114 protein-coding genes and 2 pseudogenes (1 of these 116 running past the window's edge) are annotated in these 113,516 nt (G+C 64.6%); 68 read left to right on the top strand and 48 right to left on the bottom strand.

The window, feature by feature from the left end; translation table 11 throughout:
• Together NFU08_RS10775 and galE are read left to right on the top strand one after the other, a co-directional pair.
• A protein-coding gene (locus NFU08_RS10775; protein WP_251423061.1) for a putative glycoside hydrolase crosses the window boundary here: on the top strand, positions 1-697 show its 3' portion. Its footprint begins 386 nt before the window's first position; only the last 697 of its 1,083 coding nucleotides appear in the window; the start codon falls outside the window, past its left edge; it ends in the stop codon at positions 695-697.
• Positions 693-1,721: a UDP-glucose 4-epimerase GalE gene (galE, locus tag NFU08_RS10770; RefSeq protein WP_251423175.1), complete on the top strand. Its 1,029-nt coding sequence runs from the start codon at positions 693-695 to the stop codon at positions 1,719-1,721. The genes NFU08_RS10775 and galE overlap by 5 nt, the downstream gene beginning before the upstream one ends.
• 40 nt (positions 1,722-1,761) lie before the next feature.
• Here the strand turns inward: galE and NFU08_RS10765 are convergent, their stop codons facing one another.
• Positions 1,762-3,021: a DUF4832 domain-containing protein gene (locus NFU08_RS10765; RefSeq protein WP_251423058.1), complete on the bottom strand. Its 1,260-nt coding sequence runs from the start codon at positions 3,019-3,021 to the stop codon at positions 1,762-1,764.
• Between the two features lie 438 nt (positions 3,022-3,459).
• Here NFU08_RS10765 and NFU08_RS10760 point away from each other — a divergent pair, with 438 nt between their 5' ends.
• The gene (locus tag NFU08_RS10760; protein WP_251423056.1) at positions 3,460-3,903 is read left to right on the top strand and encodes an Hpt domain-containing protein; all 444 of its coding nucleotides are present in this window, start codon (positions 3,460-3,462) and stop codon (positions 3,901-3,903) included.
• Between the two features lie 216 nt (positions 3,904-4,119).
• Entirely contained in the window at positions 4,120-4,350 is a 231-nt protein-coding gene (locus tag NFU08_RS10755; RefSeq protein WP_251423053.1) for a hypothetical protein, read from the top strand.
• 84 nt (positions 4,351-4,434) lie between these two features.
• Here the strand turns inward: NFU08_RS10755 and NFU08_RS10750 are convergent, their stop codons facing one another.
• Complete coding sequence (locus tag NFU08_RS10750; protein WP_251423050.1) at positions 4,435-4,761, bottom strand: hypothetical protein; 327 nt, start codon at positions 4,759-4,761, stop codon at positions 4,435-4,437.
• A gap of 605 nt (positions 4,762-5,366) precedes the next feature.
• Here NFU08_RS10750 and NFU08_RS10745 point away from each other — a divergent pair.
• On the top strand, positions 5,367-5,831 hold the full coding sequence (locus tag NFU08_RS10745) for an Lrp/AsnC family transcriptional regulator (protein ID WP_251423172.1): 465 nt from the start codon (positions 5,367-5,369) through the stop codon (positions 5,829-5,831).
• Between the two features lie 979 nt (positions 5,832-6,810).
• Here NFU08_RS10745 and NFU08_RS10740 read toward each other — a convergent pair.
• On the bottom strand, positions 6,811-7,890 hold the full coding sequence (locus NFU08_RS10740; protein WP_285835588.1) for an acyltransferase: 1,080 nt from the start codon (positions 7,888-7,890) through the stop codon (positions 6,811-6,813).
• 1,129 nt (positions 7,891-9,019) lie between these two features.
• Positions 9,020-10,366, bottom strand: coding sequence for a MinD/ParA family protein (locus tag NFU08_RS10735; protein ID WP_397425625.1), 1,347 nt, complete (start codon positions 10,364-10,366; stop codon positions 9,020-9,022).
• Between the two features lie 1,377 nt (positions 10,367-11,743).
• Here NFU08_RS10735 and NFU08_RS10730 point away from each other — a divergent pair.
• On the top strand, positions 11,744-13,261 hold the full coding sequence (locus NFU08_RS10730; RefSeq protein WP_285835587.1) for a polysaccharide biosynthesis tyrosine autokinase: 1,518 nt from the start codon (positions 11,744-11,746) through the stop codon (positions 13,259-13,261).
• A gap of 246 nt (positions 13,262-13,507) precedes the next feature.
• On the opposite strand, the gene NFU08_RS21010 is transcribed toward NFU08_RS10730, so the two are convergent.
• Positions 13,508-13,708, bottom strand: coding sequence for a transposase (locus NFU08_RS21010; protein ID WP_397425642.1), 201 nt, complete (start codon positions 13,706-13,708; stop codon positions 13,508-13,510).
• Between the two features lie 915 nt (positions 13,709-14,623).
• Between NFU08_RS21010 and NFU08_RS10725 the strand changes: the two are divergent.
• The 3 genes and pseudogenes from NFU08_RS10725 to NFU08_RS20850 all read left to right on the top strand — a co-directional run.
• Positions 14,624-15,088: pseudogene (locus tag NFU08_RS10725) on the top strand (transposase family protein); the annotation flags it as partial.
• 185 nt (positions 15,089-15,273) lie between these two features.
• The gene (locus NFU08_RS10720) at positions 15,274-15,678 is read left to right on the top strand and encodes a transposase (protein ID WP_251423041.1); all 405 of its coding nucleotides are present in this window, start codon (positions 15,274-15,276) and stop codon (positions 15,676-15,678) included.
• 118 nt (positions 15,679-15,796) lie between these two features.
• Entirely contained in the window at positions 15,797-15,952 is a 156-nt protein-coding gene (locus NFU08_RS20850) for a transposase (RefSeq protein ID WP_285835592.1), read from the top strand.
• A gap of 272 nt (positions 15,953-16,224) precedes the next feature.
• Here the strand turns inward: NFU08_RS20850 and NFU08_RS10715 are convergent, their stop codons facing one another.
• The 6 genes from NFU08_RS10715 to NFU08_RS10690 form a co-directional block, all read right to left on the bottom strand.
• A complete protein-coding gene (locus NFU08_RS10715; RefSeq protein ID WP_251423037.1) occupies positions 16,225-17,013 on the bottom strand; it encodes a hypothetical protein in 789 nt (262 codons plus the stop codon).
• Between the two features lie 490 nt (positions 17,014-17,503).
• A complete protein-coding gene (locus NFU08_RS20845) occupies positions 17,504-17,920 on the bottom strand; it encodes an acyltransferase (protein WP_285835591.1) in 417 nt (138 codons plus the stop codon).
• A gap of 103 nt (positions 17,921-18,023) precedes the next feature.
• A complete protein-coding gene (locus NFU08_RS10705; protein WP_251423034.1) occupies positions 18,024-19,181 on the bottom strand; it encodes a glycosyltransferase family 4 protein in 1,158 nt (385 codons plus the stop codon).
• A gap of 2 nt (positions 19,182-19,183) precedes the next feature.
• Positions 19,184-20,473 (bottom strand): hypothetical protein, encoded by a 1,290-nt coding sequence (locus NFU08_RS10700; protein WP_251423031.1) that lies wholly within the window; start codon positions 20,471-20,473, stop codon positions 19,184-19,186.
• Between the two features lie 99 nt (positions 20,474-20,572).
• The gene (locus tag NFU08_RS10695) at positions 20,573-21,502 is read right to left on the bottom strand and encodes a glycosyltransferase family 4 protein (protein WP_251423029.1); all 930 of its coding nucleotides are present in this window, start codon (positions 21,500-21,502) and stop codon (positions 20,573-20,575) included.
• Between the two features lie 95 nt (positions 21,503-21,597).
• Positions 21,598-22,512, bottom strand: a complete 915-nt coding sequence (locus NFU08_RS10690) for a glycosyltransferase family 2 protein (RefSeq protein WP_251423026.1) — start codon at positions 22,510-22,512, stop codon at positions 21,598-21,600.
• A 217-nt stretch (positions 22,513-22,729) separates the two neighbouring features.
• On the opposite strand from NFU08_RS10690, the gene NFU08_RS10685 reads away from it, so the two are divergent.
• From NFU08_RS10685 to NFU08_RS10650, 8 genes are all read left to right on the top strand, one after another.
• Positions 22,730-23,974: a glycosyltransferase family 4 protein gene (locus NFU08_RS10685; RefSeq protein WP_251423023.1), complete on the top strand. Its 1,245-nt coding sequence runs from the start codon at positions 22,730-22,732 to the stop codon at positions 23,972-23,974.
• Between the two features lie 33 nt (positions 23,975-24,007).
• Positions 24,008-25,036 (top strand): GDP-mannose 4,6-dehydratase, encoded by a 1,029-nt coding sequence (gene gmd / locus NFU08_RS10680; protein ID WP_251423021.1) that lies wholly within the window; start codon positions 24,008-24,010, stop codon positions 25,034-25,036.
• A gap of 3 nt (positions 25,037-25,039) precedes the next feature.
• Positions 25,040-26,008 (top strand): GDP-L-fucose synthase, encoded by a 969-nt coding sequence (locus tag NFU08_RS10675; RefSeq protein WP_251423018.1) that lies wholly within the window; start codon positions 25,040-25,042, stop codon positions 26,006-26,008.
• Between the two features lie 107 nt (positions 26,009-26,115).
• Positions 26,116-27,504 carry a sugar transferase gene (locus NFU08_RS10670; RefSeq protein WP_251423166.1) on the top strand — a complete coding sequence of 463 codons (1,389 nt, stop codon included), beginning with the start codon at positions 26,116-26,118 and terminating at the stop codon, positions 27,502-27,504.
• Positions 27,505-27,561: 57 nt separating this feature from the next.
• A complete protein-coding gene (locus NFU08_RS10665) occupies positions 27,562-28,875 on the top strand; it encodes a UDP-glucose/GDP-mannose dehydrogenase family protein (RefSeq protein WP_251423015.1) in 1,314 nt (437 codons plus the stop codon).
• A 77-nt stretch (positions 28,876-28,952) separates the two neighbouring features.
• The gene (locus NFU08_RS10660) at positions 28,953-30,731 is read left to right on the top strand and encodes a DUF4012 domain-containing protein (RefSeq protein ID WP_251423013.1); all 1,779 of its coding nucleotides are present in this window, start codon (positions 28,953-28,955) and stop codon (positions 30,729-30,731) included.
• A gap of 182 nt (positions 30,732-30,913) precedes the next feature.
• Complete coding sequence (locus NFU08_RS10655) at positions 30,914-31,519, top strand: LPXTG cell wall anchor domain-containing protein (RefSeq protein WP_251423010.1); 606 nt, start codon at positions 30,914-30,916, stop codon at positions 31,517-31,519.
• A gap of 283 nt (positions 31,520-31,802) precedes the next feature.
• On the top strand, positions 31,803-32,249 hold the full coding sequence (locus tag NFU08_RS10650) for a VanZ family protein (RefSeq protein WP_251423008.1): 447 nt from the start codon (positions 31,803-31,805) through the stop codon (positions 32,247-32,249).
• A 17-nt stretch (positions 32,250-32,266) separates the two neighbouring features.
• On the opposite strand, the gene galU is transcribed toward NFU08_RS10650, so the two are convergent.
• From galU to NFU08_RS10595, 11 genes are all read right to left on the bottom strand, one after another.
• Positions 32,267-33,157, bottom strand: a complete 891-nt coding sequence (gene galU, locus NFU08_RS10645) for a UTP--glucose-1-phosphate uridylyltransferase GalU (protein ID WP_251423005.1) — start codon at positions 33,155-33,157, stop codon at positions 32,267-32,269.
• Positions 33,158-33,166: 9 nt separating this feature from the next.
• The gene (locus NFU08_RS10640; RefSeq protein ID WP_251423002.1) at positions 33,167-33,976 is read right to left on the bottom strand and encodes an enoyl-CoA hydratase/isomerase family protein; all 810 of its coding nucleotides are present in this window, start codon (positions 33,974-33,976) and stop codon (positions 33,167-33,169) included.
• A 27-nt stretch (positions 33,977-34,003) separates the two neighbouring features.
• Positions 34,004-35,245 (bottom strand): 1,2-phenylacetyl-CoA epoxidase subunit PaaE, encoded by a 1,242-nt coding sequence (paaE, locus tag NFU08_RS10635; protein WP_251422999.1) that lies wholly within the window; start codon positions 35,243-35,245, stop codon positions 34,004-34,006.
• Positions 35,246-35,254: 9 nt separating this feature from the next.
• A complete protein-coding gene (gene paaD, locus NFU08_RS10630; RefSeq protein WP_251423163.1) occupies positions 35,255-35,788 on the bottom strand; it encodes a 1,2-phenylacetyl-CoA epoxidase subunit PaaD in 534 nt (177 codons plus the stop codon).
• A gap of 8 nt (positions 35,789-35,796) precedes the next feature.
• Complete coding sequence (gene paaC, locus NFU08_RS10625) at positions 35,797-36,657, bottom strand: 1,2-phenylacetyl-CoA epoxidase subunit PaaC (protein WP_251422996.1); 861 nt, start codon at positions 36,655-36,657, stop codon at positions 35,797-35,799.
• Positions 36,654-37,031, bottom strand: a complete 378-nt coding sequence (gene paaB / locus NFU08_RS10620) for a 1,2-phenylacetyl-CoA epoxidase subunit PaaB (RefSeq protein WP_251422993.1) — start codon at positions 37,029-37,031, stop codon at positions 36,654-36,656. The genes paaC and paaB overlap by 4 nt, the downstream gene beginning before the upstream one ends.
• Positions 37,028-38,032, bottom strand: coding sequence for a 1,2-phenylacetyl-CoA epoxidase subunit PaaA (gene paaA / locus NFU08_RS10615; protein ID WP_251422990.1), 1,005 nt, complete (start codon positions 38,030-38,032; stop codon positions 37,028-37,030). The genes paaB and paaA overlap by 4 nt, the downstream gene beginning before the upstream one ends.
• Before the next feature lie 333 nt (positions 38,033-38,365).
• Positions 38,366-38,755, bottom strand: a complete 390-nt coding sequence (locus tag NFU08_RS10610) for a CBS domain-containing protein (protein ID WP_174181577.1) — start codon at positions 38,753-38,755, stop codon at positions 38,366-38,368.
• A gap of 30 nt (positions 38,756-38,785) precedes the next feature.
• Positions 38,786-39,136, bottom strand: a complete 351-nt coding sequence (locus tag NFU08_RS10605; protein WP_174181567.1) for a P-II family nitrogen regulator — start codon at positions 39,134-39,136, stop codon at positions 38,786-38,788.
• On the bottom strand, positions 39,133-40,620 hold the full coding sequence (locus NFU08_RS10600; RefSeq protein WP_251422986.1) for a DUF1538 domain-containing protein: 1,488 nt from the start codon (positions 40,618-40,620) through the stop codon (positions 39,133-39,135). Before NFU08_RS10600 ends, NFU08_RS10605 begins: the two co-directional genes overlap by 4 nt.
• 116 nt (positions 40,621-40,736) lie before the next feature.
• The gene (locus NFU08_RS10595) at positions 40,737-41,009 is read right to left on the bottom strand and encodes a hypothetical protein (RefSeq protein WP_174181563.1); all 273 of its coding nucleotides are present in this window, start codon (positions 41,007-41,009) and stop codon (positions 40,737-40,739) included.
• 169 nt (positions 41,010-41,178) lie between these two features.
• Here NFU08_RS10595 and NFU08_RS10590 point away from each other — a divergent pair, with 169 nt between their 5' ends.
• From NFU08_RS10590 to NFU08_RS10580, 3 genes are all read left to right on the top strand, one after another.
• Positions 41,179-42,201: a sensor histidine kinase gene (locus NFU08_RS10590; RefSeq protein ID WP_251422984.1), complete on the top strand. Its 1,023-nt coding sequence runs from the start codon at positions 41,179-41,181 to the stop codon at positions 42,199-42,201.
• A 4-nt stretch (positions 42,202-42,205) separates the two neighbouring features.
• On the top strand, positions 42,206-42,859 hold the full coding sequence (locus tag NFU08_RS10585) for a response regulator transcription factor (RefSeq protein ID WP_251422981.1): 654 nt from the start codon (positions 42,206-42,208) through the stop codon (positions 42,857-42,859).
• 261 nt (positions 42,860-43,120) lie between these two features.
• Positions 43,121-44,230, top strand: a complete 1,110-nt coding sequence (locus tag NFU08_RS10580; RefSeq protein WP_251422978.1) for a hypothetical protein — start codon at positions 43,121-43,123, stop codon at positions 44,228-44,230.
• Positions 44,231-44,260: 30 nt separating this feature from the next.
• On the opposite strand, the gene NFU08_RS10575 is transcribed toward NFU08_RS10580, so the two are convergent.
• On the bottom strand, positions 44,261-44,650 hold the full coding sequence (locus NFU08_RS10575) for a response regulator transcription factor (protein WP_251422975.1): 390 nt from the start codon (positions 44,648-44,650) through the stop codon (positions 44,261-44,263).
• A 753-nt stretch (positions 44,651-45,403) separates the two neighbouring features.
• Between NFU08_RS10575 and NFU08_RS10570 the strand changes: the two genes are divergently transcribed.
• The 10 genes from NFU08_RS10570 (at position 45,404) to NFU08_RS10525 (ending at position 50,374) form a co-directional block, all read left to right on the top strand.
• The gene (locus NFU08_RS10570) at positions 45,404-45,877 is read left to right on the top strand and encodes an Asp23/Gls24 family envelope stress response protein (RefSeq protein WP_251422973.1); all 474 of its coding nucleotides are present in this window, start codon (positions 45,404-45,406) and stop codon (positions 45,875-45,877) included.
• On the top strand, positions 45,874-46,065 hold the full coding sequence (locus tag NFU08_RS10565) for a DUF2273 domain-containing protein (protein WP_251422970.1): 192 nt from the start codon (positions 45,874-45,876) through the stop codon (positions 46,063-46,065). The genes NFU08_RS10570 and NFU08_RS10565 overlap by 4 nt, the downstream gene beginning before the upstream one ends.
• A complete protein-coding gene (locus NFU08_RS10560; RefSeq protein ID WP_251422967.1) occupies positions 46,062-46,469 on the top strand; it encodes a hypothetical protein in 408 nt (135 codons plus the stop codon). The genes NFU08_RS10565 and NFU08_RS10560 overlap by 4 nt, the downstream gene beginning before the upstream one ends.
• A complete protein-coding gene (locus NFU08_RS10555; RefSeq protein WP_251422964.1) occupies positions 46,466-47,047 on the top strand; it encodes a DUF6286 domain-containing protein in 582 nt (193 codons plus the stop codon). Before NFU08_RS10560 ends, NFU08_RS10555 begins: the two co-directional genes overlap by 4 nt.
• Positions 47,044-47,649 (top strand): hypothetical protein, encoded by a 606-nt coding sequence (locus tag NFU08_RS10550; RefSeq protein ID WP_251422961.1) that lies wholly within the window; start codon positions 47,044-47,046, stop codon positions 47,647-47,649. The genes NFU08_RS10555 and NFU08_RS10550 overlap by 4 nt, the downstream gene beginning before the upstream one ends.
• Before the next feature lie 120 nt (positions 47,650-47,769).
• The gene (locus NFU08_RS10545) at positions 47,770-47,967 is read left to right on the top strand and encodes a CsbD family protein (protein ID WP_251422958.1); all 198 of its coding nucleotides are present in this window, start codon (positions 47,770-47,772) and stop codon (positions 47,965-47,967) included.
• Positions 47,968-48,120: 153 nt separating this feature from the next.
• Positions 48,121-48,714: an RNA polymerase sigma factor gene (locus NFU08_RS10540; RefSeq protein ID WP_251422955.1), complete on the top strand. Its 594-nt coding sequence runs from the start codon at positions 48,121-48,123 to the stop codon at positions 48,712-48,714.
• On the top strand, positions 48,711-49,340 hold the full coding sequence (locus tag NFU08_RS10535) for an anti-sigma factor (protein WP_251422954.1): 630 nt from the start codon (positions 48,711-48,713) through the stop codon (positions 49,338-49,340). Before NFU08_RS10540 ends, NFU08_RS10535 begins: the two co-directional genes overlap by 4 nt.
• Positions 49,337-49,678, top strand: a complete 342-nt coding sequence (locus NFU08_RS10530; RefSeq protein WP_251422953.1) for a hypothetical protein — start codon at positions 49,337-49,339, stop codon at positions 49,676-49,678. The genes NFU08_RS10535 and NFU08_RS10530 overlap by 4 nt, the downstream gene beginning before the upstream one ends.
• Before the next feature lie 87 nt (positions 49,679-49,765).
• Positions 49,766-50,374 carry a flavodoxin family protein gene (locus NFU08_RS10525; RefSeq protein WP_174178043.1) on the top strand — a complete coding sequence of 203 codons (609 nt, stop codon included), beginning with the start codon at positions 49,766-49,768 and terminating at the stop codon, positions 50,372-50,374.
• 64 nt (positions 50,375-50,438) lie between these two features.
• Here NFU08_RS10525 and NFU08_RS10520 read toward each other — a convergent pair whose 3' ends face one another.
• Entirely contained in the window at positions 50,439-51,404 is a 966-nt protein-coding gene (locus NFU08_RS10520) for an alpha/beta fold hydrolase (protein WP_251422952.1), read from the bottom strand.
• A gap of 60 nt (positions 51,405-51,464) precedes the next feature.
• Positions 51,465-51,830, bottom strand: coding sequence for a cupin domain-containing protein (locus NFU08_RS10515; RefSeq protein ID WP_104184564.1), 366 nt, complete (start codon positions 51,828-51,830; stop codon positions 51,465-51,467).
• 189 nt (positions 51,831-52,019) lie between these two features.
• On the opposite strand from NFU08_RS10515, the gene NFU08_RS10510 reads away from it, so the two are divergent.
• From NFU08_RS10510 to NFU08_RS10495, 4 genes and pseudogenes are all read left to right on the top strand, one after another.
• On the top strand, positions 52,020-52,172 hold the full coding sequence (locus NFU08_RS10510) for an LPXTG cell wall anchor domain-containing protein (protein WP_188727030.1): 153 nt from the start codon (positions 52,020-52,022) through the stop codon (positions 52,170-52,172).
• Positions 52,173-52,464: 292 nt separating this feature from the next.
• A pseudogene (locus NFU08_RS10505) lies at positions 52,465-53,348 on the top strand (LysR family transcriptional regulator).
• 133 nt (positions 53,349-53,481) lie between these two features.
• Entirely contained in the window at positions 53,482-54,396 is a 915-nt protein-coding gene (gene kdgD / locus NFU08_RS10500; protein WP_251422951.1) for a 5-dehydro-4-deoxyglucarate dehydratase, read from the top strand.
• Between the two features lie 35 nt (positions 54,397-54,431).
• Complete coding sequence (locus NFU08_RS10495) at positions 54,432-56,030, top strand: aldehyde dehydrogenase (NADP(+)) (RefSeq protein WP_251422943.1); 1,599 nt, start codon at positions 54,432-54,434, stop codon at positions 56,028-56,030.
• 30 nt (positions 56,031-56,060) lie between these two features.
• Here NFU08_RS10495 and NFU08_RS10490 read toward each other — a convergent pair whose 3' ends face one another.
• Both NFU08_RS10490 and NFU08_RS10485 read right to left on the bottom strand, forming a co-directional pair.
• On the bottom strand, positions 56,061-56,891 hold the full coding sequence (locus tag NFU08_RS10490; protein ID WP_251422940.1) for an IclR family transcriptional regulator: 831 nt from the start codon (positions 56,889-56,891) through the stop codon (positions 56,061-56,063).
• 19 nt (positions 56,892-56,910) lie between these two features.
• Positions 56,911-57,744 carry an NAD(P)-dependent oxidoreductase gene (locus NFU08_RS10485; RefSeq protein WP_285835586.1) on the bottom strand — a complete coding sequence of 278 codons (834 nt, stop codon included), beginning with the start codon at positions 57,742-57,744 and terminating at the stop codon, positions 56,911-56,913.
• 100 nt (positions 57,745-57,844) lie between these two features.
• On the opposite strand from NFU08_RS10485, the gene NFU08_RS10480 reads away from it, so the two are divergent.
• From NFU08_RS10480 to NFU08_RS10450, 7 genes are all read left to right on the top strand, one after another.
• Positions 57,845-59,173, top strand: a complete 1,329-nt coding sequence (locus NFU08_RS10480; RefSeq protein WP_251422937.1) for an ABC transporter substrate-binding protein — start codon at positions 57,845-57,847, stop codon at positions 59,171-59,173.
• The gene (locus tag NFU08_RS10475) at positions 59,170-60,117 is read left to right on the top strand and encodes a carbohydrate ABC transporter permease (protein ID WP_251422934.1); all 948 of its coding nucleotides are present in this window, start codon (positions 59,170-59,172) and stop codon (positions 60,115-60,117) included. Before NFU08_RS10480 ends, NFU08_RS10475 begins: the two co-directional genes overlap by 4 nt.
• A complete protein-coding gene (locus tag NFU08_RS10470; protein WP_251422931.1) occupies positions 60,114-61,025 on the top strand; it encodes a carbohydrate ABC transporter permease in 912 nt (303 codons plus the stop codon). The genes NFU08_RS10475 and NFU08_RS10470 overlap by 4 nt, the downstream gene beginning before the upstream one ends.
• 41 nt (positions 61,026-61,066) lie before the next feature.
• A complete protein-coding gene (locus tag NFU08_RS10465; protein WP_251422928.1) occupies positions 61,067-62,356 on the top strand; it encodes a glucarate dehydratase family protein in 1,290 nt (429 codons plus the stop codon).
• Positions 62,350-63,537 carry a hypothetical protein gene (locus NFU08_RS10460; RefSeq protein ID WP_251422925.1) on the top strand — a complete coding sequence of 396 codons (1,188 nt, stop codon included), beginning with the start codon at positions 62,350-62,352 and terminating at the stop codon, positions 63,535-63,537. Before NFU08_RS10465 ends, NFU08_RS10460 begins: the two co-directional genes overlap by 7 nt.
• Before the next feature lie 227 nt (positions 63,538-63,764).
• The gene (locus NFU08_RS10455) at positions 63,765-65,231 is read left to right on the top strand and encodes a TrkH family potassium uptake protein (protein WP_251422922.1); all 1,467 of its coding nucleotides are present in this window, start codon (positions 63,765-63,767) and stop codon (positions 65,229-65,231) included.
• Entirely contained in the window at positions 65,224-65,916 is a 693-nt protein-coding gene (locus NFU08_RS10450) for a TrkA family potassium uptake protein (RefSeq protein WP_251422919.1), read from the top strand. The genes NFU08_RS10455 and NFU08_RS10450 overlap by 8 nt, the downstream gene beginning before the upstream one ends.
• Positions 65,917-65,963: 47 nt before the next feature.
• Here the strand turns inward: NFU08_RS10450 and NFU08_RS10445 are convergent, their stop codons facing one another.
• Entirely contained in the window at positions 65,964-67,487 is a 1,524-nt protein-coding gene (locus NFU08_RS10445; protein ID WP_251422917.1) for a SulP family inorganic anion transporter, read from the bottom strand.
• Positions 67,488-67,667: 180 nt separating this feature from the next.
• Here NFU08_RS10445 and NFU08_RS10440 point away from each other — a divergent pair, with 180 nt between their 5' ends.
• Positions 67,668-68,048, top strand: coding sequence for a MerR family transcriptional regulator (locus NFU08_RS10440; RefSeq protein ID WP_251422914.1), 381 nt, complete (start codon positions 67,668-67,670; stop codon positions 68,046-68,048).
• A 91-nt stretch (positions 68,049-68,139) separates the two neighbouring features.
• On the opposite strand, the gene NFU08_RS10435 is transcribed toward NFU08_RS10440, so the two are convergent.
• From NFU08_RS10435 to NFU08_RS10390, 10 genes are all read right to left on the bottom strand, one after another.
• The gene (locus tag NFU08_RS10435) at positions 68,140-68,373 is read right to left on the bottom strand and encodes a hypothetical protein (protein WP_174178026.1); all 234 of its coding nucleotides are present in this window, start codon (positions 68,371-68,373) and stop codon (positions 68,140-68,142) included.
• Between the two features lie 14 nt (positions 68,374-68,387).
• Positions 68,388-68,795, bottom strand: coding sequence for a four-helix bundle copper-binding protein (locus NFU08_RS10430; protein ID WP_174178024.1), 408 nt, complete (start codon positions 68,793-68,795; stop codon positions 68,388-68,390).
• 60 nt (positions 68,796-68,855) lie between these two features.
• A complete protein-coding gene (locus NFU08_RS10425) occupies positions 68,856-69,329 on the bottom strand; it encodes a hypothetical protein (RefSeq protein ID WP_251422912.1) in 474 nt (157 codons plus the stop codon).
• 57 nt (positions 69,330-69,386) lie between these two features.
• Entirely contained in the window at positions 69,387-70,712 is a 1,326-nt protein-coding gene (locus NFU08_RS10420) for a DUF2254 domain-containing protein (protein WP_251422909.1), read from the bottom strand.
• Positions 70,713-71,912, bottom strand: coding sequence for an AI-2E family transporter (locus NFU08_RS10415; protein WP_251422906.1), 1,200 nt, complete (start codon positions 71,910-71,912; stop codon positions 70,713-70,715). It abuts the gene before it with no gap.
• Positions 71,913-72,099: 187 nt separating this feature from the next.
• Positions 72,100-72,276 (bottom strand): CsbD family protein, encoded by a 177-nt coding sequence (locus NFU08_RS10410; protein ID WP_174178016.1) that lies wholly within the window; start codon positions 72,274-72,276, stop codon positions 72,100-72,102.
• Positions 72,277-72,405: 129 nt separating this feature from the next.
• Positions 72,406-72,783 (bottom strand): helix-turn-helix transcriptional regulator, encoded by a 378-nt coding sequence (locus NFU08_RS10405; protein ID WP_251422904.1) that lies wholly within the window; start codon positions 72,781-72,783, stop codon positions 72,406-72,408.
• A complete protein-coding gene (locus NFU08_RS10400; protein WP_251422901.1) occupies positions 72,743-74,026 on the bottom strand; it encodes an MFS transporter in 1,284 nt (427 codons plus the stop codon). The genes NFU08_RS10405 and NFU08_RS10400 overlap by 41 nt, the downstream gene beginning before the upstream one ends.
• A gap of 176 nt (positions 74,027-74,202) precedes the next feature.
• Positions 74,203-75,243 (bottom strand): hemolysin family protein, encoded by a 1,041-nt coding sequence (locus tag NFU08_RS10395; protein WP_251422898.1) that lies wholly within the window; start codon positions 75,241-75,243, stop codon positions 74,203-74,205.
• Positions 75,236-76,597 carry a hemolysin family protein gene (locus tag NFU08_RS10390; RefSeq protein WP_251422895.1) on the bottom strand — a complete coding sequence of 454 codons (1,362 nt, stop codon included), beginning with the start codon at positions 76,595-76,597 and terminating at the stop codon, positions 75,236-75,238. The genes NFU08_RS10395 and NFU08_RS10390 overlap by 8 nt, the downstream gene beginning before the upstream one ends.
• Positions 76,598-76,937: 340 nt before the next feature.
• Here NFU08_RS10390 and NFU08_RS10385 point away from each other — a divergent pair, with 340 nt between their 5' ends.
• The 5 genes from NFU08_RS10385 to NFU08_RS10365 all read left to right on the top strand — a co-directional run bounded on the left by NFU08_RS10385 (position 76,938) and on the right by NFU08_RS10365 (position 79,126).
• Entirely contained in the window at positions 76,938-77,195 is a 258-nt protein-coding gene (locus NFU08_RS10385; protein ID WP_174178008.1) for a hypothetical protein, read from the top strand.
• Positions 77,196-77,286: 91 nt separating this feature from the next.
• On the top strand, positions 77,287-78,024 hold the full coding sequence (locus tag NFU08_RS10380) for a GAF and ANTAR domain-containing protein (protein ID WP_251422892.1): 738 nt from the start codon (positions 77,287-77,289) through the stop codon (positions 78,022-78,024).
• Positions 78,025-78,035: 11 nt separating this feature from the next.
• Positions 78,036-78,392 carry a hypothetical protein gene (locus NFU08_RS10375; protein WP_251422889.1) on the top strand — a complete coding sequence of 119 codons (357 nt, stop codon included), beginning with the start codon at positions 78,036-78,038 and terminating at the stop codon, positions 78,390-78,392.
• Positions 78,393-78,496: 104 nt separating this feature from the next.
• The gene (locus NFU08_RS10370; protein WP_251422886.1) at positions 78,497-78,721 is read left to right on the top strand and encodes a hypothetical protein; all 225 of its coding nucleotides are present in this window, start codon (positions 78,497-78,499) and stop codon (positions 78,719-78,721) included.
• A 141-nt stretch (positions 78,722-78,862) separates the two neighbouring features.
• Positions 78,863-79,126: a GlsB/YeaQ/YmgE family stress response membrane protein gene (locus NFU08_RS10365; protein WP_174178002.1), complete on the top strand. Its 264-nt coding sequence runs from the start codon at positions 78,863-78,865 to the stop codon at positions 79,124-79,126.
• 92 nt (positions 79,127-79,218) lie between these two features.
• Here the strand turns inward: NFU08_RS10365 and nhaA are convergent, their stop codons facing one another.
• Entirely contained in the window at positions 79,219-80,571 is a 1,353-nt protein-coding gene (nhaA, locus tag NFU08_RS10360) for a Na+/H+ antiporter NhaA (protein ID WP_174178000.1), read from the bottom strand.
• Positions 80,572-80,803: 232 nt separating this feature from the next.
• Here nhaA and NFU08_RS10355 point away from each other — a divergent pair, with 232 nt between their 5' ends.
• The 3 genes from NFU08_RS10355 to NFU08_RS10345 all read left to right on the top strand — a co-directional run bounded on the left by NFU08_RS10355 (position 80,804) and on the right by NFU08_RS10345 (position 83,000).
• On the top strand, positions 80,804-81,574 hold the full coding sequence (locus NFU08_RS10355; protein ID WP_174177998.1) for a hypothetical protein: 771 nt from the start codon (positions 80,804-80,806) through the stop codon (positions 81,572-81,574).
• Positions 81,575-81,607: 33 nt separating this feature from the next.
• The gene (locus NFU08_RS10350) at positions 81,608-82,288 is read left to right on the top strand and encodes a class F sortase (RefSeq protein ID WP_217432469.1); all 681 of its coding nucleotides are present in this window, start codon (positions 81,608-81,610) and stop codon (positions 82,286-82,288) included.
• Positions 82,289-82,370: 82 nt separating this feature from the next.
• Entirely contained in the window at positions 82,371-83,000 is a 630-nt protein-coding gene (locus NFU08_RS10345; RefSeq protein WP_174177993.1) for a hypothetical protein, read from the top strand.
• A 6-nt stretch (positions 83,001-83,006) separates the two neighbouring features.
• On the opposite strand, the gene NFU08_RS10340 is transcribed toward NFU08_RS10345, so the two are convergent.
• Positions 83,007-83,678, bottom strand: a complete 672-nt coding sequence (locus NFU08_RS10340; protein WP_174177991.1) for a PAS and ANTAR domain-containing protein — start codon at positions 83,676-83,678, stop codon at positions 83,007-83,009.
• A 288-nt stretch (positions 83,679-83,966) separates the two neighbouring features.
• Between NFU08_RS10340 and NFU08_RS10335 the strand changes: the two genes are divergently transcribed.
• The 4 genes from NFU08_RS10335 (at position 83,967) to NFU08_RS10320 (ending at position 87,797) form a co-directional block, all read left to right on the top strand.
• Positions 83,967-84,302 carry a heavy-metal-associated domain-containing protein gene (locus NFU08_RS10335; protein ID WP_251422883.1) on the top strand — a complete coding sequence of 112 codons (336 nt, stop codon included), beginning with the start codon at positions 83,967-83,969 and terminating at the stop codon, positions 84,300-84,302.
• Positions 84,303-84,356: 54 nt separating this feature from the next.
• Positions 84,357-86,495, top strand: a complete 2,139-nt coding sequence (locus tag NFU08_RS10330) for a heavy metal translocating P-type ATPase (protein WP_251422880.1) — start codon at positions 84,357-84,359, stop codon at positions 86,493-86,495.
• 84 nt (positions 86,496-86,579) lie between these two features.
• Positions 86,580-87,101, top strand: coding sequence for a hypothetical protein (locus tag NFU08_RS10325; protein ID WP_251422877.1), 522 nt, complete (start codon positions 86,580-86,582; stop codon positions 87,099-87,101).
• 75 nt (positions 87,102-87,176) lie between these two features.
• Positions 87,177-87,797, top strand: a complete 621-nt coding sequence (locus tag NFU08_RS10320; protein ID WP_251422874.1) for a DUF305 domain-containing protein — start codon at positions 87,177-87,179, stop codon at positions 87,795-87,797.
• Between the two features lie 193 nt (positions 87,798-87,990).
• Here NFU08_RS10320 and NFU08_RS10315 read toward each other — a convergent pair whose 3' ends face one another.
• The gene (locus NFU08_RS10315; protein WP_251422871.1) at positions 87,991-89,259 is read right to left on the bottom strand and encodes an FAD-dependent oxidoreductase; all 1,269 of its coding nucleotides are present in this window, start codon (positions 89,257-89,259) and stop codon (positions 87,991-87,993) included.
• Positions 89,260-89,496: 237 nt separating this feature from the next.
• Between NFU08_RS10315 and NFU08_RS10310 the strand changes: the two genes are divergently transcribed.
• From NFU08_RS10310 to NFU08_RS10295, 4 genes are all read left to right on the top strand, one after another.
• A complete protein-coding gene (locus NFU08_RS10310; RefSeq protein ID WP_251422869.1) occupies positions 89,497-90,135 on the top strand; it encodes a low molecular weight phosphatase family protein in 639 nt (212 codons plus the stop codon).
• A gap of 100 nt (positions 90,136-90,235) precedes the next feature.
• Complete coding sequence (locus NFU08_RS10305; protein ID WP_251422866.1) at positions 90,236-91,390, top strand: LCP family protein; 1,155 nt, start codon at positions 90,236-90,238, stop codon at positions 91,388-91,390.
• 165 nt (positions 91,391-91,555) lie between these two features.
• A complete protein-coding gene (locus NFU08_RS10300) occupies positions 91,556-92,611 on the top strand; it encodes an LCP family protein (protein ID WP_251422863.1) in 1,056 nt (351 codons plus the stop codon).
• 188 nt (positions 92,612-92,799) lie between these two features.
• Positions 92,800-94,503, top strand: a complete 1,704-nt coding sequence (locus NFU08_RS10295; protein ID WP_251422860.1) for an alkaline phosphatase — start codon at positions 92,800-92,802, stop codon at positions 94,501-94,503.
• A gap of 40 nt (positions 94,504-94,543) precedes the next feature.
• Here the strand turns inward: NFU08_RS10295 and NFU08_RS10290 are convergent, their stop codons facing one another.
• Both NFU08_RS10290 and NFU08_RS10285 read right to left on the bottom strand, forming a co-directional pair.
• Positions 94,544-94,930 (bottom strand): HAAS signaling domain-containing protein, encoded by a 387-nt coding sequence (locus NFU08_RS10290; protein WP_251422857.1) that lies wholly within the window; start codon positions 94,928-94,930, stop codon positions 94,544-94,546.
• Entirely contained in the window at positions 94,931-95,275 is a 345-nt protein-coding gene (locus tag NFU08_RS10285) for a PadR family transcriptional regulator (RefSeq protein WP_174177973.1), read from the bottom strand.
• A 166-nt stretch (positions 95,276-95,441) separates the two neighbouring features.
• On the opposite strand from NFU08_RS10285, the gene NFU08_RS10280 reads away from it, so the two are divergent.
• Positions 95,442-96,218, top strand: coding sequence for a histidine phosphatase family protein (locus NFU08_RS10280; RefSeq protein ID WP_174177971.1), 777 nt, complete (start codon positions 95,442-95,444; stop codon positions 96,216-96,218).
• Complete coding sequence (locus NFU08_RS10275; RefSeq protein ID WP_251422854.1) at positions 96,202-97,128, top strand: NAD(P)H-hydrate dehydratase; 927 nt, start codon at positions 96,202-96,204, stop codon at positions 97,126-97,128. Before NFU08_RS10280 ends, NFU08_RS10275 begins: the two co-directional genes overlap by 17 nt.
• Before the next feature lie 165 nt (positions 97,129-97,293).
• On the opposite strand, the gene NFU08_RS10270 is transcribed toward NFU08_RS10275, so the two are convergent.
• Both NFU08_RS10270 and NFU08_RS10265 read right to left on the bottom strand, forming a co-directional pair.
• Positions 97,294-97,716, bottom strand: coding sequence for an Hsp20/alpha crystallin family protein (locus NFU08_RS10270; protein ID WP_251422851.1), 423 nt, complete (start codon positions 97,714-97,716; stop codon positions 97,294-97,296).
• Positions 97,717-97,957: 241 nt separating this feature from the next.
• Positions 97,958-98,149, bottom strand: coding sequence for a hypothetical protein (locus NFU08_RS10265; protein ID WP_104184607.1), 192 nt, complete (start codon positions 98,147-98,149; stop codon positions 97,958-97,960).
• A 278-nt stretch (positions 98,150-98,427) separates the two neighbouring features.
• On the opposite strand from NFU08_RS10265, the gene NFU08_RS10260 reads away from it, so the two are divergent.
• The gene (locus NFU08_RS10260) at positions 98,428-100,659 is read left to right on the top strand and encodes a S9 family peptidase (protein ID WP_251422848.1); all 2,232 of its coding nucleotides are present in this window, start codon (positions 98,428-98,430) and stop codon (positions 100,657-100,659) included.
• Positions 100,660-100,748: 89 nt separating this feature from the next.
• Here NFU08_RS10260 and NFU08_RS10255 read toward each other — a convergent pair whose 3' ends face one another.
• On the bottom strand, positions 100,749-101,201 hold the full coding sequence (locus NFU08_RS10255) for an SRPBCC family protein (RefSeq protein WP_174177963.1): 453 nt from the start codon (positions 101,199-101,201) through the stop codon (positions 100,749-100,751).
• A 284-nt stretch (positions 101,202-101,485) separates the two neighbouring features.
• Between NFU08_RS10255 and NFU08_RS10250 the strand changes: the two genes are divergently transcribed.
• The 5 genes from NFU08_RS10250 (at position 101,486) to NFU08_RS10230 (ending at position 108,891) form a co-directional block, all read left to right on the top strand.
• On the top strand, positions 101,486-102,235 hold the full coding sequence (locus NFU08_RS10250; RefSeq protein WP_251423157.1) for a peptidoglycan-binding protein: 750 nt from the start codon (positions 101,486-101,488) through the stop codon (positions 102,233-102,235).
• A gap of 6 nt (positions 102,236-102,241) precedes the next feature.
• Positions 102,242-104,653 (top strand): hypothetical protein, encoded by a 2,412-nt coding sequence (locus NFU08_RS10245; RefSeq protein ID WP_251422846.1) that lies wholly within the window; start codon positions 102,242-102,244, stop codon positions 104,651-104,653.
• A gap of 82 nt (positions 104,654-104,735) precedes the next feature.
• Positions 104,736-107,336 (top strand): AMP-binding protein, encoded by a 2,601-nt coding sequence (locus tag NFU08_RS10240; protein WP_251422843.1) that lies wholly within the window; start codon positions 104,736-104,738, stop codon positions 107,334-107,336.
• Positions 107,337-107,482: 146 nt separating this feature from the next.
• The gene (locus tag NFU08_RS10235; protein WP_104184611.1) at positions 107,483-107,689 is read left to right on the top strand and encodes a DUF2945 domain-containing protein; all 207 of its coding nucleotides are present in this window, start codon (positions 107,483-107,485) and stop codon (positions 107,687-107,689) included.
• Between the two features lie 5 nt (positions 107,690-107,694).
• Positions 107,695-108,891: an NAD(P)/FAD-dependent oxidoreductase gene (locus NFU08_RS10230; protein WP_251422840.1), complete on the top strand. Its 1,197-nt coding sequence runs from the start codon at positions 107,695-107,697 to the stop codon at positions 108,889-108,891.
• Positions 108,892-108,959: 68 nt separating this feature from the next.
• Here NFU08_RS10230 and NFU08_RS10225 read toward each other — a convergent pair whose 3' ends face one another.
• Positions 108,960-110,126 carry an acetate kinase gene (locus tag NFU08_RS10225; RefSeq protein WP_251422837.1) on the bottom strand — a complete coding sequence of 389 codons (1,167 nt, stop codon included), beginning with the start codon at positions 110,124-110,126 and terminating at the stop codon, positions 108,960-108,962.
• Between the two features lie 135 nt (positions 110,127-110,261).
• Between NFU08_RS10225 and NFU08_RS10220 the strand changes: the two genes are divergently transcribed.
• Positions 110,262-110,567, top strand: coding sequence for a hypothetical protein (locus tag NFU08_RS10220; RefSeq protein ID WP_174177953.1), 306 nt, complete (start codon positions 110,262-110,264; stop codon positions 110,565-110,567).
• Positions 110,568-110,667: 100 nt separating this feature from the next.
• On the opposite strand, the gene pta is transcribed toward NFU08_RS10220, so the two are convergent.
• A complete protein-coding gene (gene pta / locus NFU08_RS10215) occupies positions 110,668-112,746 on the bottom strand; it encodes a phosphate acetyltransferase (RefSeq protein ID WP_251422834.1) in 2,079 nt (692 codons plus the stop codon).
• A 353-nt stretch (positions 112,747-113,099) separates the two neighbouring features.
• On the opposite strand from pta, the gene NFU08_RS10210 reads away from it, so the two are divergent.
• On the top strand, positions 113,100-113,516 hold a 417-nt coding region (locus tag NFU08_RS10210; protein ID WP_251422830.1), incomplete at its 3' end, for a hotdog fold thioesterase.

Below are 113,516 nucleotides of genomic sequence, written 5' to 3'. Positions count from 1 at the left end.
CTTTGACGGTGTGATGGCTGATAACGACGTGTTTGAGGACTACTACCAGCTGAACCTGCCCATCCGGGAAGCCGCCTCGATGGCTGACCTGCGGGACGGGCTTGACCTCCTGGTGCACGCTGCCGGCCAGTCCCTGAACCGCGTTCACAAGGTCCTCGTGCCCAACATCGCCGAATCACGGCGGCTCCCGGGCCGGTGGGCCTCCCACGCAGCCTACGGGGGCGGGTTCGAAGAAGTGTGGCTGGGCTACGGGCCGGAGAATCTTTTTGATCCCCACACTGCCGAGGCACAGCTTCAACAGGCGGAAGGCCCAGGCCTGTCCATCCTGCGCGTACCAACTGACGGAAATGACAACCATCCCAACTTCACGTACGGGCTGGCGGCCTTCTGGATCTTCAGCGGCGGCCGGGGTTCCTTCTCGGCCACCGCGCACGACGACTACAGCCGCACGCAGCACATCCCCGCGCTTGATTGGGCACTGGGCGAGCCCGTGGACATCCCGAAGGGCCGCCACCACGTCTGGTCCAGGGAGTTCAGCGACGGATGGGCTGCCGTGAATTTCAATAACGACGGCCGCCGCAGGCGCCGGATCAGGGTGCCGTCCGGCCTGGTGGACGCAGCAGGAAACCCGGCCCCACCATCCCTGGTCCTGCCTGCACAACGGGGCGTCATCTATCAGCGAGGGCAGAACCATTAAGATACTCATCACCGGCGGCTGCGGGTACATCGGATCGCACACAATCCTCGGTTTGCTCGAGGCCGGACACGACATCACGGTCATTGATAACCTCAGCAACTCCTCCTCCGAGTCACTGCTGCGGGTGGAGAGACTCGCGGGACGGGACGTTTCCTTTGTCGAGGGGGACATCGCTGATACCTCTTGCCTGGAGAAGATCTTCAGCCACGGGGCTATTGAGGCGGTGATCCACTTTGCCGGCTACAAGGCCGTGGGAGAGTCCGTCAGCCAGCCCCTGCGCTACTTCCGCAACAACGTCACCGGAACACTGAACCTCCTGGAGACCATGGACGCCCATGGCGTCCGGAACCTGGTGTTCAGCTCGTCGGCCACTGTCTATGGGGCGAACCCTGACATGCCGTTGAGGGAAGACCTTCCGCTGAGGGCTACGAATCCCTACGGCCGGACCAAACAGCACATCGAAGAGATCCTGACGGATCTGCAGGCCGCTGACGAGCGGTGGCGGATAGCACTCCTGCGCTACTTCAACCCTGTAGGGGCCCACCCCTCCGGGCTCATCGGGGAAGACCCGCAGGGTCCGCCCAACAATCTCTTCCCTTTCGTCACCCAGGTAGCCGTAGGCCGCCGGGACAAAGTCAGTGTTTTCGGCAACGACTACCCCACTCCTGATGGGACAGGAATCCGCGACTACATCCATGTCATGGACCTCGCCGCAGGCCACGCCGCGGCGCTGAACTACCTGGCCGACCACCGGGGGCTGCACACGTGGAACCTGGGAACCGGCCAGGGCTACTCAGTCCTGGACATCATCCATGCTTTTGAAACTGCGTCGGGCACCACGATCCCCTACGAGATCGTGGACCGGCGCCCGGGAGATGCACCTGTCAGTCTGGCCGATCCGTCCAGCGCCCTCCGCGATCTGGGCTGGACGGCGTCAGAGACTTTGGAGAGCATGTGCGCAGACTCCTGGCGCTGGCAGCACAACAACCCCGACGGGTACCGGACTAGCACACAACCTGCATGAGGGGGCCCGACGGCGGCCGGCGAGTTCCGCCGTCGGGCCTTCAGGGAGCAGGGAGGTACTTGCGCCCCAAGGTCAGCCATCCCGGTTTGGTCTGGTCCTGGGATGCGTTGGCGAAGCGCAGCGGCACGCCGTTTGCGAGCGGGTTAACGGCGCGCACCACGAGGGTGTAGGTGCCGGGGGCCAGCCCGCTGACGCTCACAGGGGACTTCCACTGGACCGACATCCCGGGCTTCACGGCGGTGAGCTTCCACGACGTTCCCCATGTCCGGACCATGTTTCCTGCGCTGTCCACAGCGGCGATCTGTATAGGCCAGTCGTAATAGAAAGGAGCCACCCCCACGTTGCTGACCATCACACTGACGTCGCTCTGCCCGGCCACGGTTCCGCGGGTGATGGCGAAGGAGGTCGCGTGGAACCGGTAGCCCAGGGACTGGGCGGCCGCGGTGGCGTTGCTGAGCGACTGTCCCGTGTATCCGGGGCTGAAGCCGTGCTGGTTCAGGAGCCAGGAGGCGTGGGTGGCTTGCACGCTGTCGGTGAATTTGTTGTCGGCACCGCTTTCCACCACGGGGCAGAGCATGGGAGTGTCAAAAATGCAGTGCTGGATTTCGGGCCTGAGTTCTCCGCCCACTGGCTGGGTGAGCCATTTCTGGGTGGCGCCGGCCTGCGCCATTTTGTCCATGAAATGCCACCCGGTCCCCGCCAATGTGCTCACGGCGAAGGAGTCGTCGTGGTAGCCCACGTTCAGGTTGCTGTTGGCGGCGTCCGGGTACCTGACCTGGAGCTTGGTTTTGGTGAAGGCCTTCGTGTAGGCCTGCAACACGCGCTGCTGGGAGGCCGGCGATGCGAGCCAGTTCTCGGCGGACGCCCACCCGTCATGAGGGTAGGTATGCCATTCGCCCCAGAAGCCCAGGAGGCCCATCTGGATGAACCCGATCCGCGGATCGCCGTTGTAGCGGGACCCCAGCGCGGCGATGAACCCATCCATGGCGTCCAGAAGGCGGGGGTCGTCGTAGTTCGGGGAGACGCTGATCCCGCTATTGCCGTGGTCCCAGTAGGCATGGGTGGCGAGGCCGGAATTCAGGAGGTATGCGGGGACGCCGGAGGGCTTCCCCGGATAGTCCAGGTAGAACCTGAAGACCGCCTGGTGGCCCCTCGCGGCAATGGCGTTCAGCTGCGCTTCAAAACCTGCCCAGTTGTACGTGCCCGGGCCGGTCACCACCGAACTGACCGGCACGTAGAACCATTCCATGGAATGCGGCACCCCGGTGTAACTGCCGGCGTACGGAACGAAACCCGCCAAGGGAGTACTCGCTGGAACAGGACCAGCCGCCAGGGAAACCCACTCCCCCGGGGGATCCGCCGCTTCCGCTGCTGGAATGGTGGACGCGGACGGGACTATCAGCAACAGCACCGCTGCAAAGCAGGAGACAAAGGCGGCAGTAAAAGGCTGTCCGCGTCGCTTGCTCCCCAGCAGGCAATACCTCAATGTATTCAATTGCGCTTCCCCCTGAGACACGGTGCCAAGCACCAATGAGACCAAGCAGTGACAAACACCGGTGAGACCAGGACGTACCACGCCACCACCCCTGGCGGCACTGCAACCTCAGCACGTGGGACTGATCATAAGGCTTGAAACAGGATTGTCCTCAGGAAAGCCCAGATCTTTTTTCAGAATGTCGGGGCACGGATCAGTCCCGGCCCAAGGAAGGAATCATGAGCCATCACCAAACCCGGCAGGATGAGGGGAGCCCCCGTGGACAGGGCCCTCGCGGTCCGCCCTGCGGACGCCGCCTGGCTCGTTGACCGGTCAGTCCTCGACCGGCTGGGAAAAGAACTGGACGACGACGGCGAGGGGTACACGAGGATCTTTGTCGCCAACTTCATCACGTGCCTGCCTGGCAGGATCGAACGGCTGCGGCTGGCGCTGACAACCGGAGATCTGGAAGCAGCCGTGGACGCAGTGTTGAGCCTGAAAACGTCCAGCCAGATGGTGGGTGCAGAGCGGCTGGCTGTCCTCGTCATGGATCTGGAAGCGGAAATGCGTGGTGAGGCTTCGCGCTCCTACTTGATGGCGCTGCCCAAGCTGGCAGCGGCATTCTTGGGTCCCATCGCCCTGTGTGGCAGCAAGACGGTGCACATCCTTGATCAATGGGCTCGAGCAGGATCGGTGACCCTGAGATAGACCACCGCGTTGGCCGCTTAGCGATGCCCTTCCGGGCGGAGGCCGGTAATAGTCTGTACGTTTCGAAAACTCTTTGACCCCTTCCTGAGGTGGGGCCACACTCGGTGAAGGCGATAGGGGAAAACGTCTATCGGCCGGTGATCGGAAGCCTCCCGGCGGCGGGGCGGGGCGCGAATCCGTCTGTAGGGAAAATGACAACGGGTGGGGGCATCAGTGATGGGCGTTGACAAGTTGTGGGACCGGCTTGAGCCTGGAACGCGGCAATGGATGGTGGACAATCCCGGGTGCAGGATTCTTCCCCGGACCGTGGTGGCCGCCATCGCGATGGCCACGGGCGAAGAGCTGGAGCAGGACAGGCACGGTGAAACCGTCCTCTCCCCCAGCGACTGCGAGTTCATCCGCACCGCCTCGCAGCTTCAGGAGGCCACCAGCCACAAGTCGCCTTAACCACGGCCCAAGTCAGCCTAAGCATCAGTGGTAAGGACACGGTGCTGGGCCTGCGTTCTGTACGCCAGAGTCCCGTCCCGCCGCTTAGAGCAGCGTTCCCGCGAGGAAGGCCGCGTAGCACGCAGCGGCCGCGATCGCGCTGCCGTCACGGGCCCGCTTGGGTGCATCCAGGGCAACCAGGATGCCCACGACGGTCAGGAGCGCCCAGCAGGCCGGATGCCCCCAGCGGATGGCGAGTTCCTGCACTCCGGAGGTTTGCGCGGCCTTGTCCGGCACGATGACAGTCCACACCACGGCCATGCCGGCTGCCGCGACAGCCCCCGCCAGGCCGAGCGCCTTTCGGTGGCTCCGCGTCCATGCGGTCAGCCTCGGCCGCAGAGGACCGCCCTCCCGGCGCTGCGTACCCCTCATGCTCCGGACACCCCCTTCCGGCGGCCCTGCGTCTGCGGCCACCAGGCCCACATAGTATCTCCGCGGCGTTTGTGGCGTGACCTAGGGTGGCACCCGTGCCGAAAGACCCTTGACCGCTCTTGTGGACGGGGCCAACACTCGGAGGACGCGCAGGGCACGGAGGGGACACATGCAGTCCTGAGAATTCCTGGCCGCAGCGGGCACCGCGGTTTTCCAACACAGCGAAATTTCAAAGGTGGGGGCGTCTGTCATGAACATTGAGAAGTTGTGGGACCGGCTTGAGCCTGGAACGCGGCAGTGGCTGGTGGACAATCCCGGGTGCAGGATCCTTCCCCGGACCGTGGTGGCCGCCATCGCGAAGGCCACGGGGGAAGAGCTGGAGCAGGACCGCACGGCGAAACCGTCCTCTCCCCCAGCGACTGCGAGTTCATCCGCACCGCCTCCCGGCACCAGGACGCCAACAGCCAGACGTCCCCCTAACCTCGGCTGCGGCGGGATTTCGTATCCGGTATCCCCTAAAACTGCAACCATGCTGCCCGGTCCTGCCTACACTGGAAGACGAATTGTAAGTGTGAGGCAGATTACCGACGGGGGTCGTGGACGCAGTGGCAGCCAGGGATGCCGGGACGGAACCTGTCCCGCTGGATGAGATTGACCGCAGGATCATTGCGGAGCTGACCCGGGACGGCCGGATGTCCGTGACGCAGGTGGCCGAGAACGTCCACATCTCGCGCGCGCACGCCTACACCCGGATCGCCCGGCTCACGGGTGAAGGGGTGCTGTCCAGGTTCACGGCGCTGGTGGACCCGATCAAGGCCGGCCTCCGTTCCTCCGCGTACGTGACGCTGAAGCTAAAGCAGGACGCCTGGAGGGAACTCCGCGACCAGCTGGGCGCCATCCCGGAGGTGCACCATGTGGCCCTGGTGGGCGGCGACTTCGACGTGATCCTGCTGGTCCGCGCCGTGGATAACATCGACCTGCGCCGGGTCATCTTCGACCAGCTGCAGTCCATGCCGGGCGTACTGGATACCCAGACGTTCCTGGTGTTTGAGGATCTGGATACGCGGTAGATCCTAAGGCTCACGTCCGGATGAGTCCTGCTGGCAGAAGCCCCACGACGGCGAACGATCACAGCATGCCCCCAATGCTGCGGCGTATTCGACGATCGCCATTTACGTTACCCCTCATTTTTCGGAGGCGTATCGGCAGGCAGTCACAACAAGACGCCCACGCCCGCGACAGCACTCCTTATAGATACGCCCGGCCGGAGGCTGAGCACGTCATATGGGTGTGCATGCCACGCGTGCCCTGTTCCTTGGCCTCGACGGGAGCCATGTGACCATCGTTGTAGGCGCCACAGTTGCTGCCCCAGGAATCGCTGATATTTGCCATGGATGACATCTAACGGCGTACATGAAAGACGTAGCCGTGTGCGCCTCGATTACTTCCGGTGAAAGAGCACCGCATCATCCCCACCTCGTCCAGCTTGCCGCCAAAATAACCCGCTGGTGGGTGCGCCTTCGCAACTATGACCCCTAAGCTACAAGCCCCGCTAACCAAGCCACGCTGACTTCCGCGGCATTCCATTCGGCACGCGCTCGGCTCGTTTTACGCGCAGACGTCGAACTACGTCGGCAAAACGGCCACCATCGTGGACGCGGCAGGTGCCATCACCCCGGCAGCGGCACATGATATGAAAGCCCCTGATTGCGGCAGAGGCACACCCCGCGGCGTGCCGTTGGATGTGGTGATCGAATATGAAGCAGCGACAGATCGGCCCTGCGGACCTGTTGATTACCGTTCCAATGGCCAGGGAGTCGGTACGGAGGGCGGCTTCAGGGCTCCCTTGTTCCAGACATATCCCCGTCTGCGGCAAAACGGGGAACAGACATTATCAACGTCATCGGACTGGCAGGGACGCGGCATCCACTTCACTAGGGACAGCCGCAACAGCGCCGCTACACACATGAGAGCGACATTGCCGTTCTCACGCAGCAGGGGCCAGGCCTTTGCTATTCGCTTCGGATGGCCTCCATCAAAAAATCGCGCCTAACGGCTGGCTCGTAGCCGGACCATGTTGTCCGGAATACCCTTCCAGCGGTCGATCAGTGGTGCTAGGAGCCTGTGAGTTAGAGTAGCCAGGAGGATGGACAGAGGCGCCGCTATCCACGCAACTTCAATAAAAGTTGCAGCGAAAGCCCAAGAGAGAAGCACCAGCACTGGGTAGTGCCAAAGGTAGAGCTCATAGCTGACACGACCCAAGTAGGCCAGCGGTTTGGTACTGAACAACGCTGAAGCAAAGCTGCGGCCTGTGGCGAAGTGCGCGGTCATTGCCACCGCCCCTAGACATGCCGCCACGACCGCGGGGCCCGTCATGCTGGCTACAGTTTCCAGTGCGACACCAAGACCAACTGAAGCGAGACCGACCCAAGCCCAGGTCTCTGAAATCTTCCAGCTCGGGTGTGAGGCAAGCGCGATAGCCAACGCGGAGCCAAGCAGCAATCCTCCGGAGCGCAGCAGAAGATTGCCGTATTCGAAGCCAACCGACTCTATGGCAACCAGGCAGAGAAGCAGGAGTGTGCCGACCAGTGCCACTGCCCATGCCGCTATCGCGTTCGGCCGGCGTCCCCGCAGCAATAGGAGAAGGACGGCAGGCCATGCGAGATAGAACATCTCTTCAATTCCTAGCGTCCAAGTGTGCCTCCATGCCACGGAAGCACCATCAGCTATTTCCAGAACCAAGGGTGTTGTGTAGGTGAGGGCAAAGGCGTTCTCAGCCAGAAATTTCCCCACCGAGGGGCTGAGCAATAGTCCTGGAATGAGCACAAGCAGCAAAGCCACGAGCAAGGCAGGGTACAACCTGATGGCACGTCGGATGTAAAAACGCGGAAGGTTGATGCCCCCACTGGCCGTCAGTTCTTTCAAAAGGATGCCCGTGATCAGGTAACCGGACAGGACAAAGAAGATGTCCACTCCGAGACCGCCGCCAAAGTGCAATGGTGTCAGCATGTGATGAACGAAGACGAGCGAGACTCCGACCGCCCGCATTCCGTCCAGGGCGGGGATGTACCCCAGAGAAGGCCGCCCGGCAACAGGTTCAGACAGGCGTGCAGCAGAGCGTGTGGACACAGATTCCCCCAAAAGATGGCCGTGGTATTGCCCCAATTGTAAAGTGCCCGCAACCGTCTTCCATACGAGTCAAAAAAGTGGTTGTGGACAACGCGTCTGTGAAAGAGCATTCATTACGGTAACGCTCGGCAGAAGGGTTCCAGAATAATCAAATTCATCATTCTCCCACCAAAGTCGTCCGGCAGCGGCCTGATCTCTAGGCGAAGCCCATACCTTCGCACCTTTTAAGCGACGTTCACAATCATGCCGACATCAGCCGTGGAGGATACTCCTGCCGGGAGCTCCTTTGCTCGCGCCGCTGAAGCTGTGGACCGGAAGACACATTTCACCCCTAGGGGCCATAATGCCCCGCGTGCTCGCGCAGCGAGAGGATGTTACCGCCGTGACGGCCCCGAGCTTGCGGCTACTGCAAGCTCGGGCTCGATCCACAGGGACCACAGATAGCCGGTCATCGGACCATAATTTGAGACAAAGTGCGCAACTTCTTCCTCTGTGCCCACAATTTTCAAAGCCAGAAGACCGCCGTAGCAACTGCTGTGCCAGCGATCGGGATACCGCAATGCCAGAATATCCGGCACCGGGAGCCGGAATCGCTCATCGCTGATCGCTGATCGCCGACAATCACGTTCCCCACATGGGCGTAGCAGTCGCCAGGACGGCGACGGCACGCCACCCCGCTCCGGGGCTTCGCGACAACCGGTTCTCGAAGATTGGTGAGATGGCGCGCTATCGTGAGGCACCCGGGGTGGGACGTGTCCGGCAGGTGTGCCCTCCACCGTCAGAGCAAAATTTGCGAGCGTACGCCGCAACCAAACCGGGGTGTCGTCTTCGTCGTATATTCTTGCGTCTGTCCTAAAACAGAGCTGGAAGTATCCTAGGGGCTTACGACGTTTGCTGTTGTTACCTATGCAAGTCTAGGGTCAAGTAAGACCGAAAAACTGCCTCCACGAAGTCGCATAATCGATGCTCCCTAAGGCTCAACGCGCGGTTGGCTGCGAATATCACTCTGCCTGCTGCCGCCACCACTGGTTCATAAATCTCGGGCACTTGCCAGCAGGCTTTTTGTCTAGACGCAAGAACAAGACCGTCGCATCTGCATGGGCGAAAGGAACCTTCCCCGGTGGGGCCTTCAGCGGTACCCATCCACAATCGCAGCAGCAATCTCCTTGTAAGCACGTCGAGTCTCGGTCTTTAGCACATCCAGCGTGACCAAGTCACCATCAGCTACCCCACGGTCGTGCGGTACAGCGATGAGTTCACGGCAGATACCCGCCAGATGTTCCTCGATGGCGTCCTTGTCCACGCGCGACGAAACCTCGTCCTTGTCCGTGATCACCACAATCGCGTTCCGGGCCAAGTCCTCGTAGCCGTGGCTGGCCAGCCACTGCAAAGTACTGCGGGCACGTTTTGCACCGCTGACTGCGTAGCCAGCGGCGATCACCAAGTTGTCCGCGGACTGCAGAATCCCGCTCATGGCGTTGTGGGTCACGCCAGTGCCACAGTCGGTGAGAGCAACGGAATAGTAAGCGGAGATGAGCTTGCGGATCCGCAGGTATTCTTCGGCGGTCAGCGAGTCGGAGACCTCCGGGTCCTGTTCCCCCGCAATGAGGTGCAGCCGTCTTGCGTGGTGCATGTAGCGGGACAGGGCGGTGAGGGAATCAATGGACTCAATGTTTCGGAGCAGGTCCGTAATCGTTCGCGGGCTGGCCTGCTGGTAGATGCCCTCCCCCAGGGCACGCTCCACTAGGTCGCCGGAGTCCGGGTTTGCGTCAATGGCGCAGGGCGCGTCGCCCCGATACTCGGCGAGTGTCAGGCCCACGCCGACGGTGGTGGACGTCTTTCCGATGCCGCCCTTGAGGCTCAGTACGGCGGTATTGTAGCTGCCCTGCAGTTGCCGCGAAATACGGCGCACCAACTCTTCTTCCTGACGCTGCTTTGGGCTGGGACCCAGGTTCCAAGCGCCCACAGTCATGCTGTAGATCGCACCGCGGACGCCGCCTCGCGGCCGTGGTTTCTGTTCCTTCACGAACAGCCCCGGGGAGCTGATGAAGTCCGGCATCGGGTTCTCCGCGATGGTGTCTGCGACTGTGGGCCGCGTCCGACGGAAGGCGGGAGTTTCAGCCGCGTCGTCTGAAGGCGCCCGTGGGACTTGCGGACCAGCTGCATCTGGGACCGAGGCGGTCGTGTTTCCCTGACCCTGCTGCGCCGACGCCGGGAGGCGCGTGGGGGCGGGTAACTGCGTGGCCGGATTTGCTGAGTCAGCAGCTTCGGCTGCTTCCGCCCAAGAGGTTCGTCGTGTCAGCTGTGCGCCCGGTCCAGGCTGGCCGGAGGGGCTGGGCGTGACTACTGGCATGGTTCCTGTCCGGGCATCCGTCATCTCGCCGCCGGCGCGACGAAGGTCACGGCGTCGGCGCAGCTGCGGCTGCCCTGCATCCTCTGCGTTGGCGCGTGCGTTCTGATCCGCCGGATCCGGCATAGGTGTCCCCCCAGGACGTTCGGCAAACTTTCGTGCAGCACTGTGGTTCAAACAGTAAGTCTAGGGGCTGTGACAAATTGGCCTGATCAGACGCGGGTGAGTGCGGCGGCAACCACGGCTCCAGTGAGCAGCAGAAGAACTGCGAGGAAGGCGTATGCCTGCCACTTGGGACGGCCTTTATGGGGATTGATGTCGATATACGGCATGGCTAGCGACGGTTCCCTCGTGGTGAGGCGGAAGAAGTGAGTCGAATGGCGCGGCTCTTTAGCCGAAACATCTGACCAAGAACAGCGAAAGGAATCAGCAAGGTGCCGAGCAGTAGGCAAAGCCCCAGCACAAAATCGGATATAGCCACAACAGACCTCCGTTGGTTAGCAATGATCCCCCATGTCAGATCCCTTGGGACGCTACCGGCGGGTCATGTCATTGACAAGTCGAGTCAGCTACGACCAGTACGTGCGCTTTAAACTGTCCGCGCGCACAGCGGGCGCTCCTCCCCGTCCGCATTAGGAAACAAGGGTACAGAGCATCCAGAGCACAAGAAGCAGGACGGTACAAGTCAAGCCCGATGTTACATGCTGGTATCGCTCGAATTCGGCTTCGTCGTGACTAGCAACAGTGCAAGAGCCCAAATGCCCCTACCGCAAAGTCAGGGGCTTTCCTCCAAAGGATGGCTATGTTCCCAGGGAGTCATACCATACGACGCCCGAAAGTCTTGTGGTCAGCGGCTCGCGGCCAACAGGACAACGATCACTGTTACAACAGCTAATAAGCCGAGCCCAATGTAGGAAAGAAACCGCAAACGGCCAGCCCGCAGCTCACGCCGCGTCTGTCGTGCACTGTCGGTGCCCCCATATTTGCCCATGCGGCGATGTTACAGAGTGCATCATCAAGGTTGGATCAAGGCGGCCTATTTGTGACGGTCATCGCGAAAAGTGTTTGGGGCAACTGTGTAGTCGCTAGGAAGGCCATTAACGAAAGGACGCGAGTCCCTTGACCTGGAACCGTTCAGCTGCCCGCCGCAACGGCCATTTGTCGTCCAAGATGCATCTGGCAAGACGGAGCCGTCCCGTAGGCATCAGGTGTGCATTAGCAGGGGACGTTGAAGACCTCCTTGTGGTACGGACTCTTAGACAAGCCCCCCTCCACCTGGAGGTCTTCTTTTTTGTCACCTGACCATGCGCATGGTCTTAACATCCGTGGTCAATACGACTAGACAAAGCTGTTACCACAGACGATGAGTCCTTGGGGCAGCGCGTCCGCAACGACGGCATTTCATGAACTAAGGGCGGGTACAATTGTGGGGACCGCACGGACACTGCCGTACTGGTGGTGTCCCATTGGGCCGCCGCCAGAGATGGACATAGGGGGCACCAGTTGGATTTGAGCGATCTTCTGCGCATGGTACGTCGCAGCTGGATAATAATTGCTTCACTGAGCTTGTTAGGTCTCCTAAGCGGAGCCACCCTGACTGTGATGACCAAGCCAACGTACACCGCGGAAACTGAGTTATTTGTCGCAATTCAGGGGTCCGGCTCCATTCAGGAGCTCCAACAGGGCAACACCTTCAGCCAAGCTCGCGTTCAATCCTATGTGCAAACTGTTGGTACGGCCATCGTCCTCCAACCTGCTATTGACGCCCTCGGTCTTGACCTCTCGCCGGAGCAACTGTCAGGGAGGGTGCAGGCGACTTCCGACCCCGACACAGTTCTGATCAAGATCTCTGTATCAGACAGATCACCTGTACAGGCGGCTGCGACCGCACAAGCGGTAGCCAATAGCCTGGTAGACGCCGTAGATACCTTAGAAAGGGCAAAGTCAGGCGACGCTTCACCTGTGGGTCTATCGGTCATCCAGCCAGCAACCGCTCCAGTGTCTCCTTCGGCACCGAACAGTCGGCTTAACCTCTCTCTGGGCCTTCTCAGTGGCTTGGCTCTGGGTCTGGTGGTAACCGTGCTTCGGAGTACATTGGACACGCGTATACGGGGCGAGGCGGACATCCGTGAAAGCACGGATGCACCCATACTTGGCGGTATCGCCTTCGATCCAGAGGCGGCCAAAAACCCCCTCCTCACGGACGCCGCGTTCCAAAGTCCACGGGCAGAAGCTTTTCGGCAGCTGCGGACGAATTTGCAGTTCGCGAATGTCGCAGAAAAAGCGAAAACAGTACTAGTCACGTCTTCGCTTCCCGGTGAAGGCAAGAGCACGACGGCGACGAACTTGGCTATAGCGCTTGCACAAGCAGGGCAAACGGTGTGTCTAATCGATGCCGACCTTCGGCGTCCCATGGTGAACGAGTACCTCAGCCTTGATAGAGCAGCCGGGCTCACAACGGCGCTCGTCGGCAATGCAGAAGTAGATGACCTGCTACAGCCGTGGGGCGAAGACTCGCTTTATGTCCTTACTTCTGGTCAAATCCCGCCAAATCCCAGCGAACTATTGGGATCTTCCAACATGCGTGTCCTCATTCAGCGTCTTGAACAAGAGTTTGACAGCGTGATCGTCGACGCCCCTCCCCTGTTGCCGGTAACTGATGCAGCGGTCTTGTCCCAGCATGTTGGAGGAGTACTTCTCGTCGTCGGGTCCCATAAGCTTCGGCATCAGGACCTCAAGAAATCGCTCGACGCCCTTCAGATGGTTGATTCCAATTTGTTGGGCGTGGTCCTCAACAGACTGCCTAGCAAAGGACCGGACTCGTATGCCTATAGTTACTACTCCAGTGAAGGAACGAACCAACAAGTAGAACTGCGCTCGGCCTCTACGCGTCGCCCGTCAAGAGTGGCCGCCCCTGAGGCTGATGGGGACGTGTTGAATGCATTCGATCGCACCCTCCTAGAGGCGAGCCCCCAGCCAGCCCGCATTTTTCCACGTCGGAAGTACGATGGGCCCCTTTAGCTATCCTGCCGAAGTTGACCACTAGTCGATCAATACAGGCCCTTCCCGAACTGATGAAGTGTCCAGAGGCTTCTTTAAACAGATCGGTTTTAGGACGCCCAGACCCTGCACTCTAGCGACCTAGTAACAGTCTGGTGCTACGACGCGGACCATTCCGACCAGGTACATGTACGGCGCCATCAGGCCACCCAACGCAAATAGAAGACGCGCCAAGGCACGCGATACCACTCACGGGGCGGAACCTTCCTAGTCCGTAGCGAAATGAACCACTGGGATGAGCGTCATACCTGCTCCCGCAAGACAGTTCGCAAGAAGACATCGGTTTTGGTTGCCTGGATCGCGGTACCCGCGCGCCGTGCGTCTGATGTTCTTGATGGCGGTGTTCCTCGCCTCGACCTTGCCGGTCGTGGCGCCGCGACGAAGGCGAGAAAAACCGGTGAGGAGCAGGGCCCTCTAGCTGCTCCTTTAGCCCCCAGACGGCCTGAAGAATGACGGCGGGATCGTAATTGGCGACCATATTCTCGAGTCGGACGGCCTGCGACTAAGCGTATCGCCGCTCTCGCAGCCGGAGCATGCCATCGCCCACGCTTCGTTGTGCGCACGCCGCTGCGGCATTAGCCTGCTGGGAGAGATTCTGCCTTTCTCAGTCATGGCTTATTGGCCCGCGAGATCAGGTGGAATGATCGACCGCGACCGCCCCCCGCGGAAATTACATCCGCAACCGTCATGCCCACCTTGCCGTCAGCCGTGCTGCCCCTTGATGAGTAGTTGAACGTCCTGCGCCCAGCGCCGCTCCATCGACAAAGCAGCACCCTGACCACGGTGAGAAGTACCAACCCGCGGCATTGCAGTACCAAGTAGCCGGGCTACCCATATCTTTACAGTTCGCGGAAATGGATCCCGGAATTAGCGCCATGCCGCCGTCCGGCGGCACTTCTCAAGAACATAACCGATCTGTAATTAGCGGCGTTGTGGTACCCGAGCGGTTCGCTTTATGGTCCTGATCGCCGTGTTGTTGGCCTCGACCTTGCCTGTCGTAGCGCCGGTAATGACCAGCACCTCGATCTCGTTCCACCTTCTGCAAACCGTGCGGTAGAGCCTGTTGGAGTCCGGTCGTGCGGCTGCCGTGACCAGCTCCTCAAGTACCTTCTTGGGCCCTGCGGCGTCTTCCAAGGAGCCGGTGCGACAGGGCCCGGGGCTGTTCCTTGACCTGCCAGACCGCCTGCAGGGTGCCCGTTGGATCGTCGAGGGCGAACACTTCCTTGAGTCGGAGGTCTGCCAAGCTAAATGGCTCTTCGTGGTTGATGGTGAAACAGGTTCCGTGTCTTGAAAGCCGAAGGGCTGGTAGCCCTGCTGTGATGGATGTTCTCTACGCATTCATCAAGTCAGGAGCTACGAGCCTTGATCGAGCCTACTTCCCCGCGCCCCGATGCTGCCACCGCCACTTTCAACCTGCCGGACTACCGGGTCACCGCTACTGAGGTCCTTGCCGTCGGGCAGCGGCGGATCCGCGTCGTAGCCACCGCCGAGGCCGGCTGCCCCTCGTGCGGGGTTATCAGCACCCGCGTTCATTCCCGCCGGCCGCAACGGCTGCGTGATATCCCTGTCGCCGGGCCGGTCGAAGTGGTCTGGGCCAAGCGGAGATTCTTCTGCGATGAGTACCTGTGCCCGCGCCAGACATTCACCGAGGAAACATCCCAGGTCCCGCGCCAAGCACGGTCCACCCCCCGGCTCCGTGAGGCCCTGGTGGCCGCTGTCATCGGTTCCGGCAGGGCAGCCGCCGAGGCCGCGGCTTCGTTTGGTGTCTCGTGGTGGCTGGTCCAGCGGGCTCTGGATTCCGCGGCGCTGACGCTGCCCGATGTCGACGCCCTGACACCGCGGATGCTCGGCATCGATGAACACCGCTACCGGTCCGTGGGGTTCTTCCGCGACCCTGCCACGCAGGCCTGGAAACGCTACGAACCCTGGATGACCACCATCGTCTATCTGGACACCGGCCAGTCCTGGGGATCGTGGACGGCCGCGACAGTGAGGGTGTCGGGGAGTGGCTGTTCGCCCGTCCGCTTCAGTGGCGCCTGGGCGTGCAGGTCGTTGCCATCGACCCGTCAGCGGCGTTCCGCAAGGCATTGCGGATGTGGCTGCCACGCACCGCTGTCTCAGTCGACGCGTTCCACCTGGTCAAGCTCGGCAACGACATGCTCACCGAAGTCCGGCAGCGGCTCACCCAGCAGGTTCATGGCCGGCGGGGGCGTTCCATTGATCCGGTCTGGGCCAACCGGAGGCTGCTCCTGCGCGCCGGGGACACGCTCTCGGACCGGCCAGCTGGGACAGGCTCAACACCGTGTTCGCGACCGACGACGCCACCGGGAAACTGCAGGCAGCGTGGCTTGTCAAAGAACAGCTCCGGACCCTGCTGACCACTGGTTCTCTTGCCGACGCTGCCGCCGCGAAAAACCGGCTGCAGGTCCTGGTCGAGCGAGCCGCGCGCCGGAGACGAACCGACTCTGGCGCACCGTCTGTCGGTGGTGAAAAGAGATCGAAGTCCTCATTGTCACCGGCGCGACAACCGCGAAAGTGGAAGCCAACAACACCGCGATCAAGCACATCAAAAGGACTGGCCGGGGATTCACCAACGCACGCAACTACAAAACACGTATCCTGTTGCGCAGTGCCGCCAGAACAGCGGCATGAACATCCGTCACGCAGAACGTTCACCACGAACCGTGAAGAGCCCGATATTTGCCTATCCCATTCCAAGTTGAATGCTAAAGGTAGTTTTCCGGTAGGACCACGCCTCCTCTGTCTTCAGATGGTTGGCATGCAAACCCACCCACCACGAAGCCCCTCAGCTCAGTCCGCAAACCGCAACGTCACCTTTTCGCAACTTGCCCGTCCTTACCCAGGCGCTGCACTGTGAATCTCGAGGACCAAGCATCAGTTCGACTTTAAGAAGTGCGTTATGGTTACCAACCATAAGCAATCAATCCAAAGGAGCAAACAATCATCGCTGCCGAAAGCCAGGGGACAGTTCGCAGACGCAGGCCGTATGAGCAAATTAGCACCGTAACGGCCTGAGAAACCATGAAGACAGCAAAATATCCTGTGACGCTGGGATGGATCCATAACAGCCCCACAGCAGACAGCGCGTAAACGACGTCCACTATTACCTTCGCCGCCACAACTTTAGTCAGACGCTTCGCGTTGACCTCACGGCCGATGATCGCCCCTGAAACCAGCATCGCTATCCAAGAAACGGAAAGCACGAAGTAAGAGGACGCCATGCTTAGGTTTGCGAGCTCGAGTGCGGATGCAATAAGGACCCCGGCAAGCCCAGTCAATATGAGCACTCTATACATGCGTGCGCTCGTAGTTTGCGTTGCATTCCAGTTGTAACGCACCATCAAGACCGAGTTGACACCCAAACCGATCAGGGACGTTCCGATACGCCCAACGATGAATATCAGGGCAGCTGAACCAGCAGGAAGCTGAGTCACAGCGGCAATGGCAAGCGTCGGGACGACAGCGCTCGCGAGTACACTGAGCGCTAGGAAAAGAGTGTGGGTCCGCTCGCTCGAGCTGCGGCCAAGTGTGGCCTCTAGTTCGTCACTATCCCGGGATTTGCGTCGCGTAGTGAGGTAGATGGCGAGCGCTCCGCAACTGATCATCCAGACGACAACTGGCAGTAGTAACGCTATGCCCGGTTCCAAAAATATGGCAACAAGCAACGAGAGCAGGATCGAAAGATTCGGCACTATAGCAATCCCGGCTAACCAGTTAGCGTTGCCTAAGAGAGCCAACCGCACTGCTTGTGAGCCTGCTACGGCGAGCGCACACCCACCAAGTCCAAATCCGCCGAAAACGACCAATGTTATGTACGAGGCTTCATCGGGCCTCCCAACAATTAGACTTCCTAGTGTGATGACACAAACCAGGACCGACAGAGCGGAAGCCCCAAATTCGTGCGCTCGCCAAGATCTGAAACCTGGCCGCCCAACGGCGACGTTATAGGTCACTCCAAGAATCCCACTGGTTAGTCCGATATATCCGATTTGTAATCCAACGGAGTAGAGATCCGCCTCGCTGGGCCCCATCAATTGAAGAATCAGGAGGCCCAACGCTGAGCTAACCTGCGATATTAGCGTTAGCAGAACGGCTTGTCCGAATTTGTTAGTTAAACGCCGTATGCTAAAGCGAGCCTCATTTTGCGGCAGACCTTGCCGCGGGGTTTCGGGGGTCTCAATACTAGTCATTGAGCGAACGTATAAATTTGGCTGGCACCCCGGCATACAAAGCATTGTCATCACAATCAGCGGTGACCACCGACCCTGCTGCGATAACGGTGCCAGGCCCTATCGTGACACCCGGAAGTACCGTCACATTTGCTCCGAGCCAACAACCGCTCCCTATGACCACTGGCGAAGTTATCGCTTCAGCACCCCGCAGCGAAGGTCCGCCGATAACATGGCTGCTTGTGCAGATTGTGGCTCTTGGGCCGATCCTTGTCCCCTGACCGATAGAAACCCAATCGGACGTATCAATAAAGTGCTGATAACCGATGAAACTGTCGTAGCCGATACGCAATCGCCTACCCCCAATCCAGCCTTTAGATTCGATTATCGACTTTTCTACCCGGCCGTGGGAGAATCCATGAAGAAGCATCCAGCGGAAAGCCCCGGGAATTATTGGTGTAGACATTAGGGCATTCACCACGGCATCCCGCCACCAATTCGAAGCGAGCCGTTGAACTCTGAAGCCAAGATCTTTACTCACAGGTTCCCGCCAATTCTTCAGTTGCGACACGGCATACGGAGGCCCGGGTTAGCCATTCATCTGCAGCGATCCGCCCGTCCATGGATGGCAAATCAGCTAGTTCAAGGTCCATCGAACTGCTCCGCAGATTCTCAATAACTGCGCTGGCGAGAGCATCGACAGAAGTGGGCGCCTCGATGACGGAATGACCGTTCTCTTCGAGCCACCGGGCAAGGCCTGTTTCTTCGGAGGCCAATATCCGGCAATTGTGCGCCAAACCCTCGACGATGGAGAGTCCGATTTGTTCGCGCCATCTACCGTTCCGTTGCGACGGAAGCACAACGATTGCAGTGGCCCTGTACAACCCATGGACACGGGCCCTTGTTAATGTTCCGAGATACGAGATGGAGTGGTCGCCGTCCGCTGCTTTTTGGACGAGGGCTTCAAGCGGCCCCCCTCCTGCAATTTGCAACTGAGCAAGGGGGAAAGCATCGCGAACAATTGCCCACGCTCCGAGTAGAATATCAATTCCCTTACGCGGTTCCAACGCACCAACAAAAGAGACCGTTTGCTGGGAACGTACAACCTCGCCCTTCCCGCCACATGAGCAGGGCGACGGAAGTGCGGGAATTTCTACGGATTGGAATTTCAATTTAGCATTTGTCGATTCAATAACGCTGGAGTACGCATCTTCAGCGCCGCTAGAACCGAAGACCATACGATCGACGTTCTTCAAGTTTAGAAGACAGATTCGACTCGCGGCATACTTCCAGACTTGTTGCGGGAGCCAGGACAACCGCCGCGGCAAGGCACTAAAATCCGAATTGTCGATTGCATAAGTCACTATGCACGTAGCTTTAGACCGCATCGGTCGCATGATCCTGAGGGCCTTAACAAGGACCCAGGTATGTAGAGAGTAGTTGAACCACAACGGTTCCGGTATTTCGAGCACCCGGGGCGGCTTCCGCACTACGTGCGCTATTAGGCCGAGAAGACTCTTCTTGGCCACGCGGCCATCGGTCGGAAGCAACGCAGTATCAAAATCGTCTCTTCGCGAGAGGAAAAGTATCGATGATGGCGGCATCTCGGAAAGTCGTTCCAGATGCGCAGACCTTACCTCGGGATAAAAACGAACAATATCACCGGGGTCGTTTGAATGTTCATTCTGCATGCTTAGTAGCTGCCTTTCAGTTTTCTGCCTATCGACAATGTCGCGGGGACATGAGCCGACGATTGCGGTCTGGCGGTCAGGAGCAGCATCCACGTAAATAGAGGAACCAGAAGAGAGTTCGTGAGACCATCCGTGGGAACTAGCAGGGCGACGAGCAAGGCAAGCTTCAACAGATAAGACAGGCGCGAGGCCTGAATAAGACTGAACCAGAGCAGCGAAAAAGCAAGCAAGCCCAGCACGCCATACTCCACGGTTACCTTCATGAGAGTGGGGGTTGTAACACCTACGTCGAGACTTTCTACATAGGCCCGAGAAGAACCGGGTCCGATGCCCAACCAAGGCGAATTTTGGATCAGGTCTAGGACGTCTAGATAGGGACGATATATTCGCGAAGCAACACTTACTTGACCTGAGGTGTCGAGCGGGTTTTGCAGCGCCTTGCTAACGAAGGACAAAATTGGCGGGAAAGACGACGCGCCGGCTATGGCAGTTAGGACCACGGCGGCCATGACTCTTCGCCCGAGGGGCGTTCTTGACAGGGCGGCGATCAACAAGGGAACCAGGACGAGTCCTGAAGTTGCAACCGAACCAAGGAGGGCGACTAAGAAGACTGTCGTGACAATGATTTTTCTCTTTGTGCTTAATGAGAGCGTGCCACTCCAGCAGAGAACCAGACCGAATACTGCGAAGAGCGACATGAAAGATGCTTCAAGAAAAATCACACCATTTGCCCTATACCAGGACCCGCCCCAAACTACAGGATAGGTGGAGTTAAAACCGGGAAGTGCCATCCAAGACGGGAGGGCCGCCATTGGATCTATAAGGATGCCGAAGGCATAACTAGAGACAAACTGGATTATAGCCGCACAAGACGCACAGAACATGGTCCAGAAAATCGCAGTTATGAAGGCCCGCGCATCGAGATCGAGGTTCTGCAATGAATCAACGTTCATTGGGTTTTTTACTTGCCTACGGATTCCGACTGGCCTGGCCCCGGCTGGCATTAGTACGGCTGGAAGCCAAGCCGCAACAGCTAGGGAGAGACTGGCCGGAGACGTGTTGACAGGATGCAATAGCAATCCGATGGCGCCGATAACCACGACAACAAGAATGAGAGCCAGCCTCATAGGCTGCACCGCCATCTCACCGGACACAAAGAATCCGAAGGCCAAGACGACCAACGCGAGCACCATCACCGGAACGGAGCCCTCACCGATCGTTAGCCCAAGCCGCTGAAAGAGAAGAACGCTTACACCGATCAGGAAGAAATGAGAATCGGTTGGGCGTGTCATCACATTTCCTAAGTGAGAATCGCCGGGCCTTTGAAACCTTGTCAACTTAGCTTCTCCTCGCTGCCACTCTGCATCCCGCAATACCTGCGGCACCAACCGTTAGCGAAGTCCGCTGGCAAGAAACGACGGCAGTTCCGACGTCGGAAAGATTTGTTTCGACTCACCAAAGTCAAAGTCTTGGCTACACACCGACCGCAACAGGTTAAGTAGCGATGCCGAGTCATCGTACGACTGAATCAAGGCGTGCTCGTCCAATACATCCGCAATCGAACTATGGACAAGAATGGGCCGGTTTGCCGTCAGAGCATCCACTAGCTTATTGGGAACACCACTGCCTGAGACGTTTGGAATGAAAACTAGCGTGTTGCCAGCATAGACATCCTTCATCTCCTTTGCCCAACCCAACGAAGTAGCACCCGGAATTTCCGGCGGCTTTCCTTTTCCATATAAATGAAGCTGGACGCCTGGGTGTTCGGCGTGAAATATGCCCCACGCTTCTGCAAGCATTCCGAGGCCTCTGTCGTTGTGGAAGGCTTCATAATCCGCGGACACCACTAGCCTTTGAATGGGTCCTACGACCACAGGCAGAGGTAGTGCTTCGTGTAGTTCGGCGGGCGCCGCGGGGCCGATTACAAAGATTCCGGAACCCCGAGATATGAATCGATCAGCTTTGGCGTCACGTTCGGAGATATAGCTAGAGAGAACCAGACGGCCAACCGTGGCTTGCATAACCACTCCCAGCAGAGCAGGAGTAACTAGACCGAAACTTCCAGACATGCGAGATTTAGATTGAAGTACCCAGCTATCACAGACGTCATAAACAACTGTTCGTTTCAATAGAGAACTGAAACGTAAATATGTTGAAAGAGCGAGCATGTGAACAGCGCCAAGGCCGAGAACAATAACTATCGAAGTTCGCGGGATTTGATTGCTCAACGCCCGAGCACCACGAAGTACTTTCACCAGCCGTTCGGTTCTGCTGAGCCCAACATCTGCTTCGGGTAGAACCGAAATCTCTACACGCTTCAAGCCGTGGGAATCAAGCCAGGAGGAGATATGCTCGAACCTCCGTCGAATCCCGGGGGGCGCTACACTTGGAGGTATCTCTGATATCACATAGACCGTCATGTGTAAGTTCTCTTTGTCCGTCGAGAAGTGATTTTTTCCGGCCGCTGACCCATTTCCCCGCGCCAGCTGTCCAACAGTCCGCGAAGAGCCCAGATTATTTCATCCGGCCTTCTTTCCGTTAGGCGCCGATAAGAGTCTTTGGGAAGGGCAATCAGCCAGGGCCAAGGCCGGAGCGCCGAACGATTTTTTCGCGTGAAATACGTCAAATTGCGATATTTGTAATACAGCGTGTAGTTACCAGGCTCTTGGCTCGCTCGGGCACAAGGAACAACCATGACCTCTTTCCCGGAAGAGCGTAGTCGCCATTGCAAATCGACTTCTTCTACATATAGGAAATATGCATCGTCAAATGCCCCAACCTTGAGACAATCACTCACTCTGAGGAGGGTGCAGGCACCGTCAATCCAGTCGACCGAGTACGGCGAGCAACTTGCAGACAGCTCAGCGAGTAGCCTTCCCTGTGTGGGATGCAGTGTGCGGCCGAAGGCCGTGATAACACCGCCGGATGAAAAGACAACCTCCGGCTTGGAGACATAGGTCAACACGGGGCCGGCAACGGCACAAGTGGTCTCGTCACTCATATGTTTTACTAAGTGTTCGGCAGCGTCGGCGTCTAACAGCGCGTCCTGCGTTAGCAATAAGAGGTATGGAATGTCGGCCTCCCCGCACGCATGCAGGAGCGCATTAGCAGCCGGACCATAGCCGACGTTGCCGTTCATCACCAACAGCTGTGTGCCAGTACTCAGGGAGTCTCCAAGGAGGGCGTCAAGCTCACGATCTCCCGAGTTATCCGCAACAAAAATAGCGGTGGGCGGTAACGACCACGAAGAGATAGCAGTGATCAAACTGCGCACACTCGCTGGATCTTTATAATGTACAATGCCGACGGCATAGCTATTGGAGCCCCTCATGTTCCCCCACTCCCCAAATAAAATCGTGACCCAGATCTGGCTCAGCGTACAAGATTGCGGCAACAATCCGTGTGGCTAGATACACACACTTGTGTTCCCGCATCTCACGGCTGACTTGCTTGAATTCTATGGGAGGTACGAGGCCAAAGACGTTGAGTCGGTAGCAGGCCACCCAGGGTGTCCGCCGAAGAGAGCCGCAGTCGGATATTGTTACGCCGTGAACTCTTCAGCAATACGTGTGTGCATCCTCGGCCTTCACTTTAGCCCCGAGCCGTCCGGTAATGCACCTTACACCACGAGCCTTGCCAAAGGTCTGCAATCCGCCGGGTTCGAAGTCGGGGTCATAACAGGCTATCCGCATTATCCCGAGTGGAAGACGCGAGAAGGGTATGGAGGATGGGCCCGCAAGGAACGCATTTTTGGGGTACCGATTGAGCGACTGCGTCACTTCGTTCCGGGCAAGCCCACGGGCCTAAGCCGGCTCCATATGGAACTCAGCTTTGGGCTTAGGCTTCTGTTCGCCCGCTGGCGAAACCCTGAGGTTGTTTTGCTTGTCAGTCCCGCTCTTTTCTCCACCGCACTCGCTGTCTTCCGGGCAAAGCTCACTCCGCGTCGACCGGCCATAGTGATCTGGGTGCAGGATATTTATAGTCGAGGCTTGGTGGAAACCGGTGGGGCGGCCGGAGTCTCCGCAAGAGTCGCGGCATGGATTGAGGGCCGCATACTAGGCGCTGCCGACGAGGTCGTTGTTATACACGAACGCTTTCGGGAGTTTTTGGTCGACGGTTTAGGACTTAATCCCTCGACGGTAGCGGTTATCAGGAACTGGACTCATCTACCACCAGCCCCGTCAGAAGGACAAGCCGAATTCCGTAGCGCTGTCGGCTGGAAGGACAGCGACTTCATCGTCCTCCATGCTGGAAACATGGGCAAGAAACAGGGCCTGGAAAATGTCCTTCAGGCTGCTCAGCACGCACAGGACAAAGGGAGCCCCGTCAAGTTCGTTTTGCTGGGGGACGGAAACCAGCGCACAAGGCTGGAGGAACTTGCAGCAGGTATGTCGCACGTATCGTTTATGAATTCGCTATCAGATAGTGATTTTCAGCTGGCACTTACTTCGGCCGATGCTTTGCTGGTCAACGAACTACCTGGCGTCAAGGACATGTCGGTGCCGAGCAAGCTAACTTCCTATTTCAATGCTGCCAAACCTGTCATCGCCGCAACAGACCCGGGAAGCGTTACTGCGTTCGAAATGGCTCTTTCGAAAGGCGGTCTGCGTGTAGACGCAGCGAGCCCGGAGGACTTGCTAGCCGCTGCAGAGACCCTCCGGCGGGAGCCGGAAAAGGCAACTGAAATGGGTCGTCACGGACTCAACTACCGGAAAGCAACATTGTCCGAGGATGCTGCAATCGCCCACTATGATGGTCTCATCACGAGTCTGGCGACGTCGCGCAGCCGCTAGGCTGCGCGACTCTTTTTTCAACCGGGGGGCACTATGACTAAGCGCGCGCTGATTACAGGTATCACAGGACAAGACGGGTCATACCTCGCCGAGCTCCTACTCTCTAAGGGTTACGAAGTTCACGGGCTAATCCGAAGAGCTTCGACATTTAACACAGCCAGAGTCGATCACCTTTATGTTGATCCTCACGATCCCAGAGCGAAGCTGTTTCTGCACTATGGCGATCTAAGTGATGGGGCGCGAATGGTCACTCTCTTGGCCGAAATTCAGCCTCACGAGGTGTACAACTTGGCGGCGCAGTCACATGTGCGCGTTTCCTTCGATGAGCCAGAGCATACTGCCGATACGACTGGCGTGGGCACTATTCGGCTGCTGGAAGCAGTCCGGATGTCCGGAATTGAGACTCGGTTCTACCAAGCTTCTTCGTCGGAAATGTTCGGCGCCACACCTCCACCTCAAAACGAAGAGACGCCCTTCTACCCGCGCTCGCCGTATGGAGCTGCCAAGGTATACAGCTATTGGATAACCAAAAATTATCGAGAAGCGTATGGTATGTTCGCCGTAAATGGCATCCTTTTCAATCACGAGTCGCCCCGCCGCGGAGAAACATTCGTCACACGTAAGATCACTCGAGCCGTAGCAGCTATTAAGGCAGGCAAACAGGATCTCCTCTACATGGGTAACCTGGATGCAGTTCGAGACTGGGGCTACGCAGCCGAATACGTGGAAGGCATGTGGCGAATGCTTCAAGCCGACGAGCCTGAGGATTTCGTGCTCGCTACAGGTGGGAACTACACGGTTAAGGATTTCCTTCAGATCTCCTTCGAGCATGTCGGCCTAAATTGGGAGAACCACGTTCGATTCGACGAGCGTTACCTACGTCCAACCGAGGTCGACGCGTTGGTTGGTGACGCTTCCAAGGCTCACGCTAAGTTGGGCTGGAAGGCGACGGTACACACCCCAGAGTTGGCGCGAATCATGGTAGACGCTGACATTGAAGCTCTCAAACATGCTGGCAATAGCTGGATTGATACGGTAGACCTGGAGAGCTGGAGGAACTGACGCGTGCACACCGATTTTATTCCGGGCCCATTGGATCGTTCATCAACATTTTATGTGGCCGGTCATCGAGGTTTAGTGGGTTCAGCCATACGGCGCCATTTGGAGTCGGAGGGGTTCTCGAATGTCTTAGGTCGCACGTCATCCGAACTTGACCTTAAAAATCGGGCCGACGTTTTCTCCTTTTTTGAAGCCACTGAGCCTCGGTATGTAGTCTTAGCTGCTGCCAAGGTCGGCGGCATTCTCGCAAACAACACTTTCCCCGTTGACTTCCTCACAGAAAACCTGCAAATCCAAGTTAATGTAATGGATGCAGCCCGGGAACACGGTGTGGAACGACTTCTGTTCCTTGGGTCATCGTGCATCTATCCAAAGTTCGCTCAGCAACCTATCCGAGAAGACTCTTTGCTGACGGGACATCTGGAACCAACGAATGACGCGTATGCCATAGCAAAAATCGCTGGCATTATGCATGTGCAAGCCGTTCGACGCCAGTTCGGGCTCCCATGGATTTCGGCGATGCCCACTAATCTCTACGGGCCAGGGGATAATTTTTCACCAGAAGGCTCTCATGTCCTGCCAGCGCTGATTCGCCGTTACGATGAAGCAGCTTCTGTAGGACGTACTAGTGTCACCAACTGGGGGTCAGGTTCTCCCAGGCGAGAATTTCTTCACGTTGACGATATGGCTTCCGCGTGTCTTCATCTCCTTGAAAATTACGATGGTGCAGCACAGGTGAATGTAGGTACCGGTACAGACGTCACCATCAAGGAGTTGGCTGAGCTGGTCGCGCGCACGGTGGGCTACGAGGGCGATATTATCTGGGATACAACGAAGCCTGACGGTACACCGCAAAAGCTTCTTGATGTTTCTAAACTTTCGCACGCGGGATGGAAAGCCTCTATCGGTCTTAAAGAAGGCATAGAAGACACCGTTGAGTGGTATCGCGCAAACGTCAACCGCGTGAGATCTTGAAAGATTCTGTCTGGGGGACGTTTGTGGCGTTGAAAGAAAAAATCGGACCTTTGTCAGTACAGCATGGAACCGACTGGCGAACTAAATACTCTGGTCGGCTGAAGCTGATTGATGCCGGCGTAATTGTCTGGGCCGTGGCTGGCGCGTATGGTGTCCGGTTCGGATTTTCAGACTTCAGTGACGGTCCGGCTAGAGACGTCGACTACTTAGCACTTTCTATCGTACTCGTTGTCGCCTGGTGGCTGATGCTCGCCATTTGGGGCAGCCGCGACGCAAGAGTTCTTGGATCGGGCTCAGAAGAATATAAAAGGGTTCTTGCCAGCTCAGCCTGGCTCTTTGGTTTCGTTGCTGTCATTTCTTATGCGCTACGTATCGATACTGCTCGGGGTTTCGTAGGACTGGCCTTTCCAGCTGGAGCCATGGGCTTGTTGGTAGCTCGCTGGCTGGTTCGGCAGCACCTAAGTCTCGAGCGAAGACAGGGCAAGAGTGTCTCAAAAGTGCTTATCCTGGGCGGGCCGCACTCAGCAGCTCATCTCGTTCGTTCACTAAGGAGTGCGCCGGCCGCTGGCTACTTTCCGGTGGCTGCACATCTGCCCGGGGCATCAGTAACTTTGTCGCACGTACCCGGCTCAACTGTTCCTATCACGGGGACCCAAAGCGACTTCGCCGCCATACTAAGTGTCATTCTTAGCGCTGATGTTGACGCAGTGGCTGTGTCGGCTGGAGTAAATCTTCACCCCACGGATCTTCGCAGGCTGGGCTGGGAACTCGCTGCGAGGGACATCGGCATGATTTTGGCTCCTGCGCTAACCGATATAGCAGGGCCTCGCATACATACCCAGCCAGTAGCGGGGCTACCCTTAATTCATGTCTCGACGCCTAAACTTACGGGGGGCAAGAAAGTCGCGAAGCGTACCTTTGACATTGTGGGCGCGGGATTATTGCTCGGGTTCCTATCCCCCATTTTTATTGTCGTGGCCATTCTTGTTCGCCTAACAGATCCGGGACCGGTGTTTTACCGGCAAGAACGAATAGGTATACGCGGCACTACATTCAGCATGTTGAAGTTTAGGTCCATGCGAGTTAATGCTGATGCTGAGCTCAAGGACCTGCTAGAACTGCAAGGGTCCTCGGATAAACCACTTTTTAAGATTGAAAACGATCCTCGCGTAACACCTTTGGGCAGAATTCTGAGGAAGTATTCCTTAGACGAGTTACCCCAACTCCTTAATGTCCTAGGCGGAAGCATGAGTCTCGTGGGGCCACGTCCACAACGCGAAGGCGAGGTCGCTCTGTACGATGACGCTGCCCACCGAAGGCTTTACGTGAGCCCGGGGATGAGTGGTCTGTGGCAAGTGAGTGGTCGGTCGAATTTAACCTGGGAGGAGAGCATTCGGCTCGACCTCTACTATGTAGAAAATTGGTCTCTCATGGGGGACGTTCTTATTCTCATCAAAACTTTCAAAGCAGTATTCGCAAGTACCGGCGCGATCTGACCAGGATCTGGTTGTAGCGTTATCGACCGGCGGGTCGCCATCCTGGTAGGGAGAATTATGCGCGTTTCAGTAATAGGTTGCGGCTACCTCGGCGCCGTCCATGCTGCATGCATGGCCAAGTTAGGTCACGACGTGGTTGGGATAGATGTGGACAATCGAAAGATATCCGAGCTGTCCGCCGCCCGGGCTCCGTTCTACGAACCAGGCTTGGAGGAGCTTCTTAGAGAGGTTCAGGAGACTGGCCGTCTCTCATTCACCACGGAGATGACAGCAGCTGCAGGTAGTGCTGTTCACTTTATTTGCGTGGGTACCCCTCAGAAAAAGGGCGAAAACGCGGCCGACATGACATTCGTCGATTCCGCAACACGGTCACTGCTGCCGTTCTTGGCACCGGGAGATGTAGTCGTTGGCAAGTCGACCGTACCGGTCGGCACTGCTGCTCGCCTGGCCGAACTGATAAAAGCTGCGAATCCAGAAGCTGAATTGCTGTGGAACCCAGAATTTCTCCGGGAGGGTCATGCCGTCTCTGACACGCTTCAACCCGACCGTTTCGTGTACGGTGTTACCGGCGGGTCCGAAGACCATCCCGCAGTTCGTATTCTTGACGAGGTTTATGCAACTCCCCTCGGGACCGGAACCACTCGCCTTGTCACAGACTTACCGACCGCCGAACTCGTGAAGGCTGCTGCGAATTCCTTCTTGGCGACAAAGATCTCATTCATTAATGCTATGGCAGAGGTGTGCGAGGCCGCTGGGGCAGACGTTACTCTTTTAGCGGACGCTATCGGCATGGACGACAGGATCGGCAGGAAGTTCCTGAATGCAGGAATTGGATTCGGCGGCGGCTGTCTTCCAAAAGATATACGGGCTTTCATGGCTAGAGCCGGCGAGCTCGGGGCCGATCAAGCATTAACCTTCCTTCGGGAAGTCGACGCTATAAACATGCGGCGACGAACACGCGTCGTTGAACTTGCACGCGAGCTCTGCGACGGTTCGCTCATGGGCAAACGGATCACAGTTCTGGGTGCAGCATTTAAACCTCAAAGTGACGATGTACGGGACTCCCCTGCGCTAAGCATTGCAGCGCAGTTGCAGCTTCAGGGCGCCGTAGTGACCGTGACGGACCCACAAGCTCTCTCGAATGCAGCGCGACGATTCCCGGAACTCCACTATGAGGAGTCAACAGAACTTGCCCTGGAACGCGCAGACGCTCTTCTTTTGCTGACGGAATGGTCAGAGTACAGAGACTTGGATCCTTACGATGCGGCTGCTCTTGTGTCCACTCCTAAAATCCTAGATGGACGAAATGTGCTTGATGCCGTCAAGTGGAGGGCCGCTGGTTGGGCTTACCGAGGGCTGGGGCGTCCTTGAACGCCCTGGTTTCCGACGAGACTGGAGATGCTGGCAGGCCTTCGGCACCGGACTCACGAAAACGGAGCCGGCGCGTCTTGAAGCTGTCGATCATCTTCGCCCTACTGGGAGCGTTGTGCCTGTGCTGGGCAGCCTGGATAGCCATCAAGGCAACTGCCATCCGTGATGATCTGGGGCAGGCGGCTCATCTTGCTGAAAAACTGAGGGAGGAAGTAGCAGCCTCCGATTCGGGAAGCGCCACGCGAACTGTGTTCGAGATGCGCAAGCACACTATTGCGGCCAAACAAGCTGCAGACGACCCGCTATGGACCCTGGCTTCTGGCCTTCCGTGGGCGGGCCCAAATTTCAGCGCAGTGGCGGAAGTGGCAAGGGCCGCCGACGATGTTGTTGGGCTGGCCCTAGAACCGCTTGCCGATGTCTACGAAAAGCTCGACTGGGGCACCCTACTCCCCAGCACCACGGGAACTGACTTAGGACCACTCAGCTCAGCAGCGCCAAGTGTTTCGTCAGCGGCCTACGCAGTACGGATATCCTCTGATCGGTTGACTCAGATAGACACTGACCGTCTTGTCCCCCAGATTTCCCAACCATTGGCAGAAGCTGCGGAGCAACTACAGCAAGCTACCGGGGCCCTAAATGCCGCTGCGGATGCATCGAGACTAATGCCACTGATGCTTGGAGCGGAGGAACCGAGAGACTATCTACTGATCATTCAGAACAACGCCGAGTCGCGAGCTTCAGGCGGCATCCCGGGAGCGCTCGCTGTCCTCAACCTGGACAAGGGCAAGATGACCCTCGGTGCTCAAAGCACCGCGACCGACCTCGGCGTCATGCAGCCGAGTCTTCCCGTCGAACGCGAGCAGCAGCAGATTTACTCAGGCCGGCTGGGCAAATTTATGCAGGACATTAACTTGACTCCAGACTTCCCGACGGCTGCCAGCACTGCCCAGGCTATGTGGGAACGGAAGACGGGGCAACGTGTTCACGGCGTGGTCTCGATAGACCCTGTGGCTTTGGGCTACATCTTGGACGCCGCTGGCCCTGCCAAAATCAATGATCCGGAAGTCCTTCGCCTTGCCGGAAATAAGTTACCGACGGAGCTCACCGGAGATAATGTCGTCTCTACCCTGCTTTCCGCCGTTTACGCCAACATCGAGGAGCCTGAGCGCCAGGACGCTTACTTCGCCGGAGTGGCAAGTGAAATTTTTGCGACTCTTTCGAACGGCAAGAGCAACGCCTCAGAGCTCACTAAAGGTCTAACTCGCGGGGCGGAAGAAGGACGCGTCTTGGTTTGGTCAGGTGCTGAAGCCGAGCAGTCCCTGATATCCAAGTACGCTTTGAGCGGCTCAATCTCGGGACCAAGCGTTTCGCCAGCCCAGTTCGGTGTTTACTTCAACGACGGCACCGGTGCGAAAATGGACTACTACACCAAGCGCACTGTGCAACTGATCAAGGGGTGCCCTCACGACGGCTATGAGGAAACGACAGTCCGAATCACGAGCACGAATACCGCCCCCGGGGACGCCGCCACCTCGTTGCCCCCGTACGTCACCGGCGATGGACTGTTCGGAGTGCCCCCGGGGTCCGTACAGACAAATTTGGTGGCATACGGACCCGCCCAAGCACACGTAGAGGCAGCGAAGCTGGACGGGCAGAAAACCGAGTTTGCTCCCTACTTCCATGGCAACAGACCTGTAGGGGTGCTTGCCATACGGCTAGCACCTGGTGAGAGCAAAACCGTCGATTTCACCTTTGGCAAGATCGTTCAGCACACCGAACCTAACGTGGTTGTCACGCCGACTGTGCAGGATGTAAAGGACGTGACACTGCCCACAGAAACCGCTGCCTGCGGCTAGAAAAGCGGCCAGCGCGTTAACACTATGTAAACCGACTGGATTGACATTGCTCACAAACACGGGCAGATGGTAGCGTCTCTCTTGGGATCATTATCCGTAGTTCCGCATAGGTCTCGTGTGGAGAGGAAAATTTCCTCACAATCGGGTACACCAAAAACTTAAACGTCTCCGGGGGGACACTCATGAAGAAAACACTCGCAGCACTCGCACTCGCTGGCTCACTCGCCCTTATTGGCTCACCGGCCGTAGCCGCAGAATACCCGGCACTTCCGCCGCAGGCCGCTGTTTCTGACGGCGTTGTTGGCCCGGGCGAAAGCTTCGTGTTCCGCGGCCAGGGCTTCCTTGCCGGCGAACCGCTCATCATCCGCGTAACGCCCGGCCAGCCGCCGGCAGCAAGCGGTGCCAACATCGCTGGTAGCCGTTCAGTAGCCACCAAGATCCCCGTGTTCCTGGCACCGCAGGAACTCAGCGCCACCGCCGACGCCCAGGGCGCCTTCGCCCTCCCGATCTCCATCAGCGAAGCCGGCACCTACAGCCTGACCGCTGAAGGCACTCAGTCCGGCGTCGTAGTTGGCCCCGTCACGGTTACCGTGGCAGCTTCCTTGGCCAACACCGGTGGCAACGCCGGCGGCGCTCCCCTGGCCAGCACCGGTGGTGCAGGCCTGGCCAACACCGGCGCTGACTCCGGCCTGGTCCTCTGGACCCTGGTGGGCGCAGGCGCACTGGCTGCCGGCGCAACCTCGGTAGTGGTTGTTCGTCGCCGCGCCAAGGCTGAGGTAGCTGCATAACTGCAACACCTATAACCACCGAAGAAGGTGGGTGTACTCCGGAAACGGAGAACACCCACCTTCTTCGTTTAACGTCTCAACACCCAGAGCCGCCAATCGGGCGGCCGGGCTGTGGTATCAATATGAGCTATGGGGAGACATTGGCGAAAAGCACCAAGGCAATACGACTTCTCGTTTCCCCTCCCCAGCCCCCAGGTACTCCCCTACGTCCTTCTGGCCATGCTCGCGGTCGCCGCACTGGGTACAGCAGCGCTGGCCCTTCTACGGACCTCCTGAACATCCTGTGAAGCAGCTCGAGAACTCCCGGCTCTGGCGCCTGGTCCTCATTGCCATGCTGGTCCCCCTGGCACTCATCGCCTTCTGGCCAAGCCCCGTGGACCAGCCCGTACAAGGCCAGCTCGCGGCCGTCCTGAAATTCCTCCACCGCCACGGAATTCCTGCGTGGTTCAATTACCGATTTGTGGAAGCATCCGCGAACGTGGCGCTTTTTGTCCCCGTTGGACTAGTAAGCTCGCTAGCTTTTCCCAGCTGGCCTTGGTGGAAAATCGGCGCATTCGGATTCCTCATTTCCTGCTGCATGGAACTGGGACAGCTGCTGTTTCTGCACGACCGTTTTCCAAGCCCGCTTGACCTTGTGACAAACACGTCAGGCGCTGTCATTGGCGCCCTCCTGGCTGCAGCAGCCCTTAAACGATTACAGGCCCGCCGCCTTCCGGCAGCGGACCTGTAAGAGGTCTGTAGCGTCGCCTAGTTGACGAAGCCCTTCATCCAGGTCTTCAGGTCCTCACCGAACTCCACCCGCTCTGACGCCAGCGTGATCACGGCCTTGAGGTAGCTGAGCTTGTCCCCGGTATCGAACCGGCGGCCCTTGAACACCACACCGTAAACACCGGAGCCCTCACCCTCCCCGGCGGCCAGGGTCTGCAGCGCATCCGTCAGCTGGATCTCATTGCCACGGCCCGGCTCGGTCTCCTCCAGGATCCCGAACACAGCCGGGTGCAGCACGTACCGGCCGATCACAGCCAGGTTGGACGGCGCATCCCCCACCGCAGGCTTCTCCACCAAACTGTTCACCCGGACATAATCCTCACCGTCCACAGCGGTGACGTCCGCGCAGCCGTACGCGCTGATCTGCGCCGGATCCACCTCAATCAGGGCAATCACCGAACCGCCGGTCTTCTGCTGCACCTCCATCATGGTGGTCAGCAGGTCCTCAGCCTCATCAATGAGGTCATCACCCAGCAGCACAGCAAACGGCTCATCCCCCACGTGCTGGGCAGCGCACAGCACCGCGTGGCCCAAACCCTTGGCCTCACCCTGGCGGACATAGTGGATGGGACCCAGCTCCGAGGCGTACTGCACCGACTCCAGCCTGTCCTTGTCCCCCTTGAGCTCCAGCGCACGCTCCAGGCCCGGCTCGCGGTCAAAGTGGTCCTCAAGGGAGCGCTTGTTCCGCCCCGTGATCATCAGCAGGTCCGTGAGGCCGGACTTCACCGCTTCCTCCACCACGTACTGGATGGCCGGCCGGTCTACCACCGGCAACATTTCCTTCGGCATTGCCTTGGTGGCGGGCAGGAAGCGAGTCCCCAATCCGGCAGCAGGAATGACGGCTTTGGTAATTGCTTTCCCCATAGTCATAGCTGAACCCTACAAATCAGCGGCGGGCAAAGGCAATTTCGCGCCTGTGAATTTCGGCTCACGCTTCTCCTGGAACGCCCGGAAACCCTCGGCATAATCGTCGGTGGTGCACAGGCGCGCCTGCTCGGCGTTCTCCTCCTGCATGGCCTCCCACAGGCCCAGGCGCTGGTCCCGGATGTGCGCCACCAACTCCTTGCTCGCCACAAAAGCGCCCGTAGCGCCAAAAGCAACACGGCCAACAATCCCCCGCGTGGTCTCCAGCAGATGGTCCGCCGGCATGGCCCGGCTGAACATCCCCTGTGCCACGGCTTCCGCCCCGGAGATCAAGTCCGCCGTGTAGATCAGGTCCAGCGTCCGGTGCATGCCCAGCCGCTCCGTGAAGTACCAGTGCCCGCCCGAGTCCAGCGTGGCGCCCAGCTTGGCAAACGGCGAGCCGAACTTGGCGTTCTCCGCCACATACACCACGTCCGTGGCCAGCAGCAGCCCCAGTCCCACGCCCAGGCACGCCCCGTGGGCGGCCGCGAACGTGGGTGCCGGGAATGCGGCCATCTTCTTCAGCAAAGGCTCCACCAGGCCGCCCAGGTACGCGGCGGCGTCGTCGCTTTCCGGCGTCACGTTCTGGATGTCCCGGCCCGCGCAGAAGGCACGGCCCTCTCCCCTGAGCAGCAGCGCCCGCACCTTCCCAATCTCGGCGGCGGCAGCGGCGTCGTCGTACGCCTGGGTTAAATCCGCCAGCGCCTGCTCATCCAGCGAGTTCAGCTTGTGCGGTGCGTTCAGCACCACCTCGGCCACGGCGTTGTTGATGGAGAGGGAAATCATGGAACTCCTTGTTTGGGACCGGTAGGGCTAGACGTCGAAGTCGACGGTGACTTCCTTGCTGGTGGGGTGGCTCTGGCACGTCAGCACGTACCCCTTGTCCAGCTCATCCTGCTCCAGCGCGTAGTTTTCGTCCATGGTCACGCTGCCGGTGACCACCTTGGCCCGGCAGGTGCCGCACACTCCCCCGGCGCACGCGAACGGTACGTCCGGGCGGACCCGCAGCGCCGCGTTGAGGATGGACTCGCGGGCGTGGGTGGGGCTGGCCACCTCGCCCTGCAGGCCGTCCAGCTTGAAGGTGATCTTGTACGTCTCCTTGGACTCGTCCACCAGCACGGGACGGCCAGCGTTGCCCTCCGGCTTGTCCGGCTTGCCGGAGGTGAACAGCTCGAACCGGACGTTCTCCGGCTTCACGCCGCGCTCGGCCAGGGTGTCCCGGCACAGCTGCACCAGCTCGAACGGCCCGCACAGGAACCACTCGTCCACATCGTCCGCGTGGATGGCCGTGCCCAGCAGCTGCTGGAGCTTCTCCGAATCGATCCTGCCGGAGAGCAGCGGCGCGATCCGCTGCTCGCGGGACAGCACGTGGTGGATGGCCAGCCGCTGCGGGTACTTGTCCTTCAGGTCCGCGAGCTCCTCCAGGAACATCACGTCCATGGCGGCCTTGTTGGCGTAGATCAGATCGAACCGGCACTCCGGGTTGGCGGCCAGCAGCGTCCGGGCGATGGCGATCACCGGCGTGATCCCGCTGCCCGCGGCGATGGCCACGAAGTTCGCTTCCCCCTGGGAGGCGACGTCCCCCGCCAGCTCCTCCGGGTTGTTCATGGAGTTCATCCGGTTCTGCTCCACGGCCTGGCCGTCGCGGCCGTGCCGGGACACAAACGCGCCCATGGGACTCATGACGTCCAGGGTGTCCCCGGCCTTCAACTCGGCGTTGGCCCAGGTGGAGAACCGCCCGCCCAGGTCCTTCTTGATGGCCACGCGGATCTCGCTGGTGCCGTCCTCGAAGCTGCGCGGCTCCGCGCAGATGGAGTAGCTGCGGCGGATTTCCTTCGGCTCGCCGGACTCGTCCGGCAGCGTGGTGCGCAGCGCCACGTACTGGCCGGGCAGGTAGTCGAACTGGCCGGCGAGCTCCGCAGGCACGTGGAAGGACACCTCGATGGCATCGTCGGTGAGCCGGCGCACCTCCTTCACGGCCAGGGTGTGGAAGGACGGACGACGGCGGCCGGTGGCCTGCGCCTCCTCGGCGGCGGTCTGGCGGACAACAGGCATGGGGCTTCCTTACAGCACTTTGAAGTAGTCGAACGGTTCCTTGCAGTCCTGGCAGACGTACAGCGCCTTGCAGGAGGTGGAGCCGAAGCGGGTGAGTTCCTTGGTGTTGAGGCTTGAGCATTGCGGGCACTTCACGGCCATGGTGAGGCGGATGGGGCCGGCGTGCCGTGCCGCGTTGGACTTCCCCGTGGGCGGGGCGATGCCGTACTCCTGCAGCTTCTGCTTGCCGGCCTCCGTCATCCAGTCCGTGGACCAGGCCGGGGCGAGCACCAGGTCCACCTCGACGTCCATGTAGCCCTCTTTTTCAAAGGCGGTTTTGAGGTCGTCGCGGATGGCGTCCATGGCCGGGCAGCCCGAGTACGTGGGGGTGATGGTGACCTTGACGTGGTCAGTCCCGTGTTCCTTCGTCACTGCGACGTCCCGCAGGATGCCCAGGTCCTCGATGCTCAGTACCGGGATCTCCGGGTCCACCACGGTGGCAGCGATGTCCCAGGCCTTCTGCCGCGGCGTCTGCGTCCGGGATTCAAAGTCCGAGATGTACATGGCGGCGGTCACCAGCTCGCTCCGGGGTGCTCGCGGGCCAGCACCTGCATCTCGGCCAGAATGTAGCCCAGGTGCTCGGAGTGCCTGCCCTGCCGGCCGCCGCCGGGTGCTGCCGGGACGTCCGGAACCTCCAGCCCGGCCTCAGTGAGGACTTCGCCCGTCAGCCGGTCAAAGTCCTCTTTCAAAGAGGAAGGCGCGACGGCGATGCCCGCCTCGGCGAGCCGGCCCGTCAGGTCGTCATCACGGAAGAGTTCCTCCACGTACGGCCACATGATGCGGAAGCCGTGGATCATCCGCTTGCGGGACTCCTCCGTGCCGCCGGCCAGGCGCAGGACCCACTGGGCGGCGTGGTCCCGGTGGTAGTCCACTTCCTTCACGGCCTTGGCTGCGATGGCGGCGAGGGTGGCGTCCTTCGATTCGGTCAGCCGGGTGTAGAGCAGGAACTGGTAGTAGCTCACCACGAACTGGCGGGCGATGGTGGCCGCGAAGTCCCCGTTGGGCTGCTCGAACAGCTGCACGGAGCGGAACTCATGCTCGCGGCGGAAATAGGCGAGGTCGTCCTCTGACCTGGCCGAACCGTCGTCGTTCACCATGGCGCCGCCGGCGTAGCTGAGGAAGGAGCGGGCGTGGCCCAGCTGGTCCAGGGCGATGTTGCCCAGGGCGATGTCCTCCTCCAGCTCGGGGGCGCGGGAGATCCAGTGGCCCAGGCGCTGGGCCAGGATCAGGGCGTCGTCGCCCAGGCGCAGCGCGTACTCGGCGGTGTCTTCGCTTGGTTTCGCAAGGCCGGTGCGGACCTCCAGCGCGATGTCCTCCGGGCGGAGGGCGTTGCCGGGGGTGATGCGGGTGGCGCTGGCGTTGGCTTCGCTCACAGGTGCTTCACTCCCTCGCTCTTGGTGTAGTGCGTGGCATGGCGGTAGTCCTTGCCCTGGGGCGACTCGAAGAACGCGCCCTTGGAATCGGGATCGCTGGCGGCGATGGCGTCCGCGGGGACAACCCAGATGGAGACGCCCTCGTTGCGGCGGGTGTAGAGGTCCCGGGCGTTGCGCAGGGCCATGGCGGCATCCGGTGCGTGCAGGGAGCCGGCGTGGACGTGGCTCAGGCCGCGGCTGGACCGGACAAAGACCTCCCAGAGGCCCCAGGCGTGGTCCGTGTGTTCCTGCGGTTTGGGGGATGCCTTGGGGGCTTCGCGGTTGATCTCGGTGGCGGAGCTAGCGGGTGCTTCCGGGTTCCCGTGGGGGCTCATGCTGCGTATTCCTTCTGCTTGTTAAGCTGCTTGGCTGCGTAGGCGGCGGCTGCCTCGCGGACCCAGGCGCCGTCGTCGTGCGCCTGCCTGCGGCGCTCAAGGCGCTGGGAGTTGCAGGGGCCGCGGCCGGCCAGGACCTCGTGGAACTCGTCCCAGTCCAGCGGGCCGTGCTCCCACTTCTTGGAGTCCTCGTTGAAGCGGATCTGGTCATCGGGGAGGGTGAGGCCCAAGACCCGGACCTGCTCCACCATCATGCCCACGAAGCGGCTGCGGAGCTCATCGTTGCTGAAGCGCTTGATGTTCCAGGCCATGGACTGCTTGGAGTTGGGGGAATCGTCATCCGGCGGGCCGAACATCATCAGGGCCGGGGCGTACCAGCGGTTCACGGCGTCCTGGGCCATCTGCTTCTGGGCGGGGGTGCCGTTGGAGAGTTCCAGCAGGATCTCGAAACCCTGGCGCTGGTGGAACGACTCCTCCTTGCAGATGCGCACCATGGCCCGGCCGTAGGGGCCGTAGGAGGCGCGGCACAGCGGGACCTGGTTGCAGATCGCTGCGCCGTCCACCAGCCAGCCGATGGCACCCATGTCCGCCCAGGTGAGCGCGGGGTAGTTGAAAATGCTCGAGTAGCGGGCCTTGCCGGCGATCAGCGCGTCCGTCATCTCGTCCCGGTTCTGGCCCAGGGTCTCGGCGGCGGAGTAGAGGTACAGCCCGTGGCCGGCCTCGTCCTGGACCTTGGCCATGAGGATGGCCTTGCGCTTCAGGCTGGGGGCCCGAGAGATCCAGTTGGCTTCCGGCTGCATGCCGATGATCTCCGAGTGGGCGTGCTGGGAGATCTGGCGCAGGAGGGTCTTGCGGTAGGCCGCCGGCATCCAGTCCTTCGGTTCGATGCGGGAGTCCTCGGCGATGACGCGGTCAAAGTTGGCCTGGCCGTCCGCTTCCGCCGTTTCGCTGGTTCCAGCCGTTAGCTCGACCGGCACTGACTGCAAGTTCTGGGCTGCCATGGTTGCTCCTATGCAAAGACCGTCTGGGACGTGCGGAATTATTTACCGACCGTTCGTTCAGGATATGCGGAACCGCGAGGGCCCGTCAAGCGTTGACCCGCACCACTCCTGCCCACCCCTTGCGACGCTCTCTCACTTGATGCCCCCTTTTTCCTGACGCTCCCTCACTTGATGCGGACTTATTCCTGATGCTCTCTCACCTGCCTGCTGCGGGTGGTGCGCGCCGCCGTCGTGCGTTCCTGCTCCCGGCGTCTGTGCCGCCAAAGTCTGCGAGTGAGGCTGTGACGCCCACCTGGCGGAAAGCAATGGTTTGGATCTATCAGGTCGCCGCATTCAGGTCAGTTCCTCCATGAGCCGGGCGAGGATGTCATTCATGGCGAGCAGGCCAACGAGCTGACTGCCTTCGACCACGACGAGCCGGCTGAGATGGTAGCGGCTCATCAGGGCCGCTGCCTGGCGGACGGACAGGTCCTCGTTGACAGTGATGGCGGGAATCGTGGCTGCGTCGTAAACGTTCAGGAGATCCACATCTCCGTCCTGGGCAACGACGGTGTCCAAAAGTTCCCTGTAGCTCAGCATGCCGTACGCGTCATGGGCGTGCTGGCGCTCCACCACCAGGCTCTTGACCTGACGCTCCTTCATCATCGACAGCGCCTCCCGCAGGGTGCTGTAAGGGGAGATCGTGACGACCTCAGGGACCATGACATCTTTGACGGTCAGCATCTTTTCCTCCTCGTTAGGTGCAGACAGGGCTCAGGCGCCCTCGCGGCGCAGGTGCTCCTCGAATCTGACCACCTGGCGCATGTCGATCCCGGTCAGGTGCTCAATCGGGATCGCGAAGGCCAGGCCCCGGGATCCAGTCCCTTTGACCAGTATTTGGTGCAGTTCCTTCAGGATGGGGGCCGTCAGGTGGGTGCCGACGACCATCAGCAGCACTGATTGCGTGCCTTCGAAGGTGAGCCCAAAGAATGTCTTCCTGGCCTCGCCTCCGATGCCCTTGCCGGGCAGGATGGTCACGCCCGTGGCCCCGGCCCGCTGCGCATGTTCAATGACCCTGTCTTCAAGCTCGTCGGGGGCAATCACGATGACTGCTGTGAATTTCATGCCGGTCTGCTCCTTAGAACGGGAACTCTCTCCATCACCATGGCGTACACCATGACGGCGATGACAGGGAAGATGGACGCATAAGCGATCAAACCAAACCCGTCGATCAGCACGTCCCTGCCCTCCACGGCGGCGGCAAGGCCTATTCCGAGGGCGGTTACCAACGGAACGGTGACCTCCGACGTCGTCACACCGCCCAGGTCGAAGGCCAGCGCGATGATGTATTTCGGGGCGAAGAACATCAGCACGATCGCGATGGCGTAGGCGGTCATGATGAAGTAGTGGAACGGGCCACCCACCAATATCCGGTAGACACCGAAGCCTATCCCCAGGCCTACACCAACGGCGACAATGACTCGGACGGCGAACGCGTTGATCTTGCCCGGTGACGCGTCCTGCGCCTGTTCCCCGATGGCCACCAGGGCAGGTTCGGCCATGGTGACCGCGAAGCCGATCAGCAGCGCGAAGAGCAGGATCAGGACAGGGGCTCCCTGCTCGATCAGCTGCTCCGCCATCAGGGTGCCGAGCGGGAACAGCCCGAGCTTGAGTCCGATTACGAAGGCATACAGTCCCACCAGGACCATGATGAAGCCGACGACGACCCGCAGGGGGTGGGGCAGCCTGCGCCGCAGGGCGACCCATTGAAAGAACAAGACGACGGCCACGATAGGAAGAACTTCCCGGACCATTGACGCGAGTCCAAGGATCATGCCGAGCACCCAACCCGTTGCATCCGCCCCGGCGTCAGGCACCGGCGGAGCCGGCGGCGCGGCAGAGCCGAAGGTGTAGACCCAGATACCGTAGAGCTGGACCCCGATCATGGGCACCATTACGCACAGAGCGACCAGGCCAAAGCCGTCCGCGAGCAGGCTGCGTCCCCTGATGGAATTGGCCAGCCCGAGACCGATCGCGGCGATCAGTGGGACACTGACGATGTTGGTGGTAACCCCGCCTGAATCGTAGGCAAGGGCAATGATCTCCGGCGGGGCGATATAGGTGAGTCCCAGCGCTGTCGCGTAGCCTGCGATCAACAACTTATATACGGCCCAGCCCCGAAGAACGCGCAGGACGCCCAGGATCAAGACCAGACCCACCGACACCGCGATGACGAAACGCAGCACCAGCGCGTTGATCCGGCCGGCGCTGACCAGCTGGGCCTGCTCCGCGACAGCGATCACCGCCGGCTCCGCAACGGAAGCCGCGAAGCCAATGGCAAATCCAAAGGGCAGCAACAGCCCCAGGGCCCCGCTCCGGACAAACTGATTCGCCAGGTTCTTACCTACCGGAAAGATACTCAGATCCAGGCCGTGCAGGAACAGGGCAATGCCTACAGCCACAACCAGAAGGCCTGCCACCAGCTCCAGGGGGCCATCGGGCATGGACCGGAATACCAGCAGCTGGAACACCAAAACGACGACTACGATCGGTAAAAGGTTCCTGAGCGCCTTGAGGAATTCCCCGGCAAATCGACTGAGATGCTCCATCGGGTCCTTTCCTGGAAGATCCAGCGAGTAACGCGCCTGTCAGCTCGCCTCTCCAGCCCAGTCGAAGCTATTAGCCACGGCTCCAGCGGTGTCCCCGGGTTCCCTGTCCATGATCGTTATTTCCAGCTCCCTGCCAGCCGGGCGACCCGGCGTTCAAGTTCAGCGATCCGATCGGTGAGCGGCTGGCTGTGCAGAAGCTCGGCAACCTGATCGGCTTCGTCCTCCTCGAGCACGATTCTTGCCACGACCCGGTCGGGCTCGGCCTCGTCGTACACGAAGATTTCACGCCTGCCCAGACGGTCGACGAGAATGCGGAGTTGCTGGCCATCGCGGGTCCGGCAGTCATGCAGCAGGCCAGCGCCCGGCACTGTGGAATGGGTGGTCTCCATGGGGCCCTCCGTTCCCTGGTTTCTTTAGGGTGGATCCAGTCTCCCTCCGTGATCAGTGAGGTGCCATTAGGCCTGACACCCATTTCGGAGCGACAAGGGTGCGTGCTTCCGCAGCCTGTGGGTGCGGGCCCTCATGGACAAAGGACGCAGGCCGCGTAAGGCTAGTCGAATGCGGACTCCGCTCGAAACGAGGGCCGCCGGCGCAACAGTCGGCCTGCCCCCGAAAGGACCGGCGCAGTTGCTGTTCTGGCGACTGTTCATCATCAACGGGTTGCTCTTTGCCATCGGCACTCTCGTTCTGGCGCTCTCCCCAGCAACGGTGTCATCACCCGTCCTGCTGACTGAAGTGCCGGTCCTGATCATTGGACTGGCCCTCATCCTCGCCGCGAATGCCGCCCTGGTGCGGGCAAGTCTCGCACCGCTTGACGCGCTGACGACCGTCATGCGCCGGGTGGGCCTGCTACGGCGCGGCGGGGACCGGGCAACCACTGAAGCCGGTAACGGCGACCTCGGGCACTTCATCCGCACCTTTAATGAAATGCTGGATCGGCTCGAAGCGGAAACCAGCGCGAGCAGCGCCCTCGCCCTTGCAGCGCAAGAGGGGGAACGTCAGCGGATCTCGCGGGAACTGCACGACCAGATCGGCCAAAGCCTGACCGTTGCCCTCCTCAGCCTCAAGCGGGTTGTCGACCGCTCTCCCGACGATCTGCGCGAAGAGAGCCTCGTCGCACAGGACGCCGTCCGTGCGAGCCTGGAGGAGGTCCGCCAGGTCGCGCAACGTCTCCGCCCCGGCGTACTCGCGGACCTCGGCCTGCGTAGTGCCCTGACCTCGCTGGGCACCGAGTTCTCCCGCTCGAGCGGAATCCCGGTGAACTGGGGGATCGCCGACAAGCTTCCCGAGCTCAGCGGGGACGTCGAACTGGTCCTCTACCGCATTGCCCAGGAGGCACTCACCAACGTCGCCCGTCATGCCCACGCGACACAAGTCGATTTCACGCTCACCTCATCCACGACCGGGCTGACCCTGCGAATTAGTGACAACGGGCAAGGCGGCGACCTCCCCGAGGGCGCAGGCATCCGCGGAATGCGCGAACGGGCCATGCTCATCGGCGCCGAGCTCACAGTCTCCTCCCGCCCGAGCGGGGGAACCGACGTCCGCCTCCTCGTTCCCGGCGCCGAGGCAAGGAACTGAACCGATGGGCGCACCCACCCGCATCCTCCTCGCCGACGACCACGCCCTGGTCCGCCGCGGACTCCGCATGATCCTCGACGCGGAAGAAGACCTCACCGTCGTCGCCGAGGCCGCAGACGGCACAGAAGCCGTCGCTGCCGCGACCGCCGGCGGGATTGACCTCGCCATTCTCGACATCGCCATGCCCCAGATGACCGGCCTCCAGGCAGCACGACAAATATCGCGGAGCGCACCCAACGTGCGTATCCTCATCCTTTCTATGTACGACAACGAGCAGTACTTCTTCGAAGCGATACGTGCCGGGGCCTCTGGCTATGTCCTCAAGTCGGTCGCCGACCGCGACCTGATCGAAGCATGCCGGGCATCGATGAGAGGAGAGTCGTTCCTCTACCCTGGCGCGGTCACCGCGCTCATCCGCGACTACCTCGAACGCGACCGACGGGGCGACCGGATGCCGAACAGCATTCTCACGCCTCGAGAGGAGCAGATTACGAAGCTCATCGCAGAGGGAAACTCCACCAGGGAAATCGCCGAGGCCCTCAGGATCAGCGTAAAAACCGTCGACCGCCACCGGGCTAACGTCCTGCAAAAGCTCGGCCTGCGCGACCGGCTGGATCTCGCAAGATTTGCCATTCGCACCGGACTCATAGAGCCGTAAGGGGACCGAACCGGCAATGCCAGCTATCTGGTAGGCCAGGGAGGGGGCGGAGAAGAAGCGCGAAAAACGGATCCGGGCCGCAGGCTTTGCGGTGGTGCGGGGAATGGGCTGACCTCATGGAGCCGGCAGGCTGGAACGCATGCTGGCGGCGGCCGGCGCGCTCCGCCGTCGAACGCGCTCCACCCGCAAGCGTACTGGGATGCGCAGTAACGCGGCAGTAACGGGCAGGGGGTTCTGCTTGCTGTGGTGGGAGGTGGTGGCGTGGTCACAAAACATAAACCAGCAGCTAAACCTCCCTGGTACAAGCGCACCTCGACGTTCATCATCGCCGCAGGTGCACTGGCGGCCGCGATCCTGGGTGTGCTGAACCTCTGGGACAGGATCTTTCCTCCTCCCGACGAAGACGTGGCACGGATCGAGTCGATCCACATCATCAAGCGCACTCCGCTGACCGGCTTCGCACCGGAAGGGATCGGCGGGTTCCTGCCCCTGACCGCCGTTCCTGAGGCTGCCTCGGCGGGGCAAATTTACGACGACGGCAGGCTGGCCAGGGCGGGTGCCGCCGACATGCCGCGTCCGGCGGGCCAGGAGGCGGCGGCCACGCCCCGGTTCACGGGGTTTGAACAGTTCACCATGCGTCCGCTGCCCACCGTGCGGCCCGTCCCGCGGCCCACCTTCCTGACGTTCACGCCCGCGCCGACGCCCACGACCCCCACGCCGACGCGGACGACGGCGACGCCCAGTCCCACACCCACCGGCACCTCTACAGGGACGGGCAGTCCGTCGCCAACACTGAGCACCACGCCCGCCGGCATCCTGACCGTCCTCCCCGAACCCTCCATCCGGCTCCTCGGGGAGATCCCGCCCCTGACCGATGAATACATCAGGGAGATGTCGAATCACTATGCGCTGCGGGACGTGGTTCCCCCCGCCGTCGTGTATACAGCCCACGCCATGGTTATCGAAACCATCGACGAAAACGGAGAAACCGTGCCCCCGGCACAGGTGGCTCTCAGGCTGGCCGCGGCGCTGCAGGAGGTGGAGTCAACCAGCGGCCCGCAGGGCGCGGATCCGCAGGGCTGGAGCGTGGCCGTCAGGGTAGACCTCCAGGGACTCGCTGATGTCCCCCTACTCCTGACGTGGTCCCTGGACGGCTTGGACGTACCGCTCACCTGGCAGGCCGAAAAACTCGCCTACAGGGTGGTGGGAGCCACCCCTCATGACGCGGGAGTGGCCGAGATCTGGGTGCCGGACCTCAAACGTGCCGGCACCTACAACGTCAACATCAAACTCTCCTACGAAGCCACCGGAATCATCGCCGACTGGCGCCCGCTGGCACTCCCGGACACGGGACTTACCCAGGGCGGCTGAACCCGGCGGCAGGCGCGGCGTCACTGATGCTCAGATGCGGGCGCCGGGCTGCACGCGGGTTAATTTCAGGGCCGTTTCCCTCAGTGTGCTGGGAAGGAAAGGCTTCGTCAGATACGCAGCGGCTCCGGCTGCCAGCCCGGCAAGAACGTCGTCGTCTTCTGCCCTGGCCGTGAGGAACAGCAGAGGTGCCGGGCTTAGCTTCCGCAGTTCAAGGCTAAGGTCCCGTCCATCGATGTCCGGCAAGCCCAAGTCCAGGGTGATCAGGGACAGGGTGGCACCGGCCGCGGCGACTGCGGCTTTCCCCTCGGCTCCTGATCCGACGGCCAGCACCTTGAACCCGGCACGGGTCAACACGGCGGTAATCAGTCCGCGGATATCAGAGTCATCTTCAATGACCAGGCAGAGCTGCTGTTCTTCCACTAAGCCCCCCGGCTCTTGCTAGTTTGTGGCAAGTTTACGACGCGCAGGCCCCGGCCGGGGCCACATTGCGGGCGGCCGTCCATGTACACCGCATATTCACCGTAAACCCCGGGCAAAAGGCCCGCGCATGCGTGTGATAGGGCTGTGGTCGTTTCGCGGAAAAACAGGCCCGGGCGGACAATAACGCCTGCAACGCAGTGCGGCCCGCCTTCCTGAGCCGGAGGGCGGGCCGCACTGATCGCAAACTGGCGCTAGAAGCGGTTGCGCGGGGGCCGCGCCGCCTGGCCTGCGCGGCCGGCCTGCTTGGCTTTCCGGGCCTGCAGCACCTTGCTGATGATGGTGGGCAGGAAGGCAATGAGCAGTTTCTTCATGGCGCTGGTCCTTTCGTTGATGTTCCGCGGTCCCGCTGGAGGGATCGTCGGGGCCCGGGGGAAGCCGCCTGATCCCTGCAGGTCGAGATAGTAAGCATGGTTACTAAATAGATCCTACGCACAGTGGCTGCCCATCGCGCAAGACGCAGCACCGCGCCCTGGCCCAACTAGGTAGCAGCAGATCCTGTTTTGGGGCCTCATAACGACATGTGCTGCTACCTAGTTGGGCAGGGAGGCACCCATGGCGGGCGCCGCCGTCGGAAGCACCCCGCAGAAGTGTGGCGCAGCTCACACCTTTTTCTGCGTGAGGTTTGGCGGCCCGGCTGCGTCTTATCTGCACAGGCGCACAACAGCGCAGGTTCAACAAAGAGGAGTGATCGCTTTGACTACCCAGACGCAGACCCCCGCAACCGTCGCCGCCAAGACCCCGTCGGCCGGTGTGGCCGCCCCCGCCCAGCCCAAGGGCAAGGACGGGCGCGGCGCCACCACCGTTGACGACGCCGTGGTGGCGAAGATCGCCGGCATCGCCATCCAGGAGATCGACGGCGTCCACGCCCTCGGCGGCGGAGCAGCCCGTGCACTGGGCACGCTCCGGGAAAAAGTGGGCCAGAAGGACCTGACCCAGGGCGTCAGCGTTGAGGTGGGGCAGACCCAGGTGGCCGTTGACGTCACCCTGGTGGTCGAATACCCGCACCCCCTCCAGGACGTGGCGGACCGCGCCCGGGACGCTGTGTACACAGCCATCGAGGACCTCGTGGGCATGGAGGTGACCGAAGTCAACATCACCATCACCGACATCCACGTCCCCTCCGACGACGCTGACGACGACGCCGACCAGGAGCCGAGGGTCGCGTGAGCCCGGCAGTAACAGGCACCGCCGCCGGGGCTGTCCTGGCCCTGGCGGCCCTGGCCTTCGGCTTCTGGGGATTCCTGCTCACCGCCCTGTTCATGGGGACCGGCGCGGTGCTGGGCCGGGCCGCCCAGGGCACGCTGGACGTCGGCGCGGTCATGGACGCCCTCCGTGGCAAGCGCTCCTCCCCATGACACGCCGGGGCTACAACCGGATCTCGCCCGCGGCGCTCCGGCACACCCTGGAGACAGTTGCGGCTGATGCTTTCGGCGTCCCCGGAAAGAACGTTGAGGCAGATCTCCGGGATGACGGTGGCACATTGGGGGCCGCCATCTCGGTGATGCTTCCCCTCCCGCCGCTGCTGCAGCCGGGCCCCGGCACGGGCACAACGCCCGCAGCGGGCACGCTGTTCGAGCAGACGCGGGCGGCGCGGGACACCATCCTGCGCCGGGGCGCCGACCTCAGCGGGCTGCTCATGGGAACGGTGGACATCACGCTCACCGGCGCCCGGCAGCCGCACCGGACCAGCAGGGTCGACGGCGGTCCCCACCAGACGGGTCCCCAACAGGAACACCACGAGGAAAGGAGGCCGGCATGAACAACCAACGGCTCATCCGCCGCATGGTGCGGCGGGAAACCCACTCGTCGCGGGCAGCAGCATCGGTCCTGGCCGCAACGGTCCTCCTGGCGCTATGCCTCTGGCTGGCCCTGGAAGCAGTCCTGATGATGGCCGGGGTTCCCGCACTGCTGGCGTCCCCCGGGGAAACAGGACGGTGGCTGGCCGGGCTTCCTGCCGCCACCATTCCTGGCTGGCTGGCCGCCGCCGGCGCAGGGATCGCGCTGCTCGGAGTGCTCCTCATGGCTGCTGGCATGGCCCCCGGGCGCCGGCCGCGCCGGGCCCTGGCCAGCGGCCGCTGCGCCGTGGTGGTGGACGACGACGTGATCGCCTCAGCCGTCTCCCGCACCGTGCAGCTCAGCTCTGGCGTCGCCCCGGGGCAGGTGACCACCACCGTGGCCGGACGCTCCGCCAGCGTCCAGGTGCGGCCGACGTCGGGCCTTGCGCTGGACGCCGGCGCCCTTACCGCCGCTGCCAGCAGCGAACTGGCGCGGTACGGACTGGCCACGCGCATCACCCCAGCGGTGCGCGTGGCCAGCAGCGGGGCGGTGGGGCAATGAGGAGAACCAACCGCGCCCTCAACCGGACCCTGCTGATCGTGCTTGGACTGCTTCTGGCCGCCGTGGGTGCGCTGGTGGCGGCGGCCGGGTTCCTGCCCACCGTGGCGGACGCCTGGGCTGCCACCGCGTCCACGCTCTTGGGCCAGGCATCCGCCTTGCTCAGTAGCGCCCCGCTGCCGGGACCAGTCCGCAGCTGGTGGGCTGTTGCCTGGGCGGGCGGCCTCCTTCTGGCCGCGGCGCTGTGCGTCGCATGGATCGCGTCGCAGGGCGGCGGCCGGACCAGGAGGCTTGCGCAGGAGGACGACGGCGGCCGCGGCACCACGGTGGTGGACGTCGGGCTGGTCTCCGCGGCGGTAAAGAACGCCACGGCGGACAACCGCATGGTGGTTGCCACGGCAGTCTCCGCGTGGGAACTCCCCCGCGCAACGGGGCTCAAGCTGCGGCTCCAGGCACGCCAGGGCGCCTCCCCCGGCGATCTTGCCGGGACGGCGGAGGAACTGGTGACAGGAATTGATGCCTGGTTGGGCGATCAGATCCCGGTCCTGGTCCGAATCACCAGCGGCGCCCGGACCGCCACGGCACGGCGGGGCAGGGTGCAGTAGCCCTTCCCGGCCGTTCCGGACACGTCTTCTGCACCACCAGCTGTGCTCCACGACGTTCGCTCCACCCCGCTCTAACCGAAAAATCGCCGCAGCCGCGGTGATGGACGAAAGGAAGTGACCATGGGAATCGACGACAAGGCAAACAACGCAGTGACCAACCACGTGGGCGCCGCCAAGGAGGCCACGGGCAAGCTCACCGGCAACGAACGCCTGGAGCGGGAGGGCCAGCGGGACCAGGCCGAAGCCAAGCTCAGGGATGCCGGGGCGAAGGTCAAGGACGCCGCCCGGAAGCTGAAGGACGGCTTCAGCAAGGACTGATGCTCCCGCGCCGGGGAGGCCGGCCCGCATCCGCCGGCCCTCCCCCAGCCGGCCTGCACAGGGCCAGTCCCCCGGCAGCACCCACCCAGCAAGGCACCCCGGCAGCACCCACCCCAACACCCCGTCTCACGACGCCCGATGAAAGCAGAAGAAGTGAGTGGATCACCCGCGGCTCCGCACCAACTCGACCTTGTGCCGGACGCCCTGCTGGCCGGCCGGGCGGCCGACGGCGATACAGCGGCTTTCGAGGCCCTCGCCCGGCGCTACGGTCCGCTCATGCGGGCCAGCGCCCGCCGGCTGACGGGCTCCACCGCGGATGCGGACGACATTGTCCAGGACGCGCTGATCCAGGCCTGGAACCAGCTGGACTCGCTCCGGGAGCCGGCGGCCGTCAAGGGCTGGCTGATGCGTATCACGGGCAGCCGCAGCATCGACCACCTGCGCAGGCGCCGCTACGATGCCGGGCTGGACGCCGTCGAAACCACCAGGGACAGCCGCAGGCCGGACGGCGCGGGCTCATGGCCGGATCCCGAGGCGGCGGCGCTGGACGGGTCCCAAGTTGAGGCGCTGAAGGCGGCCCTCTCCCGGCTCCCGGAGGAGCAGCGCCGATGTTGGGTGCTCAAGGAGTTCAACGGCCAGAGTTATGAGGACATTGCCCGGACGCTGAACATCAGCACCGACAGTGTCCGCGGCAGGCTGGCACGCGCACGGATTGCCCTGGCGAGCACAATGGAGGAATGGCGATGAGCACCCCGAACGGCACGTTCGACTGCGGGCACGATCTCGCGGAACTCAGCAATTACCTGGACACAGGAGAACTTCAGGACCTGGCCCACCTGGACAGCTGCCCCGAGTGCCAGGCCGGCCTGGCGTCACTGCGGCGGCTCTCCAGCCTTGGCCAGGAACTGCTCGACGCCGACGTTGCCGACGCCGGAAAAGGCACAGACGGCTGGATGCAGAAGATCCTGGGCAACCTGGCCCTGGAGCTCCGGCCGGGCAGGAGCATCCCCCTCCGCGGCGGACACCCCGACGACACCCTCTCGCAGACCGAGGGGGCTGTCTCTGCCCTCATTCGCTCCATCGCGGACACCCTCCCGGGCACCACGGCAGGGCGGTGCCGCCTCCACGGGGACGTCACCACGCCGGGAGCCGAGGTCACCGTGGAGGTCCACCTGGCCATCGTCTTCGGGCATCCGCTGGAGGAACGCGCCAGCAGCCTGCGCCGGCAGCTCGCCCGCGAACTGGCAGTGCAGACCGAACTCAACATCACCTCGATCGACATCACCATCACCGATGTCCTGGAGCCCCAGCCCGCGGGCCCGGGAACAGCTGCCGGACTGATGGGACAGACCCCTCCCCAGGAGAAGCCATGACTGAAGCCCTGGTCCCCCAGCCGGGACGCACGCAGGTGCCCGCCGGACTGGCGGCACAGCTGCAGGAAGCAGTCCTCGCCGTCGACGGCGTCAGCGCCACCTACCCGGTGCGTCCGCTCCGCCAGGTGATGGCGGCGGTGGCGAAGGAGCCTGTGCCGCACATCGACGTCGTGCCTTCCGACGACGGGCTGCGCGTCACGGCGCGCATTGGCGTGGCAGCGGACAACGGGCCGGAGGTCGCCCGGTCCGTCGCCGGCGCCATCCGCAGCCACCTCGCTCCCCAGCCGGTGCAGGTACACGTGGTGATCGTGACGATGGCCCCGTCCGGAAACGGATAGCAGGCAGGGCCGGCGCCGGGCAGTCCGGCAGGCCGCCGGCCCCGAACCACCGGTGGCACCCTCCGCAGACACAGCAAAGGACGAACAATGGCTGACCTCACCGCACTTGCCCTGATTTGCTCCCTGACCCCCTCCCCGGCGCCGTCCAGCAGCGAGCTCATGGCCCGCCACGTGCTGGACGAGCTGGCCACGCACGGCGTGAGCGGGACGTCGCTGCGGGTGGTGGACCACAACGTGATGCCCGGCGTCCAGGTGGACATGGGCGACGGCGACGCCTGGCCGGGCATCCGGGACAAGATCCTGGCGGCCGACATCCTGGTGATCGCCACGCCCATCTGGATGGGCCACCCCAGCAGCATCACGCAGCGGGTCATGGAACGGCTCGATGCGGACCTCGCCGAGACGGACAACGAGGGCCGGCCCATCATGTACGGGAAGGTGGCGGTGGTGGCCGTGGTGGGCAACGAGGACGGCGCCCATAAGACCGTGGCGGACACGCAGCAGGGCCTGAACGACGTCGGCTTCACCCTCCCTGCCCAGGGCGCCACGTACTGGGTGGGCGAGGCCATGCAGACCGTGGACTACAAGGACCTGAAGGCCGTGCCCGAGAAGGTGGCCTCCGCTACCGCCGGCGCAGCCCGGAACGCAGCGCACCTGGCCCGGTTCCTCCGCACGTCGCAGTATCCCGCGGGGTAAAGGGGCGACGGCGGGCTGCCGCGGCTTGGGGGCGTGGCAGCCCGCCTTGGTTCGCCGCGGCATCCTAGCTGGCCACCGCCGCCCCCAGGAACGCCCGGATCTCCTCCGCCATCCGCCGGGACTGGGTCCAGTGCAGGTAGTGATGGCCCTGCAGTGGCACAATCTTGTGGCGGTCAACGTTCGCCAGCAGGTTCTCCGCGGATGACAGCTTGGTGGCAGTGGAGTCCGGCTCTTCATCGGCTATGAAGGCAAGGACCGGCAGGTCATCGGGATAGGTGACGCCCCTGAGCGCAGCGGCGTTGTTGGCTATCCGGGCCGTTTCGTCCGCGACGGCCGGGTTGCCGAAGTTCCAGCTCATCATCAGGCGCATGCGGTGGAGTTCATCCTCGGTGTAGGCGTCACTGTCCGGATCGAGCAAACCGGGGGCCGCAAAGGTCACGGCGCGCACCATCCCGGTCACGGCCAGGGCCCGTTCCACGCTGAAGCCCGGCTCCGGTTCCGGAACCTGTCCGTCCCCGGGTTTGGGGATGGTCGCGTCGATGCCAACCACCGCGGACACTTCCGCCCGGTACCGGTTGGCGTAGTCCAGCATGTAGAAGCCGGCGATCGAGTGCCCCGCCAGGACATACGGCTGCCTGACCTGCAGCCTGGCCAGAACGTCGTGCAGTTCGGTACTGATATTCTCGTTGCTCCGCGGAGGCCCGTCCATGTCGCTGTAGCCGTATCCCAGGCCCTCCACCACCAGGACGTCAAAGCCGCCCAGCTCGCGGACCAGCGGGGCGAAGTCAAGGCCCGGAGCCGGGGTGCCCAGGCCGCTGAGGAGGACGATCGGCTGTCCCTCTCCCCCGCTCCGGTACACGTTGAGGGCAGCGCCGCCCACCGGGACACGTTCGCCATAGGCAGGAATGCCCGACTTTTCCGCCCCCTCCATGGCCGCGTTGACCGCCGTCGACACCAGCAGCAGCCCCACCGCCACCAGTGCGGTGATGCCGAGCCGGCGCAACCAGCGCCGGGGCTTCTTCCGGGGCACGGAAACGGTGTCCCGAGCCCCGGAAGCCCTTCTACCAATGACGCGCACAGCCGCCCGGCATCAGGCAGGCTTGGCGAAGGTGGCTGCGCTCATGACCTCGTAGCCAACGAACGCCTCATCGCCCTCAACCCACGCGTCATGGCCGGCCGGGATGGTGTACGCGTGGCCGGGGCTGACCGTGGCCCGCGATCCGTCCTCCATTTCCACAGTCAACGTTCCGGCGGCGCAGATTCCCACGTGGTTCACCTGGCACGTGTCCGTGTGGACCACGGTTTTGACGGTTTCGGACCACCGCCAGCCCGGCTCAAAGGTGAACCTGCCGAGCGTTGTGTCACCGAGGGTCACCACGTCCACCTGGGTCTTGGGCGGGCGGCGCTTTTCATCGGGCTGGTCGAATGATTTGGCTTCCAGGGCGTTTACGGTCATTTCCTTCTCCTGACAGGAAAGGGTGTGGGAACTGTGCATCCGGAGCGCCCAGACATCTCCGGGTTTTGGTTGGCGGGCCCGCGGTGGGCCGCGGCCGCCAGCCACTGGCACCCAGCGCTATCAGCGTGCGCCCGCGGGTGGGCCGTGTCAATATGTCCCGCCGCCGGCCATCAGGGCTAGGCTTCCGGGATGGGACTCATCATCACACTGCTTATTATCTGGCTCGTTCTGTCCATCCTGGGCTTCGTTATCGAGGGTCTGCTGTGGCTGGCCCTGATCGGACTGGTGCTGTTCGCGGCCACCGCCGTCTGGGGCTGGCTGAAGCGCAGAACCCGGGCCTGACCAACTCTGGCGCTGCCCACCCAAGGGTGAGGCGCCGCCGTCGTGCGTTCCCGCCCGGTTGCTTCCCGGGGTGAGGCGCCGCCGTCGTGCGTTCCTGCCCGGTTGCTTCCGGGGCACCCGGGCGGCACGCCGCGGACGACGGCGTGTCCCGGCCTGGGAGGGCAAGGCCCCTGACGAACTGGGCAGGACCGCACGGAAGCCCCGGCCTGCACGCACCCCACCGGCCCAACCCGCGCGCGCCTGCACCGCTGTGCCCGCATCCCCGTGCCTGCCTTGATACCTTGAGGGCATCATGTTTACCTTCGACCAGCTGGCCGCGTTCATCGCCGTGGCAGAGGAACTCCATTTTGGGCGGGCCGCCGAGCGCCTCAACATGACCCAGCCGCCCCTGAGCCGGCAGATCCAGAAGCTGGAACGGATCGTGGGCACGGAACTCCTGGAACGCGACAACAGGAAGGTCCAGCTGACGCCCGCCGGCCTGGCCTTCCTGGACGAGGCACGCCGGCTGCTCACCCTGGCCGGACGGGCTCCCGCCACTGCGCGGCGCATCGCCTCCGGCCGCTCCGGCGTCCTGCGGATCGGGTTCACCGCAGCCAGCGGCTACAGCGTCCTGGGCCCCTGCTGGAACAGATCTCGGGCATTGTTCCGGATGTAGACATCGAGCTGCAGGAGCTGGTGACCGGCGAACAGCTGGACGGGCTCCTCACCGGCGAACTGGACCTGGGCCTGGCCCGGCCGCCGTTCGATGTCCGGACGTTCGATTCCCGGCTGCTGTCCCGTGAGTCCATGGTGCTGGCCGTTCCGTCCGGCCACCCGCTGGCGTCGCTGGACCGGGACATTGGGCCGGAGGATTTCAGCCACGAGGCCCTGATCATGCACTCCCCCATCCAGGCACGCTACTTCTATGACCTGGTGGTCCGGCTCCTCCCCATCGACCACGGCAACGTGGTGCACACCGTCAGCCAGATCGTCACCATGGTGTCGCTGGTGGCGGCGAAGCGCGGGGTGGCGTTCGTCCCGGAGTCGGCCACCGCGCTGGGCATCAATGGCGTGACATTCCTTCCCCTCGCCGCGGGCTCCACGGGACAGGTTGAGCTGCACGCATTGTGGAACCGCCGGATCACCAACCCGGCACTCCGCCTGCTTCTGCAGGACCTGGAGTTCAGCGCCTCCTGAGCCCAAATACAGCCATGCCCTGAAGGTATCAAGGGATCCACAAAAGCTCTTGGACAGGTATGAAAATCCGTTCCTAAGGTGGAAGGGAACCCAGCACGCTGCCGGCAGGCGGCACCCACACCGGAGGACAACCATGGCACGCTACACACCGCAGGAACTGGCAAGCACCCTCAAGGAAGGGCTGCTGTCCTTCCCGGTCACGTCCTTCGACGCCGACCTGCAGTTCGATGAAGAGAACTACCGCAAGCACCTGGCCTGGCAGGCCAGCTTCCCGGTGGCGGGCCTGTTCGCCGCCGGCGGCACGGGCGAAGGCTTCTCCCTGACCCCGGCGGAATCCGAGCGCGTGGTGCGCGCCGCCGTCGACGAAGTGGGCGCCACGGTTCCGGTGCTGGCATCAGCCGGCGGCTCCACCGCCCAGGCCATCGCCAACGCCCAGGCTGCCGAGGCAGCAGGCGCCGAAGGCATCCTGCTCCTTCCGCCGTACCTCACCGAAGCGGACCAGGCAGGACTCACCGAGCACGTCAGCGCCGTCTGCCGCGCCACCTCGCTGGGCGTGATCATCTACAACCGCGCCAACGCCATCTACAAGGACACCACCGTGGCCACCCTCGCGGACCGGCACGAGAACCTGATCGGGTTCAAGGACGGCGTGGGCGACCTCGAGCACGACGCCCGCGTCTACGCCAGGCTCGGCGACCGGCTCTTCTACCTCGGCGGGCTTCCCACTGCCGAGACCTTCGCCCTTCCGCTGCTGCAGCTGGGAATGAGCACCTACTCCAGCGCCATGTACAACTTCGTCCCGCAGTTCGCGCTGGACTTCTACCGGGACGTCCGCAACAACGACCGTGCTGCCGTGAACAAGAAACTCAACGACTTCGTGATCCCCTACCTGGACATCCGCGACCGCGTGAAGGGCTACTCCGTGTCCATCGTCAAGGGCGGGCTGGATGCGGTGGGCCGCTCCGCCGGGCCGGTCCGTCCGCCGCTGCAGAACCTGGCGGAGCAGGACCTCGCGGACCTCACGGCGCTCATCGCCACCGTCTCCTGAACAGCCCTTCCTGACAACCCCTAGGAGAAACCATCGTGACCCTCACCGGACATTCCCTGATCGCCGGGCAGGCCGTCGCCGGCAGCGGCAAAACCGCTTTCGGCGTCAACCCGGCCACCAACGAACGGCTTGACCCGGCCTACTCGCTGATCACCGAAGAGCAATTGACGACGGCGACCTCCGCCGCCGCCGCAGCCTATCCGTCCTTCAGCACGCTGGACCCCGGGACGCATGCCGCGTTCCTGGACGCCATCGCGGACAACATCGAGGCCATCGGCGAGGAACTCATCATCCGCGCCGGCCAGGAAACCGGCCTTCCCGCGGCCCGGCTGCAGGGCGAAAGGGCCCGCACCACCGGCCAACTGCGGCTGTTCGCGTCCGTGGTCCGCCAAGGTGATTTCCGCGGTGTCCGGATCGACCCCGCCCTGCCGGACCGGACCCCGCTGCCGCGCGCCGACATCCGGCAGCGCCAGATTCCGCTGGGCCCGGTGGCCGTGTTCGGCGCCAGCAACTTCCCGCTGGCGTTCTCGACGGCGGGCGGGGACACGGCCTCGGCCCTCGCCGCAGGCTGCCCGGTGGTCTTCAAGGCCCACAACGCGCACCCTGGCACCGGCGAACTCGTGGGCCAGGCCGTGGTCAAAGCCGTCCGGGACTTCGGCCTGCACCCCGGAGTGTTCTCCCTGGTCTACGGCCCCGGCGCCAGCATCGGCCAGGCCCTGGTGGCCGATCCGCACATCAAGGCCGTGGGATTTACCGGCTCCCAGTCCGCCGGTATCGCCCTGATGCGCACCGCCGCCGCCCGCCCGGAACCCATTCCGGTATACGCCGAGATGTCCTCCCTGAATCCCGTCTTTGTGTTCGAAGGGGCGCTCAAGGGTGATGTTGATGCCCTCGCCGCCCAGTACGTCACGGCGGTCACCGGAAGCTCCGGCCAGCTCTGCACCTCCCCCGGACTGCTGTTCGCCCCCGAAGGCGAGGCTGGGGACAAACTCGCCGCCGCCGTCGCACGCGCCGTCTCAGGCTCCACCGGGCAGACCATGCTCACCGAAGGCATCGCCGGGTCCTGGCATGCCGGAACCCGGGCACTCGGCTCAGCGGACGGCGTCGAACTCCTGGGCCAGGGCACGGAGGGTGCGGCAGAAAACGCGCCCGCCCCCGCCATCTTTGGGACCCGGGTGAAGGACTTCGTGGCCAACCACGTCCTCCACGAGGAAATCTTCGGCGCCGCGTCCCTGGTGATCCGCTACGGCTCCACCGACGAGCTGCTGCAGGCTGCCGCGCGGATGGAAGGCCAGCTCACGGCATCTCTGCAGCTCACCGAAGAGGACTATCCGACGGCGGCGCCCCTGATCCCGGTCCTCGAACAGAAGGTGGGCCGCATCATTGTCAACGGCTGGCCCACCGGTGTGGAAGTTGGCCACGCGATGGTGCACGGCGGCCCGTTCCCCGCCACCTCGGACAGCCGCACCACGTCCGTGGGCACGCTGGCGATCAACCGCTTCCTGCGCCCTGTGGCCTACCAGAACCTGCCCCAGGAGCTGCTGCCGGCGCCGCTGCAGGACGAGAACCCGTGGGGCCTGAACCGGCGGATCGACGGCAGCAGCGTCCCGGCCGGGAGCCTGGCCAGCAGCTAAGGCAGCCTGCAGTCAAGGCGGCCGGCGCCGTTAGCGGATGCCGGCCGCCCGCAGGGTCCTGGCCAGCTCTGCAGCCGCCGATTCCAGCGCGGCAACCGTGCTGCGGAGGACTTCCTCGGTAGCAAGCTCCGTGGGGATGGAACAGCTCATGGCGTCGGTACCGGGGATCCGGTACGGAACCACCACGCTGACGCAGCACAGCCCCACGGTGTTCTGCTCCCACTCGATGGAGTGGCCGGTCTTCCGGAACTCGGCCAGTTCGCGTTTCAGCGCGTCAAAATCCTGCACGGAGTTCGGGGTGAGCTGGGCGTAAGGTCCGTCGCCGATGCGCTGCCGGACCTCCGCATCCGTGTACTCGGCGAGGATGGCCTTCCCCAAGGCAGTCACCTGCGCGGGCAGCTTGCGGCCCACTCGGGAGGACAGCCGGCGGCGGTCAACAGCCTGCCGCGTGGCCAGGTAGATGACGTCCGAGCGGTCCAGCCGGGCGTAGTGGGTGGTGAAGGTAGTGGCGTTGCGGACCTTTTCCAGGACGGCGGAAACGTGCTCCATCACCGGATCCCGGTCCAGGTATGCCGTTCCGCACAGCAGCGCGTGGGTGCCGATGCGGTAGGCGCCCTCCGGCGTCTGCTCGATCCAGTTGAGTTCCAGCAGCGTCAGCAGCAGCCAGTGCAGGCTGGAGCGGGGGTAGCCGGTCAGCTTGAAGATCTCCGCCGTGGTGAGCGGCTGGGGTGCGCCGGCAAGGAGCTCCAGGATGGCTATGGTGCGCTCCGCCGATTTGACCAGCTTGACGTCCCCCGATGCGCCAACGCCCGGGCCGGACTGTACCTCCACCGCCGCCATCACCGTTCCCCCTTCTGCCACTGCCCCGGCCTGCTGCATGTCACTTCACGGCCAGGTGCGGGTAGTTGTCTACTCCCACCCTATGGCTATCGCTTGCCCAGGCGCCGCCCAAAAGTTCGGCCCATTCGTCCCGCGCCGTGGTATCCACGCCGCCGGCAAAGGCCTCGGCATCATCCTGCGGCTCGAATCCGATGCGCTTACCGGCGTGCAGGTTTGCCCAGCCCCGGGTGTTCGCCGAGACTGCCCACACCACGTGGTGCCCGGGGGCGCCAAGGCTGTTCAGCGTGGCCTCCACCAAGCGGAAGGAGTCGGCGGGCGACAGCCAGGATCCCAGCGTGCGCAGGTTCCCGGGCCGTTCACCGCCGGTGCCGATGCGGGCGCTGACCACTTTCATGCCGTACTTGTCCGCGTACAGGCTTCCCAGAGCCTCCACGGCCGCCTTGCTGACACCGTAATAGGTGTCCGGGCGGGGAATCAGCACCGAATCCTGGGCTGCCGCTTCGGTGGGGTGGAAGCCTACGGCATGCGTGGAACTGGCCAAAAGGACGCGTTCGACGCCGTTCTGCCGGGCCGCTTCCAGCGTCACCTGGGTGCCGGTGATGTTGGTGGACACCAGTTCCGCCCATGTTTTTTCGCGGTGCAGCCCGCCCAGATGGATCACCGCCGTGGCCCCCTTGAGCGCGTCCGCCATGAAATCCGGGTCCGTCACGGACCCCACATGCACGGACTCATTGGCACGGGGGTCAGAGGCTGCCGCCAGATCCACCAGCCGGACGGCGTATCCGGCGCCTGCAAGGTAGGGCCGCAGCAGCGTGGCCATCATTCCCGCACCGCCGGTGAGGGCGATGGTCACTGTGTGGGGTGCTGCAGACAAGATTCCTCCAACGGTTGACAGCCTGTGATCCTAATCATACTCTCATGAAGTACGTTTCACATGGTAACAGCATTTTATATATGTAAAAAGGAGAATCAGAGTGGATTCGAAGTTCACGCACTCCCGCGGGGTCCTGGCCCTTACCGTTGCCGCTGCCGCGGTACTGAGCGGCTGCAGCGCCGGCTCATCAACTCCCGCCGCAACCGATGATGGCCAGCCCATCGAGGTCTGGGCCCGCGCCGGCACCGATGCCGCCACCACCTACGCCGCCATGTTCAAGGAATTCACCGCAAAGACGGGCGTTGAGGTCAACTTCCAGGGCGTGCCGGACCTGGACCAGCAGCTCCAGACCCGCGCAGCGTCCAAGAAGCTCCCGGACATCGTGATCAACGACTCCGCCGCTCTGGGCAACTACACGGCGCAGGGCTACCTGGTGGAAGTGGACAAGTCCACTGTCGAGGGCAACGACAAAATCGCCGATTCCCTCTGGGACGAGACCAAGGGCCTGGACGGCGCCACGTACGGCGTCCCGTTCTCCCGGCAGACCATGGTGACCATGATCCGCAAGGACTGGCGCGAGAAACTGGGCCTGCCTGTTCCCGAGACCCAGGAGGACCTGGAGAAGCTGGCCACTGCATTTGCCACCCAGGACCCGGACGGCAATGGGCAGGCGGACACCTACGGCATGACCGTCCCGGGCTCCACCGAGCGCGGCTACCTGGGCTGGTGGGCCTCCTCCTACCTCTGGCAGAACGGCGGCGCCTACCTCGAGGACAAGGGCGACGGAAAGTTCGCGTCCACCGCCTCCAGCACCGAGGCCCAGGAAGGCGTCACCTGGATCAAGAAGCAGTTCTGCACCCCCGGCAACACGCAGCCGGGCGCCCTCACAGCGGCCACCAGCGTTGCCTCGCCGTTCTTCCAGACCGGCAAGACAGGCATCATCCTCACGGGCCCGTACAACTTCTCCTCCTTTGACACGGCCCTGGGCAAGGACACCTACGAGGTCATCGAGGCCCCCAAGGGCTCCGTGGACAACACCGTCCTGGCCGAAGGCGAGAACATCTACGTCACGGCGAGCAACGGCAAGCCGGACCAGACCAAGCAGGTCATCGACTACCTGGTGTCCGCCGACGGCCAGAAGGCAGGCATGACGGCGGGCAAGCAGCCGATCGTCCGCGTACCGGTCAACGGCGACGTTGACGCTGCCGCCGTCTACAACGATCCCCGCTGGGCCGTGGTCCAGGACGCCCTGCAGAACTCCTCCAAGGCGTTCCCGTCAGCGATCAACTTCGTGCCCATCAAGCAGGTTGCCGCCGAGGCCCTGAACAAGATCGTCTCCGACTGCGGCGCCGACAACGTGGCATCAGGCCTGAAGGACCTCGACACCGCCATCAACGACGAGCTGACGAGCCAGAACGCCAAGTCATGACCTCCGCAGCAACAAAACCGGCGTTAACGCCGGCCCAGGCCAAGCGGCCCAGCCCGCCCCCGCGCCGCAGGAAAGGCAACCGGGCACATGTGCTGGCCATCTGGGTGTTCCTCCTTCCCGCGGCCGTCCTGGCCCTCTACTTCAAGTTCATCCCCATGGTGGAGGGAATCCGGCTGAGCCTCTTCAAGGTCCAGCCCTTCCTGGGGGACGTCTTTGTTGGCTTCGACAACTACGCCAGCGTCCTCACCGACGCCCGCTTCATGGACGCCCTGGGCCACACCGTGGTCCTTGGCGTCACACAGACCATCGGCGCACTTCTGGTGGGCTTCATCCTGGCCCTCCTCCTGGAGGGCCAGGCGAAGTCCCTGTGGTTCCTCCGCACCGCCATCTTCCTGCCCGTGGTCACGGCGCTGGCCGTGGTGGGTGAAATCTGGCGGATCCTCTACTTCCCCACCGCCGACGGGCCGCTGAACACCATCCTCAGCTGGGTGGGCCTGGGTCCGCTCCAGTTCCTGAACGGTACCGACACGGCACTGTGGTCCATCGCCGTCGTCGGAATCTGGAGCGGCGCCCCGTACAACATGGTGATCATCCTGGCCGGCCTGGCCGGCATTGACCGCGCCCTGTACGAATCGGCCGGCGTGGACGGCGCCACTGTGTGGCAGCGCCTGCGCTACATCACCCTGCCGGCGCTGCGTCCGGCAATCGTGATCGTCCTGACGCTGGCCGCCATCCGAAGCCTCAGAAGCTTCACGGAAGTGTACGTGCTCACCGGCGGCGGCCCGGCCGGATCCACCGAGGTGTGGATGACCCGCATGTATTCGCTGGGCTTCCAGCGCAACGACATCGGCGTGGCCTCCGCCGCAGCCGTGCTGCTGCTGGTGGTCACGCTCCTGCTGACAGTGGGCACCCAGCTCCTGGCCCGAAGGAAGGCAGAACGATGAGCCACACCACAACCCGGACGTCGCCGCGGACCAAGCGGCCGTCGTCGTCCTCCCGCTTCGACTCAGCCCTGGGCTGGTCCCCCGGCTTCGGCACCAACATGGCGCTCCGCATCCTGCTGTGCATCCTGGTGTTCTGCATCTTCGCGCTGCCCTTCGCGGCCATCATCTCCGGCGCGTTCGACCGGAACAGCAGCCCCACCGAAATCACGCTGCTGCCCAAGACGTTCACGCTGGCCAACTTCGAGGCAGCATCACAGCAGGGGCTCTGGGGCTACCTGCTGAACTCCCTGGTCATTGCCGGCGGCGGACTGCTGCTGCAGATGACAGTGTCCGTGTTCGCGGCCTACAGCCTGAGCCGGAAGAAATTCCGCGGCCAGGCAATCCTGCTGCTGCTGGTCCTGCTGACCATGATGCTGCCGGAGGAAGTCATCGCCATCCCGCTCTCGCTGGTGCTGGGCGATCTCCCCCTGCTGGGCATCAGCCTTCGCGGCAGCGTGCTGGCCGTCATCCTGCCGGTGGGCATCTGGGGGTTCTCCATCTTCATCATGAGCGAATTCATGAAAGAGATCCCCGCCGAGATCGAGGAAGCCGCCCGGCTGGACGGCGTGGGCGAGTTCCGCATGCTGTTCACCATCATCCTTCCGCTCTGCAAGCCCGCCCTGGGCGTCATCGGCATCTTCGGCTTCATGATGGTGTGGGACCAGTACCTCCTCCCCCTCATTGCCGCCAACGATCCGAGCGACTACACGCTGACGGTTGCGCTCTCCGTGCTCCGCAACGACACCACGGTTGGACCCGGCGTCCTGCTGGCCGGCGCCGTCATGGCCATGATCCCAAGCCTGCTGGTGTACCTCTTCCTGCAGCGCTCCATGATCCGCGGCATCACAGCAGGCGCCACCAAAGGCTAGGGCAGGCCCAGCCCGTCCGCCCACCCCACGAAAGAAGTTCAATGAAAACCAGCACCATCCTCCCTGCAGCCCACGCCCCCACCGCGGCCGACCTGAAAATCACCGAGATCACCATCACCCCCATCGCGTTCTCCGACCCCCCGCTGCTGAACGCCGTTGGAGTCCACGAACCCCTGGTGCACCGCGTGGTGATCGAGGTCCGGACCGCCAACGGCCTGCTGGGCCTGGGCGAATGCGCCGGCGGGCAGAGCCGGCTGGACAACCTGGCGGTGGGCGCCAGCGCCATCAAGGGCCTGGGCGTCTTTGACACCTCCCGCATGGAGCAGCTCATCAACGAGGCACTGGACCCCGCGCTGTCCTCGTTTGAAAAGGCTGCCGTGTTCTCCGCGTTCGAGGTGGCGGCGCTGGACATCCAGGGCCACGCCACCGGACGCACCGTCAGCGAACTCCTGGGCGGCACTGTCCGGGACGAGGTACCCTTCAGCGCCTACCTGTTCTACAAGTGGGCCGAACATCCTGCCATGGACGGCAAACCGGCCATCACGGACGAATGGGGCGAGGCCCTGGACCCGGCGGGCATTGTCCGGCAGGCGCAGAAGATGATCTCCGAGTATGGCTTCAAGTCCATCAAACTCAAGGGCGGCGTATTCCCGCCGGCGCAGGAAATCGAGGCCATCAAGGCCCTGCGCGAAGCGTTCCCCGACATGCCCCTCCGCCTTGACCCGAACACGGCCTGGACCGTGGAGACCTCCCAGTGGGTGGCCCGGGAAACCGACGGGCTGCTCGAGTACCTGGAGGACCCCACCCCGGGCCTCGAGGGAATGGGCGAGGTGGCGGCCACCGCTGCCATGCCGCTGGCAACCAACATGTGCGTGGTGGCGTTCGACCACATCAAGCGCAGCGTGGAACTGGATTCGGTCCAGGTCATCCTGGGCGACCACCACTACTGGGGCGGCCTGCGGCACACACGGGAACTGGGCACCATCTGCCAGACCTTCGGCATAGGGTTGTCCATGCACTCCAACTCCCACCTGGGCATCAGCCTGGCCGCCATGGTCCACGTTGCAGCCGCCACTCCCGCCCTCACCTACGCCTGCGACACGCACTATCCGTGGAACGGGCACAATGACGTGGTCAAGCCGGGCATCCTGCGCTTCGTTGACGGCAGCGTCCGCGTTCCCACCGGCACGGGCCTGGGCGTGGAACTGGACCGGGAGAAGCTGGCCGAACTCCACCAGCAGTACCTCGACGCCAGGATGACCGCCAGGGATGACACCGGCTACATGCAGCGCTTCGTGCCGGACTACACGGCGGACCTGCCGCGGTGGTAGGCCCGCGGGTCACCGGATACCTCTACCCCTGGGATGTCCTGGGCGACGCCTCCGCGGCCTCCTGGGTCAGGGACACGGGCGTTCACCGGGTGGCGCTGGCTGCCGCCTACCACTCGGTGCGGGCCGCCACCCCCCGGCATCCGGAACGCCGGGTGGTGGATGCGGGTTCCGCCGCCCTCTATGTGCCGGTCACCGGGGCATGGGACGGCAGCCTCCTCCGCCCCGGCGATGCCGCCGAGTGGACCGGGCGTGATGACTCGTTCCCGGAGGCTGCGGCGGTCCTCCGCGGTGCAGGGCTCCCCGTGGACGCCTGGGTGGTCCTGACACATTCAAGTGCCGTGGGCAGCGGGCACCGGGACCTGTGCGTGCAGAATGCCTTTGCCGAGACGTACCGCTACGCCCTGTGCCCGTCACAGCCGCGCGTCCGCGAGTACGCCGCCGGGCTGGTGGGGCAGGTCCTGGAGCTCGGCCGGCCGGACGGCCTGGTCCTCGAGGCCGTGGGCCCGCTGGGGTTCGGCCACCAGAACCAGCACGAAAAGACCGACGGCGCCGGGTACTCGCCCTGGGTGCAGGCGCTCCTTTCCCTGTGCTTCTGCGGCGCCTGCTGCACCGCCCACACGGACCGCGGCCTCCCGGTGGAAACCCTCCGGCAGCGGGTGCGGGACGTGGTCCGGCTCCACACGGACTCGCCGGACGCCACACCCGAAACGGCTCCCGAAGCCGCCGAGTTCCTGCCGCTGCTGGAGGCCAGGTGGGATGCCACGGCCGCCCTGCTCGACGCCTGCCTCGCCGCAGTGTCCGGCTCAGGTACCCGGATCTCGCTGCACGCCTCCCCGGATCCGTGGTCCACCGGCCCGTTCGTCTCCGTCGAGGCACTGCGCCGGAGCCTGCTGTTGCCCCTGATGGAAAACGTCACCGCCGTGGTCCCCTGCTGGGGGGAAGCGGCGCAGGGTGCTGCCACCGTAGCAGCCATGGCTGCGGCCGCAGCCGGGGCAACCGTGGGGTCGTACGTGCTGGTGCTCCCGCCGAAGCCCGCCGACGCAGGGGCCCTGTCCCGGGAATGGGCCGCGCTCCTGGAAGCCGGGAGCAGCGAACTGCATGTCTACCATCTGGGGCTGGCTTCCTCCGGGCGCCTGGACGCCGCCGCCGAAGCCGTCCACCGCGTGGGTGCCGGCAGCTGACCCTGCCGTACCCGCACGGGTGACGCGCCGCCGTCGTGCGTTCCCGCCCGGTTGCTTCCCAGGGCACCCTGGCGGCGCGCCGCGGACGACGGCGTGTCCCGTCTAGGAGGGCATGGCCCCCTGACCAACTGGGCAGGATCGCACGGCAGCCCGGGTCAATCCGGGCGGAATGTGAGGTCTGTTTCATCTGGCGGACTGCGCCGTGCTGCGGTGGTACCGTGGCGCCTATGCACCTGAAGGCTTACCAGCGAAGCCCCCACCCTCAGCGCCGAAGGAAAAAACCGAAGGCCGTGCTGGCGGGGTACAGCCGGTCCCTGGCGGAACTCCAAGGCAAGCAGGTGTCCACCCTCCGACTGCTGGCCCACAAGCTGGTCCCGCGGCACCCGGCGCAGCTGATCGCCCTGGGATTCGTCCTTGCCATCGCGGCAGGAACCGGGCTCCTGATGCTGCCTGCCGCCGCCACGGGACCCCGGCCGGCGTCTCTGCTGGAAGCACTGTTCACTGCCACCTCCGCCGTCTGCGTCACCGGGCTGATCACCGTGGACACCCCGGTGTTCTGGACAGGCTTCGGGCATGCAGTCATCCTGGTGCTCATCCAGATCGGCGGGTTCGGCGTGATGTCCTTCGGGGCGCTCCTGGGCGTGCTGACCGCCCGCCGCCTGGGCCTGCGGTCCCGGATGCTGGCCGCCACGGAGACCAAGAGCACCGGCTTCGGCGACGTGCGCCGGGTCCTGATCGGCGTCCTGCTGATCACCGTCATTGTGGAGACCATCCTGGCGGTGCTCCTGATGCTCCGCTTCCTCCTGGGTTACGGCTACACCCCGGGCGAGGCCCTCTGGCACGGGGTGTTCCACTCCGTGTCCGCCTTCAACAACGCCGGTTTTGCGCTGTATTCGGACAGCCTGATGGGCTTTGTGGGCGACCCGTGGGTGTGCCTGCCGATCGCGGGTGCGGTGATCATCGGCAGCCTGGGCTTTCCCGTGCTGTTCGAGCTGCGCCGCCAGTACCGCCGGCCCGTCTACTGGAGCATGCACACCAAAATTGTCCTGGCCGGCAGCGCCGTGCTCCTGGTTGGCGGGACCGTGTTCCTCACGGCCGCGGAATGGACCAACAGCGCCACCCTGGGCGGGCTGCCGCCCGAGGACCGCATCCTGGGCGGCTTCTTCCAGTCCGTGATCACGCGCACCGCCGGATTCAACAGCGTTGACATCAGCCAGATGCACCCCGTTTCCTGGCTGGGCATGGACATCCTGATGTTCATTGGCGGCGGCCCGGCCGGCACCGCGGGCGGCCTGAAAATCACCACCTTCGCCGTACTGTTCTTCATCCTGGCCACGGAACTCCGTGGCGACACCGCGGTGAACATCTTTGGCAAGCGCCTCTCCCGGGCCGTGCACCGCCAGGCCATCACCGTGGTGCTCCTGGCCATCGCCCTGGTGACGGCGTCCACCATGTTCCTGATGCTGATCACCGATTTTGGCCAGGAACGGATCCTGTTCGAGGTGGTGTCCGCCTTTGCCACCGTGGGGCTGTCCACCGGCATCACGGCCGGGATGCCGCCCGCCGGGCAGGTGGTGCTGATCCTGCTCATGTTCATCGGCCGGCTTGGCCCCGTCACGCTCGGCACCGCGCTCGCCCTCAGGAAGCGCCCCATACTGTACGAAAACCCGAAGGAAAGGCCCCTCATTGGCTAAGGACATCTTCACCCGCCGGGGCGAGCGCGCCGCCCACCCCGACTCCGTGGCTGTTATCGGCCTGGGGCGCTTCGGCGGTTCCCTGGCCCTGGAACTGGAGGCGCAGGGCACCGAGGTGCTGGGGATCGACAGCAGCGAGGAGATCGTGCAGTCCTACAACGGACGGCTGGCGCACGTGGTCCGTGCCGACTCCACAAAGGAAGAAGTCCTGCGGCAGCTCTCCGTCCACGAGTTCGACCGGGCCGTGGTGGGCATCGGCTCGGACCTGGAGGCGAGCATCCTCACCACCTCCCGGCTGCTCACTTTCGAGCACCCGGAAATCTGGGCCAAGGCCATCAGCGAGCCGCACGCGGAGATCCTGGGCCAGCTGGGGGTGCAGCACGTCATCCGGCCTGAGCACGACATGGGCCGCCGCGTGGCGCACCTGGTCCGCGGGTCCATCCTGGACTACGTGGAATTCGAGGACGACTTTGTGATGGTCCGCACGCAGCCGCCGTCGGATGCCCGGGACCGGCCCCTGGGCGTGCTGGGCCTCCGGGACAAGTACGGGATCACCATCGTGGCGGTCAAACGGCCTGGCGGAACCTGGCAGCACACCACCGCCCAGACCGTCCTGTACGACGACGACCAGATCATCGTCCAGGGCACCAAGAACCTGGCTGAGCGGTTCAGCAGCCGCCCCTAGCCCGGCCCTGCTACTACTGGCCCTAGCCCGCCCCTAGCCCGGCCCTGCTACTGCCCGGCGCCGAGCTTCCCGCCGAGGCGCTCGCGCATGCTGGTGCTGGCATCGTTCAGGCCGATGATCTTCACGTCCTTGCCGTGGTGCCGGTACTTTTCGGTAATGGCGTCCAGGGCTGCGATGGTTGAGGCGTCCCAGAGGTGCGAGGCGTGCATGTCGATCACCACAAACTGCGGGTCCAGCGCGTACTCGAACTGGGTGTAGAGATCGTTGGACGAGGCGAAGAACAGCTCGCCGTTAACCGTGTACGTGGCGGTTTCGTGGCCTTCCACGCCGGTGACCGTCCGTTCCACGGTGACGAAGTGGGCCACCCGGCGGGCGAACATCACCATGGCCACCAGCACGCCGACGCCGACGCCGATGGCCAGGTTGTGCGTGGCAACAGTGACCACGACCGTGGCCACCATGACCAGGGTTTCGCTCTTGGGCATCATCTTCAGCGTGCGCGGGTGGATGCTGTGCCAGTCGAACGTGGCCCAGGAGACGAAGATCATCACAGCGACCAGCGCGGCCATGGGAATGACGGAGACGACGCCGCCGAGCACCACCACCAGGATCAGCAGGAACACGCCGGCCAGGAAGGTGGAGATCCGGGTGCGGGCGCCCGAGGCCTTGACGTTGATCATGGTCTGCCCGATCATGGCGCAGCCGCCCATCCCGCCGGTGAACCCGGTGACGAGGTTCGCCACGCCCTGCCCCCACGCCTCGCGGCTCTTGTGGGAGCGGGTGTCCGTGATGTCATCCACCAGCTTGGCGGTCATAAGGGATTCGAGGAGCCCCACGAACGCCATGGCCAGCGCGAACGGGAAGATGACCTGCAGGGTCTCAAGGGTGAACGGAACGTCCGGTACGAACAGCGACGGCAGCGAGTCCGGCAGCTCGCCCTTGTCCCCCACCGTGGGAACGGTGATGGCCGCCAGGACGGTAATGAGCGTGAGGACCACGATGGCCACCAGCGGAGCGGGCACGGCCGTGGTGAGCCGGGGCAGTCCGAAAACAATCACCACAGCAAGTGCCAGCAGCGGGTACACCAGCCAAGGCACCCCCAGCAGTTCGGGAACCTGTGCCATGAAGACCAGGATGGCCAGGGCGTTGACGAAGCCCACCATGACCGACCGTGGAATAAAGCGCATCAGTTTGGTCACCCCGGACAAGCCCAGGATGACCTGGAATGCGCCGGCCAGGATGACGGCGGCAACCAGGTAGTCCACGCCGTGGGACTTCACCAGCGGGGCGATCACCAGGGCCACCGCGCCGGTGGCTGCGGAGATCATGGCAGGCCGGCCTCCCACGATCGCGATGGTGACGGCCATGGTGAAGGAGGCAAAAAGTCCCAGGCGGGGATCCACGCCCGCGATGATCGAGAAGGCAATCGCCTCCGGGATCAGGGCAAGCGCGACGACGAGCCCGCCGAGGACTTCGGTCTTGAGCCGCCGCGGCGACTTCAGGGTTTCCCGGACAGACTGGAGCTGTTCCGGTGTGGAGGCGGGGGCATCCGCAGAGGTTTTGACGGCCATTGCTGGCTCCGTTCATGGTCAGGAAGGCGCGGGGCAGCGGCTCCACGTGTTCGAAGAATGAAGGGGGCGCAGCGCCGCGCAGGGGACGCCGGGAGTCCGCTCAGGCGTCTCTCCGGCTTCAGCAACTCTACCCTAACGTGATGGTAGGGTTGAACGCGGACATTACGGAGGCCCACCCACATGACAGCACGAGCCGGCACTTCCACCATGCACATCGGCGAACTGGCGGAACGGACAGGTTTGTCCCTGCGCACCATCCGCCATTACGACGACGTGGGGCTGCTTCCAGCCACGGCCCGCACCGGGGGCGGCTTCCGGGTGTATTCAGAAAACGACGTCGAGCGCCTCACGGTGATCAAGCAGATGAAGCCCCTGGGGTTCTCGCTGGAGGAGATGGCCGACATCCTCGAGCTCTTCTCCTCACAGGAAGCAGGGGCCTCCGATGACGCGAAGGCCAAACTCGCCGCATACCTGGAGAAGGCCGTGGCTGAGCGCGCCAAAATGGCCCGCAACCTGGCCCAGGCCGATCAACTCATCGAACGGCTCAGCGGCCGCGGCTGACGGTCAGGGCCTTCCGCGGCTGTATTTAAGGATGCCCGCCCTCGGCGCCCCCAATAAGCGCCAAGGACAAGCCGGCCGTTGGAGAAGCCGCTCAGCCCTCCCAGTGATCGAAGCTGAACCCGCACGCGCACCGGTAGGTGAGCAGGCCGCCGTCGTTCTTTGCCGCCGGCCCCTCGCCCGGCGCTGCCACCAGCTGCATGGGCTCGCCGCAGTGGACGTGCGTGGCGAGCATCCGCCGCAGCTGCGGGTCTTCCGCGCGCCCGGCACGGGCCCCGCCCCTGCTGCCGGCGCGCCGTACAGCCAGCGGAATCTGTGAATGCGCCATAGCGTCCACCCCGCCTAGTCCAGCGAGGCGAGGAGGTCGGTGCAGGCCTGCTCACAGCGGCGGCAGGCGTCGGCGCACACCTCGCAGTGGCGGTGCATGGAGGCGTGCTGGCCGCACTCCTCCGCGCAGGCACGGCAGGCAATGCGGCATGCTTCCAGCACTGCCCGGGTGATGCCGACGTCGTAATTGCCGTGGCGGGAGAGGATTTTTCCGGTGGCGGCGCAGATGTCGACGCAGTCAAGGTTGGTGCGGATGCACCTGGTGAGCTCGGCCACCATGTCCTCATTCAGGCAGGCGTCGGCGCACGCGGTGCATGTCTGCGCGCAGTCGAAACACGCCTGGATGCATTCCACGAGCTTGGCCTTGTCGATGCCCGCCACATCCTTGGGGTAGGCGTCCAGCATGGACTGTACGTGTGTCATTGGTATCTCTTTCCAGGTCAAAACAGCAGGTAGGGGGTGTGGTGGAACGGCGAACCGTTCCTACGTCCTGCTGATGGAAAGCTCCACCACCGTGAGTGCCGGCAGTTCCGGCTCAGGCGGTACGTCATGGGAGTGGAGGCTGCCGCCGGGCAGCCGCTGGATTAATGACGGCGGATCCACCGCACCGGTCCGCACCGGGACGGGTTCACCGCGGGGCGCCTTGATCCGCTCGCCCTCGTTCTCGAGTCCCGCAGGCTCAGCGGACGGGCCGGCCTCGTGGACAACGCGGACGGACTGCGCAGCGGAGGCTGAAGGCGCTGCCGGATCGGCGTCTGCTATTGCCTGAAGCGGCACGTCGCCAGCGGCTTGTCCGCCCTGCACCGGGCTGTGCCCCGGAACCAGGGCGTACCGGCTGCCGGACGTATAGGAAGCAGCACCGGCAATCAGCAGGACCAGGAGCAGCCATACGAAAACGCCCCGCAGCGCGACAAGGCAGCGAAGCAGTCCAAGCGCAGGCGAACCCAGTGTGGCCATCACCACTTCCTGTAGAGGGCTTTTACTAAGCCTAGCTTCGTATTCCTGTTCCGCAGATCACATGAGTATTACTTTTGCGATGGAATCAGCCAGGTCCATCAGGTCCTTACGCTCCGGCGCCGAATAGTGTGCGGAGCCGATGGCGTTGCGCATCCGGCCAAGGTGGTCCACGATCTCCGCCCGGTACTGGCCCTTCCGGTCGCACCATGCAAGCTCATGGAGGAGCCGGAGGAGGCGGGCCGCAACGGCAGGGTCCGACGCGCCGTACTGCCGGGGCTGGTCCATCGCCAGGCTGAGGAAGTCCTGCAGTCCGGGAAGGGACAGCACCACCCTGACCCGCCCGTCGTCGTCGACCGAACTCTCGGGCCCGGGGTTACGCTCCGCCAGCGTGCAGAGAAGCGCGGAGAGGTGCCCGATGACGTGCACTGCCGTGGTGGGGTCATTGATGCCCGGGGAAAGCGCCCGCGCGGCAACATCCACCAGCTGGCGGAACCCGAATCCGACGTCCTGGACGTTGGTGCGTTCATACCCGGTTGCCACGGCGGCGTTGATGTCCTTTGTGAGCTTCTCCCGGACGTCCGCAGTGAACGTCGCTCCCGGCGCCACGGGCCACGCGGTGGCAAACGGGACGCCTTGCACCAGTGAGCTGCCGGGTTCCCGGTCTATGCGGAGAACGGCACCGGCGTCTTTCGCAGCCTGCAGGAGTGCGCCCGGGTCATATGAGGTCAGGAAGCCGGAGGAACTGGAGCGGACGGGGAAGCTGCCCGGTGCCGGAAACGGCTGGGGCGGGGGCGCGGGCCGGTCCCGGGGAAAGACGCGGTCGATGGTTTCCTGGGTTTCCGCATTGACCCTGCGCATCATGGTTTCCACCCGGATTTCCCGCGTGAGGTGCGCGAGGAAGAGCACCAGACCGACGACGCTGGCCATGGCGAGCGCATAGGCTACCGTGACGGAGATTTCAGGTACGAAGGCGGTATTGCCGTTACCCTCTTCCCGCACACTGCGCAGGACTGTCAGCGAGAAGGCGAAGGCGGCCAGGAAGAGCGCCAGTGTTCCGTGCACAAACCGGTCCGAGGTGAAGGTCCGCAGCAGCCGGGGGGAGAACTGGCTGCTGGCCAACTGCAGGGTTACCACCGTGAGTGAGAAGGTCAGCGAGGTCACCGTGATGAGCGAACCTGAAACGGCCTGCAGGACAGCCCGGGCAGCCTCCGGCCCTCCGCTGAAGAGGAAAACCGTGACGCTGTCCGGCAGCTCGCCGTCGACGGCCGAATCCAGGGCGGGCAGCGCCATGCCCAGGACGACCGCCACGGCAACAGCCACTGCCGGAAGCGGCCACAGCTGGGTCCTCAGGGCATCCAGCCAGTGTGCACGGCGCGTGTTCACCTATTCCTCGGTTCCCTGGCCCGCACGGCTTTCGGATACTGCCGGTTCCCGTGAAGGGTGGTCCGTTGCCGCGGCGGCGGACAGCTGGCCGTGGGCGTCCCGGGAGGTCTCCTGCTCGGCTCGTGAAACATCCTCCGCCGTGATTTGGGCGTCTGTTTTTTCGTTCCATGCTTTGATTGCGGCCCAGATGACGGCCGCCAGGGGAACGGAGAGGATGGCGCCGATGATGCCCGCCAGGATGGTTCCGGCTGTGAGTGCCAGCAGGATGACGAGGGCGTGCACGCTGAGAGTGCGCCCCATGACCACCGGCTGCAGGAAGTTGCCTTCGAGCTGGTTGACAACAATGACGACGATGATCACGATCAGGGCCGTGACAGGCCCGTTGGCCACCAGGGCCACGAGGGCTGCCAGCACGCCGGCGAGGGTGGCTCCCACCAGGGGGATAAAGGCGCCGATGAACACGATGGCAGCCAGCGGCAGGGCGAGCGGAACTCCGAGGACAACCAGGGCCAACCCGATGAAGAACGCGTCAACGATGGCCACGATGGCCGTTCCCCGGACGTACCCGCCAAGTACCGCGAGGCTGTCCTGCCCCACGCGCCTTGCCTTCACCAGCCGCGTGCCCTTGAAGGCGCGCAGGATGAACGCCCAGATGCGCTCTCCGTCCTTGAGGAAGAAGAAGAGGATTACGGCCATGAGCAGGGCGCCGGTGATGAAGGTCCCTGCCGCGCTGAGGCCGGTGACAACACCGGCGCCCGCGGTGCTGCTGGTGACGAAGTCCAGCACGGCGTCACGTGCCTGCTGGATCTGTTGGTCATCGACCGGAATGGGGCCGGTCCGGACAAAGGCGTAGACCTGGTCGAATCCCGCCGTGGCGCTGCGGGCAAGTTCGCCCGCCTGGCCGATCACGGCGAAAACAATGGCCGTGACCAGTCCACCCAGGGCCAGCAGGAGCAGCAGGAAGGAGAAGCCGGTGGCCGCCGCACTGGGCCAGCCTTTCCTTCTGAGCCAGTTCACCAGCGGTGCGATGGCAGCGGCCAGGATCAGCGCCAGCAGCAGGGGAATGACCACCAGCCGCACCTGGATGAGCCCGTAGATGAGGACGGCGGTAAGGGCCAGGAGCATCAGCAGCTGGCCTGCCCTGATGCTCACCCGGCCAAGACCGTCCTGCCACGGGTTTGCCCGGTTTTGAGTCTGCATTCAGTTGTCTCCCTGGTTCAGCAAGCGCTGGTGCTGCGAAAAAGTGGCATCGGCGACGCCGCGCAGGCTACCTAAACCTCTCACGGACTGTCCTGGCTGAAACAACGGACGGCAGCTGCCCGGCCCTTCAGTTAAAAGCAAGGGGTGCGGCTCCAGCGGAACCGCACCCCTTGCTGGTGGACCGGAATCAGTCCTTCTTGAAAGCGTCCTTGACCTTTTCGCCGGCCTGCTTCAGGTCGCCCTTGGCCTGGTCGGTCTGGCCTTCGGCCTTCAGGCGGTCGTCACCGGTTGCTTCTCCGGCGGCCTCTTTACCCTTGCCGCCAAGCTTCTCGGCTGCGTTACCAATCTTGTCGTCCAAACCCATGGTGTTTCTCCCTACGGTCGGCTCCCGCCGGCGTCCTGCCAGCGGCTTACCTTCCCATCGTAACCACAAATCACTAAGGGTGCTGATCATTTTGCGCGGTGAGCTGCGGCACACCCCCCTTTCAAAGCGTCAGCCGTGGGTGGGTTCGCCGGTGATGCGGTGGTCCGCGTGGTTGATGGTTTCGCGGATGAGCCGCACCAGGTGCCCGTCGCGCAGGGAATAGATCACGTGGCGGCCGTCCTTGCGCGTGTCCACCAACCCGCTGAAACGGAGTTTTGCCAGGTGCTGGCTTGCCACCGTGCGGGGCACCCCGACGGCGGCCGTCAGCTCGGTCACGGTCTTGGGGCCCTGCGACAACTGCCAGAGCAGGTGGAGGCGCGTGGGCTCGGCCAGCATCCGGAGGGTGGCGGACGCCGCCTCCAGCAGCTCCGGACCCGGGGTTACCTGGTGGACCAGGGACGGGACGTCAGCGGCGGGCGCGGCTTCGCTGCGGGGCTGGCTGGCCACTGTCCTGCTCCTCCCCTGCACGGTCCCCGGTCCCTGCGGCATCATGCCGGGGCCAGGACAGGAATGCTCCTGCACTGCCTATCATCGCAACAATTGTCAGCCCAGCCGCAGCCCAGCCCAAACCGGCCACTGCTCCCACCCAGCCGGCCAGCGGATAGGCCAGGATGTAGCAGGCGTGCGAGAGCGAGAACTGCGCCGTGAAGACATACGCCCGGGTGTACTCGGTGGAGGCTTCCCGCAGCAGTCTCGACGACGGCGTGAGGATGGTGGAGTTGGCCGCGCCCATGATGAACCACAGGGTGAGCAGCAGCCACCATCCGCTGCGGGGTGCGGTCCAGGAAATGGCGACGGCGCCGGCCAGGACAAGTGGAACGACGGCGGCCCCGGTGAGCATCACCGTCCGTTCACCCAGGCGTTCCAGCAGCGGCGGGGCGGACAATGCAATGGCCATGGAGCCCACGCCGAAGCAGGCCAGCGCCAGGGCAAGGTCAGTGTCCGGACCCTGCAGGACATCGCGGACATAGACCACCGTGTTCACCAGCACCAGGGCTGTGGGGGCCGCGACCACCAGGTTCAGTGCCAGCAGCGACCTGAGCCGCCGGTTCCGCCAGAAGATCCTGGCGCCGAGCGTGGTCCTGTGCCAGAGCGTGGCCTGCGGCGCCTCCGCGGCGGGAACCCGTGGCAGGACGGACATGGCCACCATGGCGGCGGAGAACAGGAACCCTGCCACGGTGCCCAGGAACAGGTTGTTGTAGCTCATGACGGTGAGCAGCACCGCGGCCAGCGCCGGGCTGGCCAGCGCCTCCATGTCGTAGGCCAGCCGGGACAGCGACAACGCCCGCGTATAGTCCCGCTCGTCCGGAAGGACGGTGGGGATCAGCGACTGGAAGGCCGGGGTGAACGTGGCAGAGGCAGATTGCAGCAGGAAAATCACCACGTAGATCTGCCAGGTTTCGGTGATGAACGGCAGGGACAGGGCCATTGCGGCGCGCACCAGGTCGGCGCCGACCAGGACCGGTTTCTTCGGCCAGCGGGCCAGCAGCGCATTGATCACCGGCGCCAGGCCCACGTATGCAAGCATCTTGATGGTCAGTGCTGTACCGAGCACCGCGCCGGCATTGCCCCCAGCCAGGTCGTAGGCCAGCAGCCCCAGCGCGACCGTCAGCAGTCCCGTGCCGATCAGCGCCACGATTTGGGCGGCGAAAAGCCTCCGGTACGTTGCGTTCCGCAGAACCGAAAACATCCAGCCCACTCCTTGAGTGCATATGTGCACGTATATGCACTCATCATAAGCCTGGCCTGCCATTGTGTCCTGCGCCGTTGGCCGGCCCTGTTAACGATGGAAGGCGCCGCTCCGTGACGGAGCGGCGCCTTCGTGGCTGTGGTGCTGCGGTGCTGCGGCCGTGACGCCTCGGCGACTCAGGCGCTGGTGGCGTCCTGGACCTCGCCCACCAATTCCTCGATGATGTCCTCCAGGAACAGGACACCGGTGGTGTTGCCCTTCTCATCGAAGACCCGTGCAACGTGGGCACCGGTACGGCGCATGGTGGCCAGCGCGTCCTCAAGCTCGCTGCCGCTGAAGGCGGACGCCAGGCGTCGTATGCGCTTGGCCGGCACACGCTGGGTGAACTTCTCCTGCGTGGTCAGGTCCATGACGTCCTTGAGGTGCAGGTACCCGGAGGGCTCGCCGTCGTCATTGGTGAGGATATACCGGGAGAATCCGTGCCCGGCCACGGCGCGCTGGATGTCAGCGGGTGTGGCGGACTCCGGCAGCAGAACCATCTCGGAGATGGGAACCTCCACGTCCGCCACAGTCTTGGCCGTGAATTCGAACGCGGCACTCAGCGTTCCGGTGGTGTCCGTCAGCATGCCGTCGCGGGTGGACTGCTCCACGATGTTCGCCACCTCATCCAGCGTGTAGGCGCTGGTGGCCTCGTCCTTCGGCTCCACCTTGAACAGGCGCAGGATGGAGTTGGCGATGCCGTTCAGCGTCCAGATCACCGGCTTGAAGATGCGCGCCACCATCACCAGCGGCGGGGCCAGGATCAGGGCTGCCCTCGTGGGAACGGAGAAGGAGATGTTTTTGGGGACCATCTCTCCGAGCACCACGTGCAGGAAGGTGACCAGCAACAGAGCGGTGACGAAGGCAATGATGCTGATTGCCTCGTAGGACAGGGACGTCAGGCCCAGCGGGATTTCCAGCAGGTGGTGGATGGCAGGTTCGGAGACGTTGAGGATCACCAGGGAACAGACAGTAATACCCAGCTGGCTGGTGGCCAGCATCAGCGTGGCATGCTCCATGGCCCACAGCGTGGTCTTGGCGGCCTTGCTGCCGGCTTCTGCCTTGGGCTCGATCTGCGAACGGCGTGCCGATATGACGGCAAACTCAGCCCCGACGAAGAACGCGTTGACCACCAGGAGCACCACCAGCCAGATAATGCCGGGAAGGTATTCACTCATGGGTCAGCTCCTGCGTGAGGTCATCAATGATGCGGTCGTGGGCGCTCCGGGGCGCGTCCTGTGAGGCGTCAGGGGTGAAGCGGATCCGCTCCACGTGCGTACCCAGGACGCGCTCCACCCGGAGGGTCCCGCCGTCGATCCCTACTTCATCACCCAGTTCCGGAATCCGGTCCAGCTGGTCCGTGACAAACCCGGCCAGGGTGTCGTATTCCTCCCCGTCAGGGACGGTAATCCCCGTCCGGTCCAAGAGTTCGTCAGGCCGCAGGGACGCGTCAAAGGTGATGGACCGTCCCGTCCGCACCACGCCGGTGCGGGCGCGGTCGTGCTCGTCTTCAAGCTCCCCGACAATCTCTTCCACCAGGTCCTCCAGCGTCACGATGCCGGCGGTTCCGCCGTGTTCATCGGAGACGATGGCCACCTGCAGGCCCTGCCGGCGCAGCAGGACCAGGAGCGTATCCACGCCCATGGATTCCGGCACCCGCAGCGGCTCGATCATCAGTTCAGACGCGATCACGCGGGACCGGTCCGCGAGGTCCACGGCGAACGCCTGCTTCACGTGGAGCACGCCCTGCACGTCGTCGCGGTCCTCCCCAATGACGGGGAACCGGGAGTAACCGGTTGTAGTGGCAAGGGCGACGATGTCCTCTGCGGTGTCATCGGCGTTCACCGCAGTCATCCGGACCCGGGGGGTCATGACGTCCGCGGCAGAGTGCTCGGAGAACCGGAGTGTCCGGTGCAACAGCACCGCATGGTCCTGGTCAAGGACGCCTTCCATGGCGGACCGGCGCACCAGTGAGCTCAGCTCCTCGGCGCTCCGGGCACCGGACAGCTCTTCCTTTGGCTCGATACCGAAGGACCGGATGATTTTGTTGGCGGTGTTGTTGAACAGCAGGATCACGGGCTTGAACACCGCGGTGAAGACGGCCTGGAAAGGGACCACCACTTTGGCCGTGGCCAGCGGAAGGGCCAGGGCGAAGTTCTTGGGAACAAGCTCGCCGATCACCATGGAGAAAACCGTGGCGATGAAGATACCTATCACCGCGCCAACGCCGGGAACCACGGCTTCCGGAATACCGGCGGACTGCAGGGGGCCGCTGAGCATGGAGCTGATCGCGGGCTCGAACGTGTAACCGGTAAGGAGGGTGGTCAGGGTGATGCCCAGCTGTGCGCCGGAAAGGTGCGTCGAGGTGATCTTGAGGGCATTGATGGTGGTGCCCAGCCGCTTTTCCCCGCGGGCCTGGCGGGCTTCGAGGTCATTGCGGTCCAGATTGACCAGCGCGAACTCGGAGGCAACAAAGAAACCGGTACCGACCGTCAGGACGAGGCCGATACCGAGCATGATCCATTCATACATTCAGGCGCCCCTCTCCCGTGGTGGCCGGCGAACCGGTCAGAAGGCGGAGGGGCTTGGGCATATGTGAAGGAGGGTCATCCATAATGCACTCCATCCTACCGGCACGGCTCCTTCGGACCGGGCCTGTATGCCCACAGCAGAGAAGCCCTGCACCCGCTCCGTACCGGCATGGGCACCTGCGCAGGTGGTCCGGCCCCTGTACTTACCCCGTAGGCGCGCGTACATTCGGAGGTGTGACGGTAATCATTTCCCGTCCCCTCCCGGGCCTCCTGCACAGGCCCCTGAGAAGCTGCTGTAGCCACGCGGCGGCGCACGATGCAGAACCTGAAAAGGCCACACAATGGCAATCTCGCACTTCCAGCAGTTCCTTGACCAGGCAACGGTTTTCGATCCTTCCAACGACGGCGGCCTCGGGCCCGACTGCCTCTACGGCCTCTACGTCAGCTGGGCCGTGCTCAGGGGGCTGGAGCCCAAGCCAGACCAGGCCTTCCGGGCGGGGATGCACCGCTGCGGCATTGACCTGACTAACAGCAAACTTCGGATGACCGGCCCGGCCGCGGCTGACTACATTCTCTACAGCTATCCGGCTGTGGCTTGATGCCCCTCTCTCCGGAGATCACCGGTGCTGCGCGCGAGGCCGCCATGGTCCTGTATGGCTGCGAATCCGTACTGGAAGGTCCGGCGAGGGTATGAACTACACGGCAGGGGGACCCAGCAGGCTTCCCGTGGATGAGCTGGCCCTTGCCGTGGCACGCATCAGGGGGATGCTGCTGACGCAGGAAAAGGCAGGACATGCGGTCCACCTGCTGGCGCGCGGCATCAAAGACTCAACGCCGGGCGCAGGCGGCAGCGGTGTTTCGCTGATTGGCCGGGGAGGCGAGGGAACCAGCAGCGGTTTCACCGACGCTGTGGTGGAGCAGGCAGACGCCCTCCAGTACGGCCTCCGGGAAGGCCCCTGCTTCACCGCATGGGCGACGGAAAGGGTGGTGATCGTCGACGACGTGCACACGGACAGTCGGTGGCCCGCCTGGCAGTCTGCCATAGCTGCCCTGCCGGTCCGTTCCGTGGTCAGCGCCCCGCTGGTGTTTGGAGAGGAAGGAATTGGAACGTTGAAGATCTACGCGTCCCTTCCGGGACAGTTCCATGAGGACAGCGGCCGGGTGCTGTCGCTGTTCGCCGGAACGGCCGCCACACTCCTGGCACACATCCAAGGTGCAGACACTCCGCTGAGGATCAACGGGAATCTCAAGGCGGCGCTGGCCAGCAGGGACACCATCAACCGTGCCTGCGGAGCACTCATGGAACGCGAGGGCATCAGCCAGGACGACGCGATGAAAAAGCTCGTCAGAAAAGCCAGGGAATCCGGTCTCCGCTTGATTGAGGTCAGTGAAAAGCTGCTCACCAAGGCGCCTCCGGAAGCACGTTAAGAGGTTGGAACGTGGGCTTCGATCCTCATGAACCGGAACAACGCGATCAGCTCAACGATGCGCTGAAGGCCGCTGACATCAGCATGGGTGAACTCTGGCTGAGGTACTTCAGCATTTGCGGCTCTGCGGGCGAATACGAGGTGCACGCTTACTCGCAGGGCCTCATTTCCCTGCCCGTCTTCCAGCGCGACCTCCTGGCGATGGCCGCGAACGAGCTTATTGCCGAGAAACCGCAGCTCCATGCCCCCTTCTCGGACCAGCTCAACGGCGCGGAATCCAATGGCGCAGCCAGCGGTTCCGGCTCCACCGGAACCGCTGCGACGCTGGACCGCCACCCTGGCGACACCGGCAAAGACACATCACGCTGAGCGCCACCCCCGTAAGTCACAGAAAAAACACTGCATTGAAACATTTCAGCAACGTGCCCACGGCATGCTGTTTCTTACGGGGATACAACAGCAGGAGGCGCATCATGGAGGCACAGGGAATTCTCACCGGCCAGCTCAGGGTCGGGGACGAGATCGAGGCATGGCATAACGGCAAACTTTTCCACCGGGGGCGCGTGATGGACGTGGTCCCGGCCTTGGAACTGTTCTGGATCCTGGATGCGAGGACCGGCACGCGGAAGCTGCTGGACCCGGAGGCGCTGGAGATCCGGCATGTGGAGGAACAGGCCAAGCCCCTGGCCACGGCCTGATTCCCGCCGGCACGGGGACCATCCGCAGGGGCCCTTTGCGCACAGCAGGGGCAGCCCGGGGCGTGCATAGAATGAATCCATTGCGGCACCGCTGCGGCAGTACGGGCTTTTCCGCCCGCAACCACCACTAAGGAGCACACCGTGATTGGATTCATCGTCGCCGGCCTGGTCATTGGCGCACTTGCCCGCCTCATCAAGCCGGGGAAGCAGAACCTGGGCCTGCTGGCCACCCTCCTGCTGGGCCTTGTTGGCTCGGTCATCGGCGGGGTGGTCGCATCATTGCTGGGCACCGGAGACATCTTCGAGCTGAACTTCCTGGGCTTCATCGTGGCTGTCATCGCCGCGGTGCTGCTGGTAGGAACAGCCGAGGCCGTTGTGGGACGCCGGAGGTCGGTGAACCGCTAGGCACGAGCTACACCAAACGCGGGGCCGCTCCGCGCCCATTCCGGGGATTCCGGAAGGGCGCGGAGCGGCCCCGCGTTGCTGTCGGAGGAGCGTCAGTTCCGTTCCTGGTAGACGTCCGGGATCCCGTCCTGGTCCGCGTCCACCTTCTCCAGCGCCTCGGCTTCCCGGTACTGCCGGTTCCTGGTCTTGAGCACGGCGGTGGCCAGCAGCGCAGCAAGCACTGAGGCGCCCAGGATGCCCACCTTGGCGTGGTCATCGTGCAGGCTCCCCTGCCCGAAGCTGAGCTCGGCCACCAGCAGGGACACCGTGAACCCGATGCCGGCCAGGAGGGCCACGCCGAACACGTCGATCCACTTGAAGGACTTGTCCAGCTCCGCCCGGGTGGCCTTGGTCAGCAGCCAGGTGACACCCAGGATGCCGATCGGCTTGCCCACCACCAGGCCCACGATGATGCCCAGTGCCACCGGGTCCGCAAGGGCTGAACCCAGCCCCTCCCAGCCGCCGACGGCCACTCCGGCGGAGAAGAACGCGAAGATGGGAACTGCTATGCCCGCGGAGATGGGCCGGAAGCGGTGTTCGAAGATTTCCGCCAGGCCGGGCCCGGCGTCCGGACCGCCGGCGGCCTGGGAGCGGATGACGGGGACGGCGAAGCCCAGCAGCACGCCGGCCACCGTGGCGTGGATGCCGGACGCGTGGACAAGGGCCCAGGTGACGACGCCGAGCGGCAGCAGGATGACCCAGGCAGCAGAGGCTTTCATGCCGAAGAAGTGGCGGTACTTGTGGGCCAGGAAGGCGTAGATCCCCAGCGGAATGAGGGCCAGGAGCAGCGGCGTGACGTCAAGGTCGCTGGTGTAGAAGAACGCGATAATGGTGATCGCGATGAGGTCGTCCACCACGGCGAGCGTCAGCAGGAAGATCCGCAGGGCGCTGGGAAGGTGGGATCCAATGATGGCCAGGACTGCCACGGCGAAGGCGATGTCCGTGGCAGTGGGGATGGCCCAGCCGCGCAGGGTCTCGGGGCTGGTGAGGTTGATCGCAACGTAGATCAGCGCCGGCACCACCACGCCGCCCGCGGCGGCGGCCACGGGCACGATCGATTTGCTGATCTGGCGAAGGTCCCCTGCGACGAACTCGCGTTTGAGTTCCAGGCCTACCAGGAAGAAGAAGATGGCCAGCAGCCCGTCTGCCGCCCAGGCGCCGAGGCTGAGCTCAAGGTGCCAGGGCTCGTAGCCGATCTTGAAGTCCCGGAGGGCAAAGTAGCTGTCCGACGCCGGGGAGTTGGCCCAGATAAGGGCGATGACCGCAGCCGCCACCAGCAGGGCGCCGCCCACGGTTTCCTTGCGGAGAATTTCCCCGATCCGCAGGGCCTCGGCATAACTGCCCCTGGAGAGAACGGTGGATTTTCCCTTCCCGGGCGGGGGTGTTGAGGGCGTGGTCTGGTTCATGGAGTCTCCTGGCATCTGGGGTCTACAAAACTATTGCCGACCAGACTTCCCGGCGCACCTTCGTTCCATCCTACAGGGGCTGACTCCCATCTTTCCTGCGGGTTGCGGTGTCGCTGTCATCAAAGCTGTGGCTTATTTCACTTTTTTCCCATCCGTAACAGCAGCGGCGCCGAAGTACCTTTGTCCCTCATCTGGGACGACCACGTCACTTGTATGAGGAGACTGCTTTCCGATGAACAAGACACTCCGCTTTTTAGCTGTACCAACCCTTGCACTGGGCGCCCTTGCGCTCTCCGGCAGCCCCGCGATGGCCGCTGACCAGTCCTACCAGTCCACGTTGGGCCAGATCAACGGCAGCTCGGCCTCCGGCACCATCACTGTGGATGTCACGGGCAACCAGGCCCACGCCGTCCTCAAGGTCTCCGGCCTGGCCGCGACCTTCATGGACGCTCCCTACCCCCACGTCCAGCACATCCACGGCGGCGCCCAGGGTGTATGCCCGGCACCGTCCGCTGACAAGGACGGTGACCAGGTTGTGTCCACCACCGAGGGCGCACCGGGCTACGGCGGCATTGTCACCACCCTGTCCACCAGCGGCGATACCAGCCCTGCCGCCGGGCTGGACCTCAAGGTCGCCGGCCAGGGTGCCAGCTACACCGTGGACCGCACCTTTGAACTGAACGCAGAAACGAAGGCCGCCCTGGAAGCAGGAACCGCCGTGGTTGTTGTCCACGGCCTTGACCCGGCAACGTTGAGCGCAGCGGGCCAGGCAGCCAAGAGCGACCTTGTTCCCGAACTCCCGCTGGCCGCCACCTCCCCCGCCCTGTGTGGGACCTTGACCGCCGGACAGATGAAGATGCCCGCAGGCGGTGCTGACACCGGCGTTAGCCAGGAAACCGGAACCGACACCGGCGCCCTGGCTCTGGGTGGCGGCCTTGCCCTGGCTGCCCTCGCCGGCGGCGCCTACGTTGTTCGCCGCCGCAGCGCGGGATCCGCGGCCTAAGCCTGGGCTGACTGGATCATCACTGTGACAACCATGAATTCCGGCCGCCGCGGGGGCCTCCGGGCCACCACGGCGGCCGGGCTTCTGCTCCTGCTGGCTTTGGGCGGCTGCGGCACCGCAGAGACCGGAACGCCCGACGCCGGTGCCCCACCTTCCGCTTCGGCCGCGGCTTCCTCGGCGCCCGCCCCGGCTGCGGCCAGTCCTGCGATGCCGGCACCGGCCGCTCCCGCGCCTGCGGCGCCAGGGCCTGCAGCCCTGCCCCGGTCCGAGCCGGTGGTCCTTGAAATTCCCGCCATCGGCGTGCGGACCGATCTCCTCAAGCTCGGCCTGCGGGAGAACGGATCGCTCGAAGTGCCGCAGGACACCGGCAGTGGTGCGCCGGCCAGCTGGTACAACGGATCCCCAACCCCCGGTGAACGCGGACCGTCCGTCATGCTGGGCCACGTCAACTCTCCCAGCGGCCGCGGCGGTGTGTTCGCGGACCTCCGCCAGCTCACCCCGGGAACCGAAATCAACGTCTCACGAACCGACGGCAGCATCGCCGTGTTCACCGTCGACCGCGGAGCCCTCTACAGCAAGAACGACTTCCCCACCCTGGAGGTCTACGGGAACACGGCAGGCCCCGAACTCCGGCTGATCACCTGTGACGGCTATGACCCCGACACAGGGCTCTTTGATGACAACTACGTCATCTACGCCAAGCTCAAAGCCTGACCTGGCGCACCGCCAAGCCCAACCCCGCAGGAACCGAACAAACGGCGCAACCCGGAGAGGGTGCGGCCAGGACGGAAGAGACATGACATACCGCACGCCACTGCTTGCCTCGCTGGCTGTTTCCGCCGTGCTGCTCTCCGGCTGCGCCGCGGCGGCGGGGTCCGTGGGAGCTGCCCAGGCGCCGTCGTCGGATGCCTCCGCTGCGGCACCCTCAGCGCAGGGCGGCCACGCGGGACATCACGGCGGCGGCTCACCTTCCCAGCGCACTGCCGTCAGTGAACCCAGCGAAGCAGCGAAGATGGTGTGCGGTGACCAGCCGATGGACAGGCTCACGGCGATCCTTGACCTGGACCAGGACCCTCACACCGTCAACAGCTGGGCGGACAGCACCTTCACCTGCACGTACCACCTGGACGAGGGTGCGCTTGATATCTCCGTCCGGGAAGCACCGGACAAGGCTGCAGCGCTGACGTACTTTGACGCCATGCAGGCGCTGGCTGAGGACGCGACGCCGATCGAGGGACTCGCCAGCCTCGGCTTTCCCGCCTACGAAACCGCGGACGGATCGGCAGTGTTCCAGAAGGACAGCTTTGTGCTGCAGGTTGACGCCTCGGGTTTGCCGGAGACCTTGGGCCCGGATGGCATCACCCGCAATGCGCTGGCCTACCAGTTGTCCACCACCATCCTGGCGTGCTGGGTGGAGCACCACTAACTGGCCCTAGACAGCCCGCTTCCGCTGCGCCGCGTTCCCCCGGCCATCCATCTCGATGGCCTTGACAGCAGCTTCCAGGTACTTGCGCGACTCCGCCGAGTTGGCCAGCTGCACCAGTTCGGCGGCCACCACCACCAGCTTGACGTTGCGGTGGCTGCTGGTGCTCACCAGCATCTGGAAGGCATCGTCAGACCCCATTTTCAGCTGGCCCATGAGGATGCCGCGGGCCTGGTCGATGACGGTCCTGGTGGAGGTGGCCCCGATGACCGCGTCACGGGCGGTTTGCTCGGTTTCACGCTGGAGCGTTGAGGTGAGATCGAGCATGATGCCCTCCAGCGCGGTGACGCGGCCGCCGTCCACGATGGCGTCACCGGTTGTCAGGACGCGCCGGGTCCTCCCCTGGGCATCGATGATCCGGTGGTACATGCAGAAATAGCCGCCGGTCCGGACAACCTGCGCCACAATTTCCTCGCATTTGGGCCGGTCCTCCGGATGCTTGTGCGAGAAGAGCAAGTCCAGGGTGGGCACAACCTCGCCCCGCCGGTATCCGTGCAGCTGGAACATGGCATCCGACCAGTGGATCTTCCATGTTTCGATGTCCACGCGGAACGTCCCGGCCACGCACTGGTTGTCCCCCAGCGCGCTGGAATAGGTATAAGGGCCGGTCAGCTCTGACACAGGGCCACCTCCATGTAGCGTCCAACACGTCCCCGGCTGTTGGCACAGTTCGCACTCCTCCCATTATGGCCGGGCAAGGCCCCCGGGGTAAGGGCTTACGGCCACTTCCGCAGCAATCCGGAATCTGGATGACGGGGAGGCCTTGACGCTTATACCCCCTGGGGGTATATTCAAGGTGTTGTCAGTGAAGTGGTATGTCCAGGCCGGTGCCCCGCACCGCCGTCACAGCCGTTCAACCCCAGCACCTGCCCAGCAAGGAATTGTCCTTCACCAAGGAATGGAACTGACATGTTTGATAGCGCGAACCGCACCGAGCTTCCCCTGGCCTCCAGCACCGGCTGCAGCTGCTGCTCCCCCGCAGGCCACGCGCAGAAGGCGCCCGCCGCCGTCGCAAATTCCGACGCCGCTGCCCCCTCCCAGCGCACCTTCTCCGTCGAGGGCCTCACCTGCGGGCACTGCGTCCGGACGGTGGAGAAGGCCGTCTCCGCCCTTGACGGCGTCGAGTCGGCCTCCGTGGACCTGGTGGCCGGCGGCCGTTCCGGCCTGACCGTTGCCGGCTCCGTTTCAGACGCGGCGGTCCGCCAGGCCGTCACCTCGGCCGGGTACTCCCTGGCTGCCAACTGATTTTCCGCGCCGGGGCTGCTGCCCCGGGTTGCGGCGCCCTCCAAGGAGGATCCGATGCAGGACCATCAGCACCACCATCACGACGACGACCGCCCCCTAAGCGGGACCCTCACCGAACTTGCGGCTGCTTCAGGCAGCGGGCACGGGCACCAGAACCACGGCCACACCGCGGGGCGGGATGACGACCATGCCGTCCACACACACGGGCAGCACGCCGGACACAGCACGGCCATGTTCAAGAACAGGTTCTGGCTGACGCTAGCGCTCTCCATCCCCGTGGTCTATTTCAGCCCCATGGTGGGGCACATCCTGGGCTACATGGCCCCCATGTTTCCCGGCTCAACCTGGATCCCGCCCGTCCTGGGCACGGTGATCTTCCTCTACGGCGGCCAGCCATTCCTCAAGGGCGGCCTGCAGGAGCTGAAGGACCGCCGGCCGGGCATGATGCTGCTGATCGCCATGGCCATCACCGTGGCGTTCGCCGCGTCCTGGGTCACCAGCCTTGGCCTGGGAGGCTTCGACCTGGACTTCTGGTGGGAGCTCGCGCTGCTGGTGGCCATCATGCTGCTGGGCCACTGGATCGAAATGCGGGCCCTCGGTTCAGCACAGGGCGCCCTGGATGCCCTCGCGGCACTGCTGCCTGATGAGGCCGAACGCATCACGGACACCGGCACGGAAACCGTTCCCGTCTCCGAACTCCGGCCGGACGACCTGGTCCTGGTCCGTTCCGGCGCCCGGATGCCTGCGGACGGAACGGTGGTGGAGGGGCAGGCGGAAGTCGACGAGTCGATGATCACCGGAGAATCCAAAACCGTGCCGCGCGGCCCGGGCGACACCGTGGTGGCCGGAACCGTCGCCACGGACACCAGCGTCCGCGTCCGCGTGACGGCAGTGGGCGACGACACCGCCCTGGCCGGCATCCAGCGGCTGGTGGCTGAGGCACAGTCGTCCTCCTCCCGGGCCCAGGCCCTGGCCGACCGCGCCGCGGCCTTCCTGTTCTACTTCGCCGCAGGGGCGGGTGTCCTCACCTTCATCGCCTGGACCCTGCTGGGCAGTATCCCGGAAGCCGTCACCCGCACCGTGACCGTCCTGGTCATCGCCTGCCCCCACGCCCTGGGCCTGGCCATCCCGCTGGTCATCGCCATCTCCACCGAACAGGCCGCCCGGGCCGGGGTGCTGATCAAGAACCGGATGGCGCTGGAACGCATGCGCACCATCGATGTGGTCCTCTTCGACAAGACCGGCACGCTCACCACGGGCGCACCCGAACTGAAGGACGTGGCCGCCGCCGAGGGCGTGGACGCCGACGAGCTGCTGGCCCTTGCCGCCGCGGTTGAATCGGACAGCGAGCACCCCGTGGCCCGGGCCATCGTCCGCGCGGCACGGGAACGCAACCTCACCCTTCCTGCCGTCACGGATTTCGGCTCCCTGACCGGCCGGGGCGTGCGGGCCTCCGTGGACGGACGCACCGTGCACGTGGGCGGGCCCGCGCTCCTGCGCGAGCTGGGCGCCGTCGAACCTTCCGCCCTGGCCCGGTCCACCCGGGCGTGGATGGACCGCGGCGCTGCCGTCCTGCACGTGATTGACGACGACGGCCGCGTGCTGGGGGCGGTCAGCCTGGAGGACGCGGTGCGGGCGGAGTCGCGCCAGGCCGTCGCGGCCCTGCAGAACCGCGGCGTGAAGGTGGGCATGATCACCGGCGATGCCCGGCAGGTGGCACAGGCCGTGGCGAAGGACCTGAACATTGATGAAGTGTTCGCCGAGGTGCTGCCTGCGGACAAGGACAAGAAGGTTGCCGAACTGCAGGCGCGCGGCCTGAAGGTGGCCATGGTGGGCGACGGCGTCAATGATTCGCCGGCGCTGGCCCGCGCTGAGGTGGGCATCGCCATCGGGGCCGGCACGGACGTGGCCATGGAGTCCGCCGGGGTGGTGCTCGCCGGAAACGATCCGCGCGCGGTGCTGTCCATGGTTGACCTCTCCCGGGCGAGCTACCGGAAGATGTGGCAGAACCTGGTGTGGGCCACCGGCTACAACATCCTGTCCGTTCCGTTGGCCGCCGGTGTCCTGGCGTTCGCCGGGGTGGCACTCTCCCCCGCGGCCGCGGCGGTCCTGATGTCCGCGTCCACTATTGTGGTGGCCCTGAACGCCCAGCTGCTGCGGCGGGTGAAACTCAACCCGTCCGAGGTACGTTGAAGGTACTGAACCCGGCCCGTCCCAGTCCCGTCCCGTCCAATCCAGTCCCGTCCCGTCCCGTCCACTGAAGGAGGAGGAACCAGCATGACCGCACGCGCCAGCGTCCTGCCGGCAGCCCTCCTCCGCGCGGGGCTGCTGGCTGCGGTTATGGCCATCGTGGCCGGAATCTTCGGCATGCACGTCATGACCGCGGACCATTCCTCGCACGCAGCCCACGCGGGCGCCGCCGTCGCTGCCGGGGACGCCGCCGTCGGGCACGCTCCCGCTGGGCACACCGCGGCGGAACATGCCGCCGTGGACCATTCAGCCGGGCACACCGCCGTCGAACATTCCGATGCCGGGCACGCAGCGGTTCTGGCGGACGCTGTGGGCGCGGCGGGCGTGGCCTTTACCGCCTCCGAATCATGCAGCGCGGGCTGCCCGGATGTGCGGGAAGGCGGCGCGTCCTGCACCCCCCTGGCCAAGACCGGATCGCTCGCGGCCGTCCCGCCCCCGGCCAACCCCACCGCGCTTCTGGCCCCGGCGTCAGGCGCTCACGGAACCACCGGTTACTCCTTCGTCCCGCCCAGCAAAACGCCCTGCGAACTGTCCATCAGCCGAACGTAAACCGACTGCGCTGCGTGGCCCCACCAACGCCTCCACAGGCCCAGTTCACCTACGTTCCTGAAGGACCAACACACAATGAACAGCAAAATCAAAGCCCTGTCCGTCGCCGCTGCGCTGGCAGCCTCACTCGGCCTGGCCGCGTGCGCCGCAGACTCCGGAAGCTCCGGCGGAAGCACCATGCCCATGAACCACGGCAGCTCCGGCCCCGCGTCCACCATGATGCCCGATGCCAGTGCCGGCCATAACCCTGCGGACATCGCCTTTTCCCAGATGATGATCCCGCACCACGCACAGGCCGTGGAGATGAGCGACATGATCCTGGCCAAACCGGACATGCCCGCGGACGTCACCGCCCTGGCCACCAAGATCAAGGACGCGCAGGCGCCGGAGATCGACACCATGACCGGGTGGCTCAAGGACTGGAACGTGCCCACCATGATGTCGGACCACTCCGGGCACGGCATGACCGGCATGGTTGATTCTGAGGGCATGGAGAAGCTCAAGGACGCCCAGGGAACGGACGCCGTCCGGCTCTTCCTGGAGCACATGATCGGACACCATGAAGGCGCGATCGACATGGCTCAGCAGGAAATCGCCGCAGGCAAGCACCCCGAAAGCATCCAGCTGGCCCGCGACATCGCCACATCCCAGGAAGCCGAGATCGCGGAGATGAAGGAAATGCTCGCCGGGCTCTAACCCTCCCCCACGACGCTCTCTCACTTAATGCCCCAAATCGGCCAACGCTCTATCACCTAACGCACCAAATCGGTCAACGCTCTATCACCTACCTCACGAGCATGAGAGAGCGTCCGTCCGGGGACTGCGTTAAGTGAGAGAGCGTCCGTCCGGGGACTGCGTCAAGTGAGAGAGCGTCTGTCCGGGGACTGCGTTAAGTGCGAGAGCGTCCGCCCGGCTGGCGGCGCCTGGATCGCCTGGATCCAGCCGCCGCCGGTTTCACATGCTCGGGGCGGATTCCGACGCCTATAAACCGTGCGGTGAAGCGGCGCAGCAGCGGTGAGGCGATACGGATTACCGCGACCACCCAGCGCGGCGCGAAGCGGCGGCCCGTGGCTGCCCTGGAGATGGCCTTGTGCCCGTTGCGCTGGATCAGCTGCATGACTTTCACCGGCATCTCGCGGCGCCGCTGCACAGCCGCGAGCTTCTCCACCGGGGCCGTTCCGGCAGCCAGGTCCCCCGAAATGGCGTTGAACAGCGCCACGGCGTCCTGGATGGCGAAGTTCACGCCGACGCCGAACACCGGGGACATTGCGTGGGCGGCATCGCCGATAGCCATGAAGCCCGGCCGGTACCAGCGCCGGAGCCGGTTGATCTGGACGGAGAGGAGTTTGACCTGCTCCCAGTCCTGCAGGGTGCCAACCACCGGCTGCAGCACAGGAGCCGCGCGAGTGAGCCGTTCACGGAGTGCGCCCAGACCTGCAGCCCGGAGCTCATCGAGTCCGCCTTTCTGGATGGCCATGCCCGACTGGTACCTGTCGCCCCGGTCAAGGGTGAGGACCATCCCGCGGGAGGAGATATACCCGAGGGTCACTGGCGGCGGCGAGGGCGGTTTGGGAAGGTTGAACCACAGCACGTCGATGGGCACGCCGAACTCATCCGGTACCAGCCCCGCCGCCGAGCGCAGCACGGACGCCCGCCCGTCCGCGGCCACGGTCAGCGTCGCACGGATCTCGCGTCCGCCGTCGGGCGTTTCAACCCGCACGCCACGCACCTGGTCCTGCTCCATGATCAGTCCGCCGGCCTCCGTGTTCATGAGCAGCTCGAAGGTGGGGAAAGCTGCCGCCTCGCGGGCCAGGAAGTTCAGGAAGTCCCACTGCGGGGCCAGGACCAGGAAGTTGTCGGGGGCCCGGAGGGTGCGGAAGTCGGCCATGGTGATGCGCTGCCCTTCCACAACGGCATCCAGGGTGGGCAGCCGGGTGAGGGGCAGCTGCAGGAATTTCTCCCGCAGCCCGAGCTCGCCGAGCAGGGTCACGGTGGACGGATGCACGGTGTCGCCACGGAAGTCGCGCAGGAAGTCCGCGTGCTTCTCCAGCACCGTGACTTTCAGGCCGGCGCCCGCGAGCAGGTATCCGAGCACCATGCCGGCCGGACCGCCGCCGGCGATCACGCAGTCGCGTTCCGGCTGGTCCTGTGGACTCATCGTGCCCCTCCTCCGCATCGGTTCCTGCATCCATGGTGGGCGCAGTGCCGCCGGATTGGTAGTGATGCGTGGCGGTGCCGCTGGGTCAGGTGAGAGAGCGTGCGGCCAAAAGCTGCGTCAAGTGAGAGAGCGTCGGGCGAAAAGCTGCATCAAGTGAGAGAGCGTGCGGGTGTTGCGTGTTAAGTTGAAACGTGCGGGCCGGACGGTCCGCGCACCGGCTGGAAAGAGAAAATCCCCTTGGACACATCCGCACCAGTACGAATCCTCACCGTCTGCACCGGCAACATCTGCCGCTCTCCGGTGGCCGAGCGGCTGCTGCAGGCAGGCCTCAACCAGGCGGTGCCGGGCGGTTTCGTGGTCACCAGCGCGGGGACGCGCGCCATGGTGGGCGAGCCCATGCAGCCCCTCTCCGCGGACATCGTGCGCACCTTCGGCGGGGACCCGGACAACTTCGCGGCCCGCCAGCTGACCCCGGCGATCCTGCGCGGCGTGGACCTGGTGCTCACCATGACCACCGGGCACCGCGGCGAAGTGCTCCAGCTGGACGCCTCGCTCCTCAAGCGCACCTTCACCATCCGCGAATTCGCCCGCATGCTCGACGTCCTGGACCAGCGCGCGGCAGCATCGGGCGGGGGCGCGCCTCCTTCAGGAACGGCCGACGACGGCGACCGGCTGGCTGCCAACACCGCCTTCTGGAAGAGCCTGGCAGCGAGGGCAGCGGGGGTCCGGCATTTGTCCCTGCCGCCGAATGCAGGGGACAACGACATCATCGACCCGTACCGGCGCTCGCCCGAGGTTTACCGGCAGATGGAGGACGAGCTGGCTCCGGCCATCGTCTCCATCCTCCGCCACGCACGCCTGAACGTTCCCGCCTGAGCCGGCCTCCGCCGTCGTCGTTTCAACCTGTGGTTATCTCTGCGGTTTTTCTGCGGATTCCCCCGATGTAATGGATTTTTGCCGGTGCTAATTTTCCCAAATGGGCATCCAGCTGCACGATCCAAGCACCCAGCCAACAGACGCACCCGAGCCGGCCAAACGCCGCAGGCGCCGCCCGTTGCGGACCATCCTGCTGGTACTCCTTGCCGTGGCAATCATCGTTCCTGCCTCCCTCGGGGCCTACCTGTACAGCCTGGGACAGATCTACGAGTCCGAGATCACCACCATCGACTCTCCCTGGCCGGCGGAATCCCTCCGGCCCCAGCGCCAGCAGGCGGGCGCTGCCGCGGGAGAGCCGGCACCCGGTGATGCCGCCGGGCCGGGCGGAAGCCAGCCCGGCGCCGGAACAGCGGAGGGCTCCCAAAACGCCGTGGCTGACGGCATGCTGAACATCCTGGTAATGGGCAGCGACAGCCGCGGCGCCACCACGGAAGAGGCCCTGTCCGGCGGCAACTCCAACCAGCGCGCCGACACCCTGATGCTGGTGCACGTCCCCGCGGACAGGTCCAAGATCTTCACCGTCTCCCTGATGCGGGACACGTGGGTCGACATTCCGGGCCACGGCCAGGCGAAGATCAACGCAGCCCTCGCCTACGGCGGCGTCCCGCTGATGGTGCAGACGGTGGAATCCCTGTTCAACCAGCGGATCGACCATGTGGCCATGATCGACTTCGAAGGGTTCGTGGGCATGACCGACGCCCTGGGCGGGGTGGAAGTGAACGTCACCCAGCCGTTCGTCTCGCCGCACAGCAGCAAGAAGTACGCCAAGGGGCCCACGGTCCTGGACGGCAAGGGAGCCCTGGACTTCGTCCGCGAACGGTATGCCTATGCCGACGGCGACTACCAGCGGGTGCGCAACCAGCAGGCCTTCCTGCAGGCGCTGCTGGCGAAGAACCTCAGCCGGGACACGCTCCTCAACCCCGTGAAGATCCACAACGTCATCAGCGCCATGGCACCCTTTGTCAGCGCGGACAGCGGCCTCAACGCCGGTACGCTGGCGCGGCTGGGGCTGGAGCTCCGGAACGTCCGCTCCGACGACATGGAGATGTTCACCCTCCCAACGCTCGGAACGGGAACGTCGGCAGACGGCCAGTCCATCGTGATCCCGGACCGCAACGCCATTGCGGGGCTCTCAAGGGCCCTGGCAGATGACAGTTTGGACAAGTTTGTAGCCAGCAGGGGCCTCGCGGGCTGACACTGATCCCACCTACCCACAATGAGGTGAGACATCGTGAGCATGCCTGGCGGTCCTGATTCATCCGGTCCCTCTGGTCCTGGTTCGTCCGGGCCCGGTTCATCCGGGCCCGGAGGCAACGGCCCAACCGATCCACCCGGGCCCGGCCCGCACGGCGGCAGCTGGGTGGCACACGGCCGCCGGCGGTGGATCGCGGCGCTGCTGGCGCTTGCGCTGGTGGCTGTGGCCGTCGTCGCCGTCATCAGCCTCAACCGTCCCGCCCCCGAGACCCAGCCCGCGGCGACGCAGAGCGAGTCGCCGTCGCCGTCGCCATCCGAGACACCGTCCCCCTCGGAAACCCCTTCTGAGGCACCTCCGCCTGCCCCTGCTCCCCCGCCGCCTCCGGAACCCATCCCGGACCTGCCGGCCGTGCCCATGAATGTGCTGGTGATCGGCAGTGACATGCGCGGCGTTGCAAAGGACGCGGCGGCACACACGGCGGCGACCGGCGAAGCGATGGACCACCGTTCGGATACCCTGATGCTCGTCCACGTCCCGGCCGACCGCAGGACCCTGTACATCGTGTCCATCAACCGGGATACCTGGGTGGACATCCCGGGCTTCGGCGGGGCGAAGATCAACGCCGGGCTGCAGTACGGCGGCATCGACATGACCACACAGACGGTGCAGCAACTGCTCGGAATCACCATCGACCACACCCTGATGCTGGACTTTGGCGGCCTCAAGGTCCTCGTGGACGGGCTGGGCGGCATCGACGTCAACGTCCCCATTCCCTTCCAGTCCACGCACGACACCGGGCACGTCTTCGGCCCCGGAGTCAACCACCTGGACGGCCAGGCGGCGCTCGAGTTTTCCCGCGAGCGGTACGCCTTCTCAGACGGCGACTTCCAGCGGGTCCGCAACCAGCAGATCCTGCTCAAGGCCATCCTGTCCCGGCTGACCGCGGGCGGCGTCCTCAACGATGTCAACGCCGTCCGCAGCTTGGTGGGCTTCGCTTCCTGCTGCCTCACCGTGGACAAGGGCTTCGACCCGGTCCAGGCCGCCATCCTGGCCTACAGCCTGCGGAACCTGGACGTCAACGCCATCGGCACCATGACCCTGCCCACGGCCGGAGCCGGGTTCGTGGCCGGCCAGTCCGTGCTGTTTCCCGATTACGGCGCCATCAATGCCGTGGGGGCAGCACTGCGGGAGGGCCGGATCGGCGAATTCGCCGTTCCGTAGGGGATGTTGGGCAAGGGCAGTGCCGCCCGCCCGATGAACGGCCCGGCCCCGCACGGTGCTGGGCAGCACCGCGCGGGCGGCCCAAGGCCGTTCCTGCCGGAGGGGTGTTCCCGGCTGTTCAGGCACCCGGCACCCCGCGTTCACCCGAGGGCCAGAGTCCGTGCGCCCGGCGGCGGCAGCGTGGGGGCATGACTCCGATTTCACCGGCCGCCGTGCCACGCCGCACCATCGTCAAGGGATCCGTCCTCGCCGCCGCCCTGGCTGCCGTGCCCGCGTCCGCCCACGCCGGCACCGCCCAGGCCGTCCCGCGCCAGAATCCCGCCGGCATCGCGCTGGTGCGGAACCGGCTCACGCTGCCCAGCGGCATTGCCACCGGAGATGTTACGTCGGACTCGGCAGTGCTGTGGTCGCGGGCGTCGGGGCCAGGGCGGATGACGGCTGTCCTGCGGGCCGTTGACGACGGCGGCGAGGTACTGCGCGGCCGGGGCGCCTTCGAGCGCGTCATGAGGGGGCCCCGGGCCACCCAGGCGTGCGACTTCACCGCCAAGATCCACGCCGGCAACCTGCCGTCCAACACCCGCTTCGCGCTGGACATCAGTTTCGAGGACGACGGCGGCGCGGCCGGTGAGAGCGTGCGCGGCACCTTCCGCACGGCTCCGGACGCCGGGACGTACAACGGCCGGGGCCGCACCGGCGGGACAGGAAACGGAGGCGGGGTGCCGTCGTCGTCCGCCCAAAGCTTTGTGTGGACCGGCGACACTGCCGGCCAGGGCTGGGGCATCAACGAGGAGATCGGCGGCATGCGCGGCTACCGGGCCATGCACCAGACCCGGCCGGACTTCTTTATCCACTCCGGCGACACCGTGTACGCGGACGGGCCGCTGGCCGAAACCGTGGTGGAGAAGGACGGGCAGGTATGGCGGAACCTGGTCACCGAGGAGGTGTCCAAAGTAGCTGAAACCCTCACCGAGTTCCGCGGCCGGCACCGGTACAACTCCATGGATGCCAATATGCGCGCCATGTTCGCCGACGTCCCGGTGATCGCCAACTGGGACGACCACGAGACCACCAACAACTGGTACCCCGGCGAGATCCTGGACGATCCCCGCTATACCATCCGCGACGTCAACACCCTTGCCGCCCGCGGCCGCCAGGCATGGCAGGAGAACATGCCCATCGCCGATTCCGCAGCGCTCTGGCGGCCGGGTACGTTCGACGACGCCGGCCAGTACCAGCCTGCCCGCATTTACCGGAAAATCAGCCGCGGCCCGCAGCTGGACATCTTCTGCCTGGACATGCGCACCTTCAAGTCCCCCAACACGGACGGCAAGGAAGCCTACGCAACGTCCATCCTGGGCCAGGAGCAGGTGGACTGGCTGATCCGGGAGGTCTCGAAGTCGAAGGCGACCTGGAAGGTGATCGCCGCGGACCTGCCGCTGGGGATTATCGTGCCCGACGGCGCCGTGAACCAGGAGAGCCTGGCCAACCGAGATCCCGGCGCTCCTTTGGGCCGCGAGCTGGAGATCGCCGGGGTGCTGAGCGCGTTCAAGCGGAACCGGGTGAAGAACGTGGTGTGGCTGACCGCCGACGTGCACTACTGCGCCGCGCACCACTACTCCCCGGAGCGTGCCGCGTTCACCGACTTCGATCCGTTTTGGGAGTTCGTGGCCGGCCCCATCGCCGCGGGGTCGTTCGGCCCGAACGCCATGGACGGCACGTTCGGGCCCGAGGTGGTGTTCTCCAAGGCGGGCAAATTCGCCGGGGAGTCACCGCGCGACGGCGAGAACCAGTTCTTCGGGCACGTCGAGCTGGATTCCGACACCTTCACGGTGAGCCTGCGGAACGCCAACGGCGCCACGGTGTTATCGAAGGTGCTGACGCCGCAGCGGTAGGGCGGTGCGGTGTGATGCAACTGCCATGGCAGGCCCGGCGTTACCGCGGGTCCGGGAGGTGCCGATCCATCCGCTGGCCGGCCACGATCAGGGCAGCCGTGACAGCCACCACCGCACTAAAATACGCGAGCGTGCCGGAGATGCCGAAGCTGACGTCGAGCGTCCCCCGCAGCACCAGGTACGCAGCGAGCGTCGCGATCACAACCAGCCCGGCAAGGTTTCCCACCCGCGCGCCCCTCGAGGTGGTTGTGCCTGCGGGGAATGAAGCCGCGTAGTCTTTTGGCTGCCCGAAGGCTGCTTCGCCGCTTTCGCCGCTCTCGGCCAAGTGGCTGCTGACCTCCTGCAGCGTGCTGCTGACCATGTCTTCGTTGAGTTTCCGCTGGCGCAGTTCATAAGCCAGGGCCTTCAGGTATTCCTGTGACGACATTTAGTGTGCCTTCTTTTCCTCTAGCAGGTCCTTGATGAGCGCAGAAAACCGATTCCAGTCCCGGGCCGACTCCTCAAGCCGCTGCCGGCCTTTAGGGGTCAGGGAGTAAAACTTCTTTCCCGGGCCAGCGTCCCCCTGACGCCATTCGGAGCTGACAAAACCGTCCGTCTCCAGCCGGTTCAGCGCCGGGTAGAGCGTCCCGCCGCTGAGCCCGTCAAACCCGGCAGCCTTCAGCGCCTGGATGATCTGGTATCCGTAGGCCTCGCTCCCGGCGACGGCCTGCAAGATGCAGGTGGGGAGCACAGCCCGCACCCAGTCACTGGGCCATCGCTTGTCGGGGGTCATGGCTAGATAGTGTCACACACTAGGTTGTTACACAACCCAATGCGGTGCCGGGAGTGACCCCGCACTGCCCGGCCGGCCGCCGTCGTCCGTTATTTTCCCGGCGCCGTGGGTACGCCGCTGGTAGTGTTCCTGCATTCGGCAGGGCACGCGGACGGGGTGATTCTTTGTGAAGGACGACGGACTGACAGAGGCTGTGCAGGAAGCCGGGGCGGTGGAGCTTCTGCTGATCCGCCACGGCGAAAGCGAAGGCAACGTGGCCGCCACCGATGCCCGGATGGCAGGGGCGGAAGTCATTGCTGTGCCTGCCCGGGACGCAGACGTGAACCTCTCGGGCACCGGCCAGGAACAGGCCAAGGCACTCGGCGCGGCGCTGGCCCGCATCGCCGAGGAATTCCGGCCGGACGCCGTGGTCTCCTCCCCCTACGCGCGGGCCTTCCAGACGGCCGAAATCGCAGTGGAGGCTGCGGGCTGGCCGGTGAAGGTCCAGCTGGATGAGCGGCTGCGGGACCGCGAACTGGGCATCCTGGACAGGCTGACCCGGCTCGGCGTGGAGAAGCGGTACCCGGAGGAGGCCGAACGCCGCGAGTGGCTGGGGAAGATGTACTACCGGCCGCCGGGCGGTGAATCCTGGGCGGACGTGGCGCTCCGGCTGCGCTCCGTCCTGGACGAACTGAACAACCTCGGCAGCGGGCACCGGGTGATGCTGGTCTGCCACGACGCCCTGATCATGCTGTTCCGCTACGTGCTGGAGGGAATGACGGAGAAGGAACTCCTGGACCTGGCGGCCAGCACCTCGGTACTGAATGCCTCCATCACCCGATTTGTGCGGCCTGCAGGCGAGGGCCCCTGGACGCTGGAGAGCTTCAACGTTGCGGACCACCTGACCGAACACGGCGTCACCGTCACCGAACACGCAGGGGATTCCAGTGTCCACCCACAGTGATACCGCCCAGCCAACCCTCGTCACGCCCTCGCTGCTGCGCGTATGGCCGCTGCCGGCGCCCGGAGAGGACAAGTATTCGCGCGGCTCGGTCCTGGTGATCGGCGGCGCGCGGGCAACGCCGGGGGCGGCGCTGCTCGCCGGCGCGGCCGCACTGCGTGCCGGTGCCGGGAAGCTCACCCTGGCCGTGGCGGAATCCGCGGCCGTCCACGTGGGCGTGGCGCTGCCTGAGTGCGGGGCCATGGGGCTGCCCGAAACCGCCAGCGGGTCCGTCACGGGTGAGGGACTGGACCTGATTTCGTCGTACCTTGACAGCGCTGACGCCATCCTGGTCGGCCCGGGCCTGGACGATCCGGACCTCGCCGAGGACCTGCTCCGGGCCCTCCTGGAGCGGGAGGCCGCCGCCGGGGACAAGAACGACGGCGGAGGGCCCGCCGTCGTTCTCGATGCCTTCGCTTTGGGTGCTTTGGTGAACGTTCAGGACCGGTGTGACCCGTGGAAGGGCCGGCTGATCCTGACGCCCAATCCCAAGGAGGCGGAGATCCTGCTGGAGCGGGACCTGAAAGACCTGCCGGCGGATGTTGCGGAAATCGCCGACAGGTACCAGGCCGTGGTGAGCTGCCAGGGGCTCATTGCCCGCCCGTCCGGCCCGGACGCCCCGGAGGAGTCGGAGCTGTGGAAGATCACCACCGGTTACGGCGGGCTGGGCACATCCGGCAGTGGCGACGTCCTGGCTGGGGCCATCGCCGGCCTCCGCGCCCGGGGAACCACGGGACCGCAGGCCGCCTGCTGGGGAACACACCTCCACGCGGCCGCCGCGGACCGGCTGGCCAGCAGGCTCGGCCCCCTGGGATTCCTGGCCCGCGAACTGGCCGACGAACTGCCCGCCCTGATGCTGGAGCTCAACACCTGAGTCCTGGCATGGGACGACCCCCGGCCGAAACCGGGGGCCACCGTATCGGGAAGTTCAGGCGCAACCTGCCGATGCGCTGTAAGCGCTGTGGCGTGCTCAGAATGGCCATCCGCCCTGAAGAGGCAGTACACAATCAGTGCCCGACGTCCCGATCCTGTGTTGAAACTAGGCGGCGATTTCCTGCTTTGCCCCCTTCGTCTCAATTTCGATCTTCCGCGGCTTGGCCTTTTCGGTGACAGGAATCCGCAGTGTCAGGACACCGGCGTCGTATGTAGCCTTCACATTTTCAGCATCCAGGGTGTCCCCGAGGATCAGCTGGCGGCTGAACACGCCGCGCGGCCGCTCGGCGGCGATCAGCTCGGTGTCCTTGCCCGCAGGATCAGGCCGCTCGGCCTTGACCGTGAGGACATTCCGTTCCACATCCAGATCCACTGAATCCACATCGACGCCGGGCAGATCAAAGGCGACTACAAATTCCTGATCCTCACGCCATGCGTCCATCGGCATGGCTGCCGGACGCGCTGCGGTGCCGAGGACCTGCTGGGCCAGCCTGTCCAGCTCGCGGAACGGATCGGTTCGCATCAACATGGCTTCCCTCCTCGTAAGAGACGGTCCAACACTTTTGGTATCAGCCGATCTGTATTGGCTGATATAGATTTTTTATCACTGGCGAGGCAGGTCCGCAAGCGTCACGCCAAAGATTTTTCGGACTTTTTTGGGTGCCGGAATCCGCGTCGGAATGCGGAAAAAGGGGCCTTCCGCATGGTGCGGAAGGCCCCTTTTCCGGCTGCTCCTGGGTTGGGATGTGGCGGTGTTCGCCGGCGCCGGCTCAGTCCCGGGTGGGGTCCGGCCGCAGTGGTGCGGGACCGGGGTCCGGTACGGGCAGCGGCCCTGGCGGCTCGGGTGCAGGGAAGGGATTGGGGGCCGGCGGGCCGGGATGCCCGGGGTGTGCCGGATCCGGCTGGGTGGGGCCCGGTTCCGGCGGGAACGGCTCGGGCTCGTGCACTGGCGGGATGGTCATAAACTTCCCCTCTCACGCTGGGCGGATGTGCCTTGGCGTGAACAGGATACGCCTGCCACCTCAAGCCGACCAGCGGCCTCGGGTGATGGAGCGTCCGGGGAAAACCGGCGTCAAGTGAGAGAGCGTAGGGGGAAAACGAGCATCAAGTGAGAGAGCGTCCGGGGAAAACCGGCGTCAAGTGAGAGAGCGTCCGGGGTGGGAGGAGAGGGGTGTGGCGGTGTTATCCCCCGGTAGCGAACGGCGGCAATATTGTCGGGGCGGCTCTATATATTGAAGGCATGACCCAGACTCCGCTGCAGGACTCCTCCGCCACCGCCGTCCCCACCCCGCCGGCAGCCAAGAAAATTCCATCCGAACGCCTCCACCACGGCGACACCTTCGTGGACAACTACGAGTGGCTGCGGGACAAGGAATCCGCCGAGGTTGTGGAGCACCTGAAGGCCGAGAATGCCTACCAGGAAGCAGTCACCGCCCACCAGGAGCCGCTGCGGGAGGCCATTTTCCAGGAGATCAAGGGCCGCACCCAGGAAACGGACCTTTCCGTGCCGCACCGGAAGGACGGCTGGTGGTATTTCAGCCGTTCGGCCGAGGGCAAGGAGTACGGCATCCAGTGCCGGGTCCGGGCCGCGGACACCGATGACAAGGTTGCCGACTGGACACCGCCCGCTGTCCAGCCGGGCGTCGAAATCCCCGGCGAGGAAGTCCTGCTTGACGGCAACGTGGAGGCGGAGGGCAAGCCGTTCTTCTCGGTGGGAGGTTCGGCCGTAACGGTCGACGGCAACCTCTACGCCTATGCGGTGGACAACTCGGGGGATGAACGTTTCACCCTCCGCATCAAGGACCTCGGCACCGGAGAACTGCTGCCTGACGTCATCGAGAACATCTTCTATGGCGTCGCCTTCTCGCCGGACGGCACCCGGATTTTCTACACCGTGGTGGACGACTCCTGGCGCCCCTACCAGGTGAAGGCGCACACCCTGGGAACGCCCGTGGCCGAGGACGTCGTCATCTACCAGGAGGATGACGCCGCCATGTGGCTGGGCTTCGAGCTGTCCTCCGACCGCCGGTACCTGGTGCTGGGCATCGGATGCTCGGAGTACAGCGAGACGCGCCTGCTCCGTTTTGACGACCCCGCCCAGGAACTGACCACCGTCATCTCCCGCAACGAGCGGGTGCTCTACGAGGCGGAGCCGTTCCTCCTCACCGGCCCGGACGGCAACGCCAGCGAACGCATCTTGCTCACGCACAACCGCGGCGCGATCAACTCCATGGTGTCCCTGGCGGACCCGGCCGAGCTCGCCAGGCCGCTGTCCGGGCAGGACTGGGTCACCGTCGTCGGGCATTCGGACGACGTCCGCGTCAACGGGGCCGGCGTCACCTCCACGCACCTCATCGTGTCCATCCGCAAGGACACCATTGAACGGGTGCAGGTCATCGGGCTGGACGGGCTGGGTACTCCGGCGCAGGAGGCCCCGGTTGAGCCCGCTTTCGATGAAGAGCTGTACACCGCGGGAGTGGGCGGCTCCGATTACGAGGCACCCGTGATCCGGCTGGGTTACACGTCCTACTTCACGCCGTCGCGCATCTATGACTTTGTCCTGCCCACCCCTGAGATGCCGGCAGGCGAACTGCTCCTGCGGAAGGAAAGCCCGGTCCTGGGCGGCTATGACGGCAACGACTACGTGGCCACCCGCGAATGGGCCACCGCCGCCGACGGCACCCGGATCCCGCTGTCAGTGCTGCGGCACAAGGCCGTGAAACAGGATTCGACGGCGGCGGGCCTGGTGTACGGCTACGGCTCCTACGAGATGAGCATGGACCCGGGCTTCGGCATTGCGCGGCTCTCGCTGCTGGACCGCGGCGTGGTGTTCGTGATCGCCCACATCCGCGGCGGCGGGGAGCTTGGCCGGCACTGGTACGAGAACGGCAAGAAGCTCACCAAGAAAAACACGTTCACCGACTTCGTGGACGCCACCGACTGGCTGGCGGCCTCGGGCTGGGTGGACCCGTCACGGATCGCCGCCCTGGGCGGTTCGGCCGGAGGCCTGCTGATGGGTGCCGTGGCGAACATGGCACCCGAGAAGTACGCCGCCATCGTGGCCCAGGTGCCGTTCGTGGACCCGCTGACCAGCATCCTGGATCCGGAGCTGCCGCTGTCCGCCCTGGAGTGGGAGGAGTGGGGCAACCCCATCACGGACCCCGGTGTCTACGAGTACATGAAGTCCTACTCCCCCTACGAGAACGTGCGCCCGGCCGCCTACCCCAAGATTGCCGCCGTCACATCCTTCAACGACACCCGGGTCCTCTACGTTGAGCCGGCCAAGTGGGTGCAGGAGCTGCGGAACAAGACCACCGGTACCGAGCCGATCGTCATGAAGATCGAGATGGACGGCGGACACGGGGGCGCCTCCGGCCGGTACGTACAGTGGCGCGAGCGGGCCTGGGACTACGCGTTCATCGCCGATTCCCTCGGGGCCACGGAGCTGCTGCCGGGGGCCGGCCTGAAGTAGGCCGGGCGTACGCCATCGATTGCTCCGATACTGCCGTTGAGGGCCCCCAGAACGGCGTTTTCGGAGCAATCGATGGGAAACCAGGCAGCTCAGGCCTCCGGGTGCGCTGCCAGCCACTCCGCCAGGGTTTCGAGGTTGGCGCGGACCGTGCGGCCCTGGGCCCGTTCAACGAGCGGGTCGGCCAGCTTGCCGAACACGCCGCCCAGTCCGGTGGCGGCGTCGATCCGCTGGGTAAGGCGGGTGCCGCCGTCGGCCGGTTCAAGGGTGAAGGTGATGGTGAAGTCCAGCTTGCCCTCGACGGAACGGGACACCATGCGCCGGGGCGGATCGAACTCGGTGACCTCGACGGTCCAGTCGAACTGCCTGCCCATCACTTTGCTGGTGCCGCGCCCGCGGGTGCCGACGCCCAGGGGGCCGTCCCCCACCTGTTCCGAGGACGTGACGGAGGAATCGAAGACCGCGACGTTCTGGAACTTCGACACGAAGTCAAAAACCTCCTGCGGCGGCCGGGCAACAACAACACTTTCTTCTACAACAGGCATGGGAGCCTCCTTCACAGGGCACCTGATGCCGGCTCGGCTCTGCCGGCACGATAGGCAGGCACAGCGCCAGAGTGGACCTTCGGCAGGCCGGTGTCAATGCCCTGCCGGAAGGTCCGGCAACGCCTGCGAATGAAGCCGCGCGCGTGCGGTCCCACAGGCCTGACCAGCGGTAACGCTCATGATGCCCCCGGTACCCATAAATGCTAATCAGGCTTACTATTGTCTGGCTGGCTGCCCGCTGGGGGCAGGACAACCAGCGCCGCATGTGGAGGTTTTGCGTGAGCATGGAACAGGAAATGCGTCCCCTGACCGACGACGAACTGATGTCAGAGCAGGCAACGGCCCTGCCGGACAAGGAAGTCGCCTCTGTCCTGGACTTGAATGCCGACCTGGACCTGGGCATCGACGCGGCAGCGCCCATCGACCTTGCTGTGGCAGCGAACGCCAACGTCGCAGCACCGATTGACGCCGCAGCCTCCGCCAACATTCTTTCCTACGGCTCGGATGCCCAGGCACTGGCCGATCAGGGCGTCGTGATTGAGCAGGGCATCGTGGCGGATGCGAATGCCGAGTCCACCCAGGACAGCACCATCGACCAGGGCAATGACACGGTGGACGGCGGAACACCGGTTGCGGGAACCACCGCAGGAACGGCCGACGGCGGCGCCCTCCTCCCCGATGGCACGCTTCCGGACGGCACCCTGACCGACGGCACGCTTCCCGACGGAACCCTGCCCGATGGATCCCTGCCCGATGTCGGCGCGGTGCCTGTGGATCCCGCAGCGGCTCTGGACGGCGACCTGCTCAACGTCAACGTGGACCTTGCTGCGGACGCGGACATCGCGGCGCCGATCAACGGTGCCGTGGCCGCCAATGCGAACGTCGCGGCCCCGATCGACGCGGCTGTGGCCGCGAACATCGGTTCCATCGACAGCCAGGCCTACGCCGTGGCCGAGCAGGATGCCATCATCAGCCAGCACATTGAGGGCCAGGCCAACGCCTCTGCCGACCAGCAGTCCAACCTCGAACAGTAAGCACAGATGACCCAAACCAGCGGCGGGCCGCGCCCCCAGGCGGGCCCGCCGTCGTCCTCTGCCCTGGAGACTGAGCCCCACCTGCGGGTTCCTCGCCTGGCCGACGGCGTCCAACTGATCGGCGAGTCAGAAGGGTCAGGCTACCGGGAGCCGCCTTCCCTGGTCCGCCGCGCCGACGGACAAACCCTCCAGCTGACACCGCTGCTCTATTTTGTGCTGGAAGCCGTGAACGGTACCCGCAGCCTATCCGAGATTGCGGAGCATGCCAGCGCCGGCTCCGGCAGGCTCATCAGCACTGACAACGTGCGCACCCTGATTGATTCGCAACTGCTGCCGCTTGGCCTGCTCCGGCTGGCCGACGGGTCCCAGCCCGAAGTCAGGAAGGCAGATCCGCTGCTGGGCATGCGCTTCCGCTACACGGTGACGGATCCGGTGCGGACGGGCAAACTCACGGCCCCGTTCGCCGCACTTTTCAACCCCCTGATCGTCGCGGCGGTTACTGTGGCCTTCCTGGCGGCGTGCTGGTGGGTGCTGATGGTGAAGGGACTCGGATCAGCCACCCACGAAGCTTTCGAAAACCCCCTCCTGCTCCTGCTGATCTTCGCCATCACCATCCTGTCTGCAGGCTTCCACGAATTCGGTCACGCCGCCGCAGCACGGAAAGGAGGCGCCATCCCCGGCTCGATGGGCGCGGGCCTCTACCTGGTCTGGCCGGCATTCTTCACAGATGTGACCGACTCCTACAGGCTGGGCCGCGGCGGCCGGCTCCGGACGGACCTCGGCGGCCTCTACTTCAACGCCATCGTTGCCGTGGCAATCATGGGACTCTGGTGGGCCACCGGCTTCGACGCACTGCTGCTGGTTGTGGTGACGCAGATCCTGCAAATGGTCCGGCAGCTGCTGCCCCTGGTCAGGTTCGACGGCTACCACATCCTGGCGGACGCCACCGGCGTGCCCGACCTTTTCCAGCGCATCAAACCCGTCCTGCTGGGCATGCTTCCATGGCGCTGGGGGCGGCCTGAAAATAAGGTCCTCAAACCATGGGCGCGCGCCGTTGTGACGCTTTGGGTCCTGGTCACCGTGCCCCTGCTGCTGTTCAGCCTGGCCATGATGGTGATTTCGCTGCCACGGCTGCTGGCCACCGCATGGAGCAGCGCCGCCCGGCAGCAGGGCCTGCTGGCAGAAAGCCTTTCGGCCGGAGACCTGGCCGGGGCCGCGGTACGCTTCCTCGCCATTGTTGCCGTGGCACTGCCCATGCTGGGCATGCTGTACATCCTGCTGCGCCTGGTTCGCCAGCTGCTCACCGCGCTCTGGCAGAAGACCCGCGGCAACGCTGTGCAACGTACCGCTGCAGTGACAGTGGTGGGTGCCCTTCTTGCCGGCCTCGTCTGGGCATGGTGGCCAGACGGCGCAACCTACCGGCCCGTCCAGCCCTACGAACGCGGCACCCTCGCGGATGCGACCACATCGATCCTCCCGGCCGGCGATACCGCCTTGAAAGAAGGGCGCGGCGGACGCACAGTGGCCCTCTGGCCTGCGGGCACCCCGACGCCCACGCGCGAGAATCCCCAACTGAGCATGGTGCTTGTTCCCGTTGCAGGCCCGTCCGGTACCGGGCCTGCCGCATCCACGGCCGCGGACGCTTCCGCCGCGCCGTCCTGGGTATTCCCGTTCGATCGGCCCGCCGCCCCGGAGCCGGACGGCAACCAGGCCCTTGCCATCAATACCAGCGACGGCTCAGTCACCTACAGCGTGGCATTCGCGCTGGTATGGGCTGAGGACGGCGAACCGGTGGACGCACGTAACGAGGCATACGCCTTGGCCAGCTGTACAGGCTGCGCGGCGGTGGCGGTCGGTTTCCAGGTGGTTCTTGTTGTGGGGCAGGCGGACGTCATCGTCCCCGAGAACCTGTCAGCTGCCGCAAACTACAACTGCCTGGACTGCCTTACCTATGCGCTGGCCAGCCAGCTCGTGCTCACCCTCGACGGTCCGCTTGAAGGGGACAGCATGGCCCGACTGACAGCCATGTGGGAAGAAATTGCCGCGTACGGCAGGAACATCCACAACGTCCCGCTTTCGGAGATCCAGGCCGCGCTCGCATCCTACAAGGAACAAATCGTAGCCATCATCAGGGCAGATCCCGGCGCCTCGGCAGGTCAGCCCGCCAGCCGGACGGCCTCGCCCAGCCCAACCTCGGCCACCGCACCGGCGGACCCGGCTTCGGCGGCCCCCGCCACCGAGCCACCTGCTCCTGCTCCGGCTCCGGCTCATGCAGGATCCGGAGCAGCAACCGCGGCCCCGACCGGCGGAGCCAGCCCGGCGCCGTCGTCCACTCCGGTTCAGACCGCACAGCCGACAGCGGTCACGGATCCCACTGCTCCAGCCGCGGAACCGCTCCCCACAACGGACGCAGGCTAGGACGGTAACCTATTATTTCTCCACCGGATGGTCTATAACAGTGGTTTTTACTTAGGTGAGGCTTAGCTAATACCATCGTCGGATGACCACGCAGCTTGATTTCGCGCGGGTACCTTTCGCTGCCGATCTTTCGAGCTACGGAAACAGGCCTGCCATCATCACCGACGGACTGACCCTCACCTACGGGGACCTTGCCGACCGGGTGGACAGCTTCGCCCGAAGGCTCGGCACCGAACGACGCCTGATCGCGCTCGCTGCCTCCAACGACGTCGAATCCGTTGTTGCCTACCTGGCAGCCCTCGCCTCCGGCCACCCGCTGATCCTGCTCCCGGAGGACAAGCCGGCGGCCCTCGAGTCCCTGGTGGCCGCGTACGATCCCGACGTGGTGGTGCGCTCGGCCGACGGGCAGTGCGTCCTGGACGAACGCCGGCCCGGCACCCGGCACACCCTGCATCCGGACCTCGCCCTGCTCCTCAGCACCTCCGGGTCCACGGGCTCCCCCAAACTGGTGAGGCTTTCCCACGCCAACCTCCAGGCCAACGCCGAATCCATTGCAACCTACCTGCAGATCACCCGGGACGACCGCGCCGCCACCACGCTGCCCATGTCCTACTGCTACGGGCTCTCCGTCATCAACAGCCACCTCCTGCGCGGCGCAGGCCTGGTCCTGACCGGGCTGTCCGTGGTGGATCCGTGCTTCTGGGAGCTGTTCCGGCGGGAGGGCGCCACCGCCTTCGCCGCTGTTCCCTACACCTTCGAACTGCTGGAGCGCGTGGGCTTCGCGGACATGGACCTGCCCGCCCTGCGCTATGTCACCCAGGCGGGCGGCCGGCTTGCGCCGGACTCGGTGCGGCACTATGCCGAACTGGGCCGGGAGCGGGGCTGGGACCTGTTCGTCATGTACGGCCAGACGGAGGCCACCGCACGCATGGCCTACCTGCCGCCGGACCTGGCAACCGACCATCCCGGCGCAATCGGTGTTCCCGTTCCCGGCGGAACCTTCCGGATCGAGCCCGTCCCGGGACTTGCCGACGGCGAACTCGTGTACAGCGGCCCGAACGTGATGCTGGGCTATGCAGAGAGCCCTGGCGACCTTGCGCTGGGCCGCACTGTCACCGAACTGCGCACCGGCGACCTCGCCCGGAAGAACAGCGCCGGCCTCTACGAGGTGTGCGGGCGCCGCAGCCGGTTCGTCAAGATCGTTGGGCTGCGGGTGGACCTGGGCCAGGTGGAACGCCTCCTGGCGGATCTCGGCGTGGTAGCGGCGAGCGCCGGGACGGACCAGCGGCTCGTCGTCGCCGTCGAAGGGGACCACGACACCCACCTGCTCACCAAGGTCCTGGCCCAGGGGCTGGGACTGCCGCGGGCCGCCGTCGACCTCCATGCCGTGGAGGAGCTCCCCCGCCTAGGGACGGGCAAAGTGGACTATCCGGCCGTGGCTGCCCTGCCGCCGGCACACCCCTCCCGTCCGGCCGCAGCCGCTGAGTCCGCGGGGGACGCATCCGGCGCCGCAGCCCGGCCCGGCAGCACCACGCAGCCGGACACGGTCAGGCGGATCTTCGAGGACACGCTGGAACTGACGGACATTTCCGACGACGACACGTTCGTTTCGCTCGGCGGCGACTCCCTGTCCTTCGTGGCCGCCTCAGTCCGGCTCGAGCAGGTGCTGGGGCACCTGCCGCCGGACTGGCACGTGACGCCGGTCCGGAACCTCAAACCGCGGCCGGACAGGAATAGGAACGGGCACCCGGACATGCCTGCGGACGGGCGCCAAGGTGAGAAGCCGGTACGCCCGTGGACCGCCCGCCTCCTGGCCCCGATGGACACCAGCCTCGTCCTCCGCGCCGTCGGGATTTTCCTGATTGCCAGCACCCACATCGGCCTCTTCAGCTGGCAGGGCATGGCGCACGTGCTGTTCGCGGCGGCGGGATTCAATTTCGCCCGCTTCCAGCTCTCCGGCGAGGGGCTGCCCCGCCTGCGCCGCCAGCTGACCAGTGTGGCCCGGATCGCGGTGCCCAGCATGGTGTTCATTGCCTTCGCCTACCTGGCCACGGACCGGTACGGCCTGGTGAACATCGTGCTCCTGAACGCCGTCCTCGGCCCCGAGCAGGTGACCACGCAGTGGCACTTCTGGTTCATCGAGGTGATGGTCTACATCCTGCTGGCGATGACGGCCCTGCTCGCCCTCCCCTGGCTCCACCGCGCCGAACGCCTGTTCCCGTTCATCTTTCCGCTGGTCCTGTTCGGCGGCGGACTTCTCACCCGCTTTGAGCTGGTGGAGCCCGGCGTGCCCCACACCGTCCCTGCCTTCTGGCTGTTCGCCCTGGGGTGGGTGGTGGCCCGCTCCCGCACCCTCGCCCAGCGCTGCACCGTCACCGCCCTGACGCTCCTCACCGTCCCGGGCTTCTTCGAGAACCCCTACCGGGACCTCACCGTGATGGCCGGAATCCTCATGCTCGCCTGGCTGCCCACCCTCCCGGTGCCGCGCGCCCTGAGCCGGCTGGTAGTCCTGCTGGCCAGCGCCTCCATGCACATCTACCTTGTCCACTGGCTGGTCTACCCCCTGCTGACCGGCATCAGCGTGCCGCTGGCGGTAGCCGGCTCACTGGCCGCGGGAGTGGCCTACTGGGCCCTGTGCAACAGGGCGGCCGGGGCAGCAACCCGCTACCTGGCACGGCGGTGAGGTGACGACGGCGGTCGCCTCCCGCCGTCGTCACCCCACCTTCAGGCCGCGGCAGTACCCGGAGAAGCTAACCGTGCTTACTATTGTGGAGCACCCGTATTCCAACCGGAGACCGCCACGTCCCGGACCCCACCAAAGGAGCAGGCATGCCGCTACGCAAGGGAACGTCCGTTGAATGGAACACGTCGCAGGGCATGACCCACGGAAAGATCGTCGAGAAGAAGACCAGCGACTTTGAGCTGGACGGACACACGCACCGTGCCAGCGAGGACGAGCCGCAGTACGTGGTGGAATCCGCCAAGACCGGAGCCCGGGCCGCGCACAAGGCTTCTGCCCTGACCGAAAAGAAGTAGCGCCCGTGGCCACGCAGCATGAAGTGGTGATCATCGGCGGGGGCAACGCAGGCGTTTCCCTGGCAGCCCGCCTGGAACGCTACGGGGTCAAGGACGTGGCCGTCATCGAGCCCAAGGACCACCACCTTTACCAGCCGCTGTTCTCCCACATTGCCGGCGGGCGCGCCCAGGCCCAGGAGGCCGTCCGCTCCCAGGAATCGGTGATGCCCCAGGGCGTCACCTGGATCCGGGACGGCGCCGTGGGGGTGGACACGGACACCAATACCGTCAGCCTGGCCTCGGGCTCGACCGTGTCCTACGGGCAGCTGGTGGTGTGCCCGGGCCTGCAGTACGACTGGGACGAGGTGCCGGGCCTTGCCGAGGCCGTGCATTCACTGCACGGGGCGTCGCATTACGAGTTCGAGCTGGCACCAAAAGCCTGGACCCTGCTGAGCGGCCTCACGTCCGGAACCGCCGTCTTCACCATGCCCGCCGGTCCCATCAAATGCGGCGGCGCCAGCCAAAAGCCCATGTACCTTGCCTGCGACTACTGGCGGGAACAGGGTGTGCTGGACCAGATCCGCGTGGTCATGGTCCAGCCCTACCCCACAGTCTTCGGGGTGCCCGAGATTGACCGGGAACTGGACCGCAAGATCGCGGAGTACGGCATTGAACTGCGGACCAATAGCGAACTGGTTTCGGTGGACCCGGCCGGCCGGAACGCCGTCATCCGGGACATCTCCACCGGCGTAGACGACACCATCCACTACGACGTACTGAACGCCGTTCCGCCGCAGTCGGCACCGGACTGGCTCAAGGCCACGGACCTGCCTGCTGCCGGGGACACTGGCGGGTTCGTGGAGGTGGACCGCCAGACGCTCCGCCACATCCGGTTCCCGAACGTATGGTCCCTGGGGGACGCGGCCGGGACCACCAACTCAAAATCCGGCGGCGCCCTCCGGAAGCAGACCAAGGTGCTGGCCAAGAACCTGGTCGCCGCCAGGAAAGGGAAGCCGCTGCGCGCAAAGTACAACGGCTACTCCGTATGCCCGTTCACGGTGTCGCGGGACACGGTGGTGTTCGCCGAGTTCGACGACCGCTACCGGCCCATGCCCACCATTCCCCGGGTGCCCACCTGGAACGAGAGCAAGCTGTCCTGGGTGGTGGACCGGGACATCTTCCCCCAGGTCTACTGGAACCTGATCCTCAAGGGCCGGGCGTAGGCGAGAGAGCGTCCCGGGAACCCCGTCGAGTGCTCCAATAATGCCGTTTTGGGCGCCGAAAACGGCACTTACGGAGCTACCGATGAGGATACGACGGCGGCCGTCGCCTCCGCGATGGCGCGCTCCTCGTCGGTGGGAACCACCAGGACGGGGATGGCGGACCCGGCCGTGGAAATGACGCGCGGATCCCTGGACCGCTCGGCGTTCAGGCCGGCGTCGAGCTCTACGCCCAGGGCGCCCAGCCGGTCCGCCACCAGCGCACGGAACTGGTGGGAGTTCTCGCCGATGCCGGCCGTGAACACGAGGGCCTTCGCCCCGCCCACGGCCACGTGGTACCCGCCGATGTACTTGGCCAGCCGGTAGGACGTGACGGCGAGCGCCGTGGCAGCCTTGGCATCGCCGGACTCGGAGGCCTCCACCACCGAGCGCATGTCATTGTTGCCGGCCAGGCCCTTCAGCCCGGATTCGCGGTTGAGCATGGTGTCCAGGTCCTCCGGGGTCCAGCCTGCGCGGCCCAAAAACACCAGGATGGACGGGTCCAGGTCGCCCGAGCGGGTTCCCATCACCAGGCCCTCGAGCGGCGTGAAGCCCATGGACGTGTCCACGGAGTTGCCGCCGCGGATGGCCGTGACGGAGGCGCCGTTGCCCAGGTGGGCGATGACGCCGTCGAACTCTTCAACGGGCAGGTCCAGGAGCGCGGCGGCGCGGCGGGTCACGTACTCGTGCGAGGTGCCGTGGAAGCCGTAGCGGCGGATGCCGTGGTTGGTGTAGAGCTCGTCCGGGACGGCGTAGCGCCAGGCGTGCTCGGGCAGGGTGCGGTGGAACGCGGTGTCGAACACGGCAACCTGGGGCATGTCCGGCCACTTCCTGGTGATGGCCCGGATCCCCAGGACGTTGGCGGGGTTGTGCAGCGGCGCCAACGGGTTCAGGCGCTCGATGGCGCGGGTGATTTCGTTGTCGATCAGCACGGGCTCCGCGAAGCGCTCCCCGCCGTGCACCACCCGGTGCCCCACCGCGGCCATCTCCAGGCCGCCGAGTTCCTGGTGGATGGCGGCATCCACCTGCTCCAGCGCCTCGGCGTGGTCCCGCGGGCCCTCGATCTCGCCGTCCCCGTCACCACCGTTGCCCATGCCGATCTTCTCGATCAGCCCCTCGGTCAGGACGGTCCCGGCGGCGACGTCGCGCACCTGGTACTTGAGCGAGGACGAGCCGGAGTTGATGACGAGCACGAGCATGTGGGGCCTCCTGAGCCTTGCTTCTGCGGTTCAAACCCCACTATAGGCGGGCCGCGGTGGAGGTTTCTTGCGGACAGGCGAGGCGGGGGCCTAGAGTCGGCACACGAGCTGGACCACGCCCGAGAGGACACTTCCATGACGAACGAGCCGAATTCGATCGACGAGAACGACCCCACCAACACGGGATCCAGCAGCACCGCGCCTTTGAATCCGCAGGCGGATTCGGACACCGCTTCCGGTTCCGGCAAGAAGGACCCCACAGTGGTGGAAGGCGCCAACCCTGCCCTGGACGACACGGGCGCCCTCAAAGCTGAGGAAACCGGCGAGGCACCCGAAGCCCCGGAGAACACCGAGGACCTGGACCTCACCCCGCAGGGCCTGTCCGATGAGCCCGCCAAGCAGGAGGACCCGGCCAGCCTGGCGAAGCCGGACAACAGCTGACGCGGCGCTAAGAACCTCAAGACAAAGTACGACGGCGGCACCCACGGAGGGTGCCGCCGTCGCCCTTTGTGCCGGCTGGGTTGTGTCCCGGGACGCCGGCCTAGGAGGCTGGGGCCTGGGCCTGGATGGCGGTGATGGCCACGGTGTTCACGATGTCCTCCACGGTGCAGCCGCGGGAGAGGTCGTTGACCGGCTTCCGCAGCCCCTGCAGGACGGGCCCGACGGCCACGGCCCCGGAGCTCTGCTGCACCGCCTTGTAGGTGTTGTTGCCGGTGTTGAGGTCCGGGAAGATGAACACTGTAGCCTGCCCGGCAACCGAGGAGCCCGGCATTTTGGACTCCGCGATGGAGGCGTCCACGGCGGCGTCGTACTGGATGGGGCCCTCGACGGCGAGGTCCGGGCGGCGCTGGCGGACCAGTTCGGTGGCCTGCCGCACCGCGTCCACCGCTTCACCCGAGCCGGAACCGCCGGTGGAGTAGGAGAGCATGGCCACCCGCGGCTCCACGCCGAACTGCGCCGCGGTTTCCGCCGACGCCAGCGCAATGTCCGCCAGCTGCTCCACGTTGGGGTCCGGGTTCACGGCGCAGTCGCCGTACACCAGCACCCGGTCCGGCATCAGCATCAGGAACACCGAGGACACGATCTTCACGCCCTCGCGCGTCTTCACGAACTCCAGGGCGGGCCGGATGGTGTGGGCGGTGGTGTGGGCCGCGCCGGACACCATGCCGTCCACCACGCCGAGCTGGACCATCATGGTGCCGAAGTAGCTCACGTCCTGCATGATCTCCAGGGCCTTGGGCAGGTCAACGCCCTTGTGCGCCCGCAGTTCCGCATACTTCTCCGCGAACTTCTGGCGCAGGTCCGAGGTGGCCGGGTCAACGATGTTGATGCCGGACAGGTCGATGCCGCGGGCGGCCGCCAATTCGCGGACCTCCGATTCGGGGCCGAGCACGGTGAGGTCGCAGACGTCGCGCCGGTGCAGGATCTCCGCCGCGCGCAGGATCCTCACGTCCGTTCCCTCCGGCAGGACCACGTGCCGGCGCTGCGAGCGGGCGCGCTCTATAAGGTCGTGCAGGAAGCGCAGCGGCGTCATCCGCTCGGCCCGGGGCAGGTGCAGGCGTTCCACCAGTTCGGCCTCGTCCACCCGGCGGGACCAGAGGCCCAGGGCGGACGCCACCTTGCGGCGATGCCCGGACCAGATCTCGCTGCGGACCTCAGAAACCCGGCGGGCGGTGGTGTAGGTGTCCTCCCGCGCCGCGAAGACAGGGAACGGGGCCTGCGCCAGGAGCGGATAGATGTTGGCGTCCGGCGCGAGCCCGCCGGTGAGGATGAGCGCGGAGGCCACCGGGAACTCCGGCGAGAAGGACGCAGCCAGGCACGCCACCATCACGTCCGCTCGGTCGCCGGGGACGATCACCAGGGCTCCCTCGTCCAGCACGTTCAGGAAGTTGCCCACGTTCATGGCGGCCACCTTGATGTCCTTGACGTCGCGTTCCATGTCCGGCCGCCCGGCGATCTGGCGGACGCCCAGCGCCGCTGCAACCTCGCCGGTGGTGGGCCGCGCGATGGCCTCCAGTTCGGGCAGGATGTACACGGGCCGCTTGGAGGCGCCGGGCTTCACGGCAGCGGCGATCGCATCCAGGTCCGCCGGGTCCGCCCGGTTCACCATGATGGCCAGCAGGGAGCACCGTTCCGCGGCAAGTTCCTTCCGGGCAACCTCGACGGCGGCCGCGGCCTCGGCGACGGTCCGCCCCTTGGCTCCCACCACCGCCACGATGGGGGCGGCCAGGTTGTTGGCCAGGCGGGCGTTGAGGTCGAATTCGACGGCGGAGTCCTGGCCCACCAGGTCCGTTCCCTCCACGATCACCACATCGCAGTGCCGCGAGATGTCGGCGAAGATTTCCACGCAGCGGGCGTCGATCTCGGCCCGGTTTCCCTCGGCCAGCAGGGTCCGGACTTCCTCGTGGGTGAGGCCGCCGCGGCAGCGCTCGTCCTCCAGCGCGAATCGGGATTTCATCAGTGCGACCATCGGATCGGCCGCGGCGTCCGGGCCATGGACCACGGGCTTGAAGAAGCCGATCCTGTCCGCATGCCGGTGAAGGGTGTCCGCCAGGCCCAGGGCCACGAGTGACTTGCCCGATCCGGGAGTGGTTGCGCTGACGTAGATGCCTTTGGCCATGGTCCGCCCTTTGCTGTGCTGGTGCCGGTTACTCCATCCTTGCACTTCGTGACGGGCTTTCGGCAGCGTGTGAGCCTGCCGGGCCTGTGGTGATGGGCACGGCGGCGGTGACACTGCACATCCGCCGGGCCGGCGGCGGCCGGTGCGTGCCGCCGTCGTATGTTCCAGCCCGGTTGCTTCTCCGCACCCCCTCCGGCGCGCCGGGCACGACGGCGTGTCCCGGATCCGGCGCACAGTCCCGCCGGAGCAAGTGGGCAGGAACGGCCCGGCCGTGACGCCCGGCCCTTGACACCGGACCCCTCCATGGGATTACCTAATGAACATTCGGTAAATAAAGCTGGAGGCAATGACGCATGGCTGAAACCACCCTTTCCGGGCCCACACACCAGATCCTGGAGAACGACTATGCCTCCGAGTGGATGGGCATTGAAGTCCTCGCCATCAGCGACGGCCACGCAACCATCCGGATGACCCTCCGGCAGGAAATGCTCAACGGCTTCGGCATGGCCCACGGCGGAATGATCTTCGCCTTCGGTGATACCGCATTCGCCCTCGCCTGCAACCCGGCCGTCCAGGCACCCGGCGAGGAAAACAGCATCACCGTGGCCTCCGGCGTCGACATCAATTTCCTCAAGCCGGCCTTCCGCGGCCAGGTGCTGACCGCGGTGGCGGACCGCCGCTCCAGCGCCGGACGCAGCGGGCTGTACGACATCCAGATTTTCGCTACGGATGCCCAGCCTGACGCTGCACCCTCCCCCGCGGGCCAGCCC

The sequence above is a fragment of the Pseudarthrobacter sp. NCCP-2145 genome, from assembly GCF_023708005.1.
Classification (GTDB): domain Bacteria; phylum Actinomycetota; class Actinomycetes; order Actinomycetales; family Micrococcaceae; genus Arthrobacter; species Arthrobacter oxydans.
Note: the sequence above shows the minus strand (reverse complement) of the source record. Positions and strands in the feature narration are given on the sequence as shown.

Coding starts and splice junctions, on each gene's coding strand:
- NFU08_RS10445 (WP_251422917.1), bottom strand. CDS start 67,487: ATGGCCGTCAAAACCTCTGCGGATGCCCCCGCCTCCACACCGGAACAG.
- NFU08_RS10440 (WP_251422914.1), top strand. CDS start 67,668: ATGACAGCACGAGCCGGCACTTCCACCATGCACATCGGCGAACTGGCG.
- NFU08_RS10355 (WP_174177998.1), top strand. CDS start 80,804: ATGAACAAGACACTCCGCTTTTTAGCTGTACCAACCCTTGCACTGGGC.
- nhaA (WP_174178000.1), bottom strand. CDS start 80,571: ATGAACCAGACCACGCCCTCAACACCCCCGCCCGGGAAGGGAAAATCC.
- NFU08_RS10325 (WP_251422877.1), top strand. CDS start 86,580: ATGACCGCACGCGCCAGCGTCCTGCCGGCAGCCCTCCTCCGCGCGGGG.
- NFU08_RS10525 (WP_174178043.1), top strand. CDS start 49,766: ATGGCTGACCTCACCGCACTTGCCCTGATTTGCTCCCTGACCCCCTCC.
- NFU08_RS10465 (WP_251422928.1), top strand. CDS start 61,067: ATGAAAACCAGCACCATCCTCCCTGCAGCCCACGCCCCCACCGCGGCC.
- NFU08_RS10590 (WP_251422984.1), top strand. CDS start 41,179: ATGCGGACTCCGCTCGAAACGAGGGCCGCCGGCGCAACAGTCGGCCTG.
- NFU08_RS10515 (WP_104184564.1), bottom strand. CDS start 51,830: ATGACCGTAAACGCCCTGGAAGCCAAATCATTCGACCAGCCCGATGAA.
- NFU08_RS10640 (WP_251423002.1), bottom strand. CDS start 33,976: ATGATTTCCCTCTCCATCAACAACGCCGTGGCCGAGGTGGTGCTGAAC.
- NFU08_RS10235 (WP_104184611.1), top strand. CDS start 107,483: ATGCCGCTACGCAAGGGAACGTCCGTTGAATGGAACACGTCGCAGGGC.
- NFU08_RS10550 (WP_251422961.1), top strand. CDS start 47,044: ATGAGGAGAACCAACCGCGCCCTCAACCGGACCCTGCTGATCGTGCTT.
- NFU08_RS10240 (WP_251422843.1), top strand. CDS start 104,736: ATGACCACGCAGCTTGATTTCGCGCGGGTACCTTTCGCTGCCGATCTT.
- NFU08_RS10750 (WP_251423050.1), bottom strand. CDS start 4,761: ATGAGGGGTACGCAGCGCCGGGAGGGCGGTCCTCTGCGGCCGAGGCTG.
- NFU08_RS10455 (WP_251422922.1), top strand. CDS start 63,765: ATGCACCTGAAGGCTTACCAGCGAAGCCCCCACCCTCAGCGCCGAAGG.
- NFU08_RS10350 (WP_217432469.1), top strand. CDS start 81,608: ATGAATTCCGGCCGCCGCGGGGGCCTCCGGGCCACCACGGCGGCCGGG.
- NFU08_RS10410 (WP_174178016.1), bottom strand. CDS start 72,276: ATGGGTTTGGACGACAAGATTGGTAACGCAGCCGAGAAGCTTGGCGGC.
- NFU08_RS10400 (WP_251422901.1), bottom strand. CDS start 74,026: ATGTTTTCGGTTCTGCGGAACGCAACGTACCGGAGGCTTTTCGCCGCC.
- NFU08_RS10610 (WP_174181577.1), bottom strand. CDS start 38,755: ATGCTGACCGTCAAAGATGTCATGGTCCCTGAGGTCGTCACGATCTCC.
- NFU08_RS10265 (WP_104184607.1), bottom strand. CDS start 98,149: ATGACCATCCCGCCAGTGCACGAGCCCGAGCCGTTCCCGCCGGAACCG.
- NFU08_RS10595 (WP_174181563.1), bottom strand. CDS start 41,009: ATGGAGACCACCCATTCCACAGTGCCGGGCGCTGGCCTGCTGCATGAC.
- NFU08_RS10270 (WP_251422851.1), bottom strand. CDS start 97,716: ATGTTGATGCGAACCGATCCGTTCCGCGAGCTGGACAGGCTGGCCCAG.
- paaB (WP_251422993.1), bottom strand. CDS start 37,031: ATGAGCCCCCACGGGAACCCGGAAGCACCCGCTAGCTCCGCCACCGAG.
- NFU08_RS10510 (WP_188727030.1), top strand. CDS start 52,020: ATGGGACTCATCATCACACTGCTTATTATCTGGCTCGTTCTGTCCATC.
- paaD (WP_251423163.1), bottom strand. CDS start 35,788: ATGTACATCTCGGACTTTGAATCCCGGACGCAGACGCCGCGGCAGAAG.
- NFU08_RS10290 (WP_251422857.1), bottom strand. CDS start 94,930: ATGTCGTCACAGGAATACCTGAAGGCCCTGGCTTATGAACTGCGCCAG.
- NFU08_RS10605 (WP_174181567.1), bottom strand. CDS start 39,136: ATGAAATTCACAGCAGTCATCGTGATTGCCCCCGACGAGCTTGAAGAC.
- NFU08_RS10665 (WP_251423015.1), top strand. CDS start 27,562: ATGCGCGTTTCAGTAATAGGTTGCGGCTACCTCGGCGCCGTCCATGCT.
- NFU08_RS10435 (WP_174178026.1), bottom strand. CDS start 68,373: ATGGCGCATTCACAGATTCCGCTGGCTGTACGGCGCGCCGGCAGCAGG.
- NFU08_RS10245 (WP_251422846.1), top strand. CDS start 102,242: ATGACCCAAACCAGCGGCGGGCCGCGCCCCCAGGCGGGCCCGCCGTCG.
- NFU08_RS10600 (WP_251422986.1), bottom strand. CDS start 40,620: ATGGAGCATCTCAGTCGATTTGCCGGGGAATTCCTCAAGGCGCTCAGG.
- NFU08_RS10415 (WP_251422906.1), bottom strand. CDS start 71,912: ATGCAGACTCAAAACCGGGCAAACCCGTGGCAGGACGGTCTTGGCCGG.
- NFU08_RS10760 (WP_251423056.1), top strand. CDS start 3,460: ATGAGGGGAGCCCCCGTGGACAGGGCCCTCGCGGTCCGCCCTGCGGAC.
- kdgD (WP_251422951.1), top strand. CDS start 53,482: ATGGCACGCTACACACCGCAGGAACTGGCAAGCACCCTCAAGGAAGGG.
- NFU08_RS10560 (WP_251422967.1), top strand. CDS start 46,062: ATGACACGCCGGGGCTACAACCGGATCTCGCCCGCGGCGCTCCGGCAC.
- NFU08_RS10585 (WP_251422981.1), top strand. CDS start 42,206: ATGGGCGCACCCACCCGCATCCTCCTCGCCGACGACCACGCCCTGGTC.
- NFU08_RS10430 (WP_174178024.1), bottom strand. CDS start 68,795: ATGACACACGTACAGTCCATGCTGGACGCCTACCCCAAGGATGTGGCG.
- NFU08_RS10390 (WP_251422895.1), bottom strand. CDS start 76,597: ATGTATGAATGGATCATGCTCGGTATCGGCCTCGTCCTGACGGTCGGT.
- NFU08_RS10530 (WP_251422953.1), top strand. CDS start 49,337: ATGACTGAAGCCCTGGTCCCCCAGCCGGGACGCACGCAGGTGCCCGCC.
- NFU08_RS10370 (WP_251422886.1), top strand. CDS start 78,497: ATGGAGGCACAGGGAATTCTCACCGGCCAGCTCAGGGTCGGGGACGAG.
- NFU08_RS10295 (WP_251422860.1), top strand. CDS start 92,800: ATGACTCCGATTTCACCGGCCGCCGTGCCACGCCGCACCATCGTCAAG.
- NFU08_RS10250 (WP_251423157.1), top strand. CDS start 101,486: ATGGAACAGGAAATGCGTCCCCTGACCGACGACGAACTGATGTCAGAG.
- galU (WP_251423005.1), bottom strand. CDS start 33,157: ATGACTATGGGGAAAGCAATTACCAAAGCCGTCATTCCTGCTGCCGGA.
- NFU08_RS10335 (WP_251422883.1), top strand. CDS start 83,967: ATGTTTGATAGCGCGAACCGCACCGAGCTTCCCCTGGCCTCCAGCACC.
- NFU08_RS10555 (WP_251422964.1), top strand. CDS start 46,466: ATGAACAACCAACGGCTCATCCGCCGCATGGTGCGGCGGGAAACCCAC.
- NFU08_RS10705 (WP_251423034.1), bottom strand. CDS start 19,181: ATGCAGAATGAACATTCAAACGACCCCGGTGATATTGTTCGTTTTTAT.
- NFU08_RS10425 (WP_251422912.1), bottom strand. CDS start 69,329: ATGGCCACACTGGGTTCGCCTGCGCTTGGACTGCTTCGCTGCCTTGTC.
- NFU08_RS10345 (WP_174177993.1), top strand. CDS start 82,371: ATGACATACCGCACGCCACTGCTTGCCTCGCTGGCTGTTTCCGCCGTG.
- NFU08_RS10395 (WP_251422898.1), bottom strand. CDS start 75,243: ATGAGTGAATACCTTCCCGGCATTATCTGGCTGGTGGTGCTCCTGGTG.
- paaA (WP_251422990.1), bottom strand. CDS start 38,032: ATGGCAGCCCAGAACTTGCAGTCAGTGCCGGTCGAGCTAACGGCTGGA.
- NFU08_RS10285 (WP_174177973.1), bottom strand. CDS start 95,275: ATGACCCCCGACAAGCGATGGCCCAGTGACTGGGTGCGGGCTGTGCTC.
- gmd (WP_251423021.1), top strand. CDS start 24,008: ATGACTAAGCGCGCGCTGATTACAGGTATCACAGGACAAGACGGGTCA.
- NFU08_RS10755 (WP_251423053.1), top strand. CDS start 4,120: ATGGGCGTTGACAAGTTGTGGGACCGGCTTGAGCCTGGAACGCGGCAA.
- NFU08_RS10655 (WP_251423010.1), top strand. CDS start 30,914: ATGAAGAAAACACTCGCAGCACTCGCACTCGCTGGCTCACTCGCCCTT.
- NFU08_RS10255 (WP_174177963.1), bottom strand. CDS start 101,201: ATGCCTGTTGTAGAAGAAAGTGTTGTTGTTGCCCGGCCGCCGCAGGAG.
- NFU08_RS10320 (WP_251422874.1), top strand. CDS start 87,177: ATGAACAGCAAAATCAAAGCCCTGTCCGTCGCCGCTGCGCTGGCAGCC.
- NFU08_RS10475 (WP_251422934.1), top strand. CDS start 59,170: ATGACCTCCGCAGCAACAAAACCGGCGTTAACGCCGGCCCAGGCCAAG.
- NFU08_RS10545 (WP_251422958.1), top strand. CDS start 47,770: ATGGGAATCGACGACAAGGCAAACAACGCAGTGACCAACCACGTGGGC.
- NFU08_RS10735 (WP_397425625.1), bottom strand. CDS start 10,366: ATGCCGGATCCGGCGGATCAGAACGCACGCGCCAACGCAGAGGATGCA.
- pta (WP_251422834.1), bottom strand. CDS start 112,746: ATGGCCAAAGGCATCTACGTCAGCGCAACCACTCCCGGATCGGGCAAG.
- NFU08_RS10225 (WP_251422837.1), bottom strand. CDS start 110,126: ATGCTCGTGCTCGTCATCAACTCCGGCTCGTCCTCGCTCAAGTACCAG.
- NFU08_RS20845 (WP_285835591.1), bottom strand. CDS start 17,920: ATGCTTCTTCATGGATTCTCCCACGGCCGGGTAGAAAAGTCGATAATC.
- NFU08_RS10330 (WP_251422880.1), top strand. CDS start 84,357: ATGCAGGACCATCAGCACCACCATCACGACGACGACCGCCCCCTAAGC.
- NFU08_RS10315 (WP_251422871.1), bottom strand. CDS start 89,259: ATGAGTCCACAGGACCAGCCGGAACGCGACTGCGTGATCGCCGGCGGC.
- NFU08_RS10535 (WP_251422954.1), top strand. CDS start 48,711: ATGAGCACCCCGAACGGCACGTTCGACTGCGGGCACGATCTCGCGGAA.
- NFU08_RS10470 (WP_251422931.1), top strand. CDS start 60,114: ATGAGCCACACCACAACCCGGACGTCGCCGCGGACCAAGCGGCCGTCG.
- NFU08_RS10385 (WP_174178008.1), top strand. CDS start 76,938: ATGGCAATCTCGCACTTCCAGCAGTTCCTTGACCAGGCAACGGTTTTC.
- paaE (WP_251422999.1), bottom strand. CDS start 35,245: ATGCCTGTTGTCCGCCAGACCGCCGCCGAGGAGGCGCAGGCCACCGGC.
- NFU08_RS10260 (WP_251422848.1), top strand. CDS start 98,428: ATGACCCAGACTCCGCTGCAGGACTCCTCCGCCACCGCCGTCCCCACC.
- NFU08_RS10690 (WP_251423026.1), bottom strand. CDS start 22,512: ATGAGGGGCTCCAATAGCTATGCCGTCGGCATTGTACATTATAAAGAT.
- NFU08_RS10305 (WP_251422866.1), top strand. CDS start 90,236: ATGGGCATCCAGCTGCACGATCCAAGCACCCAGCCAACAGACGCACCC.
- NFU08_RS10700 (WP_251423031.1), bottom strand. CDS start 20,473: ATGACACGCCCAACCGATTCTCATTTCTTCCTGATCGGTGTAAGCGTT.
- NFU08_RS10380 (WP_251422892.1), top strand. CDS start 77,287: ATGAACTACACGGCAGGGGGACCCAGCAGGCTTCCCGTGGATGAGCTG.
- NFU08_RS10220 (WP_174177953.1), top strand. CDS start 110,262: ATGACGAACGAGCCGAATTCGATCGACGAGAACGACCCCACCAACACG.